Origin of the sequence: Streptomyces sp. NPDC101776, from assembly GCF_044766845.1 — a bacterium.
In the GTDB taxonomy this organism is placed as follows: domain Bacteria; phylum Actinomycetota; class Actinomycetes; order Streptomycetales; family Streptomycetaceae; genus Streptomyces.
On sequence record NZ_JBIWMV010000021.1, the window covers coordinates 1 to 112929 of the forward strand.

General features: G+C 70.6%; 105 protein-coding genes, 2 pseudogenes and 1 riboswitch (1 of these 108 only partly in view). Of the genes and pseudogenes, 60 read left to right on the forward strand and 47 right to left on the reverse strand.

Features of this window, described 5'->3' with window-relative positions; all coding sequences use genetic code 11:
* The first annotated feature begins 101 nt into the window (after positions 1-101).
* Positions 102-737, forward strand: coding sequence for a M48 family metallopeptidase (locus tag ACIRRY_RS41480; RefSeq protein ID WP_403984067.1), 636 nt, complete (start codon positions 102-104; stop codon positions 735-737).
* 37 nt (positions 738-774) lie between these two features.
* Here the strand turns inward: ACIRRY_RS41480 and ACIRRY_RS41485 are convergent, their stop codons facing one another.
* Positions 775-1854, reverse strand: a complete 1080-nt coding sequence (locus ACIRRY_RS41485; RefSeq protein WP_403983759.1) for an NlpC/P60 family protein — start codon at positions 1852-1854, stop codon at positions 775-777.
* Between the two features lie 474 nt (positions 1855-2328).
* On the opposite strand from ACIRRY_RS41485, the gene ACIRRY_RS41490 reads away from it, so the two are divergent.
* Positions 2329-2682, forward strand: coding sequence for a hypothetical protein (locus tag ACIRRY_RS41490; protein ID WP_403983761.1), 354 nt, complete (start codon positions 2329-2331; stop codon positions 2680-2682).
* Here ACIRRY_RS41490 and ACIRRY_RS41495 read toward each other — a convergent pair.
* Together ACIRRY_RS41495 and ACIRRY_RS41500 are read right to left on the reverse strand one after the other, a co-directional pair.
* Positions 2660-3649 carry a tellurite resistance/C4-dicarboxylate transporter family protein gene (locus tag ACIRRY_RS41495; RefSeq protein ID WP_403983763.1) on the reverse strand — a complete coding sequence of 330 codons (990 nt, stop codon included), beginning with the start codon at positions 3647-3649 and terminating at the stop codon, positions 2660-2662. The genes ACIRRY_RS41490 and ACIRRY_RS41495 overlap by 23 nt on opposite strands.
* A gap of 179 nt (positions 3650-3828) precedes the next feature.
* A complete protein-coding gene (locus ACIRRY_RS41500) occupies positions 3829-4656 on the reverse strand; it encodes a C40 family peptidase (RefSeq protein ID WP_403983765.1) in 828 nt (275 codons plus the stop codon).
* Positions 4657-4928: 272 nt separating this feature from the next.
* On the opposite strand from ACIRRY_RS41500, the gene pcrA reads away from it, so the two are divergent.
* Positions 4929-7463, forward strand: coding sequence for a DNA helicase PcrA (gene pcrA / locus ACIRRY_RS41505; RefSeq protein WP_403983767.1), 2535 nt, complete (start codon positions 4929-4931; stop codon positions 7461-7463).
* Positions 7464-7475: 12 nt separating this feature from the next.
* Here pcrA and ACIRRY_RS41510 read toward each other — a convergent pair whose 3' ends face one another.
* Positions 7476-9029: a M23 family metallopeptidase gene (locus ACIRRY_RS41510; protein ID WP_403984069.1), complete on the reverse strand. Its 1554-nt coding sequence runs from the start codon at positions 9027-9029 to the stop codon at positions 7476-7478.
* 343 nt (positions 9030-9372) lie between these two features.
* Here ACIRRY_RS41510 and ACIRRY_RS41515 point away from each other — a divergent pair, with 343 nt between their 5' ends.
* Positions 9373-9576 (forward strand): hypothetical protein, encoded by a 204-nt coding sequence (locus tag ACIRRY_RS41515; protein WP_403983769.1) that lies wholly within the window; start codon positions 9373-9375, stop codon positions 9574-9576.
* A 17-nt stretch (positions 9577-9593) separates the two neighbouring features.
* Here the strand turns inward: ACIRRY_RS41515 and ACIRRY_RS41520 are convergent, their stop codons facing one another.
* Both ACIRRY_RS41520 and ACIRRY_RS41525 read right to left on the reverse strand, forming a co-directional pair.
* Positions 9594-10457: a lipase family alpha/beta hydrolase gene (locus tag ACIRRY_RS41520; RefSeq protein WP_403983771.1), complete on the reverse strand. Its 864-nt coding sequence runs from the start codon at positions 10455-10457 to the stop codon at positions 9594-9596.
* 103 nt (positions 10458-10560) lie between these two features.
* On the reverse strand, positions 10561-10773 hold the full coding sequence (locus ACIRRY_RS41525) for a hypothetical protein (RefSeq protein WP_403983773.1): 213 nt from the start codon (positions 10771-10773) through the stop codon (positions 10561-10563).
* 70 nt (positions 10774-10843) lie between these two features.
* Here ACIRRY_RS41525 and ACIRRY_RS41530 point away from each other — a divergent pair, with 70 nt between their 5' ends.
* Positions 10844-11260, forward strand: a complete 417-nt coding sequence (locus ACIRRY_RS41530) for a cobalamin B12-binding domain-containing protein (protein ID WP_403983775.1) — start codon at positions 10844-10846, stop codon at positions 11258-11260.
* Between the two features lie 125 nt (positions 11261-11385).
* Here ACIRRY_RS41530 and ACIRRY_RS41535 read toward each other — a convergent pair whose 3' ends face one another.
* Both ACIRRY_RS41535 and ACIRRY_RS41540 read right to left on the reverse strand, forming a co-directional pair.
* Positions 11386-13008 (reverse strand): DUF5691 domain-containing protein, encoded by a 1623-nt coding sequence (locus tag ACIRRY_RS41535; protein ID WP_403983777.1) that lies wholly within the window; start codon positions 13006-13008, stop codon positions 11386-11388.
* A gap of 79 nt (positions 13009-13087) precedes the next feature.
* Positions 13088-14446 carry an SWIM zinc finger family protein gene (locus tag ACIRRY_RS41540; protein WP_403983779.1) on the reverse strand — a complete coding sequence of 453 codons (1359 nt, stop codon included), beginning with the start codon at positions 14444-14446 and terminating at the stop codon, positions 13088-13090.
* Positions 14447-14579: 133 nt separating this feature from the next.
* Here ACIRRY_RS41540 and ACIRRY_RS41545 point away from each other — a divergent pair, with 133 nt between their 5' ends.
* From ACIRRY_RS41545 to sucD, 6 genes are all read left to right on the forward strand, one after another.
* Positions 14580-15710 (forward strand): AAA family ATPase, encoded by a 1131-nt coding sequence (locus ACIRRY_RS41545; RefSeq protein ID WP_403983781.1) that lies wholly within the window; start codon positions 14580-14582, stop codon positions 15708-15710.
* Between the two features lie 132 nt (positions 15711-15842).
* A complete protein-coding gene (locus tag ACIRRY_RS41550) occupies positions 15843-18287 on the forward strand; it encodes a DUF5682 family protein (RefSeq protein WP_403983783.1) in 2445 nt (814 codons plus the stop codon).
* 142 nt (positions 18288-18429) lie between these two features.
* The gene (locus ACIRRY_RS41555; RefSeq protein ID WP_403983785.1) at positions 18430-19611 is read left to right on the forward strand and encodes a VWA domain-containing protein; all 1182 of its coding nucleotides are present in this window, start codon (positions 18430-18432) and stop codon (positions 19609-19611) included.
* Between the two features lie 127 nt (positions 19612-19738).
* Positions 19739-20584 (forward strand): hypothetical protein, encoded by an 846-nt coding sequence (locus ACIRRY_RS41560; protein WP_403983786.1) that lies wholly within the window; start codon positions 19739-19741, stop codon positions 20582-20584.
* Positions 20585-21245: 661 nt separating this feature from the next.
* Positions 21246-22424 carry an ADP-forming succinate--CoA ligase subunit beta gene (sucC, locus tag ACIRRY_RS41565; protein WP_280878363.1) on the forward strand — a complete coding sequence of 393 codons (1179 nt, stop codon included), beginning with the start codon at positions 21246-21248 and terminating at the stop codon, positions 22422-22424.
* A gap of 22 nt (positions 22425-22446) precedes the next feature.
* The gene (sucD, locus tag ACIRRY_RS41570) at positions 22447-23331 is read left to right on the forward strand and encodes a succinate--CoA ligase subunit alpha (RefSeq protein ID WP_019055633.1); all 885 of its coding nucleotides are present in this window, start codon (positions 22447-22449) and stop codon (positions 23329-23331) included.
* Positions 23332-23542: 211 nt separating this feature from the next.
* Here the strand turns inward: sucD and ACIRRY_RS41575 are convergent, their stop codons facing one another.
* Entirely contained in the window at positions 23543-24691 is a 1149-nt protein-coding gene (locus ACIRRY_RS41575) for a sigma factor-like helix-turn-helix DNA-binding protein (protein WP_403983788.1), read from the reverse strand.
* Positions 24692-24787: 96 nt separating this feature from the next.
* Between ACIRRY_RS41575 and ACIRRY_RS41580 the strand changes: the two genes are divergently transcribed.
* Complete coding sequence (locus tag ACIRRY_RS41580) at positions 24788-26617, forward strand: DUF6350 family protein (RefSeq protein WP_403983790.1); 1830 nt, start codon at positions 24788-24790, stop codon at positions 26615-26617.
* 13 nt (positions 26618-26630) lie between these two features.
* On the opposite strand, the gene ACIRRY_RS41585 is transcribed toward ACIRRY_RS41580, so the two are convergent.
* A complete protein-coding gene (locus ACIRRY_RS41585) occupies positions 26631-27401 on the reverse strand; it encodes a hypothetical protein (protein WP_403983792.1) in 771 nt (256 codons plus the stop codon).
* 325 nt (positions 27402-27726) lie between these two features.
* Here ACIRRY_RS41585 and purN point away from each other — a divergent pair, with 325 nt between their 5' ends.
* Both purN and purH read left to right on the forward strand, forming a co-directional pair.
* Positions 27727-28356: a phosphoribosylglycinamide formyltransferase gene (purN, locus tag ACIRRY_RS41590; RefSeq protein WP_403983794.1), complete on the forward strand. Its 630-nt coding sequence runs from the start codon at positions 27727-27729 to the stop codon at positions 28354-28356.
* Positions 28357-28361: 5 nt separating this feature from the next.
* Positions 28362-29927, forward strand: coding sequence for a bifunctional phosphoribosylaminoimidazolecarboxamide formyltransferase/IMP cyclohydrolase (gene purH / locus ACIRRY_RS41595; protein WP_403984071.1), 1566 nt, complete (start codon positions 28362-28364; stop codon positions 29925-29927).
* Here purH and ACIRRY_RS41600 read toward each other — a convergent pair.
* Positions 29899-30351: an ATP-binding protein gene (locus tag ACIRRY_RS41600; RefSeq protein ID WP_403983796.1), complete on the reverse strand. Its 453-nt coding sequence runs from the start codon at positions 30349-30351 to the stop codon at positions 29899-29901. The genes purH and ACIRRY_RS41600 overlap by 29 nt on opposite strands.
* On the reverse strand, positions 30348-30557 hold the full coding sequence (locus tag ACIRRY_RS41605) for a hypothetical protein (protein ID WP_403983798.1): 210 nt from the start codon (positions 30555-30557) through the stop codon (positions 30348-30350). The genes ACIRRY_RS41600 and ACIRRY_RS41605 overlap by 4 nt, the downstream gene beginning before the upstream one ends.
* Before the next feature lie 110 nt (positions 30558-30667).
* On the opposite strand from ACIRRY_RS41605, the gene ACIRRY_RS41610 reads away from it, so the two are divergent.
* Both ACIRRY_RS41610 and ACIRRY_RS41615 read left to right on the forward strand, forming a co-directional pair.
* The gene (locus ACIRRY_RS41610; RefSeq protein WP_403983799.1) at positions 30668-31519 is read left to right on the forward strand and encodes a Scr1 family TA system antitoxin-like transcriptional regulator; all 852 of its coding nucleotides are present in this window, start codon (positions 30668-30670) and stop codon (positions 31517-31519) included.
* Positions 31500-31688 (forward strand): DUF397 domain-containing protein, encoded by a 189-nt coding sequence (locus tag ACIRRY_RS41615; protein ID WP_403983801.1) that lies wholly within the window; start codon positions 31500-31502, stop codon positions 31686-31688. Before ACIRRY_RS41610 ends, ACIRRY_RS41615 begins: the two co-directional genes overlap by 20 nt.
* Before the next feature lie 69 nt (positions 31689-31757).
* Here ACIRRY_RS41615 and ACIRRY_RS41620 read toward each other — a convergent pair whose 3' ends face one another.
* The gene (locus ACIRRY_RS41620) at positions 31758-32366 is read right to left on the reverse strand and encodes an RDD family protein (RefSeq protein ID WP_403983803.1); all 609 of its coding nucleotides are present in this window, start codon (positions 32364-32366) and stop codon (positions 31758-31760) included.
* A gap of 229 nt (positions 32367-32595) precedes the next feature.
* Between ACIRRY_RS41620 and ACIRRY_RS41625 the strand changes: the two genes are divergently transcribed.
* From ACIRRY_RS41625 to ACIRRY_RS41650, 6 genes are all read left to right on the forward strand, one after another.
* Positions 32596-33450: a bifunctional methylenetetrahydrofolate dehydrogenase/methenyltetrahydrofolate cyclohydrolase gene (locus tag ACIRRY_RS41625; RefSeq protein ID WP_403983805.1), complete on the forward strand. Its 855-nt coding sequence runs from the start codon at positions 32596-32598 to the stop codon at positions 33448-33450.
* A 49-nt stretch (positions 33451-33499) separates the two neighbouring features.
* Positions 33500-33961 carry a DUF3017 domain-containing protein gene (locus tag ACIRRY_RS41630; protein WP_403984073.1) on the forward strand — a complete coding sequence of 154 codons (462 nt, stop codon included), beginning with the start codon at positions 33500-33502 and terminating at the stop codon, positions 33959-33961.
* A 313-nt stretch (positions 33962-34274) separates the two neighbouring features.
* A complete protein-coding gene (locus tag ACIRRY_RS41635; RefSeq protein ID WP_403983807.1) occupies positions 34275-34778 on the forward strand; it encodes a helix-turn-helix domain-containing protein in 504 nt (167 codons plus the stop codon).
* A gap of 75 nt (positions 34779-34853) precedes the next feature.
* The gene (locus tag ACIRRY_RS41640; protein WP_403983809.1) at positions 34854-35906 is read left to right on the forward strand and encodes a DUF2690 domain-containing protein; all 1053 of its coding nucleotides are present in this window, start codon (positions 34854-34856) and stop codon (positions 35904-35906) included.
* Between the two features lie 339 nt (positions 35907-36245).
* A complete protein-coding gene (locus tag ACIRRY_RS41645) occupies positions 36246-37235 on the forward strand; it encodes a malate dehydrogenase (protein ID WP_403983811.1) in 990 nt (329 codons plus the stop codon).
* Positions 37236-37388: 153 nt separating this feature from the next.
* The gene (locus tag ACIRRY_RS41650; protein ID WP_403983813.1) at positions 37389-38225 is read left to right on the forward strand and encodes a hypothetical protein; all 837 of its coding nucleotides are present in this window, start codon (positions 37389-37391) and stop codon (positions 38223-38225) included.
* A gap of 4 nt (positions 38226-38229) precedes the next feature.
* Here the strand turns inward: ACIRRY_RS41650 and ACIRRY_RS41655 are convergent, their stop codons facing one another.
* Both ACIRRY_RS41655 and ACIRRY_RS41660 read right to left on the reverse strand, forming a co-directional pair.
* The gene (locus ACIRRY_RS41655; RefSeq protein WP_403983815.1) at positions 38230-38919 is read right to left on the reverse strand and encodes a siderophore-interacting protein; all 690 of its coding nucleotides are present in this window, start codon (positions 38917-38919) and stop codon (positions 38230-38232) included.
* Positions 38920-39141: 222 nt separating this feature from the next.
* Positions 39142-40080: a GNAT family N-acetyltransferase gene (locus ACIRRY_RS41660; protein WP_403983817.1), complete on the reverse strand. Its 939-nt coding sequence runs from the start codon at positions 40078-40080 to the stop codon at positions 39142-39144.
* 217 nt (positions 40081-40297) lie between these two features.
* Between ACIRRY_RS41660 and ACIRRY_RS41665 the strand changes: the two genes are divergently transcribed.
* From ACIRRY_RS41665 to ACIRRY_RS41685, 5 genes and pseudogenes are all read left to right on the forward strand, one after another.
* Entirely contained in the window at positions 40298-41884 is a 1587-nt protein-coding gene (locus tag ACIRRY_RS41665; protein ID WP_403983818.1) for an aldehyde dehydrogenase family protein, read from the forward strand.
* A 104-nt stretch (positions 41885-41988) separates the two neighbouring features.
* Positions 41989-43518 carry a GMC family oxidoreductase gene (locus ACIRRY_RS41670; RefSeq protein ID WP_403983820.1) on the forward strand — a complete coding sequence of 510 codons (1530 nt, stop codon included), beginning with the start codon at positions 41989-41991 and terminating at the stop codon, positions 43516-43518.
* Positions 43518-44609, forward strand: a pseudogene (locus tag ACIRRY_RS41675) (glycine betaine/L-proline ABC transporter ATP-binding protein); the annotation flags it as partial. The gene ACIRRY_RS41670 and the pseudogene ACIRRY_RS41675, both read left to right, overlap by 1 nt.
* A gap of 467 nt (positions 44610-45076) precedes the next feature.
* Positions 45077-47032, forward strand: coding sequence for an ABC transporter permease (locus ACIRRY_RS41680; protein WP_403983822.1), 1956 nt, complete (start codon positions 45077-45079; stop codon positions 47030-47032).
* A gap of 1 nt (position 47033) precedes the next feature.
* Positions 47034-47990 (forward strand): ABC transporter substrate-binding protein, encoded by a 957-nt coding sequence (locus ACIRRY_RS41685; RefSeq protein WP_403983824.1) that lies wholly within the window; start codon positions 47034-47036, stop codon positions 47988-47990.
* A gap of 9 nt (positions 47991-47999) precedes the next feature.
* Here ACIRRY_RS41685 and ACIRRY_RS41690 read toward each other — a convergent pair whose 3' ends face one another.
* Genes ACIRRY_RS41690 through ACIRRY_RS41700 form a run of 3 tightly spaced genes read right to left on the reverse strand, consistent with a single transcriptional unit; the run spans position 48000 to position 49686 of the window.
* Positions 48000-48719, reverse strand: a complete 720-nt coding sequence (locus tag ACIRRY_RS41690; protein ID WP_403983826.1) for an isocitrate lyase/phosphoenolpyruvate mutase family protein — start codon at positions 48717-48719, stop codon at positions 48000-48002.
* Complete coding sequence (locus tag ACIRRY_RS41695) at positions 48716-49192, reverse strand: carboxymuconolactone decarboxylase family protein (RefSeq protein ID WP_403983828.1); 477 nt, start codon at positions 49190-49192, stop codon at positions 48716-48718. Before ACIRRY_RS41695 ends, ACIRRY_RS41690 begins: the two co-directional genes overlap by 4 nt.
* A complete protein-coding gene (locus ACIRRY_RS41700; RefSeq protein WP_403983830.1) occupies positions 49189-49686 on the reverse strand; it encodes a carboxymuconolactone decarboxylase family protein in 498 nt (165 codons plus the stop codon). Before ACIRRY_RS41700 ends, ACIRRY_RS41695 begins: the two co-directional genes overlap by 4 nt.
* Before the next feature lie 46 nt (positions 49687-49732).
* On the opposite strand from ACIRRY_RS41700, the gene ACIRRY_RS41705 reads away from it, so the two are divergent.
* On the forward strand, positions 49733-51142 hold the full coding sequence (locus ACIRRY_RS41705) for a PLP-dependent aminotransferase family protein (RefSeq protein ID WP_403983832.1): 1410 nt from the start codon (positions 49733-49735) through the stop codon (positions 51140-51142).
* Positions 51143-51149: 7 nt separating this feature from the next.
* Here ACIRRY_RS41705 and ACIRRY_RS41710 read toward each other — a convergent pair whose 3' ends face one another.
* On the reverse strand, positions 51150-51986 hold the full coding sequence (locus ACIRRY_RS41710) for a hypothetical protein (RefSeq protein ID WP_403984075.1): 837 nt from the start codon (positions 51984-51986) through the stop codon (positions 51150-51152).
* A gap of 116 nt (positions 51987-52102) precedes the next feature.
* Positions 52103-53356, reverse strand: coding sequence for an ornithine--oxo-acid transaminase (rocD, locus tag ACIRRY_RS41715; RefSeq protein WP_403984077.1), 1254 nt, complete (start codon positions 53354-53356; stop codon positions 52103-52105).
* A 44-nt stretch (positions 53357-53400) separates the two neighbouring features.
* Positions 53401-53490: riboswitch (ZMP/ZTP riboswitch) on the forward strand.
* A gap of 31 nt (positions 53491-53521) precedes the next feature.
* On the opposite strand from rocD, the gene ACIRRY_RS41720 reads away from it, so the two are divergent.
* The gene (locus ACIRRY_RS41720; RefSeq protein WP_403983834.1) at positions 53522-54976 is read left to right on the forward strand and encodes a glycine hydroxymethyltransferase; all 1455 of its coding nucleotides are present in this window, start codon (positions 53522-53524) and stop codon (positions 54974-54976) included.
* A 45-nt stretch (positions 54977-55021) separates the two neighbouring features.
* On the opposite strand, the gene ACIRRY_RS41725 is transcribed toward ACIRRY_RS41720, so the two are convergent.
* From ACIRRY_RS41725 to ACIRRY_RS41740, 4 genes are all read right to left on the reverse strand, one after another.
* A complete protein-coding gene (locus ACIRRY_RS41725) occupies positions 55022-55672 on the reverse strand; it encodes a hypothetical protein (protein ID WP_403983836.1) in 651 nt (216 codons plus the stop codon).
* Between the two features lie 68 nt (positions 55673-55740).
* Positions 55741-56634, reverse strand: a complete 894-nt coding sequence (locus ACIRRY_RS41730; protein ID WP_403983837.1) for a hypothetical protein — start codon at positions 56632-56634, stop codon at positions 55741-55743.
* A gap of 212 nt (positions 56635-56846) precedes the next feature.
* A complete protein-coding gene (locus ACIRRY_RS41735) occupies positions 56847-57803 on the reverse strand; it encodes a hypothetical protein (RefSeq protein WP_403983839.1) in 957 nt (318 codons plus the stop codon).
* The gene (locus ACIRRY_RS41740) at positions 57790-58350 is read right to left on the reverse strand and encodes an RNA polymerase sigma factor (protein WP_403983841.1); all 561 of its coding nucleotides are present in this window, start codon (positions 58348-58350) and stop codon (positions 57790-57792) included. The genes ACIRRY_RS41735 and ACIRRY_RS41740 overlap by 14 nt, the downstream gene beginning before the upstream one ends.
* A gap of 225 nt (positions 58351-58575) precedes the next feature.
* On the opposite strand from ACIRRY_RS41740, the gene trpS reads away from it, so the two are divergent.
* Together trpS and ACIRRY_RS41750 are read left to right on the forward strand one after the other, a co-directional pair.
* The gene (gene trpS / locus ACIRRY_RS41745) at positions 58576-59589 is read left to right on the forward strand and encodes a tryptophan--tRNA ligase (RefSeq protein WP_403983843.1); all 1014 of its coding nucleotides are present in this window, start codon (positions 58576-58578) and stop codon (positions 59587-59589) included.
* A gap of 207 nt (positions 59590-59796) precedes the next feature.
* Positions 59797-60375, forward strand: coding sequence for a 2'-5' RNA ligase family protein (locus ACIRRY_RS41750; protein WP_403983845.1), 579 nt, complete (start codon positions 59797-59799; stop codon positions 60373-60375).
* Positions 60376-60395: 20 nt separating this feature from the next.
* On the opposite strand, the gene ACIRRY_RS41755 is transcribed toward ACIRRY_RS41750, so the two are convergent.
* Positions 60396-61139, reverse strand: coding sequence for a decaprenylphospho-beta-D-erythro-pentofuranosid-2-ulose 2-reductase (locus ACIRRY_RS41755; RefSeq protein WP_403983847.1), 744 nt, complete (start codon positions 61137-61139; stop codon positions 60396-60398).
* Between the two features lie 160 nt (positions 61140-61299).
* Here ACIRRY_RS41755 and ACIRRY_RS41760 point away from each other — a divergent pair, with 160 nt between their 5' ends.
* On the forward strand, positions 61300-62250 hold the full coding sequence (locus tag ACIRRY_RS41760) for a YihY/virulence factor BrkB family protein (protein WP_403983849.1): 951 nt from the start codon (positions 61300-61302) through the stop codon (positions 62248-62250).
* Here ACIRRY_RS41760 and ACIRRY_RS41765 read toward each other — a convergent pair.
* On the reverse strand, positions 62198-63520 hold the full coding sequence (locus tag ACIRRY_RS41765) for a D-alanyl-D-alanine carboxypeptidase family protein (protein ID WP_403983851.1): 1323 nt from the start codon (positions 63518-63520) through the stop codon (positions 62198-62200). The two genes, ACIRRY_RS41760 and ACIRRY_RS41765, sit on opposite strands and share 53 nt — an antisense overlap.
* 91 nt (positions 63521-63611) lie before the next feature.
* Here ACIRRY_RS41765 and ACIRRY_RS41770 point away from each other — a divergent pair, with 91 nt between their 5' ends.
* The 4 genes from ACIRRY_RS41770 to ACIRRY_RS41785 all read left to right on the forward strand — a co-directional run bounded on the left by ACIRRY_RS41770 (position 63612) and on the right by ACIRRY_RS41785 (position 67376).
* Complete coding sequence (locus ACIRRY_RS41770; protein ID WP_200678791.1) at positions 63612-63851, forward strand: SCO4848 family membrane protein; 240 nt, start codon at positions 63612-63614, stop codon at positions 63849-63851.
* A 4-nt stretch (positions 63852-63855) separates the two neighbouring features.
* Entirely contained in the window at positions 63856-65091 is a 1236-nt protein-coding gene (locus ACIRRY_RS41775; RefSeq protein ID WP_403983853.1) for a metallophosphoesterase, read from the forward strand.
* Positions 65092-65286: 195 nt separating this feature from the next.
* The gene (locus tag ACIRRY_RS41780) at positions 65287-66843 is read left to right on the forward strand and encodes an ABC transporter substrate-binding protein (RefSeq protein ID WP_403983855.1); all 1557 of its coding nucleotides are present in this window, start codon (positions 65287-65289) and stop codon (positions 66841-66843) included.
* A gap of 128 nt (positions 66844-66971) precedes the next feature.
* Positions 66972-67376, forward strand: coding sequence for an ATP-binding protein (locus ACIRRY_RS41785; protein WP_403983857.1), 405 nt, complete (start codon positions 66972-66974; stop codon positions 67374-67376).
* 53 nt (positions 67377-67429) lie between these two features.
* Here the strand turns inward: ACIRRY_RS41785 and ACIRRY_RS41790 are convergent, their stop codons facing one another.
* Positions 67430-68884: an ATP-binding protein gene (locus tag ACIRRY_RS41790; protein ID WP_403983859.1), complete on the reverse strand. Its 1455-nt coding sequence runs from the start codon at positions 68882-68884 to the stop codon at positions 67430-67432.
* Complete coding sequence (locus ACIRRY_RS41795) at positions 68881-69567, reverse strand: response regulator transcription factor (protein ID WP_403983861.1); 687 nt, start codon at positions 69565-69567, stop codon at positions 68881-68883. Before ACIRRY_RS41795 ends, ACIRRY_RS41790 begins: the two co-directional genes overlap by 4 nt.
* Before the next feature lie 187 nt (positions 69568-69754).
* Here ACIRRY_RS41795 and ACIRRY_RS41800 point away from each other — a divergent pair, with 187 nt between their 5' ends.
* Positions 69755-72157, forward strand: a complete 2403-nt coding sequence (locus ACIRRY_RS41800; protein ID WP_403984080.1) for an MMPL family transporter — start codon at positions 69755-69757, stop codon at positions 72155-72157.
* 9 nt (positions 72158-72166) lie between these two features.
* Here ACIRRY_RS41800 and ACIRRY_RS41805 read toward each other — a convergent pair whose 3' ends face one another.
* From ACIRRY_RS41805 to ACIRRY_RS41830, 6 genes are all read right to left on the reverse strand, one after another.
* Positions 72167-72952, reverse strand: coding sequence for a TetR/AcrR family transcriptional regulator (locus ACIRRY_RS41805; RefSeq protein WP_403983863.1), 786 nt, complete (start codon positions 72950-72952; stop codon positions 72167-72169).
* Positions 72953-72963: 11 nt separating this feature from the next.
* Entirely contained in the window at positions 72964-73476 is a 513-nt protein-coding gene (locus ACIRRY_RS41810) for a thiol-disulfide oxidoreductase DCC family protein (RefSeq protein WP_403983865.1), read from the reverse strand.
* Positions 73473-73880: a hypothetical protein gene (locus tag ACIRRY_RS41815; protein ID WP_403983867.1), complete on the reverse strand. Its 408-nt coding sequence runs from the start codon at positions 73878-73880 to the stop codon at positions 73473-73475. Before ACIRRY_RS41815 ends, ACIRRY_RS41810 begins: the two co-directional genes overlap by 4 nt.
* 96 nt (positions 73881-73976) lie before the next feature.
* A complete protein-coding gene (locus ACIRRY_RS41820; protein ID WP_403983869.1) occupies positions 73977-74387 on the reverse strand; it encodes a VOC family protein in 411 nt (136 codons plus the stop codon).
* Positions 74388-74727: 340 nt separating this feature from the next.
* Entirely contained in the window at positions 74728-74916 is a 189-nt protein-coding gene (locus ACIRRY_RS41825) for a DUF397 domain-containing protein (protein ID WP_403983871.1), read from the reverse strand.
* A gap of 10 nt (positions 74917-74926) precedes the next feature.
* Complete coding sequence (locus ACIRRY_RS41830) at positions 74927-75778, reverse strand: helix-turn-helix domain-containing protein (RefSeq protein WP_403983873.1); 852 nt, start codon at positions 75776-75778, stop codon at positions 74927-74929.
* A 139-nt stretch (positions 75779-75917) separates the two neighbouring features.
* On the opposite strand from ACIRRY_RS41830, the gene ACIRRY_RS41835 reads away from it, so the two are divergent.
* Positions 75918-76355, forward strand: coding sequence for an ATP-binding protein (locus ACIRRY_RS41835; protein ID WP_403983875.1), 438 nt, complete (start codon positions 75918-75920; stop codon positions 76353-76355).
* A 3-nt stretch (positions 76356-76358) separates the two neighbouring features.
* On the opposite strand, the gene ACIRRY_RS41840 is transcribed toward ACIRRY_RS41835, so the two are convergent.
* From ACIRRY_RS41840 to ACIRRY_RS41865, 6 genes and pseudogenes are all read right to left on the reverse strand, one after another.
* Positions 76359-76967, reverse strand: coding sequence for a Uma2 family endonuclease (locus ACIRRY_RS41840; RefSeq protein WP_403983877.1), 609 nt, complete (start codon positions 76965-76967; stop codon positions 76359-76361).
* 159 nt (positions 76968-77126) lie between these two features.
* Positions 77127-77906, reverse strand: coding sequence for a succinate dehydrogenase iron-sulfur subunit (locus ACIRRY_RS41845; protein WP_403983879.1), 780 nt, complete (start codon positions 77904-77906; stop codon positions 77127-77129).
* On the reverse strand, positions 77906-79660 hold the full coding sequence (gene sdhA / locus ACIRRY_RS41850; protein ID WP_403983881.1) for a succinate dehydrogenase flavoprotein subunit: 1755 nt from the start codon (positions 79658-79660) through the stop codon (positions 77906-77908). Before sdhA ends, ACIRRY_RS41845 begins: the two co-directional genes overlap by 1 nt.
* Positions 79661-79690: 30 nt before the next feature.
* Positions 79691-80185 carry a succinate dehydrogenase hydrophobic membrane anchor subunit gene (locus ACIRRY_RS41855; protein ID WP_328679835.1) on the reverse strand — a complete coding sequence of 165 codons (495 nt, stop codon included), beginning with the start codon at positions 80183-80185 and terminating at the stop codon, positions 79691-79693.
* Positions 80186-80194: 9 nt separating this feature from the next.
* A pseudogene (sdhC, locus tag ACIRRY_RS41860) lies at positions 80195-80626 on the reverse strand (succinate dehydrogenase, cytochrome b556 subunit); the annotation flags it as partial.
* Positions 80627-80828: 202 nt separating this feature from the next.
* The gene (locus tag ACIRRY_RS41865) at positions 80829-81332 is read right to left on the reverse strand and encodes a 2-oxo-4-hydroxy-4-carboxy-5-ureidoimidazoline decarboxylase (protein WP_403983883.1); all 504 of its coding nucleotides are present in this window, start codon (positions 81330-81332) and stop codon (positions 80829-80831) included.
* Between the two features lie 258 nt (positions 81333-81590).
* On the opposite strand from ACIRRY_RS41865, the gene ACIRRY_RS41870 reads away from it, so the two are divergent.
* From ACIRRY_RS41870 to ACIRRY_RS41890, 5 genes are all read left to right on the forward strand, one after another.
* Positions 81591-83225 carry a glycoside hydrolase family 20 protein gene (locus ACIRRY_RS41870; protein WP_403984082.1) on the forward strand — a complete coding sequence of 545 codons (1635 nt, stop codon included), beginning with the start codon at positions 81591-81593 and terminating at the stop codon, positions 83223-83225.
* 40 nt (positions 83226-83265) lie between these two features.
* Positions 83266-83496, forward strand: coding sequence for a FitA-like ribbon-helix-helix domain-containing protein (locus tag ACIRRY_RS41875; protein WP_403983885.1), 231 nt, complete (start codon positions 83266-83268; stop codon positions 83494-83496).
* Positions 83493-83906 (forward strand): type II toxin-antitoxin system VapC family toxin, encoded by a 414-nt coding sequence (locus ACIRRY_RS41880; RefSeq protein WP_403983887.1) that lies wholly within the window; start codon positions 83493-83495, stop codon positions 83904-83906. Before ACIRRY_RS41875 ends, ACIRRY_RS41880 begins: the two co-directional genes overlap by 4 nt.
* Before the next feature lie 227 nt (positions 83907-84133).
* Positions 84134-84721, forward strand: a complete 588-nt coding sequence (locus ACIRRY_RS41885) for a hypothetical protein (protein WP_403983889.1) — start codon at positions 84134-84136, stop codon at positions 84719-84721.
* A 407-nt stretch (positions 84722-85128) separates the two neighbouring features.
* Complete coding sequence (locus ACIRRY_RS41890) at positions 85129-86604, forward strand: MFS transporter (protein WP_403983891.1); 1476 nt, start codon at positions 85129-85131, stop codon at positions 86602-86604.
* Between the two features lie 3 nt (positions 86605-86607).
* On the opposite strand, the gene ACIRRY_RS41895 is transcribed toward ACIRRY_RS41890, so the two are convergent.
* Positions 86608-87798, reverse strand: coding sequence for a Gfo/Idh/MocA family protein (locus ACIRRY_RS41895; protein WP_403983893.1), 1191 nt, complete (start codon positions 87796-87798; stop codon positions 86608-86610).
* 268 nt (positions 87799-88066) lie between these two features.
* Here ACIRRY_RS41895 and ACIRRY_RS41900 point away from each other — a divergent pair, with 268 nt between their 5' ends.
* The 4 genes from ACIRRY_RS41900 (at position 88067) to ACIRRY_RS41915 (ending at position 91188) form a co-directional block, all read left to right on the forward strand.
* Entirely contained in the window at positions 88067-88714 is a 648-nt protein-coding gene (locus ACIRRY_RS41900; RefSeq protein WP_403983895.1) for an RNA polymerase sigma factor, read from the forward strand.
* Entirely contained in the window at positions 88707-88949 is a 243-nt protein-coding gene (locus tag ACIRRY_RS41905; protein ID WP_403983897.1) for a hypothetical protein, read from the forward strand. Before ACIRRY_RS41900 ends, ACIRRY_RS41905 begins: the two co-directional genes overlap by 8 nt.
* Positions 88950-89344: 395 nt before the next feature.
* Positions 89345-90007 carry an RNA polymerase sigma factor gene (locus ACIRRY_RS41910; RefSeq protein ID WP_403983899.1) on the forward strand — a complete coding sequence of 221 codons (663 nt, stop codon included), beginning with the start codon at positions 89345-89347 and terminating at the stop codon, positions 90005-90007.
* Positions 90007-91188 (forward strand): hypothetical protein, encoded by a 1182-nt coding sequence (locus tag ACIRRY_RS41915; protein ID WP_403983901.1) that lies wholly within the window; start codon positions 90007-90009, stop codon positions 91186-91188. Before ACIRRY_RS41910 ends, ACIRRY_RS41915 begins: the two co-directional genes overlap by 1 nt.
* A gap of 225 nt (positions 91189-91413) precedes the next feature.
* Here ACIRRY_RS41915 and ACIRRY_RS41920 read toward each other — a convergent pair whose 3' ends face one another.
* Entirely contained in the window at positions 91414-92232 is an 819-nt protein-coding gene (locus ACIRRY_RS41920; RefSeq protein ID WP_403983903.1) for a L,D-transpeptidase family protein, read from the reverse strand.
* Positions 92233-92368: 136 nt separating this feature from the next.
* Here ACIRRY_RS41920 and leuE point away from each other — a divergent pair, with 136 nt between their 5' ends.
* Positions 92369-93025: a leucine efflux protein LeuE gene (gene leuE, locus ACIRRY_RS41925; RefSeq protein ID WP_403983905.1), complete on the forward strand. Its 657-nt coding sequence runs from the start codon at positions 92369-92371 to the stop codon at positions 93023-93025.
* On the opposite strand, the gene ACIRRY_RS41930 is transcribed toward leuE, so the two are convergent.
* Complete coding sequence (locus ACIRRY_RS41930; protein ID WP_403983907.1) at positions 93022-94476, reverse strand: FAD-dependent oxidoreductase; 1455 nt, start codon at positions 94474-94476, stop codon at positions 93022-93024. The genes leuE and ACIRRY_RS41930 overlap by 4 nt on opposite strands.
* Before the next feature lie 73 nt (positions 94477-94549).
* Here ACIRRY_RS41930 and ACIRRY_RS41935 point away from each other — a divergent pair, with 73 nt between their 5' ends.
* The 3 genes from ACIRRY_RS41935 to ACIRRY_RS41945 all read left to right on the forward strand — a co-directional run bounded on the left by ACIRRY_RS41935 (position 94550) and on the right by ACIRRY_RS41945 (position 97987).
* A complete protein-coding gene (locus tag ACIRRY_RS41935) occupies positions 94550-95200 on the forward strand; it encodes a TetR/AcrR family transcriptional regulator C-terminal domain-containing protein (RefSeq protein WP_403983908.1) in 651 nt (216 codons plus the stop codon).
* 442 nt (positions 95201-95642) lie between these two features.
* The gene (locus tag ACIRRY_RS41940; RefSeq protein ID WP_403983910.1) at positions 95643-96629 is read left to right on the forward strand and encodes a glycosyltransferase family 2 protein; all 987 of its coding nucleotides are present in this window, start codon (positions 95643-95645) and stop codon (positions 96627-96629) included.
* Positions 96626-97987, forward strand: a complete 1362-nt coding sequence (locus ACIRRY_RS41945) for a polysialyltransferase family glycosyltransferase (protein WP_403983912.1) — start codon at positions 96626-96628, stop codon at positions 97985-97987. Before ACIRRY_RS41940 ends, ACIRRY_RS41945 begins: the two co-directional genes overlap by 4 nt.
* 74 nt (positions 97988-98061) lie before the next feature.
* On the opposite strand, the gene ACIRRY_RS41950 is transcribed toward ACIRRY_RS41945, so the two are convergent.
* From ACIRRY_RS41950 to ACIRRY_RS41960, 3 genes are all read right to left on the reverse strand, one after another.
* On the reverse strand, positions 98062-99237 hold the full coding sequence (locus ACIRRY_RS41950; RefSeq protein ID WP_403983914.1) for an acyltransferase family protein: 1176 nt from the start codon (positions 99235-99237) through the stop codon (positions 98062-98064).
* A gap of 143 nt (positions 99238-99380) precedes the next feature.
* Positions 99381-100721, reverse strand: a complete 1341-nt coding sequence (locus ACIRRY_RS41955; protein WP_403983916.1) for a polysialyltransferase family glycosyltransferase — start codon at positions 100719-100721, stop codon at positions 99381-99383.
* A complete protein-coding gene (locus ACIRRY_RS41960; protein ID WP_403983918.1) occupies positions 100721-101701 on the reverse strand; it encodes a glycosyltransferase family 2 protein in 981 nt (326 codons plus the stop codon). The genes ACIRRY_RS41955 and ACIRRY_RS41960 overlap by 1 nt, the downstream gene beginning before the upstream one ends.
* 198 nt (positions 101702-101899) lie before the next feature.
* Here ACIRRY_RS41960 and ACIRRY_RS41965 point away from each other — a divergent pair, with 198 nt between their 5' ends.
* Genes ACIRRY_RS41965 through ACIRRY_RS41985 form a run of 5 tightly spaced genes read left to right on the forward strand, consistent with a single transcriptional unit; the run spans position 101900 to position 107551 of the window.
* On the forward strand, positions 101900-103219 hold the full coding sequence (locus ACIRRY_RS41965; RefSeq protein WP_403983920.1) for a DUF6716 putative glycosyltransferase: 1320 nt from the start codon (positions 101900-101902) through the stop codon (positions 103217-103219).
* A 32-nt stretch (positions 103220-103251) separates the two neighbouring features.
* Positions 103252-104553, forward strand: a complete 1302-nt coding sequence (locus tag ACIRRY_RS41970; protein WP_403983922.1) for a cytidylyltransferase domain-containing protein — start codon at positions 103252-103254, stop codon at positions 104551-104553.
* Positions 104554-104567: 14 nt separating this feature from the next.
* Complete coding sequence (locus ACIRRY_RS41975; RefSeq protein WP_403983924.1) at positions 104568-105506, forward strand: N-acetylneuraminate synthase family protein; 939 nt, start codon at positions 104568-104570, stop codon at positions 105504-105506.
* Between the two features lie 54 nt (positions 105507-105560).
* Positions 105561-106658, forward strand: coding sequence for a hypothetical protein (locus ACIRRY_RS41980; RefSeq protein ID WP_403983926.1), 1098 nt, complete (start codon positions 105561-105563; stop codon positions 106656-106658).
* A gap of 35 nt (positions 106659-106693) precedes the next feature.
* A complete protein-coding gene (locus tag ACIRRY_RS41985) occupies positions 106694-107551 on the forward strand; it encodes a hypothetical protein (RefSeq protein ID WP_403983928.1) in 858 nt (285 codons plus the stop codon).
* On the opposite strand, the gene ACIRRY_RS41990 is transcribed toward ACIRRY_RS41985, so the two are convergent.
* Positions 107527-108207: a class I SAM-dependent methyltransferase gene (locus ACIRRY_RS41990; RefSeq protein WP_403983930.1), complete on the reverse strand. Its 681-nt coding sequence runs from the start codon at positions 108205-108207 to the stop codon at positions 107527-107529. The genes ACIRRY_RS41985 and ACIRRY_RS41990 overlap by 25 nt on opposite strands.
* A gap of 251 nt (positions 108208-108458) precedes the next feature.
* Between ACIRRY_RS41990 and ACIRRY_RS41995 the strand changes: the two genes are divergently transcribed.
* From ACIRRY_RS41995 to ACIRRY_RS42010, 4 genes are all read left to right on the forward strand, one after another.
* Positions 108459-109688, forward strand: coding sequence for an amidohydrolase (locus ACIRRY_RS41995; RefSeq protein ID WP_403983932.1), 1230 nt, complete (start codon positions 108459-108461; stop codon positions 109686-109688).
* 288 nt (positions 109689-109976) lie between these two features.
* Positions 109977-111017, forward strand: a complete 1041-nt coding sequence (locus ACIRRY_RS42000) for a BMP family protein (protein WP_403984084.1) — start codon at positions 109977-109979, stop codon at positions 111015-111017.
* 252 nt (positions 111018-111269) lie between these two features.
* Positions 111270-112328, forward strand: a complete 1059-nt coding sequence (locus ACIRRY_RS42005) for a BMP family protein (protein ID WP_403983934.1) — start codon at positions 111270-111272, stop codon at positions 112326-112328.
* Positions 112329-112553: 225 nt separating this feature from the next.
* On the forward strand, positions 112554-112929 hold the start of the coding sequence (locus ACIRRY_RS42010) for an ABC transporter ATP-binding protein (protein WP_403984086.1). Its footprint extends 1358 nt past the window's final position; the window shows 376 of its 1734 coding nt (coding positions 1-376); the start codon lies at positions 112554-112556; the stop codon falls past the right edge of the window.

Genomic DNA, 112929 nt, shown 5'->3' on the forward strand with positions numbered 1-112929 from the left:
CTCATGTTGCTCTCGCTACTCACTACCTATGACTGCTTCCTCCGGGACCATCCGTCCCAGTATCAAGCTGTCCAGGTCAAAGGGGGAGCTTCACACTTACCCTGCGTACTCCTGTGGGCTGTGACGCTGTCAGAGCCGAGGCCTTCGTGCGGCAGAGCAGAGCCTGGATCGAGTCGAAACTCCTGCTGCGGGAACGGCACCGGCCCGCGCATCCGGTGCGTGAGTTCCGGGACGGCGAGACCTTTCGGTATCTGGGGCGTGAGTACCGGCTGCTTCTCGTGGACGAGGGCAGGAGCCCCGTGCGGTTGACGGCGGGGCGGCTGAGGCTGGACAAGGAGGTCGCCGCAGATCCCGCCCGGGCGCGCCGAGACCTGGTCGCCTGGTACCGGAAGTCCGGGCTGCGATGGTCGCGGGGACGTCTCCAGCCGTGGGCCGCCCGTATGGAGGTTCCCGAGCCCACGGTCACCGTTCGCGACGTCGGAAACCGGTGGGGGACGTATCGGCTCGGCGAAGACGGTACCGGCACTATGGCCCTGCACTGGGCTGTCTTCCAGTTGCCCGCTCACCTCGTCGACTACGTGATCGCACACGAGTTGGCACACATCAGGATCTCGGGACACGGGCCCGACTACTGGACGCTTCTGAGGCGGGCGATACCGGAGTGCGAGGTCCGCAAGGAGGAACTCGACGACCTGGGAAGACGTTTGTGGCTTGGGCAGATCGCCGAGCGGGACTGAGATCGAGGATGTCGCGGACGCGTGCGTCGCACGCTCCTCACACCACCCGTGTCGCCCCCGCGAACGGCATCTGGTCGATCGGCGCCAGCCGTACCGGAGCGGTCGGGTTCGGGGCGTGGATCATCTGGCCGTCGCCGACGTAGATGCCGACGTGACTGATGCCCGAGTAGAAGAACACCAGGTCGCCGGGGCGCAGTTCGTCCCGGGAGACCCGCTGTCCGGCGTTGATCTGGGCGTAGGTCGTGCGGGGCAGGGAGACACCGGCGGAGTTGTAGGCGGCCTGCACGAGGCCCGAGCAGTCGAAGGCGTTCGGGCCCGTCGCGCCCCAGACATACGGGCTGCCGAGCTTCTGGTAGGCGTAGGAAACGGCCGCCGCCGCACGGGAGTTGGGGGCGTCGGACGCGGCGGCCGAGGAGACGGGCGCGGCCAGCGCACCCCGTGCCGCGGTCGACGAGCGGGACGCGCGGCCGGTGCCGTCGGCCGTGCCGCCCGTGACCTGGGCCTGCTGCCGCGGAGTCAGCGTCGCCAGCAGCCGGCGCGCCTGGTCCAGCTTCCCGTTGATGGTCTTCTTCTGCCTGCCGAGCTCCGCCTGCCGCGACTTCAGCGAGGTCAGCTCGATGTGGGCGGCACCGCGCAACTGCTCGATCTCCCGGAGCTGTTGCCGTACGAGAGCGACGGCCGCCGTCTGCCGGTGGCCCACCCGGTCGGCGAACTCGGCGCCGTCCAGATACCGTTCGGGATTGTCGGAGAGCATGAGCTGCACCGCGGGGTCGATCCCGCCGCTGCGGTACTGGGCCGCGGCGACATAACCCAGCGAGTCCCGGGCCGAGTTGAGCTTCTCCGTCCTGCGTGCCGCCTCGTCCCGCAGGGTGTTCAACTGCTTCTCGGCCGCGTCCGCCTTCTCCTTCGCGCCGTCGTACTTCTCGGTCGCGACCTCCGCCTCCTGGTACAGCTTGTCCACCTTGGCCTTGACCTGGGTCGGTGTCAGCTGCGGCTCGGCGTGCGAGGTCCCGTCGAAGCCCGTCGCCGTCGCCGCGCCCGCGAGGGCGATCGTGACCGCGGTACGGGCCGTATGGCCGCTGAGCGGGCGCTGTCGGGCCTTGCGGTGCGCTGCCACGTGGACTGCACGTCCTTTCGTACGACCGCCGGGGGAGCGGGCGATTGAGCGTCCGGCGGCGGTCTGCACAGGGGGAGCGGGCCGCCGCCGGACTTCTCGGCGGTGGTGTCCGGCTGCCGCCCCTGGTCCGGGCGGCGGTGGGGAGCCGGTCACCTGGTGGAGGACGCTAAACCTGATGGTTGCGGCCCGGTAACGCATGCGCGGAACTGACGTGAGGTGACCGGGAATTGACCATGAGTGGCTGTGATCCCGGACCGGGCCCGCCGCCTTCGCGTGGCGCGCTGACCGATGCGGCGGTTCGGGCGCGGGGCGGTCCGGCGCGATGCTATGGGCCGCATATATGCACGGGCATCGGAGCGCTACGAGGGAGTTACGAGGGAGTACGGATACGAGGCACTACAGGAGTACGGATACGAGGCGCTACGGAGGGGCGGTGTCGGGCGGCCTCAGGGCCCCTGATTAGGCTCCGGCCCCATGGACGTACTCATCCATCTCTTCGTCGGCCTGCACATCATCGGCATCGCGGCGCTGCTCGGCGGTTTCCTGACCCAGATGAAGGCGATGGGTCAGGGCACGGCCCGCTTCGTCCCCGGCATGCTGCACGGCGCGCTGACCATGCTGGTCACCGGCGCGATCCTGGTCGGCCTCAACCAGGCCGACGACCAGCACGTCAACAACATCAAGATCGGCATCAAGCTCGCGCTGCTGATCGTGATCCTCGGCCTCGTCTATGTGAAGCGGGACGAGGAGAGCGTCGACAAGAGCCAGTTCGCGCTGGTGGGCGGGCTCACCATGGTGAACATCTTCATCGCGGTCCTGTGGACGTGACCCCGGACGTGGCCGCGCGATAGAACCGGACCGTCCCCGCGGCGACCACCAGCCACGCCGCCACCGCGATCCACAGCACCACCTCCCCGGGCGTCCGCAGCCACCCGACGTCCACGGCGGTCCCCACGGAGAGCATGGTCGCCGCCGTCATCCCGAGCGGGAACACCGTCGACCAGCGGCGCACGTCGTAGCGCGGCCGGGGCCAGGCGACCTCGGCGGCCAACAGGACGACGCACCAGGCCACATCGAGCACCAGCAGCGTCACGGTCACGGCCCGCAGGACGCCCCGGTCGTCGGAGTTCCACAGGTACAGGCGCGCGCTGTCGGCGGCGATCAGCTTCGACCCGGCCAGCGCCGAGACGGCCAGCGCGCCGCCGACGATCCAGTGGTCGCCGGCCCCGATGATCACCTGCCGCCATTCGAAACGGGCCAGCGCGAACCCGTAGAGCACCAGCCCGAGCCAGAACAGCACCAGCGCGGTGTGCGCGAGCCAGGCCACCGACTCGGCCGCCGCGATGGTCGCCCCCAGCACGGCCAGCGACTGCGTGGCCACACAGCCCAGGAACACCGTCCCGGGCATACGGCCCCGCCAGTTCCCCACGACCCGTACGAGCAGCCCCGGCCACAGCACGACGGCCGGCGCCAACAGCGCCTCGGCCACCGTCTGCCAACCCGCGATGGAGAACCGCGTCCCCAGGACGGCGGTCGCGGCCACGGCGGTCAGCGCACCGGGCGTCCCCGCCTCCGTGAGCCACCTCGGCCGGTCCGACAGCAGTCGTACGGCGAAGTCCACGGCCAGCCCCAGCCAGAAAGCGCAGGCCACCGCGAAGGCGATACGGGACAGCACCTCGTACCCCGTGACATGAAGGCCGACCGAGACGATCGCGGTCGCCATCACGACGGCCCCGGCCGCCGGCGGACGCTGCGCCCACCAGGCGCGGAAGCGGGAGATACCGGTATCGGGCATGGCCCGATGCTAGGGAGCGGCTCCGGTGCGGGCGGCGGGCCACGCGCGCGGGGACGTCAAAAACACCTGCACGCGTGCGTGGCGCCCCAAAACGCCCTCACGCGTGCGTGTGCGCCCCAAAACGCCCTCACGCGTGCGTGGCGCTCCAGAACGCCCTCACGCGCGCGTGGGGACCCCGCTCAGACGGGCCGCACCACGCTGTGGACGATCGCCGTGCCGTCGTAGTGGATCGACTCCTCGCGGACGTAGGTGCCGGGCTTCGGGGCGTGGATCATCATGCCGTCGCCTACGTAGACACCGACGTGGCTGACGTCGTCGTGGAAGAAGACCAGGTCGCCGGGTTGTACGTCGGCCAGGGGGACCGTCGTGCCGGCGTCGGCCTGGTCGGTGACGACGCGCGGGAGGGCGACTCCGGCGGCCTTCCAGGCGGCCTGGGCGAGGCCCGAGGAGTCGTAGGAGCCCGGTCCTGCGGCGCCCCAGACGTACGGCTTGCCGACCTGGGCACGGGCGAAGACGATGGCCTGCCCCGCGAGTGCAGCCGCCTCTTGTTGCCGCTCCCGCGTGGTCAGTTGGGACAGCAGCGCGCGTGCGGTGGAGAGCTTCTGCTGGACGGTGGCCTTGGCCGTCCCCAGGTCGCTCCGCGTCTCGTCGGTGGTCCGGAGGCCCTCGGTCGCCTCCTGGCGCTTCGGCGGCGTCGTGGACCGCTCCGTGAGGTGCGCGTCGGCCGCGTTCTTCCTGCGGGCGGTCAGGCGGCTCATCAACTGGGCCTGGTCGTAGTGGTCGTGCGGGGTGGCGGTGAACGAACTCGGCTCTTCCCGCACGGAGTTGATCTTCTGTGTGCGCTTGGCCGAGCTGCGCCTCTCGGTCGCCGAATCCGCCCGGCGGTAGAGGTCGTCGATCTTCTGCTCGACCTCTCCGAGGCTCCGGGTGCCGCCGTCGTCGGCGGAGGTCCATATGCCAGTGATGCGCGAGCCCGTGGAACGGGGCTTGCGGTGTGACGACGCCAAGGCGGCGACTCCTTCCGAGATCGGTGGGGCCTTCCGAAGTCGGTGGGGCCGTGGAGCTTGACGGCGGAGCCGCGGAGCTTGATCGAACGCTAACCAACTTGTGTGGCTTGTGTGAAGGTTGATGGCTGAAATGCCCGATGCGTTCGCGTGACCTCCGTCATGTGTCCGCCCGGCCGTCGCCGATGGTGATCGACCGGTTCTGGACCGTGAATTCTCCCGAGTTCCCGGGGTGGCAGCCGGTTGTCAGTGGGGCGCCCTAAACTCGGAGAGCGATGAGCAGCCTCTTTGACGACAGCTTCCTGGCGGATCTCCAGACCCCTCGGGGTCATGACGAAGAACCCCCGCCACCGCCCGAGGACGAGCACGGACCGGAGCAGGTTCCGGACGACCTGTTCGGCGGCAGGTTCGACGTGCCCGCGAGCAGAGACGCCTACTACCGGGACGGCGCCCCACGCCCTGCGGTCGACCCGGCCGCACTCCTGGACGGGCTGAACGAGAACCAGCGCGCGGCCGTCGTCCACTCCGACACCCCGCTGCTCATCGTGGCCGGCGCCGGCTCGGGCAAGACCCGCGTCCTCACCCACCGCATCGCCTACCTCCTCGGCGAGCGCCATGTGCACCCGGGCCAGATCCTCGCGATCACCTTCACCAACAAGGCCGCGGGCGAGATGAAGGAGCGCGTCGAGCAACTCGTCGGCCCGCGCGCCAACGCGATGTGGGTGATGACCTTCCACAGCGCGTGCGTACGCATCCTGCGCCGCGAGTCCAAGAAGCTCGGCTTCACGTCCTCGTTCTCGATCTACGACGCCGCCGACTCCAAGCGCCTGATGGCCCTGGTCTGCCGCGACCTGGACCTCGATCCCAAGAAGTTCCCGCCGAAGTCCTTCAGCGCCAAGATCTCGAACCTGAAGAACGAGCTGATCGACGAGGAGGACTTCGCCGCCCAGGCCGCTGGGGGCACCTCCCAGGCTATTGGCTCTGGGGGAAGCTTCGAGAAGACCGTCGCCCAGGCCTACGCGATGTACCAGTCGCGGCTGCGCGAGGCCAACGCCCTCGACTTCGACGACCTGATCATGACGACGGTCAACCTGCTGCGCGCCTTCCCGGACGTCGCCGAGCACTACCGCCGCCGCTTCCGGCACGTCATGGTCGACGAGTACCAGGACACCAACCACGCGCAGTACGCCCTCGTACGGGAACTCGTCGGCAGCGCCACCCCCCACGACGAGGACACCCCGCCGAGCGAACACGACCTGCCGCCCGCCGAGTTGTGCGTCGTGGGTGACGCCGACCAGTCGATCTACGCCTTCCGGGGCGCGACGATCCGCAACATCCTCCAGTTCGAGGAGGACTACCCGAACGCGACGACGATCCTCCTGGAGCAGAACTACCGCTCGACACAGACGATCCTCTCCGCCGCCAACGCGGTCATCGAGCGCAACGAGTCCCGCCGCCCCAAGAACCTGTGGACCAACGCGGGCGCGGGCGCGCAGATCACCGGCTATGTCGCCGACACCGAGCACGACGAGGCGCAGTTCGTCGCCGAGGAGATAGACCGTCTCACCGACGCGGGCGACGCGAAGGCGGGCGATGTCGCCGTCTTCTACCGGACGAACGCCCAGTCCCGTGTCTTCGAGGAGATCTTCATCCGCGTCGGCCTGCCGTACAAGGTCGTCGGCGGGGTCCGCTTCTACGAGCGCAAGGAGGTCCGGGACGTCCTGGCCTACCTGCGTGTGCTGGCCAACCCGGAGGACTCGGTCCCGCTGCGCCGCATCCTCAACGTCCCCAAGCGCGGCATCGGCGAGCGCGCCGAGGCGATGGTCGACGCCCTCTCGCAGCGCGAGAAGATCAGCTTCCCGCAGGCGTTGCGGCGCGTCGACGAGGCGTACGGCATGGCCGCGCGGTCGACGAACGCGGTCAAGAAGTTCAACACGCTGATGGAGGACCTCCGTACGATCGTCGACTCCGGCGCGGGCCCGGCGACGGTCCTGGAGGCGATCCTCGAACGCACCGGCTACCTCGCCGAGTTGCAGGCCTCCACCGACCCGCAGGACGAGACCCGGATCGAGAACCTCCAGGAACTCGCCGCCGTGGCCCTGGAGTTCGAACAGGAGAACAGCGGGGGGGAGGGCGAGAGCGAGACCCCGGTCGGGCTCGCCGCGTTCCTGGAGCGGGTGGCGCTGGTCGCCGACTCCGACCAGATCCCCGACGAGGACGAGGACGGCTCCGGGGTCATCACGCTGATGACTCTGCACACCGCCAAGGGACTTGAGTTCCCGGTCGTCTTCCTCACCGGCATGGAGGACGGCGTCTTCCCGCACATGCGCGCCCTCGGCCAGGCCAAGGAGCTGGAGGAGGAGCGGCGCCTCGCGTACGTCGGCATCACACGCGCGCGTGAACGCCTGTACCTCACCCGGTCGTCACTGCGCAGCGCCTGGGGACAGCCGTCGTACAACCCGCCCTCCCGCTTCCTGGAGGAGATCCCGGCGACGCACGTGGAGTGGAAGCGGACCGGCGCGATGGCGGCTCCGCCGTCGACGGGTCCGGCCTCGGGCATCGCGGCCTCGCTGTCCTCGACCCGCTCGCGCTCGTCGGCGTCGGGTGCGTCGGGCTTCGCCACCCGCCGGACCTCGGAGAAGCCGGTCGTGGCACTGGCCGTCGGCGACCGGGTCACGCACGACCAGTTCGGGCTCGGCACGGTGGTCGGCGTGAACGGCACGGGGGCGAACGCGGAGGCGACCGTCGACTTCGGGGAGCCGAAGCCGAAGCGTCTGCTGCTGCGGTACGCGCCGGTGGAAAAGCTCTAAGGGGAAAGGGAGTTACGTCGGGTCGAGCCCGTGGCTGCGAAGCCACGGGAGCGGGTCGATCGCCGCCCCGCCCGCCGGCCGTACCTCGAAGTGCAGGTGCGGACCGGTGGAGTTGCCCGAGTTCCCGGAGTACGCGATCGGGTCGCCGGCCTTCACCGTCGTCCCCGGGGCGACGCGGTAGCTGGAGAGGTGGCAGTACCACGTCTCCGTGCCGTCCTTCTCGGTCAGGATCAGCATGTTGCCGTAGGCGCTGTTCCACTTCGTGCTGACGACGCCGTCGGTCGCGGCCATCACCGTCGTGCCGTACGAGACGGGGAAGTCGATGCCCGTGTGCACGGACATCCAGTTGACGCCGGCCTGCCCGAAGTAGGCGCTGAGGCCCCGCTGCGTCACCGGCAGCACGTACTTGGGGCGCAGCCGCTCCTTGCGGGCCGCCTCCGCCGCCGCCTTCTTCTTCCCGGCTTCCTGCTGGGCCTTGAGGTCGATACGTTCCTGCGTACGGCTGGCCCGGTCGGCGAAGTCGTCGGCACCGGCCGACAGGCTCTTGATCTGGGCGTCCAGCTTGTTGTTCGCGACGGACGGCTGCACCGTGGTCGCGTCGGAGGCGGACGCCGTCGTGTCGCTGCCGCCGGTCAGCGTGCCGACGGACGCGGCGGCGATCCCGGCGACCCCCATCACACACGCGGACGGCACGGCGATGGTCAGCAGCGCGGAGCGCTTCGGGGGCGTACGGCGCCGGGAACGGCTCCCGCCCCGGGACGCGGCGCGCGAGGCGGTCGCCGGGGCCGGGGTGAACTCCTCCTGGTCGTCGAGGAGTTCGGGCTCCGGCGCGGGACCGTCGAGTTCCAACTCGGCCTCGTCGAGGACGGGCAGCTCGCCGGCGGCGGTCAACTCGCCGTCTTCCGGGGCGGGTTCGTCGTAGGAGCCCTCATGTGTCCCGTCGTACGCACCCTCATGCGTCCCGTCGTACGACGCCTGCTCGAAGGTGGTGGTCGCGTCGGCGGGGGTGCCGTCGGCGTTCCACTGCGTGGCGTCGTAGGCGCCGGTGTCGAAGGCCTGCGTGCCCCATTCCCAGTGCTGGGTCTGGTCGGTGGCGGGGACGGCGGAGTGGGCCGACTGGTCCGGCTGGAGCCAGGCGTTCGCGTCCCACTGGCCGCTGATGTCGGGGGCGCCGGTCTGCGGCGGGATGGCGGACAGCTGCTGGTAGTCGGCCGACCAGGCGGTGGTCTCGTAGGCGCCCGTGTCGTAGGCGGCGTGGTGCTGGGCCGCGTACGGGTCGTAGTTCAGGGTCTGTTGGGCACCCGTGGACCAGGCCGAGGAGTCGTAGGCGCCGGTGGCGTGTGACGCCACGTCATGCGCGCCGGTGCTGTGGCCGTTGCCCGGCATGTCGCCGAAGAGGGGGTCGGTGGCGAAGCTCGCGGTGGCCTGGCCGCCGCCCGCGCCGGGATGGAAATCCGTGGCGGTGTGGTCGCCGTACGTGGTGAAGTCGCCGTACTGGGCGTCCTGCCCGCCGTACGACGCGTAGTGCGCCGAGGTGGCATCGGAAGCCGGAGCCGGGGTGGTCATGATCCCCGACGGGTGACGGTCGTTCACCAACTTCTCTATTCGCCTCGACAACAGGGGCTGCCAGAGCAGTGCGGTGACTGTACCCGGCGGTATGCGGGCACGACAATCTTCGTCAGGTTTCGCGTCCGCCGGAAACGGGCATTCGGCCGTGTTTCGGGGGACGGCGGGCACGGGTTTGGCCTTGCGTTCGAATAGCGTTCGAGGTCAGAGGTCGTTCGGTTGCTGTCCGCGCCCTGTGCGGACGCTTCGAAGGGCATGGAAATGCTTCCCGCGCCGGGGGCGGGGCGCGTTGACTGACGGCGGTCGACGGGCATCCGACGGCATCCGACGTAGGGAGTGCGTGATGAGGGCGTGGAAGCGTGCGGGGATCGCGGTCGGGCTGGCCGCGGCGACCATCGGCATCGTGAGCCCGGCGGCATCGGCCGCGCCCGCGCCGTGGGACATCAGCCGCGCACACCGGCCCGCGCCGGCGCAGGGGACGCAGGCGTTCTCGGTCGGGGAGGCCGGCACCGTCAGCGTGCGGTGCGGGCCTCCCTGCTACCAGTAGGGGTCGCGCGGCGCCGGTCAGGCCACCGTCAGGCCGTTCCTGCGGGTGGCGGCCGGGGTTTCCGTCCGCGGGGTGTCGAGGGCCTGGCGGATGCCAGCCGCGATGGTGGGGTGGACCGGCAGGGCGAGGTGGCCGATGCCGCTGACCTGGACGTTCTCGGCGAGCAGGTCGGGGTGGTCGATGCAGGCCGTCTCCAGCGGTTCCATCAGATTGTCGAGGTCGCTCCAGAAGCTGACGAAGTGCGTGCGGCAGCCGGGGGCGGGGCGGGTCAGTTCCTCGATCACCGGTGAGCCCGGCCGCATCTGGCGGACGATCGGGTGGGCGCTGGCCAGCGGGACCACCGCCGTACCGGAGTGCGGGGTGCCGAGCGTCACGAGCGTGCGGACCCGCAGGTCGCCGCCGAGCCGCTGCACGTAGTACCGCGCGATCAGTCCGCCGAGACTGTGCCCGACGATGTCGACCTCGTTGCTGCCCGTGCGCTCGCAGATCTCCTCGATGTGCCGGCCCAGCAGCTCGGCCGCGGTGCGGATGTCGCAGGTCAGCGGCGAGTAGTTGAGGGACTCGACCTGCCGGTGCCCGTGCTGGGCCAGGGAACGGCGCAGCAGCACGAAGACCGAGCGGTTGTCGATGAACCCGTGCAGCAGCACCACCGGGGGTTTCGCCTCGGTCGGCAGTTGTGCCGCGTCCTCGGGCGAGGGCGGTTCGGGCAGGGGCGCCCGGCGTTCCTGGGCCATGCCGGAGGGATAGAGGAGAAGGTGGCCCGCGAGGATCACGATCTCCAGGGCGGTCGCTTTCAGGAGGGTCATCGACAGGCCCGCCAGCCTGCTGGGCAGGAGGCGCTGACAGAGGGGGATAAAGGGCAGTGCCCCGGAGACCTTCATGGCCGACCTCCTGTCGGCACACGGAACGACAGCTCCGTCCCCCGTGTGCCCTCGTGGGAGGCCACCGCGAGGACCATCGACGGTGCGCGAGTGGTGCGCGGGGTCAGCCCTGCGTGCCCTTCGTGCGTGCGCCGATGCGCCGTACCAGCGCGCCGCGCGGCCTGCGGCGCGGTGGTACGGCGACCTCGTTGCGGCTCCCGGTGCGCTTGTTCCCGCTGGAACGCTGCGCGGTGAACGTGTCCCATCGTGTGATTTCCCCCTCGGTATCCACCGCGAAACTGCCGGTTGCGGGATGCTGGAGATAACGTTCGTTCACTTCCCGCACTGAAGCGGGTGCCGCGGTACCCGTGGGTAGGGATGAACGCAGTCGCTTCATGGAGGCAGTGATGGGTGTGGCAGCCGGTCCGATCCGCGTGGTGGTGGCCAAGCCGGGGCTCGACGGCCATGATCGCGGGGCCAAGGTGATCGCGCGGGCGCTGCGCGACGCCGGTATGGAGGTCATCTACACCGGTCTCCACCAGACCCCCGAGCAGATCGTCGACACCGCGATCCAGGAGGACGCCGACGCGATCGGCCTCTCCATCCTCTCCGGCGCCCACAACACACTCTTCGCGGCCGTGATCGACCTCCTTGAGCAGCGCGAGGCGGCGGACATCCTGGTCTTCGGCGGCGGCATCATCCCCGAGGCGGACATCGCTCCCCTCAAGGAGAAGGGCGTCGCGGAGATCTTCACCCCCGGGGCGACGACACAGACGATCGTGGACTGGGTGCGGGAGAACGTGCGCCAGCCTGCGGGGGCGTAACTTCGTTTTCCGGCGAGCGTGACCTACCAGCCCGTCCGGCGTTCGAGGACGAGGCCGTCCAGGCCGAAGGGGGGTTTGGGGGCACAGCCCCCAAGCTTCTACGGCAACTCCGACTCCCGCTGCTTCTACGGCGACGGCACCCCCAACTCCGCCGCCATCGCCGCGCGCAACCGCAACGTAGTCATCAACCGCTGAAACGCCTCCGCCCAATAACCCCCCGCCCCCGGCGCCGCGTCCTCCGACTCGTCCGGCACCGCCAGCAACCCGTCGAGCCGCCCCGCCTCGGCCGGATCGAGACACCGCTCGGCCAGCCCCATCACCCCACTGAAACTCCATGGATAACTCCCCGCGTCCCGCGCGATGTTGAGCGCGTCCACCACAGCCCGCCCAAGCGGCGCGGCCCACGGCACCGCACACACCCCGAGCAGCTGAAACGCCTCGGACAACCCCTGCGCCGCGATGAACCCGGCCACCCACTCGGCCCGTTCGCCCCCACCCAGCGTGCTCAGCAGCTTGGCGCGCTCGGCCAGGGACACCGCTCCGGGGCCGCCCGCCTCGGGCGCCGACGGAGTCCCCAGCAGCGCCCGCGACCACGCGGCGTTCCGCTGCCGTACCGCCGCCCGGCACCACGCGGCGTGCAGCTCGTTCCGCCAGTCGTCCGCCACCGGAAGCGCCACGATCTCGCTGGGCGTACGTCCGCCGAGCCGCCGCTCCCAGGTCGCGAGCGGGGTCGCCTCCACCAACTGGCCTAGCCACCAAGAGCGTTCACCTCGTCCCGCCGGAGCCTTGGACACCACACCGTCTCGCTCCATGCTCGAGTCGCACTCGTGCGGCGCTTCCACGACGAGCGAGGGATCTTGACGCGTGCGGTCGACGGCCACACAGGCCGCCGCCCGCACCGCCATCCGCGCGGCGAGCGCCGACTCGGGCAGCGCCGACAGCAATTCGGCCGCCGTGGCCCGGACGTTGCGGCTCCGGTCGGCCAACGCCTGCTCCAGGAACGGCTCGTCCTCGGCCGCGAGACCCATGCGCAGCGAGTCGAGGAACATCAGCCGGTCCTCCGCCCGCTCCGTCGTCCAGGTCGTGATGAGCAACTCGCGTGCGACGGCGGGTCGTTGTGCCCGTATCGCCGCGAGCAGGGCCACCCGCTCGGCGAACAGCCCCTCCTGCCACAGCAGTTGGACCTGGTCGGGGTCGTCGAGAGCGGGCAGGGCGGTGCCGCCGCCCGGTGTCGCGCGCAGGGCGAACCGCCAGTCCGGGTTCAGCCGGGCCAGCCACAGCGCGCGCGGGCCCGCGAACTCCAGCGCCGCCGGCCGCAGATCCGTACGCCCCCGGGCCGCGTCCAGCAGCGCCGGCAGCACCGGAACGGGCGCGGCGAACCCGCGCGCGTTGGCCGCCGCGAGCCACTGGGGCAGCAACTCCATGAGATCCGGCGAGGTGCCCCGACGGCCCCCACCACCCACACCGGGGCGGTCGGCCAGCAGCATCGCCAGCCTGCGGGCCGCCGCTCCGGGCAGCGCCGGACGCGCGTCGGGTACGGCCGGCTCCGGACGCTCCGCCGCCCGCGCCGGACACAGCCCCGCCCGCCGCCGTACGGTCTCCATGGCCGCCGCGTCCAGCAGCGCCACGGGGGCGTCCTGGCCCGGCGCGCAGCCCGCAGGCGTACGGCGGTCCGTGCCGAGCAGGGCCGTGGTGACGAGCTCTTCCCAGTCGCCCGCCGGGGGCGCCGGTGCGGGGGTGGTGTTCATGCGGTGCCTTTCCGTCGGATGCCTCGGAGTGACGGGGCTCGGAGTGATAGTGCTCGGAGGGGTTGGGTTCGGAGGGGGTTCAGCACAGGGACACCGGCTCTCCCGTGCCCTCCGGCCAGGCCGTCAGCGGGGTGAAGCCCCGGTGGCCCAGTTCCCCGAAGACCTTGACCGGGGCGCCTCCGGAGAGGGCGACGAGCCGCCACAGGCCGGGGCGGGAGCGGGCGGTCGGGGTGAGGGGGAGCGCCAAGTCCGCGTCGGCGTCCGCCAGTTGCCAGGAGTCGCCGTCCGGGGTGGGGACGACCCGGTCCAGCGTCACCGGGACGGAATCCAGCCACGGGTCGAGCCGTAGCGCCTCCCCGTAGCGGACGGCGGCCTGCGTCGTCGCCACCCCGCGCGGCCGTCCCGTCATAGGTGAGGGCGCCGCGAACTGCTCGCCCAGAGCCGCCCGGAACTGCCCGGCGCCCGGGAACGCGGACACCTCCGCGTCCAGGGCGAGCCCCATGGGCAGCGCCACCTCGGGGGCGCGGCCCGCGGCGCCGTAGGAGAGGAGAAGGGACGTGCGGCCCGACTCCGTGCCGTACAGCCATATTCTTCGGGTCGTCAGTTTCGGGTCCGTCGTGTCGTACTGGGCGAGGACCAGCCAGTGGTCGCGCAGGGGTGGGCCGTCCGCCGATGCGGGCAGGCCGATGCGGGAGCGGACCGTCGCCGCCAGGTCGTCGGGCAGGCGCTCGCGGCGCAGCCAGGCCTGGTCGAGGAGGTGGAGCAGCGCGCACTCCTCCAGCAGCCGGACCGGCCAGCCCGGGCCCGAGGACGGGATCGCCCCCAACTCCCTTGCGCGCGCGGCCAGTCCGGGGGCCTGCGCGTCGACCATGCGGGCCGCCGTCTCCTCCCACAGCCCGTACCCCGCCTGCTCCGCCGAGGCCAGGCCCGTGCGCAGCAGGTCCGTCAGCCGCTGCTCCAACTCGGCCGCGCCCAGGCTGATCCGCTCGGCCCGCCGCTCCGCCCTGCGCCGCGCCGCCTCCGGGTCAGCGGCGGCCGGGGCACCGGCCGCGGCCCCCGCCCGTTTCTCCTCCGTCCGCTTGCGCCGCCCCGCCAGCCACTCCTCCGCCCAGTCCGGCGCCGGCCCCTGCACCGCCGGCACCGCGCCGTCCTCGCCCGCCCACAACAGCAGCAGCCCCAGCGCGTGCTTGCACGGGAACTTGCGGCTCGGGCAACTGCACTTGTACGCCGGCCCCGCGGTGTCCGCGATGTCGACGACCGTCTGATACGGCTTGCTGCCACTGCCCTTGCACAGCCCCCACACCGTCCCCTCGTCAGAACTGCCCGCCTCGGACCACGGCCCCGCCGCCCCGAGCTTGCTGCCCGCTTTGCGTGACGCTGCGTCAGGCGCCAGTGCCAGCACCTGGTCAGCCGTCCAGCGCACCCCCTGCTGAGTCATGACATCGAAGGTAGATCCCGGCACTGACAATCGGCCCCGCGTCAGCGTTTGCGCAGGTCAGATCGCATTGTCAGTGGTGTGGTGCACGGTGGACACCAGATCCGAACCGGCCGAGCTGGAGGGGGCCTCAGCCATGACTGTGTCCACAGAACCCACGAACGCGCAGGCGAGTGAGAAGGCGGCGGCCGAGGTACTGCGCCCGCATGCCGAGGACGCCTTCGCCGACGAACTCGCCGCGCTGGCCGCGCAGGACGACCGGCCGCGCCCGGTCCGCTGGAAGATGTCGCCGTGGGCGGTCGCCACGTATCTGCTGGGCGGCACGCTGCCGGACGGCACGGTGATCACACCGAAGTACGTCGGCCCGCGCCGCATCGTCGAGGTCGCCGTCACCACCCTCGCCACCGACCGCGCCCTGCTCCTGCTCGGCGTGCCCGGCACCGCCAAGACCTGGGTCTCCGAGCACCTCGCCGCAGCGGTCAGCGGCGACTCCACCCTGATCGTCCAGGGCACCGCGGGCACCCCCGAGGAGGCGATCCGCTACGGCTGGAACTACGCGCAACTGCTGGCCAACGGCCCGAGCCGCGACGCCCTCGTGCCCAGCCCCGTCATGCGGGCCATGGCGGAGGGGATGACCGCGCGCGTCGAGGAGCTGACCCGCATCCCGGCCGACGTACAGGACTCGCTGATCACGATCCTGTCCGAGAAGACGCTGCCGATACCGGAGTTGGGGCAGGAGGTGCAGGCGGTCCGCGGCTTCAACCTGATCGCCACGGCCAACGACCGCGACCGCGGGGTCAACGACCTCTCCAGCGCCCTGCGCCGCCGTTTCAACACGGTGGTGCTGCCGCTGCCGGAGAGCGCGGACGCCGAGGTCGACATCGTCGCCCGCCGCGTCGACCAGATCGGCCGCTCGCTCGATCTGCCGGCGGTGCCCGAGGGCGTCGACGAGATCCGCCGGGTGGTGACCGTCTTCCGCGAACTGCGCGACGGGATCACGGCGGACGGGCGCACGAAGCTCAAGTCGCCCAGCGGCACGCTGTCGACGGCCGAGGCGATCTCCGTCGTCACCAACGGGCTCGCACTGGCGGCCCACTTCGGCGACGGACTGCTGCGGCCCAGCGATGTCGCGGCCGGCATCCTCGGCGCCGTCGTCCGCGATCCGGCGGCCGACCGGGTCATCTGGCAGGAGTACCTGGAGGCGGTCGTCCGGGAGCGCGACGGCTGGAAGGACTTCTACCGGGCCTGCCGGGAGGTGAGCGCGTGAGCGAGTCCAGGGGGCTGGTCGACGACGACTCCACGTGGAACCTGAACGGGAGGCGGGACGACTCCGCGTGGAGGGTGACCTGGAGGCAGAACGACTGTGACCGGAGTACGACCCGGAGGGGAGGGGGACGAAGTGGCGGGAACTGAGGGGAGCGGGGGCGGCGGTCGGCGCGGTCCGGGCGCCGGGCCGTTGCTGCTCGGGGTGCGGCATCACGGGCCCGGTTCGGCGCGGGCCGTGCGAGCGGCGCTGGCGGCGGCCCGGCCGAAGGTCGTGCTGATCGAGGGGCCGCCGGAGGCCGACGCGCTGATCCCGCTGGCCGCCGACGAGGACATGCGGCCGCCCGTCGCACTCCTCGCCCACGCCGTGGACGAGCCGGGCCGCTCGGCCTTCTGGCCGCTGGCCGAGTTCTCCCCGGAGTGGGTCGCCATCCGCTGGGCCTTGGAACACGAGGTCCCGGCCCGCTTCATCGACCTCCCGGCGATCCACACCCTGGCCTGGGGGAGGGACGAGCCCACGGAGGACGAGCCCACGGGCGGCGAACAGCCGCCGCACCGGACTGACGCCCCCGAGCCGGCCCCCGACCTCCGAGTGGACCCCCTCGCCGTACTCGCCGAGGCCGCGGGCTACGACGATCCCGAGCGCTGGTGGGAGGACGTCGTCGAGCACCGGGGCGTGGGGGAGCGGGACGCGTTCGCGCCGTTCACCGCGCTGGAGGAGGCCATGGGGGCGCTGCGCGAGACGTACGGGGTCGGCGGCCACGACCGGGACCTCGTGCGCGAGGCGTACATGCGGCTCCAAGTACGGGCGGCGCAGCGGGAGTTCGAGGACGACGTGGCCGTGGTGTGCGGGGCCTGGCATGTGCCCGCACTGCGGCAGAAGACGTCCGTCGCCGCGGACCGCGCACTGCTCAAGGGGCTGCCCAAGGTCAAGGCCGAGCTGACCTGGGTGCCGTGGACGCACCGCCGGCTGTCGCGGGCCAGCGGGTACGGCGCGGGGATCGACTCGCCGGGCTGGTACGGCCATCTGTTCGGCGCGCCGGACCGGCCGGTCGAGCGGTGGATGACCAAGGTGGCGGGGCTGCTGCGGGAGGAGGACCGGATCGTCTCCCCGGCCCATGTCATCGAGGCCGTACGGCTGGCGGAGACGCTCGCGGTGATGCGCGGCCGTCCGTTGGCGGGGCTCGGGGAGACCACCGACGCGGTGCGCGCGGTGATGGGCGACGGCTCGGACGTCCCGCTGTCGCTGGTGCACGACCGGCTCGTGGTCGGGGATGTGCTGGGCGAGGTGCCGCCGGGCGCGCCCGCCGTGCCGTTGCAGCGCGACCTCGACCGGTCGCAGCGCAGGCTGCGGATCAAACCGGAGGCGCTGGAGCGGGAGTTGGAGCTCGACCTGCGCAAGGAGACCGACGTCGGGCGCAGCACGCTCCTGCACCGGCTGCGGCTGCTGCGGGTCGAGTGGGGCGAGCCGGTCGCGTCGCGGGGGAGCACGGGTACGTTCAGGGAGACCTGGCGGCTGCGCTGGGAGCCGGAGTTGGCGGTGCGGGTCGCCGAGGCGGGGGTGTGGGGCACGACCGTGCTCGCGGCGGCGACCGCGAAGGCGGAGGCGGACGCGGTCGGGGCGCGGCACCTCGCCGACGTCACCGCGCTCGCCGAGCACTGCCTGCTGGCCGAACTGCCGGACGCGCTCCCGGTGGTGATGAAGGTCCTCGCCGACCGCGCGGCCCTGGACACGGACGTCGGCCATCTCGCGCAGGCCCTGCCCGCCCTGGTCCGTTCGCTGCGCTACGGCGACGTACGCGGCACCGACACGGGCGCGCTGACGGAGGTCGCGGCCGGCCTCGCCGAGCGTGTCTTCGTCGGCCTGCCCCCGGCCTGCGCGGCCCTCGACGCGGACGCCGCGGAGGAGATGCGGGGGCATGTGGACGCGGTGCACGGGGCGGTGGCCCTGCTGGGGGACGCCCCCGGCCGTGACATCCCCGCGGCCGGTCACGGTGCCCTGCGCAGCCGCTGGCGTGCCGTGCTGCGGACGCTCTCCGCGCGGGACACCGTGCCGGGTGTCATTCGCGGACGGGCCGTGCGACTCCTGCTGGACGAAGGGGAGTTGGGGGCGGACGAGGCGGCCCGGCTGATGGGGCTGGTGCTGTCGCCGGGGACTCCGCCGGCGGACGCGGCAGCGTGGGTCGAGGGGTTCGTCGGGGGTGGGGGTGGGCTGCTGCTGGTGCACGACGAGCGGTTGCTCGGGCTGGTGGACGCGTGGCTGACCGGGGTGCCGGCGGAGGCGTTCACGGACGTACTGCCGTTGCTGCGGCGCACGTTCTCGTCGTACGAGCCGGGGGTGCGCCGGACGCTCGGCGAGCTGGTGCGGCGCGGGCCCGGGAAGCAGGCGGGTGCGGGGGCGACGGCGGGGGTCGGGATACCCGGGTTCGGTGCGGAGTCGGATGCCGGGCGGGCGGACGCGGTGGTGCCGGTGCTGCGGCTGTTGTTGGGGCTGGACGACATGGCGGGGAACGCGACGGGGCACGTGGTGGGGAACGCGGTGGGAAACAGCGGCAACGAGCTTGTGGGGGTGGCGGGATGACGACGAACAGCGGTGGGCAGGGCATGAGGAGGCAGGGGGAGAGGGCTCAGGCGGCGGGTGCCGGGCGGCGGGCTGGGGACCGTCCGGCGACTGCCGTGCGGGTCGTGCCGTTGTGGGAAGGGCTGCGGACGGGGGTGCGCGGATGACGGTCGAGGCGGCCGGGGCGGTCGGGGGCGTGGACGCCGGGGCGGAGCGGTTGCGGCGCTGGCGGCTGGTACTCGGGGGCGACGCGGCCGACGGCACCGGATGCGAGCTGTCCGGGCAGGACGCCGCGATGGACGGGACACTCGCCGCGCTGTACGGCAGGGGGGACAAGGGGCGGGCGGCGAAGGACCGTTCGGCGGGGCTCGGGGCGTCGGCGCCGTCCGTCGCGCGCTGGCTCGGGGACATCCGGACGTACTTCCCGTCCTCCGTCGTCCAGGTCATGCAGCGCGACGCCATCGACCGGCTCGGGCTGTCCGCGCTGCTCCTCGAACCGGAGATGCTGGAGGCGGTCGAGGCCGACGTGCACCTCGTCGGCACGCTGCTCTCCCTCAACAAGGCGATGCCGGAGACCACGAAGGAGACGGCGCGGGCGGTGGTCCGCAAGGTCGTCCAGGACCTGGAGAAGCGGCTCGCCACCCGCACCCGGGCCACCCTCACCGGCGCGCTCGACCGCAGCGCGCGTATCAACCGGCCGCGCCACCACGACATCGACTGGAACCGCACGATCGCGGCCAACCTCAAGCACTACCTGCCCGAGTACCGGACGATCGTGCCCGAGCGGTTGATCGGATACGGACGCGCTTCCCAGTCCGTGAAGAAAGAGGTCGTCCTCTGCATCGACCAGTCCGGGTCGATGGCGGCGTCCGTCGTCTACGCCTCCGTGTTCGGGGCGGTGCTGGCGTCCATGCGGTCGATCGACACCCGGCTGGTCGTCTTCGACACCGCGGTCGTCGACCTCACCGACCAGCTCGACGACCCGGTGGACGTGCTCTTCGGGACCCAGCTCGGCGGCGGTACGGACATCAACAGGGCGCTCGCGTACTGCCAGTCGCAGATCACCCGGCCCGCGGAGACGGTGGTCGTGCTGATCAGCGACCTCTACGAAGGGGGCATACGGAACGAGATGCTGAAGCGGGTCGCGGCGATGAAGGCGTCGGGGGTGCAGTTCGTGACGCTGCTCGCGCTGTCCGACGAGGGCGCGCCGGCCTACGACCGCGAACATGCCGCCGCGCTGGCCGCGTTGGGGGCGCCGGCCTTCGCCTGCACACCCGATCTCTTCCCGGAGGTGATGGCGGCGGCGATCGAAAAGCGTCCGTTGCCGATACCGGACACCGCATGACGAACCGGCACCGGTGGTGATGAACGGGCTTGGGGGACAGGGGGGTTGCGCGTCCCCGAGCCGCCCGTGCAAGGATCGTCGCCTCATGATCTGGCCCACTGCCGCGATACCCGGTGCCGCCCTGCGCGTGACGCATACGGCGGTCGGGCGGCGTGTGCTGCAACTGGTGCTGCTGGTGGGCGGGTTGTTCGTGGTCGGGTTGCTGTGCGGGGGACAGGCGCAGGCGGCCGATGGGGTTCTGGGCAAGCCGGTGAGTCTCGGCAGTCCGGGGATTCCGGTGGCGGCTCCGGTGGTGAAACCTGTCCCGCACCCGGTTTCGGTTCCGGCCCCGATCTCGGTTCCTGTCCCTGTTCTCGCTCCGGTGGTGGCTCCGGTGTCGGACATCGTGGAGCGGGTCGTGCGGCCCGTGAGTGACGTGGTGACGAAGACGGTGACCGCGGTGTTGGCCGAGGCGCCTTCGTTACCTTTGCTGCCCACCTTGCCCTCGCTGTCGACCTTGCCGTCAGTCCCCGTGGTGCCGAGTCAGGCCGTGCCTCCGGTGCAGACGCCTCCGGTGCAGGCACCTCCGACGCACACGGCGCCGGTGCCGACGCCCGTCCGGTCGACCCCGCAGTCTTCGAGCGGTGGGCATCGTACGGATGCGAGGCCTGCCGAGATGGCGGTAGGCGTAGGGGCGGCGTACGGACCGCGCTTCGTCGTCGCCGCCGATGCGCTCAACGCCGTAGGGCATGCAGTCATGCGCCATGCCCCCTCCGTCAGGCCCGCCCCCGCTCCCCAGGTACCCACCGGCGATCCGGATGGCGCCCTGCGCGATCAGCAGGCCATGGACAGTGGCAGCTCGCGGCACTGTGACGTGCAGGCCGTGACCTTGGGCAACAGGGTGGCCGTGCGGTTCGTGCCCGGTGTTGCCGCGCGTGCGGGTGTGCCGGAGACCCGGGACAGGTACCGGGACGTTCCCGTCTTCCCGGGCTAGGCACGGTCTTCCGGCAGTTGACCTGACCGGAATGTCGCCATGTCTCCCTTTCCGGAACGCCTGAGGAACCGACGTACCCATGAGCAACAACCTGAGCACGCACACCGCTGTCGCCCCGGCCGAATTCCGACGACGTCTCGTCGATGCGGTGGTCTCCGTCCCGCGAGGGTCCCGGGTCAGGGCCGCCGCGGCCATCCAAGGCGCACGGGCCGCACGCGCCGCACACAATGTCTGCGCTCTGACCGTCCGGCACTGAGAGCGACCGACTCCGTGAGGCAGTGACCCCGGACGGCCGAATGCCGTCGGTCCGTCCGGGGCGCGTCTCGCGGTAGGGGGTCCCGCCGGGCCAACCCCAACCCGGCGGGACCCCGCCCGAAGGATCCGCCCGAGGGATCCGCCCGAAACGACCCACCTGGGCGACCGCCCGTAAGCCCCGCGCACGGCACTCCGTGTCACGAATTCCGGCATCATGTGACAGGTATCACCGCTCAGGTGTGACCCTCGATTTAGGGGCCCTCTGCAAGCAGCGATAACCTGCGAGACGGACATGCCGCGCGCTCGGTCACCGTGTGCGCCTCCCTTGTGACAGCGGACGTCACGTTGCCCTTCGCGGCACGCCCACGCATCCAACGAACCGCGATATCACTGAGGACGGAAGCGCGTGGACCTGTTCGAGTATCAGGCGAGGGACCTCTTCGCCAAGCACGATGTACCGGTGCTGGCCGGTGAAGTCATCGACACGCCTGAGGCGGCCCGCGCAGCCACCGAGAGGCTCGGTGGCAAGTCCGTCGTCAAGGCCCAGGTGAAGGTCGGCGGCCGTGGCAAGGCCGGTGGCGTGAAGCTCGCCGCCACCCCGGACGAGGCCGTCGCGCGTGCGACGGACATCCTCGGCATGGACATCAAGGGCCACACGGTCCACAAGGTGATGATCGCCGAGACCGCGCCCGAGATCGTCGAGGAGTACTACGTCTCGTACCTCCTCGACCGCACCAACCGCACCTTCCTCGCCATGGCGTCCGTCCAGGGCGGCGTGGAGATCGAGGTCGTCGCGGAGGAGAACCCCGAGGCCCTCGCGAAGGTCCCGGTCGACGCCAACGAGGGCGTCTCGATCGAGAAGGCCCGCGAGATCGTCGCCCAGGCGAAGTTCCCGGCCGACGTCGCCGAGCAGGTCGCCGAGATCCTGGTGACACTGTGGGACACCTTCATCAAGGAGGACGCCCTCCTCGTCGAGGTCAACCCCCTCGCGAAGGTCGCCTCCGGCAAGGTCATCGCCCTCGACGGCAAGGTCTCGCTGGACGAGAACGCGGAGTTCCGCCAGCCGGACCACGCGGCCCTTGAGGACAAGGACTCCGCCAACCCGCTCGAGGCGGCGGCCAAGGCCAAGAACCTCAACTACGTCAAGCTCGACGGCGAGGTCGGCATCATCGGCAACGGCGCGGGTCTCGTCATGAGCACCCTGGACGTCGTCGCGTACGCCGGTGAGAACCACGGTGGCGTGAAGCCGGCCAACTTCCTCGACATCGGCGGCGGCGCGTCCGCGGCCGTGATGGCGAACGGCCTGGAGATCATCCTGGGCGACCCCGACGTCAAGTCGGTCTTCGTCAACGTCTTCGGCGGCATCACCGCCTGCGACGAGGTCGCCAACGGCATCGTGCAGGCGCTGCAGCTGCTCGCGGACAAGGGCGAGGAAGTCACCAAGCCCCTCGTCGTCCGCCTCGACGGCAACAACGCCGAGCTGGGTCGCAAGATCCTCTCCGACGCCAACCACCCGCTGGTCCAGCGCGTGGACACCATGGACGGCGCGGCCGACAAGGCCGCCGAGCTCGCGGCTGCGAAGTAAGGGAAGAGGGACAGACACAGCCATGGCTATCTTCCTCACCAAGGACAGCAAGGTCATCGTCCAGGGCATGACCGGCTCCACGGGCATGAAGCACACCAAGCTCATGCTGGCCGACGGCACCAACATCGTCGGTGGCGTCAACCCCCGTAAGGCCGGCACGTCCGTCGACGTCGACGGCACCGAGATCCCGGTCTTCGGCACGGTCGCCGAGGCGATCGAGAAGACGGGCGCGAACGTGTCCGTCCTCTTCGTACCGCCGGCCTTCTCCAAGGCCGCCGTCGTCGAGGCCATCGACGCCGAGATCCCGCTCGCGGTCGTCATCACCGAGGGCATCGCCGTCCACGACTCGGCCGCGTTCTACGCGTACGCGGTCGCGAAGGGCAACAAGACCCGGATCATCGGCCCGAACTGCCCCGGTCTCATCACCCCGGGTCAGTCGAACGCCGGCATCATCCCGGGCGACATCACGAAGCCGGGCCGTATCGGCCTGGTCTCGAAGTCCGGCACGCTGACGTACCAGATGATGTACGAGCTGCGTGACCTCGGCTTCTCGTCGGCCGTCGGCATCGGTGGCGACCCCGTCATCGGCACCACGCACATCGACGCGCTCGCCGCGTTCGAGGCCGACCCCGACACCGACCTGATCGTGATGATCGGTGAGATCGGTGGCGACGCGGAGGAGCGCGCGGCGGACTTCATCGCGAAGAACGTCACGAAGCCGGTCGTCGGTTACGTCGCCGGCTTCACCGCGCCCGAGGGCAAGACGATGGGCCACGCCGGCGCCATCGTCTCCGGCTCCTCCGGCACGGCTGCCGCCAAGAAGGAGGCCCTTGAGGCCGCCGGCGTCAAGGTCGGCAAGACGCCGACCGAGACGGCGAAGCTGGCCCGCGAGATCCTGGCCGGCTGAGTTTCTCAGCTGAACGTCGATGGGCCTGTTCCCTGTGTGGGGGCGGGCCCATCGCGCGTTCTGGGGTGCCGGGTCGGGTTGTTCGGCGGCCGCGGGCGCGTCGTGGCTGGTCGCGCAGTTCCCCGCGCCCCTAGAAGACACCGGTCGCCCTGCGTTTTTAAGGGGCGCGGGGAACTGCGCGACCAGCCCCCACCGGGCTGCGGCCGACGATCTACCGACTCAACGGTGCCAGCCTCTCCGGACCGCTCGTCATCCCGGTCCGCAGACGGTCCCGTAGCTGCACCTCCGCCTCCGACAACGCGCCCTGGGCCAGCCGAGGCGGCACCCCCTCCACCCGTTCCCCCAACGGCACGGGCGGCTCGTAATGCGTGGGCGCAACCCGCACGGTGAACGTCGTCGCCCCGATGATCGCGACCGTGAACGCGATCGCCGCCCGCGTCCAGAACACCGTCCGGCGTTCACCCACGAAACGAACCACAGGCGGCTTGGCCGCGTGCAGCCGCCCCGTGGAGGCGACTTCGGTCATCCGCCGCCGCAACTCCGTGGGGTCGGACAACTCGGGAAGCTGCGCGGCAAGCGCCTCGCGCGCGTGCAGCAGCCGGTTCGCCGCCGCAGGCGTACTCGCCTCCGTCTCCGCCGCGGTCTCCGCCAGGCCGAGCCCCACACCGTCGTAGAGGAGGAGGGTGCGGCGGTACGACGGGGGGAGTTTCAGGAGGGCGGTCAGCAGGGCGCGGTCGGCGGGGGCCGGGGGCGGGGGTTCCGGATGGCGGTATCTGGGGCGGAACCGGTGCCAGGGGGAGAGGGCGTACTCGTACGCCACCGAGCGCACCCAGCCGGCCGGGTCGCGGTCGACCGCCACCTCGGGCCAGCGCTGCCAGGCGATCTGGAAGGCCCGCTCGACGGACTCCCGCGCCAGTTCACGCCGTCCGGACAGCAGATAGGTCTGCCGTACGAGGGCGGGTGCGCAGAACGCGTAGAGCGCGTCGAAGGCCTGAGCGGGCGTCAGGGGAGCGGGCGGTGGCTGTACCGGCGGGGGCTCCGGCAGTGGCACCGCCAACTTCGCGATCTCCGCCGTCTCTTCCACGGTTTGCTCCACGGTTTGCTCCACGGCTTCCTCCACGGTTTGCTCCGTGGGGGTGTCTTCTTCCGGCTGAACGTTTTCACTCAGGCTGGTGAGCAATTTCGCGTACGCCTCCCGTTTCCGGCCGCGTGGTGTGGTGCGGCCGGTCTCCCACGAGCGCACCGTCTCGCGGCTGACGCCCACCTCTGTCGCGACCTGAGCCTGTGTCAGCGAGCCTGCCTCGCGCAGGCGTCGGCGTTCCTTGGGCGGAGGGAGCGGGGTTGCAGGGGTCTGCGTCACCGGACGCCCTTTCGTACGAAAAAGTACATAAATGTATATTGAGCGACACTTCGGAGGTTCGCCTGTTACGACGAGAAAGCGCGTGTCGTTGGGAGCATGGCGGGCGTGATGCCGATGACCCACCGCCGACCGTCGTTGTCGCCCCTCCTCACCCGGATGCGCGACCGATCCCCCGGACTGGCCGCCAGCCTCTTGGGTGGCGCGGTCGCGGCGGGGCTCGGGCTCGGCTCGTTCGCGGTGCTCGTGATGATGCTGTGGATCAGCTCGCCCTACCCGGACAGCGGACCCGGCGGCGCCCTGCACATCGCCGCCGCCCTGTGGCTCCTCGCGCACGGCGTCGAACTGGTCCGCGCCGACACCCTCTCCGGAGTCCCGGCCCCCGTGGGCGTCACCCCGCTTCTCCTCCTCGCCGTGCCGCTGTGGCTGCTGCACCGGGCGGCACGGCACGCGGTGCTGGGCGGTGCGGCCGACGACGCCGACATCCCGCCCGTCCCGGGCCGTACGGCCTGGACCGGCGTCGCCCTCGGCTACCTCGCCGTGGGCACGGCCGCCGCCCTCTACGCGTCCGGCGGCGAACTCTCCCCCTCCTGGAGCTGGACCGCGGTCTGCCTCCCGCTGCTCGCCGCGGGCGCGGCCGGGTCGGGCGTGTGGACGGCGTACGGCCGCCCGCGCGAACCCGTGCTGAGCGTGCTGGTCCTGTTGCCGGCCGGGCTGCGACGGCTCGTCCTGGGTCCGGAGGCGCGCGAGTCCCGGGCCCGCATCGGCACCGCCGTACGCGCCGCGGGTCTCGCCGCGGCGGTGCTCGTCGGGGGCGGTGCGCTGCTGCTCGGGGCGTCCCTGGTCTGGCACGGCGGAGCGGCCCGGATGTCCTTCCTCCAGCTGACGGAGGGTCTGTCGGGCCGGTTCGCCGTCCTGTTGCTCTGCCTCGCGCTGATCCCGAACGCGGCGGTGTGGTCGGCGGCGTACGGCCTCGGCCCCGGCTTCGCCCTCGGAGCGCACCACACGGTCGCCCCGCTCTCCTCGGCCCCGGCCCCGCTCCTCCCGCCCTTCCCGCTCCTCGCGGCGGTCCCGGACGCGGGTACCGGGACCCCGCTGAACTGGCTCGCCGTGCTGGTGCCGGTGACGGCCGGGGTGACGGCGGGGTGGTTCGTGGCACGGGTCGCGGTGGGTCAACAGGGCGACGGTGGGGGCGAGTTGACGGAGGAACGGAAGCGGAAGGCGGTCGGCGCCGGGCTCCGTCAACAGTCGACGTCGGCGCCCTGGGCGCAAGGTCGTACCGCCGCCACCGCGTTGCTCGCCGCCGCCCTGTGCGCCGTAGCGCTGGCTCTGTTCGCCGAGTTGTCCGGCGGGCCGCTCGGGGGTGCCGCGCTGGCGCGGTTCGGGCCGGTGTGGTGGCAGACCGGGGCAGCGGCGCTCGGGTGGATCGCGGCGGTCGCGGTACCCACGGCGGTGGGACTGCGGGCGTGGCGGCTGCGGGAACGGCGGGTGCCGACGACGACGATCGGGACTACGACGATCGGGACTACGGCGATCGGGAAGCAGCGGCCGGCCGAGGCGGAGACGCCTGCCGCCGCTGAGGGGCCTTGGTTCCGGAGGCCGTTCACGGTCGGCCGGGGTTGGTTCACCCGCAAGCCGAAGGCGGAGCAGCCGGTATTTGCGCCTGCACCTCTACCGGGACCTCTACCGGGACTTGGACTTGGACCTGCACCTGTTCCCGTACCGGTCCAGGCCCCCGTCGACCAGCCGTACACCGCCTACGACCACGACCCGACGTTCGACCCGCCCTCACTCACCCCCTGGTACGACGACGCCTCCCGCGAGGCCCGCTGGGCGGCCTTGAGGGAGGCGTCCACTCCGCCGGAACAACCGGAACAACCAGAACAGCCGGAGCATCTTGAACAATCGGGCGAGCCCGAGTCGAACTGACCGACGGCGTGCGTCAGTTGGCGGTGCCGAGAATGCCCCGCAGATCCTTCGGCAGCAGCTGGTTGCAGGACTGCTTGGCCTCGTTGGTGAGGGCGTCGTTCGTGCAGGTGTAGAAGTCGCTGTAGGCGAGCTGCGCGACGAACATCGCGGCGACCAGGGCGATGGCCAGGGACGCGGTGACCAGGCCGCTCACCGCTGCCGTCGTCTGGGGGCGGGCCTGGGTCTCGGGCACGGCCGGGGTGTCCGGGTCGCCGGGGCGGGGCTTGGCGCGCAGGGCGCTGCCGCCCCAGTAGAGGGCCAGCGCACCCAGCAGCAGGGCCACGTACGGCCAGCTGAAGAGGGCGAAGAAGAAGGCCCACATGCCGCTCAGCAGGGCGTAACGGGCGCGGCGCTGGGCCGGGTCCGTCGGGTCCCAGCGCACGCCGCCCTGGCCGGGGCCGCCGTTCGGACCCTCGGGCCCGCCCTGTCCACCAGGACCGCCCGTTCCACTGGGCCGGTCACCGAAGCCGCCCTGTGAACGCCCGGGCTGCTGATCGCTCCACTGGCTGCCCCACGGCGAACTACCGTCACCGTCCTGCGGGGCGTCGCCGCCCTCGCGACCCTCGGGGCGCCGCGGCTGCCAAGGCCGGTCCGGGGTGCCCTCGGGCGGCGGCGCGAACGGGTTGTCGTCCTGCCCCGAGCCGCTCTTCCCGTCCGAGGGTGCGTCGGGCGCCGACGAGGGCCGCTCCCGGAGCAGCACCGACTGCGGCGGGAACGTGAGAAGTCGCAGACTGCGGTCCGGCATCAAATGAGCGTCTTCCCCTTGGTGGATGTTCTTGGCGGATGTGCTGGGTGGATACGTCTCTCCGAACATGAGCTGTACTTCGTGAACGCCTCGCACGACAACGGCGTTCCCGAACCCGCTCTCCCCAGACGCTACCTTCCGGCCACGCCCCCGTCCCGTGGGGGCTGTCCGGTGTGCCGGTATCGTTGCTGACGGTCGGCCGCTTCGTAGACTTCCCCGTATCCCGGGGCGCGAAGCATTCGTATGAACGCACGAGCGGGCGTACGAGTGGACGCACGAGTCGGCCGTAGAACGAGAAGTCGCTCCCCCGAGAAAGGGCCCCGCCGTGGCCGCCAAACCCGTGGCCAAGCGCCTCGTCGTGCTGGTCTCCGGATCCGGTACGAATCTGCAGGCGCTCCTCGACGCCGTCGAGAGTGCCGGTACCGAGGCGTACGGAGCCCAGATCGTGGCCGTGGGCGCGGACCGGGCGGGCATCGAGGGGCTCGCCCGTGCCGAGCGCGCGGGACTGCCCACCTTCGTGTGCAGGGTGAAGGACTTCGGGACCCGCGAGGAGTGGGACACGGCCCTCACCGAGGCGACCGCCGCGTACGAGCCCGACCTGATCGTGTCCGCCGGGTTCATGAAGATCGTGGGCAAGGAGTTCCTGGCCCGCTTCGGCGGCCGGGTCGTGAACACGCATCCCGCCCTGCTGCCCAGTTTTCCGGGAGCCCACGGCGTACGCGACGCGCTCGCGTACGGCGCCCGGGTCACCGGCTGCACCGTCCACTTCGTCGACGACGGCGTCGACACCGGGCCGATCATCGCCCAGGGCGTGGTCGAGATCCGGGACGAGGACGACGAGAGCGCTCTGCACGAGCGCATCAAGGAAGTCGAGCGCACGCTGCTCGTCGATGTCGTGGGGCGGCTCGCCCGCAACGGCTATTGCATTGAGGGACGAAAGGTAGTTATCCAGTGACTCCAGTGACCGCCGAGAGCAACAAGCGAGTCATCCGTCGCGCGCTGGTCAGTGTCTACGACAAGACCGGTCTGGAGGAGCTGGCGCGCGGCCTGCACGAGGCGGGCGTGGAGCTCGTCTCCACGGGTTCCACCGCCGCCCGTATCGCCGCGGCCGGTGTCCCCGTCACCAAGGTCGAGGAGCTGACCGGCTTCCCCGAGTGCCTGGACGGCCGGGTCAAGACCCTGCACCCCAAGGTGCACGCCGGCATCCTCGCCGACCTGCGCCTGGAGAGCCACCGTCAGCAGCTCGACGAGCTGGGCGTGGCCCCCTTCGACCTCGTGGTCGTCAACCTCTACCCGTTCCGGGAGACCGTCGCCTCGGGCGCGTCCCCGGACGAGTGCGTCGAGCAGATCGACATCGGCGGCCCGTCGATGGTCCGTGCCGCCGCCAAGAACCACCCCTCGGTCGCGGTCGTCACCAGCCCGGCCCGCTACGCCGACGTCCTGAACGCCGTACAGACCGGCGGTTTCGACCTCAGCACCCGTAAGCGGCTGGCCGCGGAGGCCTTCCAGCACACGGCGTCGTACGACGTGGCGGTGGCGAGCTGGTTCGCGTCGTCCTACGCGCCCGTGGACGAGTCGCAGTTCCCGGACTTCCTGGGCGCGACCTGGGAGCGCGAGAACACCCTGCGCTACGGCGAGAACCCGCACCAACCGGCCGCGCTCTACGTCGACGGCACGGGCGGCGGCCTGGCGCAGGCCGAGCAGTTGCACGGCAAGGAGATGTCGTACAACAACTACACGGACACGGACGCCGCGCGCCGGGCCGCGTACGACTACGACGAGCCCTGTGTCGCGATCATCAAGCACGCCAACCCGTGCGGTATCGCGATCGGTTCGGATGTCGCCGAGGCGCACCGCAAGGCGCACGCGTGCGACCCGCTGTCGGCGTTCGGCGGGGTGATCGCGGTCAACCGGCCGGTGTCGAAGGAGCTGGCCGAGCAGGTCGCGGAGATCTTCACCGAGGTCATCGTCGCGCCCGGCTACGAGGACGGCGCGCTGGAGATCCTCGCCAAGAAGAAGAACATCCGGGTGCTGAAGGCTTCGGGCGGTCCGTCGAACGCGGTCGAGGTCAAGCCGATCGACGGGGGCGTGCTGCTCCAGGTCACCGACCGGCTCCAGGCCGACGGCGACAACCCCGACAACTGGACGCTGGCGACGGGCGAGGCGCTCTCCGAGTCCGACCTGGCCGAGCTCGCCTTCGCGTGGAAGGCCTGCCGCGCGGTGAAGTCCAACGCGATCCTGCTGGCCAAGGACGGTGCCTCGGTCGGCGTCGGTATGGGCCAGGTCAACCGGGTCGACTCCGCGAAACTGGCCGTGGAGCGGGCGGGGGAGGAGCGGGCGCGGGGTTCGTTCGCGGCCTCGGACGCGTTCTTCCCGTTCCCGGACGGGCTGGAGGTGCTGACCGACGCGGGCGTCAAGGCCGTGGTCCAGCCCGGGGGTTCGCTCCGCGACGAGCTGAGCATCGAGGCGGCGAAGAAGGCGGGCGTCACGATGTACTTCACGGGGACGCGGCACTTCTTCCACTGAGATCAGCCTGATCTTCCGTAATCGCGGCGGGAGTTGAAACAGGGGCCGGGGCAGGCTCGGGCGGTGGTGGCAGTTCGCACCACACCGTCTTGCCCTCCGGCCCCTGTTCCACGCCCCAGCGCGTCGCGACCGCGTCGAGCAGCAGCAGGCCGCGGCCGTTCTCGTCCTCCGGCCCGGCCGCGCGCACGACGAGCCAGGCGTACGGTTCCGGGTCCGTGACGGCGATTCGGGTACGGCCGCCTTCGCAGCTCACCCTCAGGGTCACCGGGGTGCCCTCGCCGAGGTGCCGGATCACGTTGGTCAGCAACTCGCTGACACAGAGCTGGACTTCGGGACACGGGACGCCGAGGTGTTCCCGTACGGCACGGCGGGCCTCCGGCACGGTCTTGGGGACGGCGAGGAGTTCCAGGGCGAGCGCAGTCACCGGCCGGCCGCCTTGCGGAGGGCGGCGGTGAGGGCGCGGGCGGTGTCGAGGTTGCAGTTCCCGAGTTCGACGAGCGGGGGGCCGTAACTCTGGACGACCGAGGGGAGGTCGAGCCCGAGGGAGGGAAGGGTGATGCCGTTCGCTTTCAACGCGGCCTGGAGTTCGGTGACTTCGCTGTTGGCCTCGTGGGTGTAGGGGCTGATCATGTGCAGTACGCCTCTCTCTGTGACGAATTGCTCACAGAGTGGCGTGGAATCTCGTACCGTGACAGAGGTTTGGGTTGCACCCGGGAACTGGCAAAAGGCGGTGGTGAGTTGTGCCCCCACGCAAGGACACCGACGCGTCGGCGAATGTGCCTTCCTTCTACGGAGCGGAGTTGCGCTTCAAGAGGGAGGCGGCGGGCCTCACGCTCGAACAGCTGGCGGAGGGAAGCTTTCGTGGCGTCCCGTTTCTGAGCCTGATCGAGCGGGGTGAGCGGAGAATGCCGTTGGATCTCGCCCAGCACGTCGACAAGCGGCTCGGCACGGACGGCTTTTTCGAGCGGCGTTGTGAAGACGCGCGGAAGGCGAAGCAGTCGGGGCACGCGGAGTATTTCGCGGATGTCGCCGAGATGGAGAAGTTCGCGGAGTCGATCGAGGAGTGGGCGCCGTCGCTCATTCCCGGACTGCTGCAAACAGAGAGCTACGCCAAGGCAGTTGTCCACACCTCGCTGCCTTGGCTGCCGCCGGAAACCGTTGAGAAGCAGGTCGCGGCTTGCTTGGACCGCGCGAAGCTCTGGGAGCAGGACGAGCGTCCGTCGTTCTGGGTGGTGCTGCACGAGTCGCTGATCCGCAAACCGCTGCTGCCGCCTGAGGAGATGGCGGTCCAGCTGGAGCACATCGGGCAGGTGATCAGCCGTAATCAGGGCGTTTTGCAGATTCTGCCGGAAACGGCTGTGGCCCACCCGCTCATGATGGGCATGATCAAGGTGATGACGTTCCCGGACGCACCGCCCGTGATCTACACGGAAGGTCTGCACAGCGGTCAACTGATCGACTATCCAGCCCTCGTGAAGGACTACCGCAGGTCGTACGATCTGCTCAGGGCCGCAGCGCTACCACCAGACGCGTCCCTGACCATGATCGAGCAAGCGGCAGAGGACTACCGAAATGGCAAGCACCGAGCATGACTTGAGCTGGCGTAAGAGCACCTACAGCAATGGTTCTGGCGGTGATTGCGTCGAGGTCCGCGACGATCTCCCCGGCATCGTCCCCGTCCGGGACTCCAAGGCCCCGCAGGGACCCGCTCTCCTCATTCCCGCCCCCGCCTGGACCTCCTTCATCGACGCGCTCAAGTAGGGGAACGACCCGGGGCCGTGTCACCACGAAGTGGGTGACACGGCCCCGGTGCCGAAGTCCGGCGGTGACTTACTGCGTGCGGATCACGATCGAACCGCAGATCTTGTCCGCGAACGTCTGACGCTTCGCGTCCCATGCCGGCCACAGCCAGCCCAGGTAGCACGCGATGGAGTCGACGAAGTGGGCGAGGCGGCGGAGGAACGCCATGCCTATGCCGAGCGGCTGGCCGGTGTTCTCGCGCACCAGACGGATGCCGAGGGCCTTCTTGCCGACGGTCTGACCGGTCTTGCCCTCCTGGATCAGCTGCCAGATGGCGAGGCCAAGGATGAGGACGAAGCCGACGGCCGTCAGCGCTCCGTTGCCACGACCCACGATGATCAGGATGTACGGCACCAGGAAGACGAGCCCGTCGACCAGCGTGCCGAGGAAGCGCTGACCCCAGTTCGCGTACGGCGGGGTCGCGCCGTAACCCTGCTGCGGGTAGCCGGGGTACCCCGGCTGCTGCGGATAGCCGTAGCCCTGCTGCGGCGGCACACCCTGGGGGGCGCCCTGCGGGTAGCCGTATCCCGGCTGACCCTGCGGCTGACCGTAGCCCGGCTGGCCCTGCGGCTGGCCATAACCCGGCTGGGGGTTCTGCGGCGGCTGTTGCCCGTAGGGGTTGTTCGGGTCGTAACTCATGACGGGATTTCCTCCGTTGGCACTGCGGGGACGACGCGGGTTGCGCGGAGGTACATCACGAGATGAGCGGTTTGCCCCCCAACACCTACCGCGGTGGTGCGCCGTTCATCGTTCTCTTCGGGGCGACTTTTTGTCCAGTTGCATTCCGTAGGCGTTGTGTAAGTGCAACATCCTGATCATTCGGTACCCGGATTGGAACCATGACAGCGTCATCCGCGAGGATGGGCCCATGACAGCCCAGATTCTCGATGGCAAGGCCACCGCAGCCGCGATCAAGTCCGATCTGACCGCCCGCGTGGCGGCGCTGAAGGAGAAGGGCGTCACGCCCGGCCTCGGCACGGTCCTGGTCGGGGACGACCCCGGCAGCCAGAAGTACGTCGCCGGCAAGCACCGGGACTGCGCCCAGGTGGGCATCGCGTCCATCCAGCGCGAACTGCCCGCCACCGCGACCCAGGAGGAGATCGAGGCCGTCGTCCGCGAGCTGAACGACGACCCCGCCTGCACCGGTTACATCGTCCAACTCCCGCTCCCCAAGGGCATCGACGAGAACCGCATCCTGGAACTGATGGACCCGGACAAGGACGCCGACGGCCTCCACCCGATGAACCTCGGCCGCCTCGTCCTCAACGAACCCGCCCCCCTGCCCTGCACCCCGAACGGCGTCCTGACCCTGCTCCGCCGCCACGGCGTGGAGATCAAGGGTGCCGAGGTCGTGGTCGTCGGACGCGGCATCACCATCGGCCGCCCGATGCCCCTCCTCCTCACCCGGCGCAGCGAGAACGCGACGGTGACCCAGTGCCACACCGGCACCCGCGACCTCTCCTCGCACCTCAAGCGCGCCGACATCATCGTCGCCGCCGCCGGTTCCGCCCACCTGATCCGCCCCGAGGACGTGAAGCCCGGCGCCGCCGTCCTCGATGTCGGTGTCTCGCGCAACGCCGACGGCAAGATCGTCGGAGACGTCCACCCGGGCGTCGCCGAGGTCGCCGGCTGGATCTCCCCGAACCCCGGCGGGGTCGGCCCGATGACCCGCGCCCAGCTCCTCGTCAACGTGGTCGAGGCGGCGGAGCGCAGTGTCGCCTGAAGACCCGGAGAGCGCGAAGAGCGCTGAGAACAAGGACCCCGGTGAGGGTGTGCACGCCGTGGACGACATCGAGGTCACGGACCCCGTCAGCGCGCCCGACGCCGACGGCAGGCCGCGCCGCGTCACCCGCCGCTTCCCCCTCTTCACCCGCGACACCGCCCGCCCCGAGGGCGGCGGCCGGGCCGCACCGGGCGACGCCCCGGCCCCGGCCCGCCAGTGGCCGATCCTCGCCGTCCTCGGCACGGTCGGCCTCGGCCTGCTCCTGACCGCCTTCGACGTCTTCCGCTACGGCACCCTCCTGATCGGCGCCGCCCTGCTGGCCGGCGCCGTCCTGCGCTGGGTCATGCCCGGCGTCGGCATGCTCGCCGTCCGCTCCCGCTTCACCGACATCGTCACCTACGGCGTGCTCGGCCTCGCGATCGTCCTGCTCGCCTTGATGGCGCAGCCGAAGCCGTGGCTGACGATCCCGTTCCTGAAGGACACGCTGCACTACACGGTCAACAGCAACTAGCGCCCCGCGCCCGGCAGTTCGCGACACACGACGGCGGCCCGTCCCCTCCCCCGAGCAAGGACGCGCCGCCGTCTGCGTTCACCATGCCGAGTTGTGAGCGCGCTGTTCAACGGCTGTCGGCCCGCTGTGGCAGGGAGGTGACCGTTTCGCTACGCGGTCCGCACTGCGTGGCGACGAGGGAACCGTTCCCCTACCGATGTCGTCATTCCGCTCGGAGCGGGCATATGGGTACGCCGGGGATGCCCGGAGGGATGTCGGGATGCCGAGGTCGGGATACCGAGGTCGGGATGCCGAGGGGTGTCGGGGAGGTGTGATGGGCGGCTGGCAGCCGCTGCCGGACGAACTTCCGGCGGAGGTACGGCACTTCGTGGAGCAGTTGCGCCTCATCAAGGACCGCACCGGCCTGAGCCTGGTGGCGCTCGGCGCGCGCACCGCGTACAGCAAGTCGTCCTGGCACCGCTATCTCAACGCCGGCCAGCCCCCGCCCCGGCAGGCCGTCGTCGCCCTGTGCCGGGTGGCCGGCGTCGACCCCGAACGCATCGGTGTGCGCTGGGAGTTGGCGGTCCAGGCCTGGCCCCGCCCGGAGACGGTCCCGGCGTCGGCCCCGGCCCCGGCGCGGGCGGAGAGCGGGGACGAGCACCGGGACGAGCACCGGGACGAGTACCGGGACGATCCGACCCTGCCCTGGTGGGACACGCCACCCGGGGAGCCGGAGCAAGGGCCCGGCGGACTGCTGCTCCGGTATGCGTTGTTGCTGCTGCTTTTCCTGCTTCTCGCGGCTGTTGTGGGAGTAGTGACCCTTGTGTTGATGTATTGACAAGTTTGCGTATATGCAACGAACTCGACCAACAACCGCGTTAGCGTGGGCAATTCAGGGCAGAGGGGGGAAGCAATGCCTCGTTGGAGGGCCTTGCCGGATGAACTCGATCCGCAGGTCAGAGAGTTCGCGAGCCAGTTGCGTAGGCTGGTGGACCGTAGCGGCCTGAGCATCGCGGCGGTGGCCGACCGCACGGGCTACAGCAAGACGTCCTGGGACCGCTATCTCAATGGCCGGCTCCTCGCGCCGAAGGGTGCGATCGTCGCCCTCGCCGAGGTCACCGGGACCAGTCCGATCCATCTGACCACGATGTGGGAACTCGCCGAACGCGCCTGGAGCCGCTCGGAGTTGCGGCACGACATGACCATGCAGGCGCTCCGGATCTCCGAGGCCCGTGACGCGCTGGGGGAGGGGCAGAGCACCTCCACGGCGCAGAGCGGCGGCAAGACGGCCCGCAAGGGGGGCGGGAGTCTCGTCGCGGCCCCGGGGATCGCGGGCCCGGCGGGAGTGTCCCCGACGGTGCCGCCCCAGCCGGCGGCGCCCGACAGTGACGTACGGGAAAGCCGGGAAGGTGCGGCTCGGCCCGCCCGGCCCGAGCCTCCCGCGCCACCCGCCGGTGCGGGCGGTGCCTGGCGGCGGGTGCTGATGTTCGGGGCCGGGGTCGTCGGGGCGCTGGTGGTGATCGGGGCGGTGTTCCTGTTCACCAACCACGGCGGCGGGGGCAAGAAGGCGAGCGCGACGCACACTTCTGCCTCGCCGTCCGTCAGTACGAACCCGGACCTGCCGGCCGGGGTGAAGTGCGTGGGAGCGGGCTGCACCGGCAAGGACGCCGAGGCGATGGGGTGCACGACGGAGGCGGGCGCGGTGACCACCGCCAGGACCGCGACCATCGGTACGACCGTCGTCGAGGTCCGCTACAGCAAGACCTGCGGCGCCGCCTGGGGCCGTATCACCGCCGGTGTCCCGGGAGACTCGGTCCAGGTGAGCGCGGGGACCGCCAAGGAGAGCGACAGCGTCACGGCGACCGGTGACGCCATCGCCTACACCCCGATGGTGGCGGTGAAGGACGCCGGCGAGGCGAAAGCCTGCGTGACGCTGGCGTCGGGACAGCGGGGGTGCACGACCTAGGGCATGCGGGGCGCGTATGTGGGGATTCGGTGAACGTGGGGAATGGCCGCCCGGGATCGGGGCAGGCGTTCCGTACCCCCACGGGAGTCCGGACCCCCGGTACCCCCACGGCGGTCGTCCGGTGTTCCTCTCCCGAGCCGGACGGCCGCCTTTTCCGTGTCTCGATCCGGGCGTTGTTGCCGCCTCTGTGGGGTGGGCCACACGGACCCGGGAGTCCGGGATCCCGGATGCGCGATAGCCTGACCGGTGGATCTCTTGACGCCAAGAGATCGATCATCTGTACGTCCCGCACCCCGGGGCAGTGTCGCCCCACCGCCAGCTGTCATAACGGAGAACGCCATGACCCGCACTCCCGTGAACGTCACCGTCACCGGCGCGGCCGGCCAGATCGGTTACGCCCTGCTCTTCCGCATCGCCTCCGGCCAGTTGCTCGGCGCGGACGTGCCGGTCAAGCTGCGTCTCCTGGAGATCACCCCGGCGCTCAAGGCCGCCGAGGGCACGGCGATGGAACTCGACGACTCCGCCTTCCCGCTGCTTCAGGGCATCGACATCACGGACGACCCGAACGTCGCCTTCGCCGGCACCAACGTCGCCCTCCTCGTCGGCGCCCGCCCCCGCACCAAGGGCATGGAGCGCGGCGACCTGCTCTCCGCCAACGGCGGCATCTTCAAGCCGCAGGGCAAGGCCATCAACGACAACGCCGCGGACGACATCAAGGTCCTCGTCGTCGGCAACCCGGCCAACACCAACGCGCTCATCGCGCAGGCCGCCGCCCCGGACGTACCGGCCGAGCGCTTCACCGCGATGACCCGCCTGGACCACAACCGCGCGCTGACCCAGCTCGCGAAGAAGACCGGCACCACGGTCGCCGACATCAAGCGCCTGACCATCTGGGGCAACCACTCCGCCACCCAGTACCCCGACATCTTCCACGCCACGGTCGCCGGCAAGAACGCCGCCGAGACCGTGAACGACGAGAAGTGGCTGGCCGAGGAGTTCATCCCGACCGTCGCCAAGCGCGGCGCCGCGATCATCGAGGCCCGCGGCGCGTCCTCCGCGGCCTCTGCCGCGAACGCCGCGATCGACCACGTCCACACCTGGGTCACCGGCACGGCGGACGGCGACTGGACCTCCATGGGCATCCCCTCGGACGGTTCCTACGGCGTCCCCGAGGGCCTCATCTCCTCCTTCCCGGTCACCACGAAGGACGGCGTCTACGAGATCGTCCAGGGCCTGGACATCAACGAGTTCTCCCGCGCGCGCATCGACGCGTCGGTGAAGGAGCTCGAGGAGGAGCGCGACGCGGTCCGCGCCCTCGGCCTCATCTGAGTCACCCCGCCGGGCCGTTCGCCACGGCTCTGTCACGGACCTGCACGGGCCCTGTTCCGGTTACGACCGGAGCGGGGCCCGTTCCCTGTTTCCGCCGCTAACTTCGGAAGACGTACGAAGGGGTACGTGGTGCGCCGATTCGGGGGTTTCGTGATGAGTGACTGGGACGGCTTCGGAGTGCGGCGCGGGCCGAGTGAGGAGCAGGGGCAGGCGGCCTGGTCGGCGTGGTCGACGGCGGAGACACAGACCTCGCTGACCCCGCCGCCGTGGCTGTCGCCGCCGACTCCCGTCCCGGCTCCGCCTTCTGCCCCGGCCCTGGCCCTGGCCCCGGCTCCGGTTCCCGTGCCCGCTCCCGACCGTCGGGCCTGGCGGGTGGTCCTCGGGGTCGTCGTCGCGGTCGTGCTGGGCGCGGGTGCCGGTGGTGGCCTCTGGTACGTCACGCACGAGCGCGCCGCCCACGACCATGTGGACGCGAGCGCCGGCGCGAGTGCCGGTGCCGGTGCGAGCGCGGGTGCCGGCGCTGGTGCGAGCGGGCCCGGGTCGTCGTACCGCACCGCCCAGGACCCCACCGGCTACACCCTCGACATCCCCCGTGGCTGGATCCGCGCCCAACGGCAGGGCGCGAAGGCCCCGGTGGTCTCCTACGACTCCCCGGACGGCACTCGGCGTCTGCAGATCTTCCGCGTCTCCGAGAGCTCCCCGGCCGAGTCCCTCGACCTGGCCGAGAACGACCCCGGCTACGGCTTCGCCCGGCAGCCCGGATACCGGGTCCTCGGCCGTGCCTCCGGTCCCACCTGGGCCGAACTCACCTACCGTTACGACGACTTGGGCAACGGTGGCCGCCGGGTGATCGACCGCCGCTTCGAGGCGGCGGACGGCTCGCTCTACGCCATCCACGTGAGCGGCCCCGAGTCCCTGCCGCCCGCCCAGGTCAGGGACCCGCTCACCCAGGCGGTGACCTCCTTCTGCCCGGCGGGAGCGAACTGCTGACCGGCTACTCCAGCCCCCGCTTCCCCGGCGCCCAGAACGGCTTCGTGAGGACGGAGCGCCGGTCCCAGCCCAACTCCCGTACGAGCACCTGCCGGACGGCCTGTACGGTGCGGGCCTCCCCGGCGACGTAGGCGACACCGTCCGGCTCGGGGGCGAGGTCCTGTACCGCGTCCGGGAGTGAAGTCCCGCCCCTGGTCAGCCAGTTGAGGCGGTCGGAGTGGGCCAGCGGCAGCCGGTCCGCGTCCGACTCCGTCTCCACGGCGCCGGAGACCCGCGCCCCCTCGGGCAGCGCGGCCAGCATCGCGCCGAAGGCGACGGAGGCCGTCTCCTCGCCGACGAAGACGTGGTGGGCGGCGTCGGGGCGGAGGGTGAAGGTGCCCTCGGGCTTGCGCAGCCGCACCTGGTCGCCGACGCCGACGCTCTTCCCCCAGCGGGCCCCGGGTCCCCCCTCGGAGTGGTCCAGCACGCACAACTCGACGGCGCCGGACGGGTCGTAGCGCCACACGGAGTACGTCCGCAGGGTCAGGCCGCCGACCAGGACGCGGACCTGCTGGCCGGGGCGGACGTCGAGGCCGGCGAGGGCGTCGCCCTCGACGCGCAGCCGACGCATGCGGGCGGTGACGGGTTCGGCCGCGGTGACGCTGGCGCGGAGGGTCACCAGGTCGAGGACGGGGTTCAGGAGGGCGGTGGGCACGGGGGCTCCTCAACTGAGTTGTGCGTGAGGGGAGTTGATATGCGGACGCGACGCGATATTACGCGTTTCCCGCCGGACGCGATAGTGCGTGTGATGGTGGGGCGAGCCCGGGTCGCCGATCCGGAGGGGGAGTTGACGTCCGAGCGGTTCGCGGGCGAGGCCGGTCACCTGGTCGGCCACTGGACCGTGCCGCCGGGTGCGGGAGTTGCTGAGGGGGGAGGGTCAGCGGGCGTCGGCCAGCCGCTTCTCGAACCAGTGGGACGCGTAGACGTGGTCGACATAGGACGGGATCTCCGCGTACCCGCACGCCCGGTACATCGCCTGCGCCTCGGTGAGCGTCGCGTGCGTGTCCAGTCGTAGGACGGTGAAGTGGTGTGCCACGGCCGCCTGTTCCAGCTCCGCGAGGATGCGGCGGGCCAGGCCCAGACGGCGGGCGTCCGGGTGGACCCAGACGTGCCGGATCTCGCCCACGCCGGGCTCCAGGGTCCGTAGCGCTCCGCACGCCACCGGCCGCCCCTCCTCGTACGCGACGAAGAACGCACCCGCGTCCCCGGTGACCTCCTGGGGCCGTACGAGATCGGTCTTGTCGAAGCCCTCCGGGAAGCGGGCGTCGATGTCCGCGGCGTAGGCGTCGAGGCAGGCGCGGGCGTCCTCGGTGGCGCCGTCGACCAGGGCGACCGTGATGCCGGCCAGCCGCAGGAGGCGTCGGGTGGTCGTCAACGCGTCGGTGAGTTCGGCGCGTTGGGGCGCGGTGAGGGTGGCGAGGAGGCCGGCGGCGAGCGCGTCGGCGCGGCGGTGCTGCTCCTCGACCTCGACGTGGCCGGCCCGGGTCAGTTCGATCAGGCGCAGACGGGTGTCGTGCGGGGGTACGGTCAGCCGGATCAGGCCCTGCGTCTCCAGGGACTTCGCCATCCGGCTCAGATAGCCCGCGTCCAGGGCGAGCCGGCCGCGCAGTTCGCGCAGCGAGACCCCGTCGCCGATCTCGAAGAGCAGCCGGGCCTCGCCGAGCGGGCGGTCCTGGCCGAGGTAGTGGTCGTCGAGGGCGCCGATGCGGCGGGTGAAATAGCGGTTGAAGCGGCGGAAGGCGGCGATGTCCTCCGACGACACCGGTCTCGGTACCGGTAGCGGTTCAGTCGTCGGTGTCGGTGCTGCTTCAGTCATCGGGTCTGTGACTGGCTCCATATTTCCTTGACCCTAGTCAAAGAAGTTGGGGGAGTCCATGGTGGTGCCGCTTTTGTGCCCCCGTTGAGTGACTCGGCCCACTTTCGGCCATGGATTGCGCATGCGTACGGACGTCCCGGGCAGGCGCACGCAGTCCCCGAGAGTGACAGTTGGGTGACGCTCGGGCGCTGAACAGGAACGGAAGGCAGTACCGATCATGGCGGACACAGCGGAACAGCAGGCGGGGAAGACCATCCACGCGGGCGGGGAATGGCTGGAAGCGGTCTCCGGCGCCACGCGCGAGATCATCGACCCCGCGGACGCGCTGCCGTTCGCCGTGGTCGCGGAGGGCGACGAGAAGGACACGGACATAGCCGTCGCCGCCGCCCGTGCCGCTTTCGACGGCGGTGTGGGCGTCGGCGGTGAGGGGGCAGGTGGTGTGGGGACTGGTGGTGTGGGGGTCCGCGGTGAGGGGGTCTGGCCGCGCACGCCCGTCACCGAGCGCGCCGCCCTCCTCCGCCGCGTCGCCGACCTCCTCGTACGCGACCGCGAGCGGCTCGGCCTGCTGGAGAGCCGGGACGCGGGCAAGACCGTCGAGGAGGGCCGCGTCGACATCGACTGTGTCGCCGACGCCTTCCGCTACTTCGCCGACCTCGTCGCCGCCGAGGCCCCCGGCCGGGTCGTCGACGCGGGCACACCCGACGTCCACAGCGTCGTCGTGCACGAGCCCGTCGGCGTCTGCGCTTTGATCACCCCCTGGAACTACCCTCTCCTCCAGGCGAGTTGGAAGATCGCGCCCGCCCTCGCGGCCGGCAACACCTTCGTGATCAAGCCCAGCGAGATCACCCCGCTGACGACGATCGCCCTCATCGACCTGCTCGTCGAGGCGGGACTGCCGAGTGGTGTGGCCAACATCGTCACGGGCCCCGGCCACACGGTCGGCGCCCGGCTCGCCGAGCACCCCGACGTCGACCTCGTCTCCTTCACCGGCGGCCTCATCAGCGGCACGAAGGTCGCCCGGGCCGCCGCCGTGACCGTGAAGAAGGTCGCCCTCGAACTCGGCGGCAAGAACCCCAACGTCGTCTTCGCCGACGCCTGCGCCACCGAGGAGGGCTTCGACACCGCCGTCGACCAGGCCCTCAACGCCGCCTTCATCCACAGCGGCCAGGTCTGCTCCGCGGGTGCCCGGCTCATCGTCGAGGAGACCGTCCGGGAACGCTTCGTCGCCGAACTCGCCCGCCGCGCCGAGCGGATCCGTCTCGGCCGCGGCACCGAGGACGGCGTCGAGTGCGGCCCGCTCGTCTCCGAACAGCAGCGCGCGAAGACCGAGTCGTACGTCGCCGGTGCCCTCGCCGAGGGCGCGGTGCTGCGCTCCGGCGGCAAGCGCCCCGAGCCCTCCGCGACCCGCCCCGGCACCGGCTACTTCTACGAGCCGACCGTCCTCGACCAGTGCCACCGCGAGATGACCGTCGTACGCGAAGAGGTCTTCGGGCCGGTCCTCACCGTCGAGACCTTCCGCACCGAGGACGAGGCGGTCGCGCTCGCCAACGACACCGAGTACGGCCTCGCGGGCGCCGTCTGGACCGCCGACGCGGGCCGCGCGCGACGCGTCGCCGGACGGCTGCGGCACGGCACCGTCTGGATCAACGACTTCCACCCCTACCTCCCGCAGGCGGAGTGGGGCGGCTTCGGAAAGAGCGGTGTGGGCCGGGAGTTGGGCCCCGCCGGACTCGCCGAGTACCGCGAGGCCAAGCACGTCTACCAGAACCTGGCGCCGAGGCCGGTGCGCTGGTTCGCGGGCTGAGCCCGGCTCCCGACTTCCGGTTCCTGGCTTCCGGCTCCCGATTTCCGGCGGCCTCGCGGGCCGAGCCCCCGCCTCGATCTTTTCCGACTGGAGTGAGTACCCCCATGCCCGAGAACGAGTACATGTACGACTATGTCGTCATCGGCGGCGGCACCGCAGGCTCCGTCATCGCCTCCCGCCTCACCGAGAACCCCGACGTCACCGTCGCCGTCGTCGAGGGCGGCCCCAGTGACGTCGGCCGCGACGACGTACTGACCCTGCGCCGCTGGACGGGCCTCCGCGGCGGCGACCTGGACTACGACTACCCGACCACCGAGCAGCCACGCGGCAACTCCCACATCAGACACAGCCGCGCCCGCGTGCTCGGCGGCTGCTCCTCGCACAACACCCTCATCGCCTTCAAGCCGCTGCCGTCCGACTGGGACGAATGGGAGGCGGCCGGCGCGAAGGGCTGGGGCGCGATCTCGATGGAGGCGTACTACGCCCGCCTCCTCAACAACATCGTCCCCGTCGACGAGAAGGACCGGAACGCCATCGCCCGCGACTTCGTCGACGCGGCCCAGGAGGCCCTCGGCGTCCCGCGCGTCGAGGGCTTCAACAAGGCCCCCTTCACGGACGGCGTCGGCTTCTTCGACCTCGCCTACCACCCCGAGAACAACAAGCGGTCGAGCGCGTCCGTCGCGTATCTCCACCCGGTGATGGACGAACGCCCCAACCTCCGCATCCTCCTGGAGACTTGGGCCCACCGCCTGGAGCTGGCCGGCACCCGCGCCGAGGGCGTGCACGTCCGCACCAAGGACGGCGAGGAACTCCTGATCCGTGCCCGCCGCGAGGTCGTCCTCTGCGCCGGCGCCGTCGACTCCCCGCGCCTGCTCCTGCACTCGGGCATCGGCCCCCGCGCGGACCTCGAAGCACTCGGCATTCCCGTCGCGGTCGACCTGCCGGGCGTCGGCGAGAACCTCCTCGACCACCCCGAGTCGGTCATCGTCTGGGAGACCGACGGACCGATCCCGGAGAACTCCGCGATGGACTCCGACGCGGGCCTGTTCGTCCGCCGCGACCCCCAACACCCCGGCCCCGACCTGATGTTCCACTTCTACCAGGTCCCCTTCACCGACAACCCCGAGCGCCTCGGCTACGAACGCCCCGAGTTCGGCGTCTCCATGACCCCGAACATCCCCAAGCCGAAGAGCCGCGGCCGCCTGTACCTGGAGAGCGCCGACCCGTCGGTCAAACCCGCCCTGGACTTCCGCTACTTCACCGACGAGGACGACTACGACGGCCGCACCCTCGTCGACGGCATCCGCATCGCCCGCGAGATCGCGAAGACCGAGCCGTTGGCCGGCTGGCTGAAGCGGGAGGTGTGCCCCGGCCCGGAGATCCTCGGCGACGCGGAACTGAGCGAGTACGCCCGCAAGGTCGCCCACACCGTCTACCACCCGGCGGGCACCTGCCGCATGGGCGCGGCCTCCGACGAACTGGCCGTGGTGGACCCGGAGTTGCGTATCCGCGGCCTGGACGGCATCCGCATCGCCGACGCCTCCGTCTTCCCGACCATGCCCGCCGTGAACCCGATGATCGGGGTGCTCATGGTCGGCGAGAGGGCCGTCGACCTGATCGGGGGCGGTGCGTGATGAGTACCCTCAACACCCCGAACACGTACGGGAGTTCCGCGAGTGTGAGCGCGGCCGGTGAGCCCGTCTTCTCCGTGGACGGCCTCTGGAAGGTCTTCGGGCCGAAGGCCGAGCACGTCCCGGCCGACCCCGAACTCGCCGCCCTCGACGCCGCAGGCCTCCGCACCCGCACCGGCTGCACGGCCGCCGTCCGCGACGTCTCCTTCGACGTCCGCAAGGGCGAGGTCTTCGTGGTGATGGGCCTCTCCGGCTCCGGCAAGTCCACCCTGGTCCGCTGCCTCACCCGCCTCATCGAACCCACCGCCGGCACCATCGCCATCGACGGCGAGGACGTCCGCGCCATGGACAAGTCCCGGCTGCGCGAACTGCGCCGCCACCGCGCCGCAATGGTCTTCCAGCACTTCGGCCTCCTCCCGCACCGCACGGTCCTCGACAACGTCGCCTACGGCCTGGAGATCCAGGGCATCGGCAAGACCGAGCGCCGCCGCCGCGCCGCCGAGGTCGTCACCAAGGTCGGCCTGGAGGGCCTGGAACAGCGCCGCCCCGGCCAGCTCTCCGGCGGCCAGCGTCAACGCGTGGGCCTCGCCCGGGCGTTGGCGGTAGACCCTCAAGTCCTCCTCTTCGACGAGCCGTTCAGCGCGCTCGACCCGCTGATCCGGCGCGACATGCAGGAGGAGGTCGTCCGGCTGCACCGCGAGGAGGGCCGCACGATGGTCTTCATCACCCACGACCTCAACGAGGCGCTGAAACTCGGCGACCGCATCGCCCTGATGCGCGACGGCCGCATCGTCCAACTCGGCACCCCCGAGGAGATCGTCGGCTCACCCGCCGACGACTACGTCCGCGAGTTCGTACGGGACGTACCGCGCGCCGAGGTCATGACGGTCCGTACGGCGATGCGGGCCGCGTCCGCGGAGGAGGCCGGCGGGGTCGGCGGCGCGGGCAGCGGCCCCGCCGTCGCGCCCGACGCCACCGTCTCCGAAGCCATCGAGGCGGTCGCGCGCGCCGGGGTCCCGGCGCGGGTCGTCGACCAGGGACGCTGCGTCGGGATGGTGGACTCGGACGCGCTGCTCGGCGTGGTCGCGGGGACCGGAGCCGGGGGCCTCGCCGGTATGGGAGCCGAGGTCGTCGCCGGTACGGAAGCTGGGCGCGCCGCCGGTACGGAAGCCGAGGGCCTCGCCGGTATGGGAGCCGGGCGCGTCGCCGGTACGGAAGCTGGGCGCGCCGCCGGTACCGAAGCTGGGCGCGTTGCCGGTACGGAAGCCGAGGGCCTCGCCGGTATGGGAGCCGGGCGCGTCGCCGGTACGGAAGCTGGGCGCGCCGCCGGTACGGAAGCCGAGGGCCTCGCCGGTATGGGAGCCGGGCGCGTCGCCGGTACGGAAGCTGGGCGCGCCGCCGGTACCGAAGCTGGGCGCGTTGCCGGTACGGAAGCCGAGGGCCTCGCCGGTATGGGAGCCGAGGTCGTCGCCGGTACCGAAGCAGGGCACGCCGCCGGTATCGGAGCCGAGGGCGTCGCCGGCACCGCAGCCGAGAGCAGTACCGGCAAGGAGGCGGTCTGATGGCCACGGTCACCGCACCCGCCCCGCGCCCCGCCCTCCCCGGCGTCCTCCGGCACCGGGCCGCGCACAAACTCCTCCTGCTCGCGCTCGCCGCGGCGGTCCTCGTGCCGCTCGCCGACGCGCACTGGTCCAGCGGGAGTTGGCCGCACGCGCTCACCGTCGACCTGTCCGGTCCGCTGGGCCGGGCCAACGACTGGATCATCGACAACCGGGACAGCCACCCGCTGTTCCTCTACTTCTTCGGCTACATCAGCAACGCCGTCGTCCTCTCCGTACGCGCCGTCTACCTGGTCCTGCTCGCCGCGGGCTGGGCGGGCGTCACCGCGTTCGGCGCCCTCGTCGCCTGGCGGGTGGCGGGCGTCCGGCTCGCGATCGGGACCGGCGTCGCCTTCCTCGTCTGCGGGCTGCTCGGCATGTGGGTACCAACCATGCAGACGCTCGCCCTCATGGTGGTCGCGGTCCTCACCTCGGTCGTCGTGGGCGCCCTGCTCGGTCTGGCCGGCGGCCTCTCCGAGCGGACCGACCGCGCCCTGCGCCCGGTCCTGGACACCATGCAGGTGCTCCCCGCCTTCGCCTACCTCCTCCCCGTCGTCCTGGTCTTCGGCATCGGCGTCCCCGCCGCCGTCCTCGCCACCGTCGTCTACGCCGCCCCGCCCATGGCCCGCCTCACCGCGCTCGGCCTGCGCGACGCCGACCCGGAGGTGCTGGAGGCCGTCGAGTCCCTCGGCGCCACCGGACGCCAACGCCTGTTGACCGCGCGGCTCCCGCTGGCCCGCAAGCAGCTCCTCCTCGGCCTCAACCAGACGATCATGATGGCCCTGTCCATGGCGGTCATCGCCTCCGTCATCGGCGCCGGAGGCCTCGGCGACCGCGTCTACCAGGCCCTCGCCTCCGTGGACGTGGGCGCGGCCCTGGCCGCCGGCATCCCGATCGTGCTCCTGGCCGTCGTATTGGACCGGGTCACCGCGGCGGCCGGTGAGCAGACCGACGCGTCCGCCGGCGAACCGGGCTCGGGCCTCCGCCCCTGGCTGTACGCGCTGGGCGCCACCGTGGCCGTAGCGGTCGTCGCCCGGCTCGCCGGCGCCCTCGACTGGCCCTCCGGCTGGACCCTGGGCATCGCCGAACCGGTGAACCGCGTCGTCGACTGGATGACCGCCCACCTCTACTCCGGCGTCCCCTACCTCGGCGGCACCGCCGACTGGGCCGGCCACTTCACCACCTGGGTCCTGGACCCCGTACGCGACGGCTTGCAGTGGCTGCCGTGGTGGTCGGTGCTGCTGATCGTCGCCGCCCTCGCCTGGGTGATCGGCACCTGGCGCACCGCGCTGACCGCCGTCCTCGCCATGGCCGCGATCGGTGTCCTCGGCGTGTGGGAACCGTCCCTCGACACACTGTCGCAGGTACTCGCCGCCGTGGCCGTCACCCTCGTCCTCGGCTTCGCGACCGGCATCGCCGCCGCCCGCAGCGACCGCTTCGAACGCGCCCTGCGCCCCGTCCTCGACGTCTGCCAGACCATGCCGCAGTTCGTGTACCTGATCCCGGTCGTCGCCCTGTTCGGCGTCGGCCGCGCCCCCGCCGTCGCGGCCGCGGTCGTCTACGCCCTCCCCGCCGTCGTCCGCATCACTACGCAGGGCCTGCGCCAGGTCGACCCGGCCGCCCTGGAGTCGGCCCGCTCGCTCGGCGCGACCAGCGCCCAGCAGTTGCGGCAGATCCAACTCCCGCTCGCCCGCCCGGCGTTGCTCCTCGCCGTCAACCAGGGCGTGGTGCTCGTCCTCGCCGTCGTCATCATCGGCGGCCTGGTCGGCGGTGGCGCGCTCGGCTACGACGCCGTGTTCGGCCTGGCCCAGGGCGACTTGGCGACCGGCCTCGTCGCCGGCGCCGCGATCGTCTGCCTCGGCCTGATGCTCGACCGGGTGACCCAGCCGACGGAACGCCGCACCAAGAAGGGAGCGTGACATGCGAGTTCGTACGGCTTATTCGGTGGCCGCGGTGACGTCCCTGGCCCTGCTCTCGGGCTGTGGCGCCGCCGACATGACCAAGCAGGCCTCGCCCTTCGCCAACGCGCAGGGCGCCAGGACGGTGACTCTCTCCGTCCAGTCCTGGGTGGGCGCGCAGGCCAACGTGGCTGTCGCGCAGTACCTGTTGGAGCACAAGCTCGGCTACCGCGTCGACACCGTCCAGGTCGACGAGGTCCCCGCGTGGGACGCGCTCAGCCAGGGCCGGGTCGACGCGATCCTGGAGGACTGGGGCCACCCCGACCAGGAGAAGCGCTACGTCGACGACAAGAAGACGATCACGCGCGCGGGCGGCCTCGGGGTGACCGGGCACATCGGCTGGTACGTCCCGACCTACCTGGTCAAGCAGCACCCCGACATCACCAATTGGAAGAACCTCGACAAGTACTCCGCGCTGTTCCGCACCGCCGAGAGCGGCGACAAGGGCCAGCTGATGGACGGTTCGCCCTCCTACGTCACCAACGACAAGGCGCTGGTGACCAACCTGAAGCTCAACTACCAGGTGGTGTTCGCCGGTTCGGAGGCCGCGCAGATCACCCAGATGAAGCAGTTCGCCAAGGAGAAGAAGCCCTTCCTCACCTACTGGTACGCACCCCAGTGGCTCTTCAAGAAGGTGCCGATGACCGAGGTGAAACTCCCTGCCTACAAGGAGGGTTGCGACGCCGACGCGGCCAAGGTCGCCTGTGCCTACCCCCACACCCCGCTCCAGAAGTACCTCAACACGGACTTCGCGCGGCGCGGCGGCAAGGCGGCGGCCTTCCTGAAGAAGTTCAGGTGGACGACCGAGGACCAGAACGAGGTCTCCCTGATGATCGCCGACCAGAAACTGTCCCCGGCCGACGCCGCGAAGAAGTGGGTGGACAACCATCCCGCCACCTGGAAGGCATGGCTGTCCTGACCCCCCTCGTCACTTCAGCTCGGTCGCCCTCCCCTGGAGCGCGCGTGCCGCCCAGCGCTGGAGCCCCGGCCCGAACGTGATGCGCGTGGCCCCGAGTTCACCGAGTTCGGTGGGCGAGGGGCCCTCGCCGTCCAGCCGGGCGAGCGCGTTCACCGGTCCCTGGATACCGGACCGCAGCAGCGGCAGCACATCGGCCGGAGCCGCGATCGGATACACACAGTCGGCACCCGCGGCGACGTACAACGCGGCCCGCTCGATGGCCCGTTCGGGACTCCCGTCACCGTGCAGGAAGGTGTCGACCCGCGCGTTGACGAACAACCGGTCCGCCGCCACCGCCCGCACCTCGGCCAGCCAGTCCGCGTGGCGCCGCGGGTCCTTGAGCACACCCCCGTCGGAGTCCTCGAGGTTGCACCCCACCGCCCCCGCCTCCAGCAGCCGCTCCACCAACTCCTCGGGCGCGAGCCCGTACCCGCCCTCGACGTCCGCCGACACCGGCACATCCACGGCCCGCGTGATCCGCGCGACCGCCGCGAACATCTCGTCCGCCGGCGTCGCCCCGTCCTCGTACCCCAGTGAGGCGGCGACCCCGGCACTGGGTGTGGCGAGCGCCGTGAACCCGGCCTCCACGAACCCCCGCGCACTGGCCGCGTCCCAGGGCCCGGGCAGCACCAGCGGATCATCGGGAAGCCGCCGCTGATGCAGCCTCCGGAACAGCTCGACTCCACTCAAGACGGATACCCCCCGGGCTCGATACGACGGCTGACCATCACCCGGTTCCAGTTGTTGATGGCGGTGATCAGCCCGATCAGATGGGCGAGTTGACGTTCGTCGAAGTGCGCGTCGGCTCGCGCGTACACCTCGTCCGGCACGAACCCTCCCCCAGAGCCAAAAGCCTGGGAGGTGCCCCCAGTCATCACGGTCACCGCCTCGGTCAGCGCGAGCGCGGCCCGCTCCCGCTCGTCGAAGACGCCCTCGGCCTCCTCCCAGGCGGCCAGCAGGTCCAACTGCCGCTCACCCACCCCGAGTTCACGGGCGGCGGTCAGATGCATGTCCAGGCAGAACGCGCAGTGGTTGAGCTGCGAGGCACGGATCACGACCAGCTCGGCGAGGGCGGGATCGCCCAGTCCCCTCTTCGCGGCGGCACTGACCGAGGCCAGCGCCCGCCCGACCTCGCGGTCCAACAACCGTGTCCGCACGGTCACTTGTACTGGCCCGCCTTGTAGTGCCCGGGCACCATCCGCGTGCTCACCCCGAACCGGTTCCACGCGTTGATCACCGTGATCGCGGCGATCAGCTGCGCCAGCTCGGCCTCCTCGAACTGCTCGGCCGCCCGCTCGTACACCTCGTCCGGCACGAAACCGTCCGTGATGACGGTGACCGCCTCGGTCAGCTCGATCGCCGCCAGTTCCTTCTCGGTGTAGAAGTGCCGCGACTCCTCCCACGCCCCGAGCTGGATGATCCGCTCCACGCTCTCGCCCGCGGCGAGTGCGTCCTTGGTGTGCATGTCGAGGCAGAACGCGCAGTGGTTGAGCTGCGAGGCGCGGATCTTCACCAGTTCGAGCAGCGTCGGGTCGAGGCCCTGCCGGGCGGCCGCGTCGAGGCGGACCATCGCCTTGTAGACCTCGGGGGCGTGTCGGGCCCAGTCCAGGCGGGGGCTGTGTTCGGGGGCGTAAGGAGTTTCCTGTGCTGTGGTCATGTCTCGACTCTAGAAGCCAGGCAGCCCAGGAGTAAGGTCCATTTCCATGGCAAAACATTGGGCCACTTTCGGGGTCGACCTGCATCTCGACCCGACCGGCACGGGCACAGCACCGGGGACCGGCACCGGGGTCCGCCGAGGCCTCACGGACGCACTCCGCGACGCCGTCCGCACCGGCCGCCTCGCCCCCGGCACCCGGCTGCCCTCCTCCCGCTCCCTCGCCGCCGACCTGGGCATCGCCCGCAACACCGTCGCCGATGCCTACGCCGACCTGGTCGCCGAGGGCTGGCTCACCGCCCGCCAGGGGTCCGGCACCCGCGTCGCCGAGCGCGCCGTCGTCCCGCCCACGGACACGACCCCACCCCGCCGCCTCCGCAACCGCCCCGCCTACGACCTCGTCCCCGGCACCCCCGACCTCGCCGCCTTCCCCCGCACCGAGTGGCTCAAGGCCGCCCGCCGCGCCCTCACGTCCGCCCCGTACCAGGCCCTCGGCTACGGCGACCCACGCGGTCGCGTCGAACTCCGCACCGCCCTCGCCGCCTACCTCTCCCGCGCCCGAGGCGTCCGCGCCGACCCCGAGCACATCCTGATCAGCGCGGGCATCTCGAGCGGCCTGAGGCTGATCGGCGCGGCACTCCGGGCCCGCGGCGCCCACACGGTCGCGGTGGAGTCCTACGGCCTCGCCGTGCACTGGCAGATCCTGGCCGAGGCCGGCCTGCGCACCCTCCCGCTACCCCTCGACGAACTGGGCACGAACCTCGGCCGGTTGACGGACGAGTCGGCGGTCCTGCTCACCCCCGCCCACCAGTTCCCCATGGGCGTCCCCCTGCACCACGACCGCCGTTCCGCCGTGGTCGACTGGGCCCGGCGCACCGGAGGCCTGGTCCTCGAGGACGACTACGACGGCGAGTTCCGCTACGACCGCCAGCCGATCGGCGCCCTCCAGGGCCTCGACCCCAACCACGTCGTCTACCTCGGCACCGCCAGCAAATCCCTCGCCCCCGGCCTCCGCCTGGCCTGGATGGTCCTGCCCCCCTCACTGATGGACGAGGTCACGAAGGCGAAGGGCGGCATCGACACCTGCGGCGTCCTGGACCAGTTGACCCTCGCCGAGTTCATCACCTCCGGCGCCTACGACCGCCACGTCCGCGCCGCCCGCCTGCGCTACCGCCGCCGCCGGGACACCCTGATCGACGCCCTCGCCCAGCACGCCCCCGACGTCCACGCCACCGGCATCGCGGCCGGCTTCCACGCCGTCCTCAGCCTCCCACCCGGCACCGAACAGTCCGTGGTCCAGGCCGCCGCCTGGCAGGGCCTCGCCCTCCACTCCCTGTCCTTCTACCGCCACGAACACGCCCAGGCCGACCCGTTGGACGCCCTGGTGGTGGGTTACGGCACACCGCCGGACCACGCGTGGGCGGGGGCGGTGGAGGCGCTGTGCCGGGTGCTGCCGTGAGGGACGCTCACCCAGACTCACCCGCACGATCCACTGCGGGCGCTTCTCCGAACCTGGCCAACGCCAACGCCCCCGCCACCGCCACCAGAAACCCCAGCACCGCCAGCCACTCCAGCCCGTCCCGCGTACGGTCCCCGAGCCACACCACCCCCACGATCGCCGGCCCGATCGTCTCCCCGATCACCAACCCCGCCGTGGCCGTCGTCACCGACCCCCGCTGCAGAGCCGTCGTCAGCAACAGGAACGCCGCACCCCCACCGACGAGCAGCGCGTACGTCGCCGGATTGCCGACCAGCGTCGACGGGGAGAGCGAGTCGATCAACCGGACCGCGACCTCGACCACTCCGAACCCGAACCCCGCCCCCAGCCCCAGCGTCAACGCCCGCCCCCGCTCCGGCAGTCGCCCACCGACCAGCCCGAGCAACAGCACCGCACCGGCCGTCCCCAACATCGCCCACTTCAACGCCGTGGACCCGGCCCGGTCTCCCTCCGCCCCGGACGCCAGCCCCAGCATCGCCAGCCCCGCGCACACCACGCCGACGGCCGCCCACTCCGTCCCGCTGAGCCGAACTCCCAGCAGCCGCGCGGCCACCACGGCCGTCACCGCGAGGCTCGACGCCAGTGCCGCCCCGACCGCGTAGATCGGCAGCGACCGCAGCGCCGCGATCTGGAACACGAAGCCCAGACCGTCCAGGCCCAGCCCCGCCAGATACCGCCACTGCCGCAGCGCCCGCAGCAACAGCGCCGCGTCCCCGCCTCCACCGGCCGTGGCCGCCCGCGCGGCGACCGCCTGCAACACCGTCGCCGTACCGAAGCAGACCGCCGCGCCGAGCGCGCACACCATTCCAAAGAGCACAAAGGGACTCTAGGGGAGGGGAGATCGCAACGGCCTCCCCAGTGGGCCCTCTCACCCAACTCCAGCAACTCCGGCGCCGCTTGGAGGAACCCCAGGGGCGGTGTCTAGACCCCCAACACCGCGCGCAGCCGGTCCAGCCCCCAGTCCAGGTCCTCCCGGCTGATCATCAGCGGCGGCGCGATCCGGATCGTCGACCCGTGGGTGTCCTTCACCAGGACACCCCGGTCCATCAACCGCTCCGAGATCTCCCGGCCCGTCCCGACCGCCGGAGCGATGTCGACCCCCGCCCACAGTCCGCGCCCACGCACCGCCGTCACCCGGCCGGTGTCCGTCAACTGCCGCAATTCCCGCAGCAGATGCTCCCCGAGCTCCGCGGCCCGCGCCTGGTACTCGCCCGTCCGCAGCATCGAGATCACCTCCAGCGCCACCGCACACGCCAGCGGATTCCCGCCGAACGTCGAACCGTGCTCCCCGGGCCGGAACACGCCCAGCACCTCCGCACTCGACACCACCGCCGACACCGGCACCACCCCGCCGCCCAGCGCCTTCCCGAGCACATACATGTCGGGCACCACGCCCTCGTGCTCGCACGCGAACGTCCGCCCGGTCCGTCCGAGCCCCGACTGGATCTCATCGGCGACGAAGAGCACGTTCCGCTCCCGCGTCAACTCCCGCACCCCCGCCAGATATCCGGCCGGCGGCACCAGCACCCCCGCCTCCCCCTGGATCGGTTCCAACAGCACGGCCACCGTGTTCTCACTGACCGCCGACCGCATCGCGGTGAGATCCCCGTACGGCACGATCTCGAAGCCCGGCGTGTACGGCCCGAAGTCCGCGCGCGCCTCCGGGTCGGTCGAGAAGCCGACGATCGTCGTCGTGCGGCCGTGGAAGTTGTTGCCGGCCACGACGATCTTCGCCCTCCCCGCAGGCACGCCCTTGACCCGGTACCCCCACTTCCGGGCCGTCTTCAGCGCGGTCTCCACCGCCTCCGCGCCCGTGTTCATCGGCAGCACCAGTTCCATGCCGCACAGCTCGGCCAACTGCTCGCAGAACGCGGCGAACCGGTCGTGGTGGAACGCCCGCGAGGTCAGCGTCACCCGCTCCAACTGAGCCTTCGCCGCCGCGATCAGCCGTGGGTTGCCGTGCCCGAAGTTCAGCGCCGAGTACCCGGCGAGCAGATCCAGATAGCGCCGCCCCTCCACATCGGTCATCCACGCGCCGTCGGCGGTCGCGACGACCACCGGCAGCGGGTGATAGGTGTGCGCGCTGTGGGCGTCGGCGGCGGCGATGAGTGCTTCCGTACTGGTCACGGCGTCTCCCGGGGGTGAGGGTGCCCCCCTTCCTATCCTCGCCCGCATGGTGGACGCAGGAGCCGCACCGTCCGGCACGCCCGGTAGGCTGACCGGCGGGCCGTGACTGGCGCGCTGGGATGGGACCGACCATCGGGGAGCGGCCCGAGCAGGAATATGTGCCGTGCGCCTGGGCCGTACCGAGAACGCCGAACGCCACGTCCGGAGGTCCCCATGCCCGACAATCCCGCGCCCCTCTCCAACGAGTCCACCGCCTTCCGCGCCGCCCTCGATGTGATCCGTGCCGTCGAGCCGCGCGTCGCCGACGCCATCGGCCAGGAAGTCGCCGACCAGCGCGAGATGCTCAAGCTGATCGCCTCCGAGAACTACGCCTCCCCGGCCACCCTCCTGGCCATGGGCAACTGGTTCAGCGACAAGTACGCCGAGGGCACCATCGGCCGCCGCTTCTACGCCGGCTGCCGCAACGTCGACACCGTCGAGTCCCTCGCCGCCGAGCACGCGCGCGAACTCTTCGGCGCCCGCCACGCCTATGTCCAGCCGCACTCCGGCATCGACGCCAACCTCGTCGCCTTCTGGTCGATCCTCGCCGACCGCGTCGAGGTCCCGGCCCTCGCGAAGGCGGGCGTCCGCCAGGTCAACGACCTCTCCGACGCCGACTGGGCCGAACTCCGCCAGGCCTTCGGCAACCAGCGCATGCTCGGCATGTCCCTGGACGCCGGCGGTCACCTCACCCACGGCTTCCGCCCCAACATCTCCGGCAAGATGTTCGACCAGCGCTCCTACGGCACCGACTCCGCGACGGGCCTGATCGACTACGAGGCGCTGCGGGTCTCCGCCCGTGAGTTCAAGCCGCTGATCATCGTCGCCGGCTACTCCGCCTACCCCCGCCTGGTGAACTTCCGCATCATGCGCGAGATCGCCGACGAGGTGGGCGCGACCCTCATGGTCGACATGGCGCACTTCGCCGGCCTGGTCGCGGGCAAGGTACTGACCGGCGACTTCGACCCGGTCCCGCACGCCCAGATCGTCACCACCACCACCCACAAGTCGCTGCGCGGCCCGCGCGGCGGCATGGTCCTGTGCGACGACTCCCTCAAGGACCAGGTCGACCGCGGCTGCCCGATGGTCCTCGGCGGCCCGCTCCCGCACGTCATGGCCGCCAAGGCCGTCGCCCTCGCCGAGGCCAGGCAGCCCTCCTTCCAGGACTACGCCCAGCGCATCGTCGACAACTCCCGCGCGCTGGCGGACGGCCTGATGCGCCGGGGCGCCACCCTCGTCACCGGCGGCACCGACAACCACCTCAATCTGATCGACGTCGCCTCCTCCTATGGCCTCACCGGCCGCCAGGCCGAGGCCGCCCTTCTCGACTCGGGCATCGTCACCAACCGCAACGCCATCCCCGCCGACCCCAACGGCGCCTGGTACACCTCCGGCATCCGCATCGGCACCCCCGCCCTGACCACGCGCGGTCTCGGCACGGCGGAGATGGACGAGGTGGCATCCCTGATCGACCGCGTCCTCACCACCACCGAGCCGGGCACGACGAAGTCGGGCGCTCCGAGCAAGGCCGCACACATCCTCGACCCGAAGATCGCGGACGAGATCTCCCACCGCGCCACCGACCTCGTCGCCGGCTTCCCGCTGTACCCGGAGATCGACCTCGGCTGACAACTGGCCTACGTCCTCTGTTGAGTTGTCAAAGATCGGCGATTCTCACAGATCGATGAGTTCCTGTCGTGGTTCCTCGCGCGGCGGTCCGGCCTCACGCCGGGCCGCCGCGCGGCGTATCAGCAGCGTGCCGCCGACCCCGACGGCCACCCCCGCCACCGCCCACCAGGCAGGCCCGGCCGGCCCCACGGATCCATGCCTGCCCCCGACCACCCTGCCACCGGCACCGGTCTCGCCGAGCAACCCCGCCCGCTCCCACTGGGAGAAGACCTCGCGCGGCGCCCGATGCCAGCGGATGTCGTCGTCCGCCACCTCCGGAGCCGGATCCGTCCGCACCCACGGTGTGCCGTCCCCGGCCACGAACAACTGGTCCTCCCGCTCCACCGCCACATCACCACCCGGGGCCCGACTCGTCCGGGGCCAGCCCCCGACGCCGGTCAGCCCCCACACCACGGTGATCCGCACCGCCGGATACCGGCCCGCCTCCCACTCCTGCGACACCCGCTCCGTCCCCGCGTACGTCGGCTGCAACAACGTCCACAGGCGGGCGAACGACGACTCCCCGGAGCGCCACGCCTCCGTCCGGCCCGTGCCACCCGCCACGACCAGTGCCAGATCCGGGATGTCCCGGCGCGGGTCCAGGCCCTGCGCCCGGGTCCGCGTCGGATCCGCAGCCCGGGTCCAACCCTGATCCATAGCTCGGAGCCACACCTGATCCATCCCGACAGCCTGGGCCTGGGCCTGAGCCGCCCCGGTCAGGGCCATCAACATCGGCCCCGCCACGAGACACAGGCCTCGCAACCCCGCCTGCCCCCTCCTGAGTTCCATCCGTCCCCTCGCCATCTCTCCTCGTCTCCTCCGCCCCTCACATGTCCCGCAACTCCCGCCTGGGGCCTGGCTCCCGCCCTTTCCGCCACCGGTCCAGCGGCAGCCGCGGGGCGAAGTGCCGTAGAACCAGAGCCAGTACCGCTCCGGCCGCCCCCCCCCGCTATCGCCCACCGCCAGTCGGTGTCACGGTCCTTGTCCGGCAGGGAGACTCGCACCGTGGTGGTCCCCGTGCCGGCGTCAGGTGCGACGGTGCTGGGAGCGGACCCGGCCGACTGCCACGGTGCCGGGAAGATGCCGGAGTAGCCGTCGCCGCCGTCCTTGCCCGTCACGCCCAACTGCTTGAAGAGGGCGCGCAGTCGGGCGGGTTGACCGGCTCGGTGCCAATAGCCGTTCAGACTCGTGTTCTCCGACACGTCGGCCGCCGTGTGGATCCAGACCGCCTGCGTCCGGGACTCGACCGGAAAGACCCGGTCGATCCGCCACGGCGATATGTCGTGCGCCAGCCAGGTGACGTTGATCTGGTGGGCGTGGGCCGGATCGGCCTCGGGCGGCTTGTCGCGGACGCCCTTGCCCGCCGGACCGAGCAACTGCTGGAGCTTTCCGTACTGTTCGTCCGAGTAGTACAGCGCTTTGGCCTGCCCGCTCTCCGGTGAGGTCACCAGCACGCTGGTCGGCCCTCCCGCTGCCGCGCCCGACGCACCCCACACCATCAGGGCCAGGGTCATCGTCAACGCCCCGCTCAGATCCGCCAGTTCACGAATGCGGCCCGCGCTCCTCCCCGCCTTGCCCGCACTCCCGCCCACCTCGCCCGCACTTCCGCCTCCGGACACCCGAACCCCCAACCAGCCGCTCCCCATACGGCCCGCCCGCGAGCCGCCTGTCACTTCTGGTACACCGCTCGACCCGCCGAGGTTCCCAACCCACCCGCACTACCTGAACTACTCGCGCCACTCGCAGACTTGCGCCACTTGCACACCCGCACCGCCCGTGCTGCATGCACACCTGCGCACCCACACCACTCGTGCCGCACGCACCACTTGCCCTACTCACCCCGGTCGACCGACCTCGCGATCTCCACAGCCCGCCGCTCCGACGCCACACCCTCCAGACGGAACGTCAGATCACCGCCCGGAGCGCCGCCGACCGCATGGGTCCACAGCAGCGTCGGACCGGCCGTCCGCTCCTCCCGCGTATAGCGGTCCCCGTCCGCGTCCACCAGCCAGAAGCTCAGCAGATGCGGTCGCGCGAACCACAGCGCCGGGTCCTGTATGCCGTCGGGCGAGGCGGTCCCGCCCAGCGACAGCCACTCCGGCGGCTCGCGCACGGTCTTGGCGAAACCGACGTCCAGCCGCGCCGGATACTCGTCGACCCGGATCGTGTGACCGCCCTCCCGCCAGCACAGGCTCACCAGAAAGCGCCCCTGCGGCTCGCCGGTCACCGTCACCGCGTCCGGAACGCCCAACGCGTCCGGCACCAAGGGCTCGAAGCCCGCCCGATGACGGGCCTGCGCCAGCGTCACCGACCGCCCGCACCCGGGCACCTGCGCACCGGCCGAGGGCACCGCCGACGGGTCGTACCGCACATCGACCCCGCCGAAGCCGAACCAGTCGAAGACCGCCGCCCGCACCGGAGGCGTGAGCACGAGCACCGTCAGCAGTCCGCACAGGGCCGCCGCCAGCGCCCGCCGGCGCATCCGCGTCCACTGCCGCACACCGCGAAGCCGTGCCCGGACCCCGCTCGGCCCGGTCTCCTGGACGGGGACCGGGATCTGCTCGGCCAGTATCTGCGCCAGCACCCGCTCGACCATCGACTCGGACCCGGCGGCCGCGCCCTCATCACCGCCCCGCGTGTCCAGCGAACGCCCCAGCGCCCGCAACTCCTCGGGCAACCGAGAGGCACCCGCGTGCCCTTCGCGGCCCGCCCGCCGATGCCCGGGGCCCTCACCCGCCGCACCGGCGCGCTCCCCGCCGTACGACTCCCGTCCGTCACTCACACTCATCACCTCCTTCCTGAGGTCGGAAATCCGGCAGCAGCCGCCCGAGTTTCCTCAGCGCGCGGTTCAGCCGGGACTTCACCGTGCCGCGTGGCCAGCCCAGGGCCTGGGCCGTGTCCGGTTCGTCCATGTCGAGGAGATAGCGGTAGGTCACGACCAGGCGGTGCTCCTCGCTGAGCCGCTCCAGGGCGGACAGCAGGGCCGCGCGGCGCTCCGTCTCCAGCGTGGCGACCGCCGGGTCCGCCGATTCCGGTATCAGTGGCTCGGCCTCCGCGAACGCCGCCTCCCGGCCGGCGAGCGTGCGCTGACGAGCCGCCGCACGCACTGTGTTCCTCGTCTCATTGGCGACGATCGACAGCAGCCACGGCTTGAACGCCGCACCGTCCCGGAACCCGCCCAGCGCGCAGTACGCCTTGACGAAGGCCTGCTGCACCACGTCCTCCGTGTCCGCTCCCGCCCCGAGTGCCGCGGCCGCCCTGAGTGCGATGCCCGTGTGGGCCCGCACCAGCTCCGCGTACGCCTCCGGCTCTCCGGCGCGTACACGTGCGATCACCGCTGCCTCATCGACGATGCGGCCCCCCTCCCGCGTCTTCACACATCTGGTACACCGCTCGACGCGGATCGGTTCCCACCCGCGTCGCATCTCCTCCGAACCGGACCTGAACCGGACCCGAACCAGTTCCGGACCCGAACCAGTCCCGAACCAGTCCCGAATCCGTCCCCGACCCGTTTCGGACCCGTTTCGGACCGGTCCCCAAGACCTGAGAGAATGGTGAACATGGCCTCTGACCGACCCCGCGTGCTCTCCGGAATCCAGCCCACCGCAGGCTCGTTCCACCTCGGCAACTACCTCGGCGCCGTCCGCCAGTGGGTGGCCCTGCAGGAGTCCCACGACGCGTTCTACATGGTCGTCGACCTGCACGCGATCACGGTCCCGCAGGACCCGGCGGACCTGCGCGCCAACACCCGGCTCGCCGCCGCACAGCTGCTGGCCGCCGGGCTGGAGCCGGAGCGCTGCACGCTCTTCGTCCAGAGCCATGTCCCCGAGCACGCCCAGCTCGCCTGGGTCATGAACTGCCTGACCGGGTTCGGCGAGGCCGCCCGTATGACCCAGTTCAAGGACAAGTCCGCCAAGCAGGGCTCGGACCGCGCGTCCGTCGGCCTGTTCACGTACCCGATCCTCCAGGTCGCCGACATCCTGCTCTACCAGGCGAACGAGGTCCCGGTCGGCGAGGACCAGCGCCAGCACGTCGAGCTGACCCGCGACCTCGCCGAGCGCTTCAACGGCCGCTTCGGCGAGACCTTCACGATCCCGAAGCCGTACATCCTCAAGGAGACGGCGAAGATCTACGACCTTCAGGACCCGTCGATCAAGATGAGCAAGTCGGCGTCCACCCCGAAGGGCCTCATCAACCTCCTCGACGACCCGAAGGCGACCGCCAAGAAGGTCAAGAGCGCGGTCACCGACACCGAGACCGTGATCCGCTACGACGCCGAGCACAAGCCGGGTGTCAGCAACCTGCTCACCATCCAGTCCACCCTCACCGGCAAGTCGGTCGCCGAGCTGGAGCAGGGCTACGAGGGCAAGATGTACGGCGCGCTCAAGACGGACCTCGCCGAGATCATGGTCGAGTTCGTGACGCCGTTCCGGGAGCGCACCCAGCAGTATCTGGACGACCCGGAGACGCTCGACTCGATCCTGGCCAAGGGCGCGGAGAAGGCGCGAGCCGTAGCCGCCGAGACCCTCGCCCAGGCGTACGACCGGGTCGGCTTCCTGCCCGCGAAGCACTGAGGCGTACGACCGCGTCCGAGTACCGACCGCGTACCACTGGACAGAGCGCTGCACATCACTACGGTTGCGCCTGCCCACAACTCGGCCGTGGCCGTACAGTCGATAGCCGGATGGCCGCGCGCGTGGCCGCCCCGCGCACCATCAGGACCACTGACAGCACCACCCAGGACCACTGACAGCACCACCGACAGGACGACAGGAGACGACGTGGGGACCGTAACGATCGGTGTGTCGATCGCGGTCCCGGAGCCTCACGGCAGCCTGCTCCAGGAGCGGCGTGCGGGCTTCGGCGACGCTGCGGCCCACGGCATCCCCACGCACGTCACGCTGTTGCCGCCGACCGAGGTGGACGCCGCCCAACTGTCGGCGATCGATGACTACTTGGTCGACGTCGCCGCCTCCGGGCGCCCCTTCCCGATGCGGCTGTCCGGCACCGGGACCTTCCGGCCGCTGTCCCCGGTCGTCTACGTCCAGGTGGTCGAGGGCGGCGCCGCCTGCACATGGCTGCAGAAGCAGATCCGGGCCGCCTCCGGGCCGATGGCGCGCGACCTGCACTTCCCGTACCACCCGCACGTCACCGTGGCGCACGGCATCGACGACGCGTTGATGGACCGCGCCTTCGAAGCGCTCGCCGACTACTGCGCCCAGTGGTCGTGCACCGGCTTCGCGCTCTACGAACAGGGTCCCGACGGCGTCTGGCGCAAGCTGCGCGAGTTCGCCTTCGGAGGGGCCGTCGTACCGCCCCAGGCGGCCCACACCGAGCGCGGCACGATCCCCAGCCACTAGTAGTCGGCCATCGGCCTCGGTCAGCCCGTCAGTCGCCGGAACAGCTCCCGTGGCAGGTGCCGCAGCGCCGCCGTCAGCACGCGCAGCGCTCCCGGTACCCACACCGTCTCCGAGCCCCGGCGCAGGCCCAGTTCGATGGCCGCGGCGACGGCTTCGGGGGTGGTCGTGAGCGAGGCCGCCCTCGGGTCGGACATGGTCCTCGACCGTACGAGTCCCGGGCGTACGACCATGACGTGCACGCCCGTGCCGTACAGCGCGTCGCCCAGCCCCTGCGCGAAGGTGTCGAGGCCCGCCTTGCTGGAGCCGTAGATGAAGTTCGAGCGGCGGGCCCGTTCGCCGGCGACCGAGGAGAGCACCACCAGGGAGCCGTGGCCCTGGCTCTGCAGGGCGCGGGCGCTGATCAGGCCGGACGAGACGGCACCGATGTAGTTGGTCCGCGCGACGCGCACCGCGGCGGCCGGGTCGCGTTCGTCCCGGGCCTGGTCGCCGAGGACGCCGAAGGCGAGCAGCACCAAGTCGATGTCCCCCTCGGCGAAGACCTTGCCGAGCACGGTCTCGTGGGAGTCGGGGTCGAGCGCGTCGAAGGCGACGGTGTGGACCTCGGCCCCCAGGGCACGCAGTTGGGAAGCGGCACTCTCCAGGGCGGGCGACGGGCGGCCCGCCAGCCATACCGTGCGGGTGCGGCGGGCGATCAGCCGGCGGGCGGTGGCCAGCGCGATCCGGGACGTACCGCCGAGGACGAGCAGGGACTGTGGAGGACGCATGCCCGTGACCGTATCGCCCGCTTATGGGCGGTTGGTCGTACGGCGTCGGCGCCCTCCCTGAAATGGGCGATTAATCGGATGCCGCGTAATCTGCCGCCACGCGTGCGTGTTCGTGGGGCACCCGCACATCGGTGTCAGTGGACGAGGGCAGAATCGGATCATGGACTGGCTGAAGAAGCTCCCCTTCATCGGGCCGCTGGTGGCGCGCCTGATGCGCACGCACGCGTGGCGGTCGTACGAGCGGCTGGACCGCGTGAAGTGGTCGCAGCTCGCCGCAGCCATGACGTTCATCAGCTTCATCGCGCTGTTCCCGCTGCTGACGGTGGCCGCCGCGATCGCCGCCGCCACCCTGAGCACCGATCAGCAGCACGAACTCCAGGACAAGATCGCCGAGCAGGTGCCGGGCATCTCCGACCAGCTCAACATCGGTTCCCTGGTCGACAACGCGGGCACCATCGGCCTCATCGCCGGTGCCGTCCTGCTGTTCACCGGTATCGGCTGGGTCGGCTCGATGCGGGAGTGCCTGCGCGCGGTGTGGGAACTGCCCGACCGCGACGAGAACCCCCTCCTGCGCAAACTCATCGACACCGGAGTGCTGATCGGCCTGGGCGGCGCCGTCCTCGCGACGATCGCCGTCTCCACCGTCGCCTCCGCACTGGTCGACTGGATCAACGGCGAACTCGGCATCGCCCAGGGCGGCTGGGGCGGCATCCTGCTGCGCATCGCGGCGTTCGCCGTCGCCGTACTCGCCGACTTCCTGCTCCTGCTGTACGTCCTGACCCTGCTGCCCGGCGTCGAACCCCCGCGCCGCCGGCTGTCCGTGGCCGCGCTGATCGGCGCGATCGGCTTCGAACTGCTGAAGCTGCTCCTCAGCGGCTACATCCAGGGCGTGGCCGCGAAGAGCATGTACGGCGCGTTCGGCGTCCCCGTGGCGCTGCTGCTGTGGATGAACTTCACCTCGAAGCTGGTCCTGTTCTGCGCCGCCTGGACGGCGACGCCGAGCAAGGACGACCCCGAGGACGTGTACGACCCGGCCGACGAGACCGAGAACCCCAAGGTCAGGGACGAGGGCGACGACGGACCAGATCCGGCAGCGGCCAGCGCCGGTTGACCAGGAAGACACCGCCGGCCAGCAGCACCAGCAGCCCGCCGACGACCGCGAGCGCGATCCCGACCCCGCTCGAACCGTCCTCCTCGGCGGCCGAAGCGGAGGAGGACGCGACCGGCTTCGTGGACGACGTGTCGCCGCCCGCCTCCCCGGTGGCCGTCGCACCCGGCTGTGCGCTCGCCTGAGCCGCGTTCTTCGGCGCGACCAGCTCACCCACCGGCTGCACCTTCCCGTCCGCCTGGAAGCCCCAGTCGAGGATCTTCGCGGCCTCCTTGTAGACCTCGTTGTGCTCGTCCTTCTCCGGGTTCATGACGGTGACCAGGAGCACCTTGCCGCCCCGCTCGGCCACTCCGGTGAAGGTGGCGCCCGCGTTGGTGGTGTTGCCGTTCTTGACGCCCGCGATGCCCGGGTACACCGACACGTCCGAGTCACCGCTCAGCAGCCGGTTGGTGTTGCGGATGTCGAAGGTCCCGCGGACCGACTTGCCCTTCACCTTCGTGGTCTCGCCCGGGAACTTCACGCTCACCGTCGAGCAGTACTCCCGGAAGTCCTTCTTCTGCAGTCCGGAACGCGCGAACAGCGTCAGGTCGTACGCCGACGAGACCTGCCCCGGCTCGTCGTAGCCGTCCGGTGTCACCACGCGCGTGTCCAGCGCCTGGAGGTCCTGGGCGTGCGTGTTCATGTCGGCGACGGTCTTGGCGACGCCGCCGTTCATGTGCGACAGGACGTGCACCGCGTCGTTGCCGGAGCGCAGGAAGACACCGAGCCACAGATCGCGGACCGTGTAGCTCTCGCCCTCCTTTATCCCGACCAGGCTGGACCCCTCACCCATGCCGGCCAGGTCGGACGCGACGACCTTGTGCTCGGTCGTCCTCGGGAACTTCGGCAGCACGGTGTCCGCGAACAGCATCTTCAGGGTGCTCGCCGGAGGCAGCCGCCAGTGCGCGTTGTGCGCGGCGAGCACCGCGCCCGACTCGGCGTCGCTCACGATCCACGACCGCGCGGTCACGTCCTTCGGCAGCACCGGGACGCCCGACGTCAGATTGACCTGCGTCCCCGCCATGCCGAGACGGGTGCCGCCCACCGACGACATGTTCGCCGGGGGAGTGGCCGTAGGGCTGGCCGAGGCACTTGTGGTGGCGCTCGGGGTGGCACTGGGCGTGGGAGTCGGACTCGGAGCCGCGAGGGCGACGGGCGCGGTGAGCGCGAGGGACGACAGGACGGCGGAAAGCACCAGCAGGGGTCGCCTGATGGTCTGCAGTGGAGCGGGCACGCACGTGAACGTACATGCCCGGGGACCCGAAGTCCCGTCAGCGGCCCCACCCCGGACACGGGCCCCCGGGGACGACGGCGATACTGGACTCATGAAGCTCAGCCGCCCCGTCTCCTGGTTCCTGCTCGCCTTCGGGGTGTGGAGCTGGATCATCTGGGTCACTTTCGTCAAGAATCTCGTCGCGGACGGCAGCGGCCTGGCCTTCGACGACGGCCGCCCGACGGCGTACTTCTGGGTCCATCTGACCCTGGCCGTCGTGTCCTTCGTATTGGGGACGGTCATCGGGGGCCTCGGGTTGCGTGGACTGCGCGCACTGCGCGAGACGTCATAAAGAAGTGGCCGTTCTCGTCATCGCCCTCGTCGTCCTGGTCGCGGTCGCCGTCCTCGGCGGGGCGCACTGGTACGTCTGGCGCCGCCTCGTCCGCGACACCACGCGCGCGTGGGGCCCCGCCCGCGTCACCGGCACGGCCGTGTTCGTGGCCGGCCCGGTCCTGATGATCGCGGCCCTGGCCGCCGAACGCGGCGGCGCCCCCTTCTGGCTCCAACGCGCCCTGGGCTGGCCCGGCTTCCTGTGGATGGCCCTGGCGATCTACCTGCTGCTGGCCGTCCTCGCGGGTGAGGTCCTACGGCCGCTGCTGCGTCGGCTCCTCGAACGGCGCGGGCGGGCCGGGGCGGCCGTAGACGAGGCCGGGACGGCAGTAGAACAGACCGGGCTCCCGGCCTCGGAAGAACCGCGGCCCGCCGCCCCATCCCGCCGTCTCTTCGTCTCCCGGGCCGTCGGGGGCGCGGCTGCCGCTGCCGCCGTCGGGACCGTCGGATACGGCACCTACGGCGTGCTGCGCGGGCCGGGTGTCAAGCGGGTCACCGTGCCGTTGGCGAAGCTGCCGCGGTCCGCGCACGGGTTCAGGATCGCGGTCGTCAGTGACATCCACCTGGGGCCGGTCCTGGGGCGGGGGTTCGCGCAGCGGGTCGTCGACACGATCAACTCGACGCAGCCCGATCTCATCGCGGTCGTCGGTGACCTGGTCGACGGCAGCGTCAAGAACCTGGGGCCCGCCGCGGCACCCCTGGCCGGGCTGAGGGCCCGTCACGGGAGCTACTTCGTCACCGGGAACCACGAGTACTTCTCCGGCGCCGAACAGTGGCTGGAAGAGGTCCGCAGGCTCGGAATCCACCCCCTGGAGAACGCCCGTGCCGAACTCCCCGGGTTCGACCTCGCCGGGGTCAACGACCTCCAGGGCGAGAGCGAGGGGCAGGGGCCCGACTTCGGGAAGGCGCTCGGCGATCGTGACACCACGCGCGCGTGCGTGCTTCTCGCGCATCAGCCCGTGCAGATCCACGACGCCGTGAAGCACGGCGTCGACCTCCAGCTCTCCGGCCACACCCACGGCGGCCAGTTGTGGCCCGGCAACTTCATCGCGGCGGCGGCCAATCCGACGGTCGCGGGCCTGGAGCGCTACGGCGACACCGAGCTGTACGTCAGCAGGGGCGCGGGCGCGTGGGGACCGCCCACGCGGGTGGGGGCGCCGTCGGACATCACGATCGTCGAACTGGCCTCGGAGCAGGCCTAGTTGCCGGTGAAGGCCCCCTTCGGTGCCTGGCTGAGAGTTGCCTGTGAAACGGGCAATTAACACCGGTCGGTAAGTTCTTTCTCATCTCGGCAGAACCCTCTTCCCCCACATGAAACTCCTGTGGTTAGGTGATCCGCGCCACTAGGGGAGTGGCACAGGTGAGGGACCCGGGAGGGTCCTTGGGAGGGCACACCGATGCGGTCGGTTCGCATACGGATTCTCGCGACGCTGCTGGTTCTGGCGGTTGTGGGAGTCGGGGGCTGGCAGTTGCTGCCCTCGGACGGGAGCAAGAACAAGACGATCACGGTCGGTACGACGGACGCTGTCACGTCCCTCGACCCGGCCGCCGCCTACGACGCCGGTTCCTGGGCGTTGTACAGCAACGTCTTCCAGTCGCTGATGACCTTCGACGCGGGCGGTACGGCACCCGTGCCGGACGCGGCCAAGAGCTGCGCGTTCGTGGGCGGTGGGCTGCGGACGTACCGCTGTGTGGTGCGCGAGGGGCTCACCTTCCCGAGCGGGCGCTCGATGACCGCCGAGGACGTCAAGTACTCCTTCGACCGGGTGAAGAAGATCAACTCCGATGTGGGTCCGTCGTCGCTGCTCTCCACGCTCGGCTCGGTCGACGCCTCCGGGATGACCGTCACCTTCCATCTGTCGTCGCCGGACGCCACGTTCCCGTTCAAGGTGGCCACCGGCGCCGGCTCGATCGTCGACAGCACCAAGTACCCGAAGGACGCCCCGCGCAACGGCTTCCAGGCCGACGGCACCGGGCCGTACACCCTGACGACGTATACGAAGGACAAGAAGGCGGTCCTTTCGCCGAACGGCCACTACAAGGGTGCCGTCAAGAACACCGGGAGCCCGATCGAGCTGCGGTACTACGCCGACTCGGACGCGCTCCAGAAGGCGTACCAGGCGAAGCAGGTCCAGGTCGCCACCCGCCAGTTGCCGCCGAAGATGCTCTCCGGGCTCTCGGCCAGCGACCCGAACCAGCGGGTGTCGGAGGCGGACAGCTCCGAGACCCGCAACCTGTACCTCAACACCCGTAAGGGCACGCCCCTGCACGACGTCCTGGTGCGGCGGGCCATGGCCTGGCTGATCAACCGCGAACAACTGGCCGCCACGGTGTACGACGACACGGTCGACCCGCTGTACTCGCTGATCCCCGCCGGCATCGTCGGCCACACGACGTCCTTCTTCGACGACTACCCCTCCCAGAGCACCAAGAAGGCGAAGGCCCTCCTCGTGGACGCCGGTGTCTCCCTCCCGGTCACCTTCACCTACGGGTACGGCATCGGGCACGGTGCCGGCGCCGAGGAGGCCGCCGAGCTGAAGAAGCAGCTGGAGGCGAGCGGGCTCTTCAAGGTGAACGTCAAGGGCTACGAGTGGACCGACTTCCAGAAGCGCTGGGCGACCGGCAAGCTGGACGCGTACGCCGTCGGCTGGGTCGCCGACTACCCCGACCCGGACACCTTCGGCTCCCCGCTCGTCGGCAGCGGCTCCACCATGAACACCGGCTACAGCAACAAGCTCGTCGACCAGCTGATCCTCAGCAGCCAGCAGTACGCCGACCGCAGCCGTGTCGACGACGACTTCCGCGACCTCCAGTCGGACGTGGCCGAGGACGTGCCGCTGATCCCGCTGTGGCAGCGCAAGGAGTACGTCGTGAGCAGCGAGGACGTCGGCGGCATCTCCTACCTCACGGACGGCACCGGCGTGTTCCGGCTGTGGGCGCTGGACTGGATCTGAGGCGGCTCCGCGGCAGCGGACGCGCTGCCGTGGTGTTGACCTTTGTTCGATCTTTTGTCCGAGTGACGCCGGGCGGCCACCACACGCAGCACCATGTGACGGAGGCGTGTGTGGGATGAGGAGCCGACGTGGTCAGACGCAACTCCTTCCGGCTGCCCCGGCACCCGGCTTCGGTGGGTCTCGCCCGGCGCCGGGTCCGGGACCATCTGGCCGACTGGGGGCACCGCAGTGACGACCCGGCGCTCCAGGACGCGGTGCTGCTCGTGTCCGAGCTGGCGACCAACGTCGTACGCCACGGGCCGCTCCTGGAGCGGGAGTTCGAGGTGGCGGTGACCGCCCTCGCGGACGGCTCCTGCCTCATCGAGGTGTCGGACGAGGGCCGGGTCGAACCCCGGCTGCGGGTCGTGCGGGACGTGGAGGAGGCCGGCCGCGGACTCCACCTCGTGGAGGGCGTCGCGGCCGCCTGGGGCGTCTGGAGCCGGGGGCCGCACGGCAAGACGGTGTGGGCCCTCGTCCAGGCCGACCCCGACTGACCCCGACTGCCCCCGTCCGACACCGTCCGACACTGACCGGCAACCCCGGTGTCCTACGACGGCACGGGCGTCCGCGTCGGCAGGGTCACCGTCACCGCGAGTCCCTCGCCCGGCGCCGTCCGCACCGCCACCTCGCCGCCGTGCGCCTGTACGACGCCCTGCACGATCGCCAGCCCCAGACCGCTGCCCGCGCCGCCGCCCGCCCGGAAGAAGCGGTCGAAGATGCGCGCCGCGTCGTCCTCGCAGAGCCCCGGACCCTGATCCGCGACACACAGCCGCACGACCCCGTCCTCGCGCTCCACACCGAGCCGTACGGGCACGTCGGCGGGGGTGTGCGTGCGGACGTTGGTCACCAGGTTGCCGACCAGTTGGCGCAGCCCCGACTCGTCGGCCCGCACCAGGAGGGAGCCGTCGGCGCCGACCGTGACGGGCCGCTCCGGCTGTTGCACCCGCAGGTCCTCGGCCGCGTCCCGCACCAGGCGGCTCAGATCGACGTTGCGGAAGCGCAGCTCGGGCTGTTGGTCCAGGCGGGCCAGCATGAGGAGTTCGTCGACGAGGTGGCCCATACGGTCCGCCTCCGCGTTCATCCGGTCCCAGGCGCGCTTGCGCTCGTCGGGCTCGGTCAGCATGCCCTTGTCGTACAGCTGGAGGTAGCCGCGTATCGCCGACAGCGGGGTGCGCAGCTCGTGCGAGGCGTCGGCCACGAAGCGGCGCAGTTGGGCCGCCGAACGCTCGCGCGTGCGGTACGCCGACTCCACCTGGTGGAGCATGGAGTTGAGGGCGACCCGCAGTTGCTCGACCTCCTGCGTCGGGTGGTGGCTGGAGGGCACGCGCCGGGTCAGATCGCCCTCGGCGATCGCCGTCGAGGTCTCGACCATGTCCTCCAGGGGCCGCAGTCGCCGCCGCACGCTGATCATGGTCAGCGTGGCGAGCAGCACCAGCAGCAGGCTGCCGAAGGTGAGGTCCAGCTTGAGGGCCTTGGCCATGCCGTGGTGGAGGTTGCCGGTGGAGGCGGCGATCAGGATGTACGTGCCGTCGGTGAGCCGGGTCCCGGTCGCCCGGTAGGAGTCGCCGCGCAGCGAGACGTCGCGCGGTGTGCGGTCCTTGGTGAGCCCGGTCGGGTCCTGGAAGGCGTCGGCGAGCGCCCGCTGTGCGACGGTCGGGGCGTACCCGGCGATCGTGAGCACCCTCCCCTGGCGGTCGACCGCCGCGAACACCGTGTCCGGCTTCGGGGAGCCGGGCTGCTGCTGCGGCACCAGCCGGTCGCCGATGCCGGCCAGCGAGCTCAGTACGTTGATCTGCCGCATGGTGAGCTGCGAACTGCTCAGCGAGTCACGGGACTTGGTCAGCTCCGCGTCCACCTGGGCGAGCAGATAGTGCCGCATGCCCATCAGGCTGACGGCGGTGGCCATGACGATGCCGAGGGAGAGCAGCGCGAGGTTCGCCAGGGTCAGCTTGGCGCGCAGGGAGTGGGCGCCGCGCTCGCAGTTCGGCAGGCGGATGTTCATGCGAGCCCGTATCCGACACCCCGGCGCGTGGTGATCACGGGCGGTCCCAGGGTCTCCAGCTTGCGCCGCAGATAGCTGATGTAGGTCTCGACGACGGTCGACTCCGGCGGGGTGTGCTCGTACTGCCAGACGTGGCGCAGGAGTTGCTCCTTGGGCACGACCCGGCCGCCGTTGCGCACCAGGAAGCGCAGCAGGGCGTACTCGGTGGGAGTCAGCTCGACCGAGCGGCCCGCGCGGTGCACCGAGTACGTCGTCTCGTCCAGCTCCAGGTCGCCGTAGCGCAGGGGCGGGCGCTGCGGGAGGACGTCGGCGGGGCGGGTGCGGCGCAGGACGGCGGTGATGCGGGCGACGACCACGTCGATGTCGAAGGGCTTGGTGATGTAGTCGTCGCCGAAGCCGAGGGCGCCGACGATCTCGGCCGGCGCGTCCCGCGCGGTGAGGAAGACGATCGCCAGCTCGGGCCTGCGGGCGCGCAGTTCGTGCCCCAGGGCGCGGCCGTCGCCGTCCGGGAGCATCACGTCGAGCAGCGCGCAGTCGGGGCGGGTGCGCTCGGCCAGCGCGAGCGCCTCGCGCACGGTGCCCGCGGTCATCACCTCGAAGCGGTGGTAGCGCAGCGCGATGGCGAGGACGTCGGCGATGCTCGGTTCGTCCTCGACCACCAGCACGGTTCCTGGAGCCGTCATGCCCCCAGTATCGGCGGCGGCACCGACATCGGGGCCGTCCGGTCTTTGGAGTTCCTTGAGAGTCATGGCCAGGACGTGTCCACGCGTGCGTGCCGCCGCCAATTCTGTAGCCCAGGACCTGGGGGACCAATCGACCGACCGACCGAGTCAACTCGGTTTCGATGAAGGAGCGTTGAGCGTGGCGGCATTGGCACGGTGGTGCTATCGGCACCGGTTGGTGGTCCTGTTGGTGTGGGTGGGGGCGTTGTTCGGCCTGGGCTTCTCGGCCACGGCGGCGGGTACGGACTACGCGAACGTCTTCTCCCTCCCGGACACGGACTCCAAGAGCGCGTACGACCTGATGGAGAAGGCCTTCCCGAACAGCTCGGGCGACACCGACACGGTGGTGTGGAAGGTCGACTCGGGCTCGGTGAAGGACCGGTCCGTACAGTCCCGGATCCAGCCCGCGCTGGACAGGATCGCGGACATGAAGGGCGTCGGCGGGGTCACCGGCCCCTACTCGGGCGCCCGGGGCGCGACGCAGATCAGTTCCGACGGGACGATCGCGTACGCGCAGATCACCTTCGCCGAGCAGGCGAACGCCGTCCCCAAGGAGCTCGTCCAGAAGGTCGTCGACACCGCGCAGGACGCCCAGCGTGACGGCCTCCACGTCGAACTGGGCGGCCAGGCCGTCCAGCGGGTCGAGGAACCGCCGGGCGGCATAGCCGAGGGCGTCGGCATCCTCGCGGCGGCCGTCGTCCTGTTCCTGGCCTTCGGCTCGTTCTACGCCGCCCTGCTCCCGATCGGCATCGCGATCTTCGGCGTCGGCACGGGCCTGTTCTCCACCCAGCTCCTCAGCCACACCACCGACATCCCCGACCTGGCGCCCCTGCTGGCCACCCTGATCGGCCTCGGCGTCGGCATCGACTACGCCCTGTTCATCGTCACCCGGCACCGCCGCGGCCTCCAACGCGGCCTCGATCCCGAGGAGTCGGCGGTCATCGCCCTCAACACCTCGGGCCGGGCCGTGCTGTTCGCGGGCGGCACGGTGTGCATCGCGCTCGCCGGCATGCTGGTGACGAACCTGCGCTTCCTGGACGGCGTGGTCGTCGGCACCTCGCTCACGGTCGTCCTGAGCGTCCTGGCGGCCACGACGCTGCTGCCCGCCCTGCTCGGCTTCCTGGGCCCGCGCGTGCTCAGCCGCAAGCAGCGCCGCAAGCTCGCCGCGGCCGGGCCCGAGCCGGAGCGCACCGACAACCTCGCGGTCCGCTGGTCGGCCGCCGTGCAGAAGCGGCCGCGCCGGATCGCCGCCCTCGCCCTCGTCGTCATGGCCGTCCTCGCCCTCCCCGTGCTGTCGTTGCGCCTCGGCGCCACCGACCAGGGCAACGACAACACCTCGACGACCACCAGGAAGGCGTACGACCTCCTTGCCGACGGTTTCGGCCCCGGCTTCAACGGCCCTCTCCAGGTGGTCACTTCGAGCGGTGACACGGCCACCCTGGTCGCGGACATCCGGGCGACCAAGGACGTCGCCCAGGTCGCCGCGCTGCCGCCCGTGAACGGGGTGACGGTGATCCAGGTCGTCCCGAAGACCTCACCGCAGTCCGTGGAGACGGACGACCTGATCGACACCCTCCGGGACAAGGTGATCCCCGGGGCCGGCGCGACCGGTCACGTCGGCGGTGTGACGGCGATCTCGAAGGACTTCGCGTCGGTGACGGGCGATCGCCTGCCGCTCTTCGTCGCGACGATCATCGGCCTGAGCTTCCTGCTGCTCCTGCTCGCGTTCCGTTCCCTGGTGGTGCCGTTGACGGCCGCCCTGATGAACCTCATCGCGGCGGCGGCCTCCTTCGGTGTCCTGGTGGCGATCTTCCAGTGGGGCTGGGGCCTGGACATGCTCGGCCTCGGCAAGGAGGGCCCGATCAACGCCTTCCTGCCGGTCATCATGCTGTCCCTGCTGTTCGGCCTCTCCATGGACTACCAGGTGTTCCTGGTGAGCCGTATGCACGAGGAATGGGTGCACACCAAGGACAACGCCCGCGCGGTCCGCGTCGGCCTCGCGGAGACCAGCCGTGTCATCAACTCCGCCGCCCTGATCATGGTCTGCGTCTTCCTGGCCTTCGTCCTGAGCGGCAACACGGGCGCGGCGACGGCGGGCGTCGGCCTGGCCGCCGCGGTCGCCCTGGACGCCTTCATCCTGCGTACGGCCCTGGTGCCCGCCGCGATGCACCTCCTGGGCAACTCCAACTGGTGGCTCCCGGCCTGGCTCGACAAGAGCCTGCCGCACCTCGCCGTGGAACCCGCCGAGGAGCCCGTACAGGCCGTCGTGGAGGGCCCGGCGTCGGCCGTCCACGGTTTCGTCCGCACGGCCGAGGGCGGGCCCGTGGAGGGCGCGTCCGTCACGCTGCGGACGACCGGCGGACGCGAACTGGACCGCGTCGAGTCCCTGGCGGACGGCTCGTACATCGTCTCGGTGCCGGCACCGGGCACCTACCTCCTGGCGACGACGGCACCGTCGTACGGCCCGATCGCCCGGCAGGTCACCGTGGCGGACGGTCCGCTGGTCTACGACGTCGAGCTCGCCGAGGGCGAGGTGGACGCGGTCAACTGACCTGACCGCTCAGGGGCGTTCGTCGTCGGCGGGTCCGGCGGCGGGCGCCCCGCGCTTCTTCTTCGCCGGGTCGGGCAGCGCGTGGGTCATGCCCGGCAGGAAGTCCGTGAACAGCTCGTGCACCTCCAGGACGAGCGGCCGCAGCACCCGGAAGCGCGCGAGGGACACCCCGCGCGCGGTGAGGCGGGCGCCGCGCTCCGCGAGCCGATAACTCCGCTCGCGCCCCTCGGTCCGGTCGAACACCCAATAGAGCACGAGCCCCATCTGGGAGAGCCACAACAACTCGGGCAGCACGTCCCGCAGTTCGGGCGCCACCTTGGTCTTCGCCCCGGAAAGCACCTCCCTGTGGACACTGATGGCCTGCACGCGTGCGTGCTCGCTCTCCGCGGAGAACGGACTGAGCGGGCTGTCCGGGTCGGCGGCGTTCTTGAAGAACTGCACCGCGAACTCGTGGTACGGCTTCGCGATGTCCAGCCACACCCGCAGCACGCCCGCGAGCCGCGCCTCCAGGTCGGTCTCCTTGTCCAGCACCTCGCGGACCGCGAGCCGGTGCTCCTCGGCGAGCCGGTCGTAGAAGCCCTGGACCAAGTGCTCCTTGCCGGCGAAGTAGTAGTAGGCGTTGCCGACCGAGACGCCCGCCTCCTTGGCGATCGCCCGCATCGTCGTCTTGTCGTAGCCGTGCTCCTGGAACAGCCGCATGGCCGTCTCCAGGATCAGCGCACGGGTCTGCTCGGACTTCGCGGACCTGGCGGGCGTACCGCCGTCCTCTTCAGGGCTGTCGTTCTTCGCGGGCACGGGGACAGAGCCTATCCAGTGGTGCACGAGCCGCCTGCGCAGCCCGGCCCGGTGTACGACCAGCCGCTGTTCGGGTCGTACGTCCACCCGTCCTGCTGCCGGTACACGCCACCGCCCCATCCGCCGGGGCCCCATTGCGCCCCGCGCCACTTCGCGGCGGCGAGCACGGCGCCCTTGGCGATCCTGGCCCCGGCCGGTGTGCTCAACCGGTGTGCCAGCGGCCGGTGTTCGCGCAGGGCCCACAGGGCGACGATCCAGGCGGCGGCGCCCCGGTAGATCTGCCCGGAGTCGCCGACGACGGTGATCTCGTCGAGGGTGGCGCGGTGGTCGAGCCCGGGGAAGCGCCGCCGTGCCTCTTCGGAGGAGGCCGGTACCAGCTCCAGGGGCACCAACTGGGACTGCCGTACGAGCCAGTCGCGCACGAAGGCGCACAGGGCGCAGTCGGCGTCGTAGAGGACGGTGAGCCCGTGGACCGGGACGCGCGGGGCGTCCCGGTCCTGGGTGGCCGGGGCCACCCCCGTCACGCCCCGGCCGTCGGAGGGACCCAGCCCTGCGGTCCGATCGGTGGCACCTGCTCGTGCTCCAGCACCCCGCGCCGCCGGATCTTGTTGAGCACGAACACGTTGCCCAGGTGCATCATCCCGAGGACCAGCAGAACCACGCCCAGCTTCTTCGAGAGGGCCTCGAAGATGCCCCGGGTGTCGTCGATGGTGCCGTCACCGCTGAGGTACAGGGCGACGAACCCGAGGTTGACGAGATAGAAACCGACCACCAGGAGGTGGTTCACGGCCTCCGCGAGTTTTTCGTTCCCCCGTAGGACGTCGGCGAGGAAGATCCGCCCGTTGCGGCTGAGCGTGCGGGCCACCCAGATGGTGAGTCCGATGCTGACGATCAGATAGATGACGTAGGCGACGACCGTGCGGTCCATGCGCCTCCCCCTTCTTGAACACGTTCAAAAATGCTGACAGGGGAAACTGTAGGAGCATTTTTGAACGTGTTCAACTCGCTTGCGCTGGGACCTGCGTCACACCCGCCGCGCCAACTCCGGCCGCTTCGAGTAGTCCGTGAACCCGATGACGTTGCCCCAGGGATCGGCGATCTCGACGGTCCACCCGGTGGCCACGGACGCGGGCGCGTCGAGCAGTGCGATGCCGGCCGCCCCGAGGCGCTGCGCGGCCATCCGCGCGTCCGGCACCTCCAGCCACACCCGGGCCGAGGGCCAGGCCGGCGGCCGGTGCCCGAGCCCCTCCTCCTGCCGCAGCAGCACCCCGGGCGTCTCGCCGCCGACCTTCAGGATCGCGATCCCGGCCTCGTCGAGCCGGAACCCGACGGTGAACCCGGCACGTTCGTAGAAGGGGACGGCCTCGGCGAGGTCCCCGACGGGGAGGAGGACGTTGTCGAAGCCGAGCAGTTCGTACGACTCTTCATCTGACATGTCGTCAGGTTAGGGCGATGATCGGCGCGGGCCGGGGATTGGCGGCGCCTTCAGAGGTCCTTCGTCGCCGACGGCGGCGCGCGGGTGCGTTCGCGGTCGTCGGGGTGGACTCGCTGCCGGCGGCACGCGCGGCGAGTCTGCGCGACCGCTCGGGCGCCTGTGCCGACTTCGTGATCGGTGACCTCGTGCGCGACGACGCACGCGCGCTTCGGCCGGCCGCCGAGCCGATCTCTGTGAGTTGGTACTGGGCGAGGCCGGGTGAGCTGAACATCCTCACCGGGCCGGACCGGCCGGAGCCGCCTGGTTCTCGCGGGTTCCGGGGGCGTGGGAATGTGACACTTCAGCGCGGAGTGTCACGTCTGAGGGTGGATATCAGTGCGCCGAGTTGGTGGGTGCCGGTGGTGAGGATGGTCTCTGTCGGGTCGTCGCTCTCGCGGAGGAGGATCGTTCCGGTGGGGGCGGTGGCGACGTGGACGCAGGAGGAGGCTTCCTCGCTGTAGGTGGACTTCTGCCAGTTGAGTGGGATCACAGCTCGGCTTTCAGGTGTCTTGGGCGATGCGGTGGATGAGGTCACGGGATGCGGCGGGTTCCAGGGTGGCCTCCTCCATGCGGTCCAGGATCAGTCGGTACTTCGTCAACTGTGCTGATGCGTCGATGAGTTCGCTGCCGTGCGCGGCGTCGAGCTGTGCCGTGTCGAGAGCGGGCACCGGCCCGTGGGCGTAGTCCAGGCCGTGGCCGACGGTGGGGAACGCGGTGCCGTCGAAGGGAATCACCCGGAGCGTGATGTGCGGCTGTTCGCTCGTCTTGGCGAGGTGGTCCAACTGGGCGCGAGCTACCTCGCCGCCGCCGAACCGCATGCGTAGCGCGGCCTCATGGATGATCGCCGTGTACTGCGGCGGCTGCGCCCGGTGCAGAATGGCCTGGCGCTTGATGCGGTGGGAGATGCGGTACTCGATCTCGTGCGGGCGGAGCGTCGGGACCGCTTGACGGAAAAGGGTCCGGGCGTGCTCCGGGGTCTGGAGCAGGCCGGGGATGTTGATGACCTGGGCCACGCGTAGCGCGAGGGCGTGGTGCTCCATTTCCGCGACGTCCAGGAAGCGGGGCGGGAGCGTGTCCCGGTACTCCTCCCACCAGCCGCGCTCGCGGTGTGCCGTCATGTCCACCAGTGCGTCGATCAGGGCTTCGTCGGTGCAGTCGTAGTTCTGGGCGAGGGTACGGACCCGTTGTTCGCTGAGGCCGAAGCGGCCCGTCTCGATGTTGCTGATCCGCGCCTGGTTGGCGCCGAGCATCTCGCCCGCCACGCGAGCGGTGAGGCCCGCGTGCTCACGCATTTTCCGCAGCTCGGCGCCCAGGCGGATCTGGCGTGCCGTGGGTGTCTGCCGTGGTGGCATGCTGCTTCGCTCCCTCGTCCTGTGGTCACCCACACGAGTGGACCGTCGGATGTATTCGCAGTTTTCGTAGAAACCATTCTACGTGCGCCACTACGGTGAGTTCCGAACCGCTCAACTCTCCCCTCCGCAGGAGGCGTTCATGGTCACCGTATCCCCGCCAACGTGGGCGTACGCCCTCCAACTGCCCCACGATCCCCGCGCCGCACGCATCGCCCGCGCCACCGTCCGTGCCGTACTCGCCGGGCACGGCATGGATCAACTGACCGACCCCGCCGAACTGTTGGTCTCCGAACTCGTCACCAACGCCTATCGCCACGCGGGCGGCACCGCCACCCTCCGTCTGCGGTGTCTCGACTCCCGTCGCCTCCGGGTGAGCGTCTGGGACGCCAACCCGGACATTCCGCCGCCGTTCGACAAACGGTCCGGTCCCCTTCGTTCGGTTCCGGCCGACGCCGATGGCGGGCGGGGGCTGTTCCTCGTCAGTCACTACGCCGTGGCGTGGGGCGGGTATCCGCTCGGGGACGATCTCTTCGGGATGGGCGGGAAGTTGCTCTGGTGCGAGTTGGCGGCGGCCTGAGCCTCAATCGCCCTTCGGCTGGCCCGCGTTGAGGATCGCCGCCACGTCGAGGGTGACCTTCGCGCCGAGGGTGTCGGGGAGGGTGACGAGTTCGCCGGGGGCGTGGATGCGGTGGCTCGCGTACTCGTCCTTCGCCGGTTCGGTGAGGACGTGGAGGCGCTGGTGTTTGCGGTCGACAACGACGTAGATCGGTACCTTGGCGTTGGCGTACGCGGTGACCTTGGTTTGCAGGTCGGCTTTCCAGTTACTGGAGGTGACCTCAAGAACGAGGCGGAAGGGCGCCGGGTCGTAGCAGTTGTTCTCGACGTAGTGCTCTTCGATGTCGGCGTCGACGATGGCGAGGTCGGGGATCGTGTAATCCTCGGTGCCAGTGGGCAGCCACAGGCCGATGCCCTGAAGCACTTCCGCCTCGTCTCCATCGATGCCAGATGCGATGAAGGGGCGCATCAACCTGGTCAGTGCGCGGGCGTGAGGTGCGTCCGGGGGCGGGGACACGACGATCAGGCCTCCGATGATCTCGACTCGGTAGCCCGGGTTGCGGTCCACGAGCCGGTTCGCCTCCGCGATCAGCGGACGGTCGTCGTGGGGCCGCTCGACGGATGCTGCGGACATCAGGTGCCTCCTGCTGGGCTGGTGTCGAGAGCATCATCGTAGGCCGGACAGCGCCGGTATGTCCTTGACGATCACGTTCACCCAAACGGGTTGCCGCACGACAGAAGGCCCCGCTTCCAACCCGGAAACGGGGCCCTCGTGCACGTACGGAGAACAACCTCAGAAGCGCCGCGTGATCAGCGCCCGCTTCACTTCCTGGATCGCCTTCGTGACCTCGATGCCTCGCGGGCACGCGTCCGTGCAGTTGAAGGTCGTGCGGCAACGCCACACGCCGTCACGGTCGTTGAGGATCTCCAGGCGCTGCTCGCCCGCCTCGTCACGCGAGTCGAAGATGAAGCGGTGGGCGTTGACGATGGCGGCCGGGCCGAAGTACTGGCCGTCGTTCCAGAAGACCGGGCACGAGGACGTGCACGCCGCGCAGAGGATGCACTTCGTGGTGTCGTCGAAGCGCTCGCGGTCCTCGGCCGTCTGGAGACGCTCGCGGGTCGGCTCGTTCGTGTCCTTCGTGATCAGGAACGGCATCACGTCCCGGTACGCCTGGAAGAACGGGTCCATGTCGACGACCAGGTCCTTCAGGACCGTCAGACCCTTGATCGGCTCGACCGTGATCGGCTTCTCGGGGTTGAGGTCCTTGATCAGGGTCTTGCAGGCGAGACGGTTCTTGCCGTTGATCCGCATCGCGTCCGAACCGCAGATGCCGTGCGCGCACGAGCGGCGGAAGGTCAGCGTGCCGTCGATCTCCCACTTGATCTTGTGGAGACCGTCGAGGACGCGCTCCTTGGGATCGATCTCCAGCTGGAAGTCCTCCCAGACCGCTTCCGCCGAGACCTCGGAGTTGAAGCGGCGGACCCGGAAGGTGACCGTGATGTACGGGGAGTCGGCGAAGCCGGGCTCGGGCTGGCCGGCCGCTTCCGCCTTGTCCAGAACAGGGGTAGCCATCAGTACTTACGCTCCATCGGCTGGTAGCGGGTCTGGACGACCGGCTTGTAGTCGAGACGGATGGACTCGGTGCCGTCGTCGCCGACCTCGCGGTACGCCATGGTGTGGCGCATGAAGTTGACGTCGTCGCGGTTGGGGTAGTCCTCGCGGTAGTGACCGCCGCGGGACTCCTTGCGGGCGAGCGCCGAGACCGCCATGACCTCGGCGAGGTCGAGCAGGTTGCCCAGCTCGATGGCCTCAAGGAGGTCCGTGTTGAAGCGGCGGCCCTTGTCCTGGATCGAGACGTTCCGGTAGCGCTCGCGCAGCTCCGCGATCTTCTCGACCGCCGTCTTGATCGTCTGCTCGGTGCGGAACACCATGACGTTCGCGTCCATGGTCTCCTGCAGCTCACGCCGCAGGACCGCCACGCGCTCGGTGCCGGTGGAGGCACGAAGGTGCTCGACCTGGTCGATCACCTGCTGCGCCGGGTCCTCCGGCAGCTCGACGTACGACGCCTTCTGGCTGTACTCCGCCGCCGCGATGCCCGCCCGGCGCCCGAACACGTTGATGTCCAGGAGGGAGTTGGTGCCCAGGCGGTTGGCGCCGTGCACCGACACGCAGGCGACCTCGCCGGCCGCGTACAGGCCCGGGACGACCGTGGTGTTGTCGGTGAGGACCTCACCCTGGACGTTCGTCGGGATGCCGCCCATCGCGTAGTGCGCGGTGGGCTGGATCGGGATCGGGTCCGTGTACGGCTCGATACCGAGGTAGGTGCGCGCGAACTCCGTGATGTCCGGGAGCTTGGCGTCCAGCTGCTCCGGCGGGAGGTGCGTGAGGTCGAGGTAGACGTGGTCGCCCTCGGGACCGCAGCCGCGCCCTTCACGGATCTCGGTGTAGATCGACCGCGACACGACGTCACGGGACGCGAGGTCCTTCATGACCGGCGCGTACTTCTCCATGAAGCGCTCGCCGTCCTTGTTGCGGAGGATGCCGCCCTCACCGCGGGCGCCCTCCGTCAGCAGGATGCCCATGCGCCAGATGCCGGTCGGGTGGAACTGGAAGAACTCCATGTCCTCCAGCGGCAGCCCGCGCCGGTACACGGCGGCCTGGCCGTCGCCGGTCAGGGTGTGCGCGTTCGACGTCACCTTGAAGAACTTGCCGCAGCCGCCGGACGCGTAGATCACGGCCTTCGCCTGGAAGACGTGGATCTCGCCGGTCGCCAGTTCGTACGCGACCACGCCCACCGACGTCTTGACGCCGTCGACATCGGCGATCAGCTGGTCGAGGACGTAGAACTCGTTGAAGAACTCCACGCCCTCCTTCACGCAGTTCTGGTACAGCGTCTGCAGGATCATGTGGCCGGTGCGGTCCGCCGCGTAGCAGGACCGGCGGACCGGGGCCTCGCCGTGGTTGCGGCTGTGACCGCCGAAGCGGCGCTGGTCGATGGTGCCGTTCGGGGTGCGGTTGAACGGCAGGCCCATCTTCTCCAGGTCGAGGACCGAGTCGATGGCCTCCTTCGCCAGGATCTCGGCGGCGTCCTGGTCGACCAGGTAGTCACCGCCCTTGATCGTGTCGAAGGTGTGCCACTCCCAGTTGTCCTCCTCCACGTTGGCGAGCGCGGCGGCCATACCGCCCTGCGCGGCGCCCGTGTGGGAGCGGGTGGGGTAGAGCTTCGTCAGGACCGCGGTGCGGCTGCGCTTCGTCGACTCGATCGCGGCGCGCATACCGGCGCCGCCGGCGCCGACGATGACGGTGTCGTATTTGTGGATCTTCATCAGAATTCCTCAGTCCCTCAGCCCGATGGCCTAGCGGATGTTCGGGTCGAAGGTGAAGATCACCAGCGTGCCCAGCAGGATGGTGAACACCGTGGCGGTGTAGAGCAGGCCCTTGAGCCACAGCCGGGTGTTCGCGCGCTCCGCGTAGTCGTTGATGATCGTGCGCAGGCCGTTGGCGCCGTGCAGCATCGCGAGCCACAGCATCAGCAGGTCCCAGACCTGCCAGAACGGCGAGGCCCAGCGGCCGGCCACGAAGGCGAAGCCGATCTTGGAGACGCCGCCGTCGAGCACGAGCTGGATCAGCAGGTGGCCGAGGACCAGGACGACCAGCACGACGCCGGACAGGCGCATGAAGAGCCAGCCGTACATCTCGAAGTTGCCCCGGGTCGACTTCGGGGTCTTCTTGGTGCGCTTGCGGGGGGCCTCGATGAGGGGCGCGGGGTTGTCCACGGTGTAGACGGCCGCGCTCTCTACGGGGCCGATGCCCGACGCCGCGGTTTCAGTCGTGACTGTGTTGTTTGACATGCGTTTGCGTCAGCTCCCGAAGACAACACGAGCGGCGTGGCCGAGCACGGGGTAGATCGCCCCGAGCATGAGCACGAGCCACAGGCCTACGACGGACCAGAGCATCTGCTTCTGGTAGCGGGGGCCCTTCGACCAGAAGTCGACGGCGATGACGCGCAGGCCGTTGAGGGCGTGGAAGAGGATCGCGGCGACGAGGCCGTACTCCAGCAGTGCGACGATCGGCGTCTTGTAGGTGGCTACGACCTTGTCGTAGTCCTCGGGGGAGACACGCACAAGAGCGGTGTCCAGCACGTGTACGAACAGGAAGAAGAAGATGAGGACGCCGGTGACTCGATGAGCCACCCAGGACCACATTCCTTCCCGGCCGCGGTACAGCGTTCCAGCCGGCACGGAAGCCCTCCGGGAGCGGGGATGTAGGGCCGCGCCGGCTTCTCTGTCGGTCGGGCCCGGCCGGGTACGGTCCTCCGGCCCTCAGCATCGTAACCAGGTGCTGACGCGGGTCTTACGGCGGGCCTGCCTGTGTGATCGAACTGGCACGCAAAGGTGCGCTTATGGGCTAGTTTCGGGCGGCTGATGGGTGGGGGGCTCTTCTTGTTCGCCGGGTGCGGGTCGTTTGTGGCCGGTCGCGCGGTTCCCCGCGCCCCTAGAAGCCAGAGACCTCGGCGAGCCGTCCCCTTGCGAGGCGCCGGAGTTCCTCTGCCACCACTACCCGCTCCTCCTCGGGATCGTTTGTCAGCCGTGCCCGGATTTCCGCCAGTACGTGGTCCAGGACCTCGTCCGGGGCAATCCCGTCCGCGCAGATGACGAACACGTGGCCGAACCTCGCCTCGTACGCCGCGTGGGCCGCGTCGAGGGCCATGTGGGCGGCCTCGTAGGTGTCCTCCGGGAGGACGGGGAGGGACTCGCCCGCCAGTGCCTCCGCCAGGTCGCCGGGTGTGAGGTCGTACGCCGCCTCGTCGGACGCCGCGAGTAGGGCGTCCAGGTCGGGGTAGGGGCGGTGGTCGGTGAGCCGGCGGGACCAACGGTGGCTGTGGAGGCAGGTGAGGAGGGTGCGGCGGGCGTCCTCGGGAGTCGCTGTGTTGAACGTCTCCAGCGAATTCGGGGACGGCGAGGTGCGGGACTGCTCGGGCAGCGCCGGTATGGCCACTCGGCCGGGGAGGTGGGGGAGGCGGTGCGCAGGCAGTGTGGATCCTCGCGTCACGAACGGTGCGGCAGGGGATGGGGTGAGAGATGTGGTGAGAAGTGCGTCACCAACGTTATCCGGAGTGGTCATGACGTGTTCGACAGATGCCCGAATTTCACCCGGACGGGAGAGTTTCGGAACGTGTGGTGGACGTCCGCGATCCACCGGGGGCCGTAGGTTGGCGCCGTGAGCCAGCACAGGCGCCGCTCGTCGGCGAAGCAGGTGAAGCGGAAGCAGAAGCGGGGGCTGATCGCGGTCGCCGCGGCCACCGCCGTGGTCGCGGGCGGGGTCGGCCTCGGGCTGTGGGCGTCGTCCGGGGACGACGGGAGCCCGGTCGGCGCCGCGCTGAGTCCCGCCGACGGCACCTCCTCGTCCTCGCGGGCCGCGGGCTCGCGCACCCCCACGCCCACCCCGAGCCCGACCCGCGTCTATCCGCTGTCGCGGACACCCCGCACCATTCCCGCCGTGCGCTCGCACACCCCCGCGCGCGGTCCCGGCTGGCGCCCCGCCAAGGGGAACCGGGTCGTCGTCGACGACGCGGACCTCGTCGACGAGGGGCGGCTGATCGCCGGTGAACTGGGACTCACGTACGGCGGCGAGGCGGGCGACGTGCGCGCCGGGGACGTACGGCTGGCGCTGAACGACGACGAGGGCGCGAACCCGGAGTCGTACGCGATGACCGTGCGCGGCGGGCGGGTCACCATCAGCGGGCCCTCGGACGCGGGGGTGTTCTACGGCACCCGCACGCTCAAGCAGGAGGTGCACGGCGGCGGTACGGCGCCGGAGGGCGTCGTGCACGACCAACCGGCCAAGCCGCGGCGCGGGTTCATGCTGGACATCGCGCGCAAGCCGTTCACCGCGTCCTGGATCGAGGACCGGGTACGGGAGTTGGGCGACCTGAAGTTCAACGAACTGGGGCTGCACTTCTCCGACGACCAGGGGTTCAGGATCGCCTCCACGACGCACCCCGAGGTCGTGTCGAAGAATCACCTGACCAAGGCCCAGGTGAAGGCGATCGTCGATCTCGCCGCCGGCCGCCACATCACCGTCGTGCCCGAGATCGACTCGCCGGGGCACCTGGGCGCGGTGCTCGCCGCCCACCCGGAGCTCCAACTGCGCAACGCGTCCGGTGTCGCCACCCGCGGTGCCATCGACATCTCCAAGGACGCGTCCGCCGCGATCGTCGACGAACTCCTCGACGAGTACGCCGGGTTGTTCCCCGGCGACCAGTGGCACCTCGGCGGCGACGAGTACCAGGCGCTGACCGTCGCCAACCCCCAGGCGTCCTTCCCGCAGTTGGCCGCCGCCGCGACGAAGGCCTACGGGTCCGGCGGCACCGTCGCCGACCTCACCACCGGCTGGCTCAACGACCGCGCCGACACGGTCCGCGACCACGACCGGACGATGCGGGTGTGGAACGACGGCTTCTTCAAGGGGACTTCGGTGGCGGCGGCCAAGGATCTCCAAGTGGCGTACTGGACGGGCAAGGAGATCGGCGCCCGGCAGCCGGTCGCGTATCTGAGCGCGGGCCGCAAGGTCCTCAACTACAACGACGAGTACCTCTACTACGTCCTCGGTGAGCCGCAGACCTTCGTCTATCCGACCGGGCGGCGGATCTACGAGCAGTGGAACCCGCGTGTGCTGCGCGGCACGCAGGCGGTCCCGGCGAAGTACGACGGCCAGATCCTCGGCGGTTCCTTCGCGGTCTGGTGCGACCTCGCCAACTCGCAGACGCAGGCCCAGGTCGCGGCCGGCATCCGGATGCCGCTGCGGGCGACCGTGCAGAAGCTGTGGGATCCGGGGACGCCGGCGTTGACGTGGGCGCAGTTCAAGGTGCTCGCAGGCCGGCTTGGTTGATCTGCCAGCAAAATGCTAGCGTTGCGACTATATTGGCTGCATGGCGACTCTGTATGTGCGGGACCTGTCCGAGGAAGCGCTCACCGAGCTGAAGATAAGGGCGGCAAGGAACAGGCAGTCCTTGCAGGCCTACGCGCGGACTCTGCTTGAGGAGGAAGCGGCCACGCCGTCGCTGGAGGACGTGCTGGAGCGCATCCGTGAGCGTGCCACGGCCCGCCTCTCCACCAGCGAGGTACTCGGGGACATCGACCAGGGTCGGCGTTACGAGTGATCGTCATCGACGCCGGGGCTCTGGTCATGCTCGTGGCCGACGCGGGACCGGTGGGTGAAAGGGTTCGTGAGCGTGTCAGGGGCGAGCGGCTCCTGGCTCCGCACCTGGCCGATGTGGAGGTTGCCTCGGCGTTGCTCGGCAGGCACCGTGGGGGCAAGCTGAGCGACCCCCAACTGGACGACGCTTTGGCCGAGTTCGCGGCACTGCCGATCCGGCGGTCGGAGCACCTGCCGTTCCTGGCGCGGGTCCGCGAACTGAGATCCAACCTGACGGCCTACGATGCGACGTACGTGGCCATCGCGGAGGGGTTCGCGGTGCCGTTGGTGACCAGTGACGGCCGTGTCAAGGACGGGGCCAGGGCTGCCCGGGCCAAGTGCGAGGTCGAGGTCATCAACGAGAACACCCTGTAGGAGCCGGTTCCCGCCGCGGTCCGAGCGGGCTGGCCGCTTCTCGGCCTACTCACCGCGGATCTCACCGGCAATTCCGATACCGAAGATCACGATCCGTTGGCCGAAAATCTCTTCTTCCGTTTTCTCGACCTGCGCGAGGCCCTCCCATGTGACACTCCCGGGGTGGAGCACGCAGTTTGGGGAAACGCGGGCGCCATAGGGGAGGGGCCCCGAAGAGGGAGGTCTGGATGAGTCTGGTGGAACTGATCGCACAGGCCGACGAACGCGCGCTGGCCGTCGGCGGACTGGCTTGTTTGGATCGGTGCGTGCCGCTGCTGGGCGGTGACGACGAGGTGCTGCGGCCCCTGTGGTCCAGCCTCGCGGACGGCGCCGAGGGAGAGACGTGGGGGGAGTGCCTGGAGCAGGCGCGCGCCAAGCTGCCCGCCCTCTTCGAGGAACCCGGTGAGGACCGTGCCGTGGCGCTCGCCCGCACGATGCTCGCGACCGCGCCGCCGATTCCGGCCGGTCCCGCGGTACGGGAGTGGGCCGACGCCTGCTCGCTCACCTCGCTGCGGATCCACCGGCTCCTTGAGGTCATGGCTCCCGCCGACGACGCGGACGCGATCGACGCGCGCCGCGCGGGTCGTACGGACGGCATGTCGCCCCTCGTCGCCGCCGAGTTGCGGCGCCAGATCAGCATCCTCGAACTCCTCGCCGGCACCGGCGCTGGAACCGGAGCCGCTCCCGCCGGACTGCGTCAGGTGCTCGCGGTGTCGACCGAGGGCCGCCGGGTGCTGCGCGCGGTGGTCTCGCGGCGGGCACGCGGGCGGAGTTGAGAACGGGGTCGGGGTCGGGGCCCGTGAACGGCGGGCGTTGGTAAGGGAGTTCGGTGGCGGCGGGCGGTACGGGTTCGCGCGGCCCGGACGGAATGTCGGAACAACGGCCCGCCGCCGGGCCCTTGGCGCATCGGCGCATCCACGCATCGGCGTATCCGCGCATCGGCGGTGAGTGTCGGCCGCGTACTCCGGAGGGGCTGGTGGGGGACCCCGTCGACGAGGCGCGGCGGTGTTCCTGCGGGCGCGGGTCTGCCGGCATGCGATGAACAGCTCGCGGCCGTAAGGGAGTTCGGCGTGAGGACGGCCGTGCGGGGCTCGGCAAAATCGGGGTAATAAGAGACGCTGGCGTTCCCCAACGGTGGGGTGCGGGAGGACGATGAAGGCGGCCGTCGGACCGGGGAGGGCATATGGCCGAGAACCGTCGTTGGTGGGCGCTGGTCGTCATCGCGCTCGCGCAGTTGATGGTCGTCCTCGACATGACCATCGTGAACATCGCGCTGCCGTCCGCGCAGATCGACCTCAACATGTCGGACGGGAACCGGCAGTGGGTCATCACCGCCTACACGCTCGCCTTCGGCGGACTGCTGCTGCTCGGTGGCCGCGTCGCCGACCTCGCCGGGCGCAAGAACACCTTCATGATCGGGCTGATCGGCTTCGCCGCCGCGTCCGCGCTCGGCGGTGCCGCCGCCAACCAGGGCATGCTGTTCGGCGCCCGGGCGCTGCAAGGAGTCTTCGCCGCCCTGCTGGCACCCTCCGCGCTGTCGCTGCTGACGACGACGTTCACCGACCCGAAGGACCGCGGCAAGGCCTTCGGTGTGTTCGGCGCGATTGTCGGCGCGGGCGCGGCAGTCGGCCTCCTCGCGGGCGGCTTCCTCACCCAGTACCTGGACTGGCGCTGGTGCCTCTACGTCAACGTGCCCATCGCGCTGATCGCGTTCGCCGGCGCCTGGGTCCTGCTCAGCGACAGCTCCCGGCACCCGGAGGCCCACCTCGACATCCCCGGCGCGCTCCTCGGCTCGGGCGGCATGCTCACCCTCGTCTACGGCTTCTCCGAGGCGGAGTCGCGGAGTTGGGGCGACGGGCTGGTGCTGACGCTGCTCGCCGCCGGGGTCGTCCTGCTCGGCGCCTTCGGGTTCTGGCAGACGAAGGCGCGCGTTCCGCTGCTGCCGATGACGGTGGTGAAGGACCGGCAGCGGGTCGGCGCGTTCCTGACCATCCTGTTCGTCACCATCGGCATGTTCGGTGTGTTCCTCTTCCTCACCTACTACATGCAGCGCGTCCTGGGCTATTCGCCGGTCAAGACGGGCGTCGCCTACCTCCCCATCACCGTCGGCATGATCACCGGCTCCACACAGGTCGCGGCCCGGCTGCTGTACAAGGTTCCGCCGCGCACCCTGATGGTCCCGGGCCTGCTGGTCGCGGCGGGTGGGCTCGCACTTATCGGTCAGGTCGGGGTGGAGCCCGCGTACGCCACGTACATCCTGCCCGGCATGCTGATGCTGGGTCTCGGCATGGGTACGGCGATGATGACCTCGGTGTCCCTGGCCACCGGAGGCGTCGCCCCGCGCGACTCCGGCGCGGCCTCCGCCACCTTCAACACGGCCCAGCAGGTGGGCGGTTCGATCGGTACGGCCCTCCTCAACACGATCGCCGCCACGGTCACCACGCGCTACGCCACCGCCCACGCGGGCTCCGGCGTGAACAAGCGGCTGCTGGAGGCGAAGGCCGCGGTGCACGGCTTCAACGTCGCCACCTGGTGGGCGATGGCCTCGATCCTGCTGGCCGCGCTCATCGCCGGCGTCCTGGTCGACGCGGACCGCGTGCCGACCCCGGGCGCCGTCCCCACGGAGACGCCCCAACAGCCGGTGGACACCACGATCTAGGGTCTACGGCATCTGGCCCCGCTCGAAGTAGGCGACCAACTCCGTTTCCAGGGGCGGTACTTCACGCGGAGTGCCGCCGTCCCGGAGTGACTCGGTGGCGCCCGACCCGGCGGCCACCGCCATCCGGGCGGCCACCGGCGAGGTGTCGGTGCGCCCGCCGTGCCGTACGAACCGCAGGAACTCGTCGATCAACAGCGGGTCGGCGCCGCCGTGTTCGCCGTTCCGGTCGACGGCCGTGTCCGCCACCGGGTACTCGGCGTCGGGCCGCTCCCGGTATCCCGAACGCCGGCTGTTCCAGACCTTCACCACCGCGTCCGGTCCGTCGCCGAAGTTCTCCAGCCGGCCCGCGTCGCCGATGACGGTGTAGTTGCGCCAGTAGTCGGGGGTGAAGTGGCACTGCTGGTAGGCGGCCAACACCCCGTTGTCCAGGCGCATGTTGACCAACGACACGTCCTCGACGTCGATGTCCGGGTTGAGCGCCCGCTGGGTGTGCGGCGGCCAGTGTCCGTCCTGCGTGTACCAGTCGGGGGTCTTCGGTTCGCCGGGTGCGCGCCGGTGCGGATTGTCGCCGTAGACCAAGAGGTCGCCGAACGCCTGGACCTGGCGTGTGTAACCCCCGGCCAGCCAGTGCACCACGTCGAGGTCGTGCGCGGCCTTCTGTAGCAACAGGCTTGTGCTGTACCGGCGTTCGGCGTGCCAGTCCTTGAAGTACCAGTCGCCGCCATAGCCGACGAAGTGCCGTACCCACACCGTCCTCACGGTGCCGATCGCGCCGCCCGCGACCAGGTCCCGCATCAGGCGGATCACCGGCATGTGGCGCATGTTGTGGCCGACGTAGAGGCGGGTGCCGGTCTCGCGGGCGGTGCGCAGGACGCGGTCGCAGCGCTCGACGGTGATGTCGAGCGGCTTCTCGACGAGGACCGGTCTGCCCGCGCGCAGTGCCGCGCAGGCGAGGTCGGCGTGGGTGTGGTCGGGGGTGAGGACGAGGACCGCGTCGAGGTCCGGGGCGTCAATGACCGTACGGGGAGCCGCAGTTGTCGTCACCCCCGGGAAGTCCTCGGCCGCCGCCGCGCGGGCCGCCGGGTCGGGGTCCGCGAGGGCGGCGATACGGGAGCCCGCGCCGGGGCGGTGGGCGACGCGGGCGAGACTGCCGCGCAGGCCGTAGCCGAGGACACCGATACGGAGGTCGGACATGGGTCTCCTTCGTTCGCGGGACGCCACGGGCGGGGGTTCACCGGGGCCAGAGGGACCGTGCCCCGCCGACGGGCCGGAGATGTGTCGGACATCCGACGGGCTGTGACGTTTCTGTGAGTCCCGGCGCTGATGGCCATGGGGGGTGCGGGGACCGTCGCGGGGGTGCGGGGGCCGCCGTGCTCGGTACGGATTCCTCACGCGCGCGCCACGGCTTCCCGGCGTACGCGCCGCGGATCCTTCGCGCACTCGGTACGGACGAGGACAGTCCTTGGGTCAGACAGGCGAGCCCCGGCGCGGGCACGCGTACGACGGGGAACTGGGCGCGGCCGTCGCTCGCGCCCAGCAGGGCGACGACGGCGCTTTCGCGGTCGCGTACCGGATCGTGCAGCCCGGGCTGCTCGGCTATCTGCGCGGGCTCGTCGGCGACGAGGCCGAGGACGTGGCGTCCGACGCCTGGCTGGAGATCGCCCGGGATCTGGGCCGGTTCCGCGGCGACGGGGCGGGATTTCGGGGCTGGACGGCGACCATCGCCCGGCACCGGGCGCTGGACCATCTGCGCCGACAGCGGGTGCGTCCGAGACCGGCGGCGCTGGAACGGGACGTACTCGAACTGCCGGGCCCGCACAGCACCCACGATCAGGCGCTGGAGTCCCTCTCCACCGAGTACGCGCTCGGTCTGGTCCGGGGTCTGCCGCGGGACCAGGCCGAGGCCGTCCTGCTTCGTGTGGTCGTGGGTCTCGACGGCCCCGCCGCCGCACGGGTGTTGGGCAAGCGCCCCGGCGCGGTGCGTACGGCGGCCTACCGGGGGCTGAAGCGGCTGGCCCGCGAACTGGGCGTGACGGGACGTGAAGTGGACGGGACGGAACGTGAATCGGGCGGGACGGAAAGGGATGGAGACGGAGACGGACATGGCTGACCAGGACACGGGCCTCCCGGGCTCCCCGGGCACAGGCCTCCCGGGCACCCCTGACCTGGGCCTCCCGGCCCTGCTGGGCGCGGCTCTGCGCGAGGGTGAGGTGGACGGCGAGGCCGAACGGCGGGCGGTGGCGGCGTTCGTGGCCGCGTTTACGGCGGCGCGGGACGCCGGGGTTCAGCCGGAGCGGACCCGCAGCCGGGACGACTGGCGGCCGGGGGCAGTGCCCCGCAAGTGACGGCGGCAGGCTCAACGGCGGTGCGGGTGCCCCTACTTGTACGTGAACGCCCTGACGGCGAGACCGGTGGTCCGGGTGGAGGAGTTCATGGCGCAGACGTGCCGCGTGTCTGTGAAATACCTGTCAATGACCGGTCGACGTCAGGTCAGTTCGTGAGAGACACCGCGGAGACGGCCGGGGCCGCCACCCCCCACAGGAGAGGCCCCGGCCGTCGCGCTGTACGGGCCGCGCGGCGGCCCGTACTTTTTACAGCGCCATGAGTGCGTTTTCTGTCACACCGCACCGCCGAACCAAGTAGTTGCACCTTGTACGGACATGGACGAGGAACAGTTTCAGGTCGTAACGTGCCTTTCGCGCCGGAGTGCGGACGCGACCAACACAATTCGAGGGACCACGTGCTGGGGGACGACGCGGAGCTGACCGCCGCGGTGCTTGCGGCACAGGACGGGGACGAGACCGCGTTCCGGACTGTGTACCGCACGGTGCACCCACGGTTGCTCGGATACGTACGGACGCTGGTCGGCGATCCGGACGCCGAGGACGTCGCGTCCGAGGCCTGGCTGCAGATCGCCAGGGACCTGGACCGGTTCAGCGGGGACGCGGACCGGTTCCGCGGGTGGGCGGCCCGGATCGCCCGCAACCGCGCCCTGGATCACATACGGATGCGCGGCCGGCGCCCCGCGATAGGCGGCGACGAGAGCGAACTCACCGGTCGCGCCGCCGATTCCGACACCGCGGGAGAGGCCATCGAGGCCCTGGCCACCGACAGCACCCTCTCCCTCATCGCCCAGCTGCCGCAGGACCAGGCCGAGGCCGTCGTCCTGCGGGTGGTCATGGGCCTCGACGCCAAGACCGCCGCGGAGACCCTCGGCAAGCGGCCCGGCGCCGTCCGTACGGCCGCGCACCGCGGTCTGAAACGGCTGGCGGAGCTGCTCGGCGGCGACCCCGAATCGGCCGCGGCCCTGGATGCCCTGCCGCCCCAGCGAGACCCGCACGACCGCGCGGTGAGGTCCGCCACTGTGACGCATACGCGCACGCGGACGCAGAAGGACATGTGATGGCCGACGAGCGCTCTGCTTTTCCGGAGGACACCGAATCCGCCGGCGGCTCCGCCGCGGGCCGGACCCCCGGCCGATGGCTGGACCGTGCGACCGCCGAGCTGTTGCTGCGCGGCGAGTCCCTCGAGGCCGTCGATCCGGCCGCCCGCGAACAGGCCGAGCGGCTCGCCAGGACCCTCGGCGCGCTGTCCGTGGAACCCTCGCCGGCCAAGGTCGAACTCCCGGGCGAGGAAGCCGCGTTGGCCGCCTTCAGGGCAGCCCGCACCGGCAACGATGTCGAACGGGCGGCCGTCGGCCGGCGCGGTCGCGCACCGTCCTCCGACGCCGGGCTCGTCCGGCTCGGGCGGCCCGCCACGGCCGTCCCCGGCCCCCGCTGGGGCAGATCCGTGCGGTTCGGACTGACCGCCGCGGTCGCCGTCGGCATGTTCGGCGGGGTCGCGGTCGCCGTCGGCACGGGGGCCCTGCCCACGCCGTTCCACGACGACCCGACGCCCGCCGCCTCGATCTCCGCCGCCGTGACGCCGCCCGACCGCACCCTCGTCTCGCCCGCGCCGGGCGGCACCGGCGACTCGGGTACGCCGACGACGGGCAGCGGCTCCGACGGCTCCTCGGGCGAGGCCGCGGGCAGCGGCGCGAACCCCACGCCGAGCGCGGGCGCCGACGACGACAAGTCCGTCGGTTCGGGCGGCTGGTGGCGCGCTGTCGCCTCGTCCTGTCGCGCGGTGCGCGAGGGCAAGCCCCTGGCCCCCGGCCGCAAGCGCGCCCTGGCGGGTGCGGCGGGCGGTACGTCCCAGGTGTGGACGTACTGCGACAAGCTCCTGAAGCGCACCGGCACCGGCATGGACGACTCGGACGACAAGAACGACCAGGGCAACGGCGGCAAGGACAGCGGCACCGGCAACGGCAACGGCAAGAACGGCGGCGGGCAGAGCGGCTCCGGCGGCCAGGGCGGCGAGTCCGAGGGGCAGGGACACATATCCCCGCTCGCACCGGGCGGCGGCGGTAACAGCGGTGGCGGCAGCGGTGGCAGTGGCTCGGGCGGCGGGTTCGACGACAGCAGCGCCGCCAGTCCCCTCCCCTCGGCCTTCACCCCGCTGGCCCGGCACCAGTCGCCGGCCCCGTCGCACACCACCGCCACCGGGCAGACCCCGGCCCCGAGCCCGACGTACAGCGCGCTCTGAGCTCAACTCGCGCCGCTGACCTGCACTTTCGTGAAATGCGGGAAATTCTTCGCGGCAGGTGTGACATTTCCGGCCGGTGCGGCGCAGTACTGAGTGAGCCGACTGGTCATCGGCCATCGCACTGAGCCGGGGTTCCCCCCGTACCTGGGCTCGTGCACCCGGCGCGGGTGGGACACGTTCCCCCGGTCCCGCCCGCGCCTCATACCTCTCACCGCCCCGTCTCCCTCACTGATGGACGACGACCTTGTCGCCGGTCCGCACCTGCGCGAAGAGACTCGCGATCGCCGCCTCGTCCCGTACGTTGACGCAGCCGTGCGAGCCGCCCGCGTAGCCCCGGGCCGAGAAGTCGTAGGAGAAGTGCACCGCCTGGCCGCCGCTGAAGAACATCGCGTACGGCATGGGGGAGTGGTAGAGCGTGGACACCCAGTCCCGGGCCTTCCAGTAGACCTGGAACACACCGTCGCGGGTCGGGGTGTACTGCGCGCCGAACCGTACCGACATCGTCGACACCGTCCGGCCGTCGATCATCCAGCGCAGGGTGCGGCTCGTCTTGTCGATGCACAACACCCGGCCGGTCAGACAGCGCGGGTCGGGGGCGCCGGCCGGCTGGCCGCCCATCAGATACAGGTCCCACTTGCCCGGCTCGTGCGTCATCTTCAGCAGCCGCTGCCAGGTGACGGCGTCGGTCTGGCCCGTCTTCGGCAGCCCGCGCTTGCCCTGGAAGCCCGCGACGGCCTGCTCGGTGAGATCGTCGTACGTCCCCGTCGGCCCGTCGAAGAGCCAGTCGACCTGGCGCAGCCGCGCCTGCAACTCACGCACGTCCGTGCCGCTGTCGCCGCGCGCCCACAGGACGTTCGCGGCGCGGACGGCGCTCGGGGCGCTCGCGGTGGTGTCGGCGCCGGCCGAGGGCTTGGCATCCGCTCCCGGCAGCTTGATGTGCACGGGCAGATGGTGCTTGCCGTCCGCGTCCGTGCCCTGCGCGGTGCAGCCGCACACCACCACCAGGGCGGACAGGGCCGCCGCGGCGACGATCGCTCTCCCCATGCCCGTAGTACGCATCGCGGACCCCTGTCGTCTCACCGGTGTCGTACGCCGGAGACGTACCCCTGAGGTCTTCCCCGGATGCCGGGTCGTGAACGACACCTTCTGGGCCGTCGGGCCCCGTGCGACACTCGTCCTCATGTTCGGTGTCATAGACCTCCCCACCTACCTGGCCGGCCTGGTCCTGATCGTGTTGTTGCCCGGGCCCAACTCGCTGTACGTCCTCTCGGTCGCCGCCCGGCGCGGGACCCGGGCCGGGTACACGGCCGCCGCCGGTGTCTGGTGCGGGGACACCGTGCTGATGACGCTCTCCGCGGCCGGGGTCGCCTCGCTGTTGCAGGCCAACGCCGTGCTGTTCGGGATCGTGAAGTACGCGGGGGCCGGGTATCTGACCTGGCTGGCGTTCGGGATGCTGCGGGCCGCGTGGACGATGTGGCGGACCCGCAAGGAGCGGGCGGCCGCCGAGACGGTGCCGGACACCACGGCCGCCGACGAGCGGCCGTACCGCCGCGCCTTCGTCGTGAGCCTCTTCAACCCGAAGGCGATCCTGTTCTTCGTCGCCTTCTTCGTGCAGTTCGTCGACCCGGGGTACGCCTACCCCGCGCTGTCCTTCGTCGTGCTCGGCGCCTTCGCGCAGCTCGCGAGCTTCCTCTACCTCAGTGCGCTGATCTTCAGCGGCACCCGGCTGGCGAGCGCCTTCCGCCGGCGCAGGCGGCTCGCGGCCGGTGCCACCTCGGCGGCGGGGGCGCTGTTCCTGGGCTTCGCGGTGAAGCTGTCACTGGCGAGTTCCGTCTAGCGGATAGAGCGGATAGAGCGGATGCCTTGGCGTTCCGTGTACTCCGCGAGGCCGTCCTCCGTGGTGCCCGCCCAGCCGACGTAACCGTCCGGGCGGACCAGGAAGAGACCCGTGCCGTACGGCTCGACGGCGGGACCTTCCACGACGTGCACCGCCTCGCCGACGCCCGCCGGTGCCTTCGTGTCCAGGGCCAGCAGGGTCCAGTGCGGGCCGCGGAAGGCGTCGAGGAGGCGGACGCCGGCGATCGTGCGGTCGGGTGCGCGGTCGCCCGCCCGTAGCGCGTCCTCGGACAGGTCCGTGCGGGTCTCCACCGAGAGGGAGCGGTCGCGGTAGCCGAGGCCGAGCTGCTGGGTGGCCTTGCCGCGCTGCACCTCGCCGCGGTGGACGCGGGTGGACAGGCCGAGCATGTCGGCCGCGTTGGGCAGCCGTTCCTCCTCGTAGGTGTCGAGCAGGGACTCTCGGGCGCCCTCGCGCAGCACCGCGCCCAGCTTCCAGCCGAGGTTGTAGGCGTCCTGGACGCTGGTGTTGAGGCCCTGTCCGCCGGCCGGCGAGTGGACGTGCGCCGCGTCCCCGGCGAGGAAGACCCGCCCGGCGCGGAAGCGGTCGGCGAGGGCGGCCCGGGGGCGGAAGTCGGAGGCCCAGCGCAGTTCGGTCACGTCCTCGGGGGCGAGGTGGGTGCGGCCGGCGACGGTCTTGCGGACACCGTCGAGGGAGAGGTCGACGTCGGTGCCGTCCGGGTACTGGGCGATGACCTGGAAGTCCTCGGTGCCGGCCAGCGGGAAGACCGCGAGAAAGCCGTCGCTGTCGGGGCGCGGCGGGAAGACGTGCACGCTGTCGCGGTCCAGGCCGGTGATCCGGACGTCCGCCACCAGCATCGGGTTCGGGTCGACCGTCTCGCCCGTCATGCCGATGCCCAGCGTCCGGCGGACGACCGAGCGACCGCCGTCGCCCGCGACGACGTACCGCGCGCGGACGGCGGCACCGGAGGCGAACTCCACCGTCACACCGTCCTCGTCCTGCGTGAAGCCGGTCACCTCACGTCCGAAGGCGACCTTCCCGCCCAGCTCAGTCAGCCGTGCGAAGAGGATCTCCTGGGTGCGCCACTGCGGCACCATCCACGGCGTGTGGTACGGGCTGTCGGGGTCCGACTCGGACGGCTCGAACATCTGGTGTTCGGCGACCTTCCGTCCGTCCTGCCAGATCGCCCCGGTCGGGTAGGTGCCGCCCTGCGCGAGGATCTCGCCGATCACACCGAGGTCGTCGAAGACCTCCATCGTGCGCGGCTGGAGTCCCTTGCCGCGCGAGCCGGGGAACAGTGCGTCCGCCTTCTCCACGACCAGCGCGTCCACCCCGCGCCGGGCCAGGTCGATGCCGAGGGCGAGGCCGGTCGGGCCCGCGCCGACGATCAGCACATCCACGTGTTCCGCGTGATCCGCCATGAGCTCACTCATGATCACACTCTCCTTAACGGTGTTAAGTTCCGGTGCCCATCAGGGTTCCCTTAACGCTGTTAAGCTGTCAAGCGTGAGTACGGAACGACGCACGCCCCTGGACCGCAAGCGCGTGGCGGACACGGCCCTGAAGCTGCTCAACGAGGTCGGTCTCGACGGGCTGTCCCTGCGCGCCATCGCCAAGGAGCTGGACGTCAAGGCGCCCGCGCTCTACTGGCACTTCAAGGACAAGCAGGCGCTGCTGGACGAGATGGCGACGGAGATGTACCGGCGGATGGTCTCCGACGTCCCGTTCACCGCCGAGGAGACCTGGCAGGAGCGGCTGCTGAAGTCCAACCGCGGCCTGCGCACCGCCCTGCTCGGCTACCGCGACGGCGCCAAGGTCTTCAGCGGCTCCCGCTTCACCGGCACCCTGCACGCGGTGGAGATGGAACGCACCCTGCGCCTGTTCACCGAGGCGGGCTTCACCCTCGCCCAGGCGGTCCGCGCGACCTCGACGTCGTACCTCTACACGATCGGGTTCGTCAGCGAGGAGCAGGGCGTCCAACTGCTCCCGGACGAACGGCGGGAGGGTTACGACATGGACGAACGCGCCCGCCTGCTGGCCGACTTCCCTCTGTCGGCAGCGGCGGGCGCGGAGATCTTCGAGGACTACGGCAAGCACTTCGAGGAGGGGCTGGCCGTGGTCGTGGCGGGGGTGGAGGTGTGGTCGGGGGTCAGGTGAGGGTGGGTCGGTCGTGGGTGCCGGCCCACGTGTAGGAGGAGTCGACCTCCTGGACGGTGTCGGTGGAGTGGACAGGCCAGGGCCCGGAAGTCCGTGCCGGCCCCGCTCGTCACCCGCATCGGGGGTTCGCCGTCGCGCAGGTAGTCGTCGAAGGCGGTTAGTCGGTTGGCCGGTGGGAGGTCGTCGCTGCGGAATGCCGTTCTGAACGCCGGCCCGGTCACGGACGCCGGCCCGATCACGCGATCCCCCCGATCGGTCGTCCATCCATTCGATTGTCGGATCGTCGAGCGGGGGTTCGGGATGTGTGCTGGAGTGGCTATTCGTAAATGGAGGGCGGCCCGTAACTTCGAGTTCACCTGTTGGCCCCGGCAGGGTTGATATCCGGCGTCGAACATCTCCTACGGTCACAAGAATCCGCCCCGGAGAGAGCCCAGGTGTACGCGTGACCAACCGCCCCCCAACACTGTCCGTGATCGTCCCTTGCTACAACATCGAGGCCTATGTCCCGGAAACGGTGACAAGTCTCGTCAACAACGCGAGTGACGAGTTCGAGTTCCTGTTCGTCGAGGACCGCTCGACCAAGGACAAGACCTATGAGGCTCTCCTGGAGCTGACGAAGCGGCTCCCGAACAGCAGGGTGATCCGGCACGAGAAGAACGGCGGTCTGGCCACCGCCCGCAACACCGGGATCGATGAGGCGGAAGGCCGCTACCTCACGTTCCTCGACGGCGACGACTGGCTCGCGCCGGGCTATCTCGCCGACCTCGTGGACGTCATCGAGCGCTTCGACGTCGACTTCGTGCGCACCGACCACGTCACCGTCATGGGCGTCGAGCGGGCCATCCAGCGCTCCCCGGAGGGCCGCCGGCACACCCCCCTCGACCCGCGCAGCTCGATCCTGCCCGTCGACGACACGACCATGGTCGACTACCCGTACGCCTGGGCCGGCATCTACCACCGCCGCCTCCTGGACCGCGGCCTGCTGCGCTTCCACGACGGTCTGCGCACCGCCGAGGACCGCCCCTGGATCTGGGAGCTGCACCGCAAGGCGGAGACGTACGTCGCCGCCAGCCTGCGCGGGGTCTTCTACCGCCGGGGCCTGGCCGGTTCGCTGACCCAGATCGGCGATGTCCGCCAGCTCGACTTCTTCCGCTCCTTCGACCTGGTCCTCGCCGAACTCGCCGACGACCCCGAGGCCGCGAAGCTGCGCAAGAAGGCGCTGCGCAACTACTGCGTCGTCATCGCCCACCAGCTCCTGGACCGGGGCCGCTTCGAGCGCAGCGTGCACGCCAAGCTGCGCCAGATGGCCGCCGAGGCGCTCGGCCGGATGACGGAGACCGAACTCAACGACGCGCTCGTCGGCATGGGCGAGGAACGCGTCCACACGCTGCGGCGCATCCGCGGTGGCATGAAGGGAGTCGCGGCATGAGCGGCACGAAGAGTGGCACGACACAGATCTTCTTCTCGGCCACGCAGTACGCCGCCGCGACCGTCACCGCCGCGATCCGCGCCGGTTTCTTCGGCCCGCGTACGGCCCACCGCCGCATCCTGGTGGTCAGCAACACGGCCGCCGTGCCCGAGGTCGGCACCCCGCTGGACCGGATGCCCGGCTTCGAGAAGCTGCGCCCCGAGTTCGACGAGGTCCGCTCGTGGAACGAGTTCATCTCCCCGTTCCACCCGGCCGGTTGGTCCCCGCGCGCCCAGGACACCGCCCTGTGGGAGAAGGCCGTACGGCTCGCCTGGAACCTGGGTGACGAGGACGTGGAGATCGCCTGCGAGTCCATCCAGGCCAACCCCTCCCGCGGGGTCGCCGACATCTTCGCCGACAGCAAGGTGCATGTGTACGCGGACGGCCTGATGAGCTACGGCCCCACCCGCAACCGCATCCCGCACAACCTCAACAGCCGGATAGCCCGGGTGCTGCACCTCGACCTGATACCCGGCCTGCGCCCGATGCTGCTGTCCGAGTACGGGGTCGAGCCGCAGCCCATCCCGAACGAGGCGATCGTCGAGGTGCTCGCCCAGATCGGTGAGGACGGCGCCTCGATCCTCGCCGACCTGCTGCCGAGCGAGGACCGGCCGACGGCCGTGATGCTCGGCCAGTACCTCTCCGCGATCGACCTGATCACCCAGGACGAGGAGGAGCAGCTGCACGTCCGGATGCTCCGCGCGGCGGCCAAGGCGGGCCACCAGGACATCCTCTTCAAGCCCCACCCCAGCGCACCGGCCGTCTACAGCACGTCACTTGAGCAGGCGGCAGACCAACTCGGCGTCCGCCTCACGGTGTTGCGCGAGCCGGTCCTCGCCGAGACGGTCTTCGCCCATCTCCGCCCGCAGTTGGTCATCGGCTGCTTCTCCACCGCGCTGATGACGGCCGCCGCGTTCTACGACATCCCCGTCGCCCGCGTCGGCACCGGACTGCTCCTCCAACGCATCACGCCGTACGAGAACAGCAACCGCATCCCGCTCACCGTCATCGACGCGATCCTGCCGGACGCGGAGCGGGACAAGGTCGGGCAGCCGCTCGAACTGGGGCGTCTGGCAGAGGAGTTGGCGCCGCTGGTGCGGGCCGTCGGCTACTGCATGCAGGCCCTCAAGTACCACGGGATGCGCGACGAGGTCACCGCCTGGCTGACCGTCCATCTCGACGAGTACCCGCAGTACTTCAAGAAGCGCCGCCTGACCAGCCTCCGCCTGCCCGGCGGCAGCCCGGTCCGCGCGGAGTCCCTGCGCCGGAACCCGACCGTACGGCGCGTGGTGCGCCGTATCCGGGCCGCGCAGGCCTGACACGGCGGGCGAGCGGAAGGGCCCCTCGACCGACAGCGGTCGAGGGGCCCTTTCCAACTGGTCTGCCGGTGCGGCTACTTGCCGAGCTTCGCCGCCAACTGCTTCGACTGGAGCGTCATCGTCCGCTTCAGCTTGGGCCCGAACGGTTTCTCGACGAAGCGGTGCATCAGATACGCCAGGCACAACAGCCCCGGCACGGTCAGCGCGAGCGTCTCGTACGGGCCGAGTCCGAAGCCCCGGTGCAGCACGCGGATCGCGAACCAGCCCAGGTGCTCGTGGATCAGGTAGAACGGGTACGTCAGCGCGCCCGCCAGCGTCAGCCAGCTCCAGTTCGCCCAGCTCGTCCAGCCCAGGGCCACCGCCGCGACGGCCGCGAAGGCGACGAGGACGATCGCCTGGATCACATGCGGGTTGCGGTGGAAGTCGCCGGTCATGCCCGGGTGCCACAGCGCCGTCACCGAGTAGCGCTGACCCAGCAGGAAGGACATCCCCACGATGCCCCACAGCAACAGGTCACTGCCGTACCGGTAGATCAGGTAGAAGGCGAGGCCGCCGATGAAGTACGGCGCGTGGTCGCGCATCACCAGCTCGGTCGTCAGCGGGTTGTCGGCGACCCGTGCGAAGCAGCCGGCCATCGTCCACAGGATGCAGAAGGTCACCACGCGGCGGTAGGTGACGCCCTTCCAGATCACGAACAGCGCGAAGAAGAGGTAGAACCGCATCTCCACCCAGAGCGTCCAGTCGACGCCGATGACGCGGGGCACACCCATCGGCTGCTGGAGCATCGTGAAGTTGACCAGGAACTCGTCCGAGCGCAGCGGCTTGACGACCACCGGCATCAGGACCGACGCGGTGCCCACCAGGATCAGGGCCACCCAGTACGCCGGGTAGAGGCGGGCGATACGGGAGCGGAAGAACTCGCCCATCGACTTGCCCCAGCTGCTCATGCAGATCACGAAGCCGCTGATGAGGAAGAAGAACTGCACCCCGAGCGAGCCGTAGGTCCCCGCCTCGGACAGGGTCGGGAACATCTTCCCGGGGGACTGGTGCCAGGAGGACGCGACCTCACCGTTCTTTCCGGTGAAGTGGTACAGGCACACCATCAGGGCGGCCAGCAGCCGCAGTCCGTCCAGGGCGCGCAGCCGGTTCTCCCGGGGCGGGCGGGGCGGGGCGACGGGTGGCTGCTCCGGGTCCTGCCCAGGGTCCTGGCCCCGCAGGGTGGGTGCCAGGGCCTGGTCAACCGCGTTCATCCTGGGCCTTTCTCGCCGACGTCGAATGGCTGTTCCGTGGCGGAACGATGTGACGCTACGAACGTTCGACAGATGAAAGGCAATTCAGCGGCGACACACAGGGGTCTCCTACATGTCGCCCGGATGAACAAATTGAATGAAGGCTAACGGCCGGACAACGCCCGGGCGCGGCGGGCGATGCGTCGTACCGTCTGATTGCGTGGAATGAAGGAGAGTTGTGCAGGTACGGCGCCGGGCAGCGCCAGCGCGGTCAGCCGCCGGCGTTTGAAGTAGCGCCAGGTGTGCGGATTGAGGTGGGTGGAGAGATAGCGCTCGGCGTCCTCGCGCAGCCGCGGATAGATCTTGGGCTGCATCGCGAAGCCGACCGCCCTGAGGAGCCCGGACAGTTCCTCCACCCGCTCCGGCGACGGCATCCGCCAGGCCGTCACCGCCTTCTTGTCGCCGAGGTCGGGCAGCACGGCGTCCACGATGGTCAGCGGCACCCGGTTGCTGTTCTGGTACGGCGTGAGCCGGGCCAGCACGGTGTCCGTGCCGACGCGGGCGACCGGGAGGTCGTACAGGCCGGCGGCGGTGAACAGCGCGGTGGAGAAGCAGCCGACGACCAGGGCGGGGCGCAGTTGCTGGAAGGCGACCTCGGCGAGCACCGGGCGGTCCAGGAGGGTGAGTTGAGCTCCCAGCTTCCTCGCCTCGTCCTCCAGGAGCCGCGACCAGCGGGAGGGCGCCACCGGGTGCGGCTTGAAGACCAGTGTGCGGTGGCCGAGGGCCACGGCGCCGCGCACCATGCGCAGATGCAGCTCCTCCTCCTGCTGGTCGGTGAGGATGCCCAGCGCGGCGAGGTACTGGCCGAGCAGCAGGGCCGGTTGACCCGCCACGGCCGGCAACTGCTCCTCGGAGGCGGAGAGTTCGCCAAGTACCTTGAGGAAGGCCTCCGTCGGCACCAGCTCCGGCGGGACGCCGAACTCGGTGAGCAGCAGCGGGGTGAGGCCCGGGACGAGATCGAGGTGCAGCAGCCGCTCGATGCGGGTGCCGACCAGCGGGTCGATCTTGTCGCGCGTGGGGCCATAACTTATGAGGCCGTCCGCGTAGACGTCGACCGGGGCGCCGGTGAAGAGCTGGCACAGCGCGAGCGACGGATTGACCTGCACGGACTCCACGGCGAGCCGGATCTCGTCGTCGCCCAGCCGCCACAGCAGCCGGACGTACCGCTCCCACATCGGGACGTCGTCGCCCCGCGGGCTCCAACCGCTCGGGTGGAAGGGGGAGATGGTCTCGTTCCACGACAGCACGTCGTCGAAGCGCCCGCGCAGCCGGTCGAAGCCCGGCATCGAGTCCACCGACGGGGTGGTCTCCGGGTTCGCCGCGTTGTTGGTGATCAGCAGCAGTCTGCGGTCGGCCTCGCCGAGGAGCCCGGCGTCCAGCGCGGCGGCCAGTGTCGCGGCGCCGTACAGCGTCGACGCGCACAGGATCTGGGTGGTGCGGGGCATCAGGCGGCCACCGTCCGGGCCGAGGTGGGACGGCGGCGCAGGCGGCGCAGCCGGCTGGCCCGCTGGGGGTCCATCGAGTCCATCACGTCCGCGAGTACGTCCTGCGGCATGCGCTTGAGCGCGGCGGAACTCAGTGAACGCAGTTTTCGAGCCACGGCGGGTTCGAACCTCTCGATCGATCCGAGATGATGAGCCATGATCGCGCAGTAGGTGCGCACCGCTTTGGGGAGCAGTTGGTCGGCGTCGCGGTCAGCCGCCGTTTCCTCGATTACCTGGTCGAACGCACGAATGAAATCGAGTTGCCGGACATCCCCGATCTGGGTGAGCGAGGAGGCGACCCCGCGCCGGTAGAACACCCCGAGCAGCCCCACCGTGGCGAAGGACTCCGCCTCCCGGTGCAGCTTCCAGATCCACGGCCGGTCCTCGGCCGTGCGCAGCCCGTCGGTGAAGTGCAGCAGGCCCCGGTCGACGAGTCTGCGGTGGTAGATGCCCGCCCAGGCGTACGCGTAGTCGACGGAGGTCGAGCGGTCGGCGGGCAGGATCGCGTCCCGCGGGTTCATCACCACACCCCGCCGGCCCTGCGGCACCCGGGCGATCGAGCGGGCCTTCGCCGTGCACACCACATGGTCGGTGCGCACGAAGTCGCAGCCGAGTTCCTCGATGGCGGCGAGCAGTCGCGGGAAGTAGTCCGGGGCGAGCCAGTCGTCGCCGTCCAGGAACGTCAGATACTCGCCACGTGCCTTGTCGATGCCGGTGTTGCGGGCGGTCGCCAGCCCTCCGTTCTTCTGATGTCTGACATGTACGACGCCTGGCAACTCCCGCTCCGCGCGCGCGAGAATGTCAGGGGTCTCGTCGGTCGAACAGTCGTCGACGAAGATGAATTCGAAGTCCTCCCGTGTGTTCGCACGCAGGCTCTTCAGGGTGTCGGGCGCGTATTGCTGCACGTTGTAGAACGGCACGATGACGGAGAGCTTGACCACCCGTATGACGGTAGAGGGCGCTCCGGCATCGGTCTTTACCATTGGTTTGATGTCGGGTGAACGCCACGTGGCGAACCTGTGAACCAGGAATTCTTACGGGCCTACCACGCCCTGATTCGCCATTCGGCGGTGTGCTGTTAACCCTTTGTTGCCTTCGGGTTGGGCCGAACAACGGAATGGCTTCCTAGCGTCTTCGGTGTGCCAGCAAGTGCAACGCAGACCCTGCGAGTAGCCGTCCTCGCGGATTCCGACACTCGGTGGAAATGGGGTTCGCTCACCGCGAACCGTATTGCTCCGGCGAATTCGGACATCTCTTTGGACGGGTACCTCCTGCGAGGTCGTGCCACCCCAACAGCCCGCCAGCTGAAGGAAGTCGGCGTCACCGCCGACTCCCTCCGCGAGGTGACCGCCGTCGAGTTCCTGCGCGCCATGGAGAGGGGCCCCGAAGACCAGTACGACCTGCTCGTCCTCTCCCTCGTCGGCGGCGGGGTCCAGGCGATGCTGCACGGCCTGGCCCGCGCCTGGGACGGGCGCACCGAGCGGCCCGTCGTCGTCACCGGCTATGTCGGCGTCGTCTACGAGAAGCTCACCGACGGTCTGCTGCTGCGGCACGGCGCGGACCTCGTGCTCGCCAACTCCCGCCAGGACGCGGACCGTTTCCGCGCGGTATACGACGGGGTCGGCGCCGACTCCTCGGCGGTGACCGAGGTCGCCCTGCCGTTCCTCGGCGGGGACGCCTACACCGGTGAGAACGACCCCTACACGGTGGTTTTCGCGGTGCAGCCCTCGGTGCCGGACAACCGCAAGGACCGCGACTACCTGCTCAACAGGGCGATCCAGCACGCCCGTTTCCACCCGAACCGCGAGGTGCTGCTCAAGCTGCGCTCCAAGCCCGGCGAACACACCACGCACATCGAGGAGTTGCCCTACCAGAAGCTGGTCCAGGGCAAGGACCTGCCCGCCAACTTCCGCCTGGTGTACGGGCACATGGGCGAAGTCCTCGACCGCACCGACCTCCTGGTGACCATCAGCTCGACGGCCGCCCTGGAGTCCCTGCACCGCCGTATCCCCACCGTCGTGCTGACCGACCTCGGCATCCGCGAGGGCCTCGGCAACCACCACTTCGTGGGCTCCGGGTGCCTCGCCTCCTGGGACCAGCTCGACGCCGGGTACAAGCCGACGCCGGACGCGGAGTGGGTGGCCCGGCAGGGAGTCCTCGCCGACGGATCGTACGACACGGCCTTCGACCCGGCCCGCGAGCGCATCACCAAGCTGCTGGCCGGCGGCGACATGCCCGCCCTGAAGCCGTACTACACGCCCGAGACCGCCCCCGGCTATCTGCCCGGCATCCTCGCCCGCCACCACCTCGGCCCCGACGGCACCCCGCTGCCCGGCGCCCCGGCCGCGGACAAGGCGCCCGGACCCGTCCGGCAGATCGTGCGCCGAGCCGCGCGCGGCGCCTACCGCCACGGAGTGCAGCGCGTGGCGCCCGTCATCCGCCGGATGGGGGAGCTGTGAACGTCAGGATTCCCGCTCAAGGAGTAGAGCCCATGTCCAACCCGCAAGCGGGCCAAGGCGCTTCGGTGCGCCGGGTGCTCGCGGTGATCCCCGCACGCGGCGGCTCCAAGGGCGTCCCCGCCAAGAACCTCGCCCCCGTCGGCGGCGTCCCGCTGGTGGCCCGCGCCGTCCGCGAGTGCCGCGCCTCCCGCCTGGTGACGGACGTGGTCGTCTCCACCGACGACCAGGCCATCGCCGCCGCCGCCCGCCAGGCCGGCGCCGAGGTCGTGCTGCGCCCCGCCGCCATCGCCGGCGACACGGCGACCTCCGAGGCCGCCGTCCTGCACGCCATGGACGCCCACGAGGCCCTGCACGGCGCGTCCGTCGACGTGGTCCTGCTCGTACAGTGCACCAGCCCCTTCATCGTCCGCGAGGACGTCGACGGCATCGTCGACGCGATCGTCGCGAACGGCGCCGACACCGCGCACACCGTCGCCCCCTTCCACGGCTTCGTGTGGCGCGACGCGGACGACGAGGCGACGACGGTCGTCGAGCCGACCGCCACCAATCAGGTCGGGGGCGCCACGAAGGTCGCCAACCCCCCTGTCACCAGCGGCGGTTACGGTGTCAACCACGACAAGTCCTTCCGCCCGCGCCGCCAGGACCGCCCCCAGGACTTCCTGGAGACCGGCGCCGTCTACGGCATGGACGCGGCCGGCTTCCGCAAGGTCGGCCACCGCTTCTTCGGCCGCACGGAACTCGTACGGACCGACCCCGCCCGGGTGTTGGAGATCGACGATCCCCACGAGCTGGCCAGGGCACGGGCGTTGGCCCCCCTCTTCGACGCGGACCGCCCCGGTTCGCTCCCGACCGCCGACGACATCGACGCGGTCGTACTCGACTTCGACGGCACCCAGACCGACGACAGGGTGCTGATCGATTCCGACGGACGGGAGTTCGTCTCCGTGCACCGCGGAGACGGGCTCGGCATCGCGGCGCTGCGCAAGAGCGGCCTGAAGATGCTCATCCTGTCCTCGGAGCAGAACCCGGTCGTCGCCGCCCGGGCCCGGAAGCTCCAGCTCCCGGTCCTGCACGGCATCGACCGGAAGGACCTCGCACTCAAGCAGTGGTGCGAGGAGCAGGGCATCGCGCCGGAGCGCGTGCTCTACGTCGGCAACGACGTCAACGACCTCCCGTGCTTCGCCCTCGTGGGCTGGCCCGTGGCGGTCGCGAGCGCCCACGACGTCGTACGCGGCGCCGCACGCGCGGTCACCACCGTGCCCGGTGGCGACGGCGCTGTCCGAGAGATCGCCAGCTGGATCCTCGGCCCCTCTCTCGACTCCCTCACCAAGTAAGGAAACCCGCTGTCATGAGCATCAACTCCCGTCTGCGCCAGTTCGGTTCGAAGACCGCAGGACCCGGCCACCCCGTCTACGTCGTCGGCGAGATCGGCATCAACCACAACGGTGAGCTGGAGAACGCGTTCAAGCTGATCGACGCCGCCGCCGAGGCCGGCTGCGACGCCGTCAAGTTCCAGAAGCGCACCCCGGAGATCTGCACCCCGCGCGACCAGTGGGACATCGAGCGCGACACCCCCTGGGGCCGCATGACCTACATCGACTACCGCCACCGCGTGGAGTTCGGTGAGGACGAGTACCGCCAGATCGACGAGTACGCCAAGAGCAAGAACATCGACTGGTTCGCCTCCCCGTGGGACACCGAGGCCGTCGCCTTCCTGGAGAAGTTCGACGTCCCCGCCCACAAGGTCGCTTCCGCCTCCCTCACGGACGACGAGCTGCTGCGCTCGCTGCGCGCCACCGGCCGTACGGTCATCCTCTCCACCGGCATGTCGACGCCGAAGCAGATCCGCCACGCGGTCGAGGTCCTCGGCAGCGACAACATCCTGATGTGCCACGCCACTTCGACCTACCCGGCGGTGGCCGACGAGCTCAACCTCCGCGTCATCAACACCCTCCAGGCCGAGTACCCGAACGTGCCGATCGGCTACTCCGGTCACGAGACGGGCCTCCAGACCACCCTCGCCGCGGTCGCCCTGGGCGCCACCTTCGTCGAGCGTCACATCACCCTCGACCGCGCCATGTGGGGCTCGGACCAGGCCGCCTCCGTCGAGCCGCAGGGCCTGACCCGCCTCGTCCGCGACATCCGCACCATCGAGGCCTCCCTCGGCGACGGCGTCAAGAAGGTCTACGAGTCGGAGCTCGGCCCGATGAAGAAGCTGCGCCGCGTCAACGGCGTCGTCGCCGAGGCCGAGATCGCCGCGGCCGCGGGCGAGCCGGTCTCGGTCTGAGTCTGAACCATTAAGCGGCAGAGTCACTTACGGTCACGGGACGGTCGTACGACAATGAGCCCCCACGCCGGCGAAGCCGGTCTCACCCCCCACACTCTCGCGTTCGTGGAGAGTCCGGTACAGCTTCTGAACGTGCTGGAGTGGGCGTACCTGCGTGCGCCCCGAGCCGAGGAGGCGTCCGGCGTGCCCGGCGGGGGGCTCACCCTCGTGGTCCTGTCCCCGACCGACCCGATGACCCGCGGCCAGTTGCGCCGCATGGCCGACCTCGCCCGCGACGAGGGCCACACCGTGCGCTGGGAGGAGGCACGGGGCGGACCCATGGCCCCCTTCCAGACCATCGGCGGCCTCACCAGGCTGCTGCGCAAGGCGGACCGGATCGTCATGGGCGACCCCTTCTCCCGCTACGTACAACTGCTGCTGACGATCACCAAGGCACGCGACCTGGTAGTGGTGGACGACGGAACGGCCACGATGGAGTTCGTCGCCCAACTCGCCAGCGGCGAACGCCTGGTGCGCTGGCACCGCAAGGGCGGCCGCCCCGGCCCGCGCGACCTGATCTTCGCCCCGGTCTCCTCGGCGGCCCGCCGCCGGCTGACCCCGAGCGGCCGCCGCCAGGTGGAGATCTTCTCCTCGATGCCGATCGAGACGACCCCGGAGGGCGTCACGATCACGGCCAACGCCTTCGCCTGGACCCGCGCCACCTTCGGCCCGCCCCGCATCACCAAGGGCGCCGACATGGTCGGCACGTCCCTGGTGGAGACGGGAGTGGTCGACAACGACCGCTACCTGGAGGCGGTCGCCACCCTCGCCAAGACCCATGGCGCGACCCGCTACTTCGCCCACCGCCGCGAATCCACGGAGAAACTCCACCGGCTGGCGGTCGAGACGGGCCTGGAGATCGTCCGCCCGGACCTTCCCCTGGAGCTGATCGCCCGCCGCGGCCCCATCGGCCGTACGATCCTCAGCTTCCCCTCGACCGTCGTGCACACCCTGCCGCTGGCCCTGGTCGGCACGGAGGTCCGGGTCGCGGTGTGCGACATCGACCCCGCCTGGCTCACGGAGAACGCCTCGCCCCGGGCGCAGGGGTTCCTGTCGGGGGTCACGGGGACGGCGCGGGACGTACACCGGTTGTCGGCGGTGACGGTGGCGTAGCCCGGCCGGAGGGGGCGGCCTGGCACGCTGAAGGCGTGCAACCGCAACCAGGAATCGCGCCTACGGCCACTCCCACCGCCGGCACCCTGTTCGCCGCCCTGTACGGCGAACTCGCCCCGCACGCCTGGCACGACCCCGACTCCGAGCACGACGCGTATCAACTGTTCCACCGGCACTCGCTCGCCATGGGCTGGCTGGACGACCGGGGGATCCGGATCTCGGGGCGCACCGGCGAGGAGAGCCCGGTCGGCGGCCCGGGGCTCTGGGCCATGAACGACGCAGGCTGGACCCACCCCGGGGCCGCGTCCGACGCGGGACTCGTCTCCTGGTTCCAGGCAGAGACCAGTGCGGTGACGGCCGAACGGCCGCTCCCCGTCCAGCCGTTCCTCCGCTGCGCCCAGGACGTGACCGCACGGATCGGCACCGTCCGGCTCTCCGCCGTGCAGGTGCTGCTGCCGGTGCAGGGGATCGATCCCGGCACCCGGCCGGCCTACGCCCTCGTACCGTCCCTGCTCACCACCGAGTGGTTCGGCGAGCGCGACCCGGCGGCCAGGACCCCAGTGGAGGTCCGCGTCAACAGCGGACGCGATCCGGTGATCCCGGCCGTCGCGCGTCAACTCGCCGACCACATCGCGGAGTTGGACCAGGACATCTTCACCTGTGGGGACCACGACGTCACCGAGCGGGGCGCTGCCCTCCCGCCGCTCTTCCACGACCGCTTCTGGAACGGACCGCCCCTGCACGGCATGACCCTGCGCGGTGAACTCGCCGAGTGGTCCTGCGACGCGATCGGCTGGCTGGCCGCGACCGTCGCCGACTGCGCCGCCCGGCTCGGGGTGCGCTCACCCCTGCTCCTCACCGCCACCGCTCATTCGGAAGCGAAAGGCTTGTGAGCCAGGGTGAAGGCGCGGCCCCATCTCTGCTGGCCCGTGGGTTCCACGCGGGCCTGCGCGGCGAGGGTCAGGCCCGCCGCCATGAGGTGCGCGGCGATCTGGGCCGGGGTGCGGAAGTAGTAGTCGAGCGCGATGTCCAGGCCGTAGCGCTCGGTCATGTGGATGTGTTCGCCCTCCGAGGCCTGGAACGCGAGCAGGACCTGGCCGCCCGGCCGCAGGGCCCGGTGGAACTCGGTGAGGACGCCGGGCAGGTCGGCGTCCGGGATGTGGATCGTCGAGTAGAGGGCGAGGATGCCGCCGAGGGTCTCGTCCGGTACGTCCAGGGACGTCATCGAGCCGACCTGGAACCGGAGTCGGGGGTGCGCCTCGCGGGCCAGGGCCACCATGTGCGGGGAGAGGTCGATGCCGAAGGCCTGGACCCCGAGGGCGTTCAGGCGGGCGGTCACATAGCCGGGGCCGCTGCCGACGTCGGCCACCGGGGCCTTGGCCCCCGCCGTACGGACGAGTTCGGCGAAGGCGGTCAGCAGGGCGGTTTCGAGGGGCCCCTCGCCCAGTCCGTCGGGGTGCTCGGCGCTGTACGCGGGGGCGATCGCGTCGTAGGAGGAGCGGGTGGCCTCTATGAAGTCCGCGGTCACAGCCGCGTTCGGGTCGGTCACGTCGGCGGACCTTACCAAGGACACGCTGCGTAGCCGTGACCTCGCGTGACGGTGAGGATTCCGCGATACGGACGGTTCGAGCTGTGCTGTGGTGAGGCGTGGTATCCCAGAAGAAGCGGAAAGCGTACCCATCCCAGCAGGCAGCTATGCGGCCGGCGGTCAGATTTTCTTCGACTAACGGGTTGAACTTTTGTTGATCGAGGGTCAGTTGACCACCCGGGCGCCCTACCCTTCAGAGGGTGAAGCAATTGATGTCAGCAGAGTCCGAGGCAGAGTCCGAGGTCGAGTCCGTCGGGAATGTGCTTCCGGGCACCCTGCCGGAGGACCTGCGTGCCGAACTCGTCGCGTTCCGGCGCGACTTGCACATGCACCCCGAGCTGGGCAACCAGGAGTTCCGGACCACCGCCGCGCTCAGGGCCCGGCTGGAGCAGGCCGGTCTCCAGCCGCGCGTCCTCGCCATGGGGACCGGGCTCGTCTGTGACATCGGCCCGCGTGACGCGGCCGTACCCATGCTCGCGCTGCGCGCCGACATCGACGCCCTGCCCATCCCGGACACGAAGAGTGACTGCGCGTACCGCTCCACCGTGCCCGACCGCGCCCACGCCTGCGGCCACGACGTGCACACCACCGCGGTGCTCGGCGCCGGCCTCGTGCTCGCCCGGCTGCACGAGCAGGGACTGCTGCCGCGGGCGGTACGGCTGCTCTTCCAGCCCGCCGAGGAGATCCTGCCCGGCGGCGCCGCCGACGCCATCGAGTGCGGGGTGCTGGACGGGGTGGGGCGGATCATCGCCGTGCACTGCGACCCCAAGGTCGACAGCGGGCGGATCGGGCTGCGGGTCGGCCCCATCACCTCCGCCTGCGACCGGCTGGAGGTCTCCCTCGACGGCCCCGGCGGGCACACCGCCCGCCCGCACCTCACCACCGACCTGGTGACCGCCGCCGCCCGGGTCGCCACCGACGTGCCCGCGCTCGTCTCCCGCCGGATGGACGCGCGCAGCGGGGTCTCCGTGACCTGGGGGCGGATCGAGTCCGGCCACGCGCCGAACGTCATCCCGCAGCACGCCGAACTCTCGGGCACCGTACGGTGTCTCGATCTCGACGCCTGGCGGCAGGCGCCCGACATCGTGCATGCGGCGATCGACGAGGTCGCCGGGCTGTACCGGGCCAAGTCCGCGATCGAGTACGTGCGCGGGGTGCCGCCCGTCGTCAACGACGCGCTCGTCACCGAGCTGCTGCGGGACGCCATGGTCGCGCGCCGGGGCCCGCTCTCCGTCGAGGACACCGAGCAGAGCCTCGGCGGCGAGGACTTCTCCTGGTATCTGGAGCACGTGCCCGGCGCCATGGCCCGGCTCGGCGTGCGGACCCCCGGGGAGCGGACCGTGCGCGACCTCCACCAGGGCGACTTCGACGCCGACGAGTCCGCGATCACGGTCGGCGTGGAGCTGTTCACCGCCGCCGCGCTGATCGACGCCGCGCTCTGAGCCGGCCTTCTTGGAACAGGCGGCCGTGGGGGTGCCCGTTCGGTACCCCTACGTCCCCTTGTGTCACCCGGGTGTAACCACCGGCGCGCGAACGTAACGCGGTGGCGGCACGATCCGGTAACGGCACGGAGAAACCCCGTTCCCCTCCTCGTCTACGCGCGTTACTGTGCGCGGAAATCGCCACAGTGGCGGCGGCTTGGGGAAGCGGTCCGGTTACGGTGCCGTGGGGACGAAGGAGTGCTTGCTGTGCGTCAGACAACTCGGAGGACGAAGTTCTCCCAAGCTGCGGTGGCCGTCACGGTCATCGCCCTCGCGGCCACCGCCTGCGGTAGCTCCAGCAAGGATGCCGACAAGGCCACCGACACCGCGTCGTCCTCGTCCGGCAAGTACACCGGCAAGGGCATCGGCCTCGCCTACGACGTCGGCGGCAAGGGCGACCAGTCCTTCAACGACGCGGCCTACGCCGGTTTCCAGAAGGCCGAGAAGGAGTTCAACCTCACCGGCCGCGACATCGAGCCGCAGGACAACGAGTCCGACGCGGACAAGGTGCAGCGCCTGGAGAGCCTCGCCACGGCCGGCTACAACCCGGTGATCGGTGTCGGCTTCGCCTACGCGCCGGCCGTCAAGGAGGCCGCCGCGAAGTTCCCGAACATCACGTTCGGCATCATCGACGACGAGCAGGACAAGGCCGCCAACGTGGCCGACCTCGTCTTCCACGAGGAGCAGTCCTCCTACCTCGCGGGCGTCGCCGCGGCCAAGGCGACCAAGAAGAACCACATCGGCTTCATCGGCGGCGTGGACGTCCCCCTCATCCACAAGTTTGAGGCCGGTTTCGACCAGGGCGCCAAGTCCGTCAACCCGAGCATCAAGATCGAGTCGCAGTACCTGACGCAGACCGCGGCCCAGGGCGGCTTCTCCAGCCCCGACAAGGGCAAGGACGCGGCGAGCGGCCAGATCGACGCGGGCGCGGACGTCATCTACGCCGCCGCCGGTCTCTCCGGCCAGGGCGTCATCTCCGAGGCCTCCGCCAAGGGCATCTGGGCCATCGGCGTGGACTCCGACCAGTACGAGCAGGCGGCGCTCGCCAAGTACAAGGACGCCATCCTCGGCTCGGCGCTGAAGAACGTCGGCGGCGCGGTCTACGACCTCGTGAAGTCGGTCTACGAGGGCAAGCCCAAGACCGGCGTGGTCCGCTACGGCCTCGACAACGACGGTGTCGGCTTCTCCGACACCAACCCGAAGTACAAGGCCATGACGGCCGCCGTCGCCGCGGTGGACAAGGCGAAGGCGGACATCATCTCCGGCAAGATCACGGTCAACACGAAGTAGTACGACCCGTCACGACGAGGATCACCCGTAGGCCTGCAACCAGGCCCTATGACTAGGCCCTCCGTGCATCGTTGCAGCCTGGCGCCCCTTGCCTCCCGCAAGGGGCGCCAGGCTGTCCGTACGCTGGCCACCATCTGTGGCCACAGCTCTATAACGGACCGGACAGATGGGGTTTTCCGTCTGGTCTACGCGCGTTACGCTGCGGCGGAACCAGCGCCTGGTTTGGGCGCTTGCACGAAGGAGTCTCGTTCCATGCGCCGGGTGTCCCGAATCGCGGTTGCAGGCGTTGCAACCGCAGCTCTTGCAGTAACCGTCTCCGCCTGCGGCAGCTCGTCCAGCGAGTCCAGCTCCAGCAGCTCCAGCTCCGGCACGTCCAAGGGAATTGGCCTTGCCTACGACGTCGGCGGCAAGGGCGACCAGTCCTTCAACGACGCGGCCTACGCGGGTCTGGTGAAGGCCGAGAAGGACTTCGGTGTCAGCGGCCGTGACGTCGAGCCGCAGGACAACGAGTCCGACGCCGACAAGGTGCAGCGCCTGGAGACCCTCGCCAGGTCCGGCTACAACCCGGTGATCGGTGTCGGCTTCGCCTACGCCCCCGCCGTCAAGGAAGCCGCCGCGAAGTTCCCGAAGATCACCTTCGGCATCATCGACGACAACACCATCACGGCCGCCAACGTCGCCGACATGGTCTTCCACGAGGAGCAGTCCTCCTACCTGGCCGGCGTCACCGCCGCGCTGACCACGAAGTCGAACACCGTCGGCTTCATCGGCGGCGTGGACGTGCCCCTGATCCACAAGTTCGAGGCGGGCTTCGAGCAGGGCGTCAAGGACACCAAGAAGGGCGTCACGGTCAAGGCGCAGTACCTGACCCAGACCGCCGCCCAGGGTGGCTTCTCCAGCCCCGACAAGGGCGAGGCCGCGGCCGACGGCCAGATCGAGGCCGGCGCCGACGTGGTCTACGCGGCCGCGGGTCTCTCCGGCCAGGGCGTCATCAAGTCGGCCGCCGCGCACAAGGTGTGGGCGATCGGCGTCGACTCCGACCAGTACAACCAGGCCGCGCTGGCCAAGTACAAGCCGTACATCCTCACCTCGGCCCTGAAGAACGTCGCGGGCGCGGTCTACGACCTCTCCAAGTCCGTCATCAAGGACAAGAAGCCGCTCAGCGGCGAGATCCGCGGCTCGCTGAGCAACGGCGGTGTCGGCCTGGCCGACTCCAACCCGACCTTCAAGGACAACGCCACCCTCCAGGCCGCCCTCACGAAGGCCGAGGCGGGCATCAAGGACGGCTCGATCAAGGTCAAGACCTCCTGAACCAACGCTTCTAGGCCAGTCACGACCATGGCCAAAAGAGCGCTGTAATGGCAGCGTTACGGCCACGGAACGGGGTGTGGGGAGGATGTCTGCCCACGCCCCGTTCGCGCGGCAGAATGCTCGGAACGGATCGGATGCCAGTCGAGAACCGATCAGGTCCGGGCACTATTTAAAGCAGGGGCGCTACGCGCGTAGAGAGGCCCCTTTCCACAAGGAGAGTTCGCCATCGACGCGTCCAGCAACCCTCCACTCGGCGATCGGTCGACGATCGCGGTCGAACTGGTGGGGATCACCAAGCGCTTCCCGGGTGTCGTCGCCAACAGCGACATCCACCTCAGTGTCCGCAAAGGCACCGTGCACGCCCTCGTCGGCGAGAACGGCGCCGGCAAGTCGACCCTGATGAAGATCCTCTACGGCATGCAGAAACCGGACGAGGGCACCATCGCCGTCGACGGCGAGCAGGTCACCTTCTCCTCCCCGGCCGACGCCATCGCCCGCGGCATCGGCATGGTCCACCAGCACTTCATGCTCGCCGACAACCTCACCGTCCTGGAGAACGTCGTCCTGGGCAGCGAGAAGCTGCACGGCATCGGCGGCGGCG

Bases quoted from the DNA above. Each gene is read 5' to 3' on its own strand.
- ACIRRY_RS41490 (WP_403983761.1), top strand. From the start codon at position 2,329: ATGGACGTACTCATCCATCTCTTCGTCGGCCTGCACATCATCGGCATC.
- ACIRRY_RS41495 (WP_403983763.1), bottom strand. From the start codon at position 3,649: ATGCCCGATACCGGTATCTCCCGCTTCCGCGCCTGGTGGGCGCAGCGT.
- pcrA (WP_403983767.1), top strand. From the start codon at position 4,929: ATGAGCAGCCTCTTTGACGACAGCTTCCTGGCGGATCTCCAGACCCCT.
- ACIRRY_RS41510 (WP_403984069.1), bottom strand. From the start codon at position 9,029: ATGACCACCCCGGCTCCGGCTTCCGATGCCACCTCGGCGCACTACGCG.
- ACIRRY_RS41515 (WP_403983769.1), top strand. From the start codon at position 9,373: ATGAGGGCGTGGAAGCGTGCGGGGATCGCGGTCGGGCTGGCCGCGGCG.
- ACIRRY_RS41520 (WP_403983771.1), bottom strand. From the start codon at position 10,457: ATGAAGGTCTCCGGGGCACTGCCCTTTATCCCCCTCTGTCAGCGCCTC.
- ACIRRY_RS41530 (WP_403983775.1), top strand. From the start codon at position 10,844: ATGGGTGTGGCAGCCGGTCCGATCCGCGTGGTGGTGGCCAAGCCGGGG.
- ACIRRY_RS41535 (WP_403983777.1), bottom strand. From the start codon at position 13,008: ATGAACACCACCCCCGCACCGGCGCCCCCGGCGGGCGACTGGGAAGAG.
- ACIRRY_RS41540 (WP_403983779.1), bottom strand. From the start codon at position 14,446: ATGACTCAGCAGGGGGTGCGCTGGACGGCTGACCAGGTGCTGGCACTG.
- ACIRRY_RS41545 (WP_403983781.1), top strand. From the start codon at position 14,580: ATGACTGTGTCCACAGAACCCACGAACGCGCAGGCGAGTGAGAAGGCG.
- ACIRRY_RS41555 (WP_403983785.1), top strand. From the start codon at position 18,430: ATGACGGTCGAGGCGGCCGGGGCGGTCGGGGGCGTGGACGCCGGGGCG.
- sucD (WP_019055633.1), top strand. From the start codon at position 22,447: ATGGCTATCTTCCTCACCAAGGACAGCAAGGTCATCGTCCAGGGCATG.
- ACIRRY_RS41580 (WP_403983790.1), top strand. From the start codon at position 24,788: ATGGCGGGCGTGATGCCGATGACCCACCGCCGACCGTCGTTGTCGCCC.
- ACIRRY_RS41585 (WP_403983792.1), bottom strand. From the start codon at position 27,401: ATGCCGGACCGCAGTCTGCGACTTCTCACGTTCCCGCCGCAGTCGGTG.
- ACIRRY_RS41605 (WP_403983798.1), bottom strand. From the start codon at position 30,557: ATGATCAGCCCCTACACCCACGAGGCCAACAGCGAAGTCACCGAACTC.
- ACIRRY_RS41615 (WP_403983801.1), top strand. From the start codon at position 31,500: ATGGCAAGCACCGAGCATGACTTGAGCTGGCGTAAGAGCACCTACAGC.
- ACIRRY_RS41620 (WP_403983803.1), bottom strand. From the start codon at position 32,366: ATGAGTTACGACCCGAACAACCCCTACGGGCAACAGCCGCCGCAGAAC.
- ACIRRY_RS41625 (WP_403983805.1), top strand. From the start codon at position 32,596: ATGACAGCCCAGATTCTCGATGGCAAGGCCACCGCAGCCGCGATCAAG.
- ACIRRY_RS41635 (WP_403983807.1), top strand. From the start codon at position 34,275: ATGGGCGGCTGGCAGCCGCTGCCGGACGAACTTCCGGCGGAGGTACGG.
- ACIRRY_RS41640 (WP_403983809.1), top strand. From the start codon at position 34,854: ATGCCTCGTTGGAGGGCCTTGCCGGATGAACTCGATCCGCAGGTCAGA.
- ACIRRY_RS41645 (WP_403983811.1), top strand. From the start codon at position 36,246: ATGACCCGCACTCCCGTGAACGTCACCGTCACCGGCGCGGCCGGCCAG.
- ACIRRY_RS41650 (WP_403983813.1), top strand. From the start codon at position 37,389: ATGAGTGACTGGGACGGCTTCGGAGTGCGGCGCGGGCCGAGTGAGGAG.
- ACIRRY_RS41660 (WP_403983817.1), bottom strand. From the start codon at position 40,080: ATGACTGAAGCAGCACCGACACCGACGACTGAACCGCTACCGGTACCG.
- ACIRRY_RS41665 (WP_403983818.1), top strand. From the start codon at position 40,298: ATGGCGGACACAGCGGAACAGCAGGCGGGGAAGACCATCCACGCGGGC.
- ACIRRY_RS41670 (WP_403983820.1), top strand. From the start codon at position 41,989: ATGCCCGAGAACGAGTACATGTACGACTATGTCGTCATCGGCGGCGGC.
- ACIRRY_RS41680 (WP_403983822.1), top strand. From the start codon at position 45,077: ATGGCCACGGTCACCGCACCCGCCCCGCGCCCCGCCCTCCCCGGCGTC.
- ACIRRY_RS41685 (WP_403983824.1), top strand. From the start codon at position 47,034: ATGCGAGTTCGTACGGCTTATTCGGTGGCCGCGGTGACGTCCCTGGCC.
- ACIRRY_RS41700 (WP_403983830.1), bottom strand. From the start codon at position 49,686: ATGACCACAGCACAGGAAACTCCTTACGCCCCCGAACACAGCCCCCGC.
- ACIRRY_RS41705 (WP_403983832.1), top strand. From the start codon at position 49,733: ATGGCAAAACATTGGGCCACTTTCGGGGTCGACCTGCATCTCGACCCG.
- ACIRRY_RS41710 (WP_403984075.1), bottom strand. From the start codon at position 51,986: ATGGTGTGCGCGCTCGGCGCGGCGGTCTGCTTCGGTACGGCGACGGTG.
- rocD (WP_403984077.1), bottom strand. From the start codon at position 53,356: ATGCGGGCGAGGATAGGAAGGGGGGCACCCTCACCCCCGGGAGACGCC.
- ACIRRY_RS41720 (WP_403983834.1), top strand. From the start codon at position 53,522: ATGCCCGACAATCCCGCGCCCCTCTCCAACGAGTCCACCGCCTTCCGC.
- ACIRRY_RS41725 (WP_403983836.1), bottom strand. From the start codon at position 55,672: ATGGATCAGGGTTGGACCCGGGCTGCGGATCCGACGCGGACCCGGGCG.
- ACIRRY_RS41735 (WP_403983839.1), bottom strand. From the start codon at position 57,803: ATGAGTGTGAGTGACGGACGGGAGTCGTACGGCGGGGAGCGCGCCGGT.
- trpS (WP_403983843.1), top strand. From the start codon at position 58,576: ATGGCCTCTGACCGACCCCGCGTGCTCTCCGGAATCCAGCCCACCGCA.
- ACIRRY_RS41755 (WP_403983847.1), bottom strand. From the start codon at position 61,139: ATGCGTCCTCCACAGTCCCTGCTCGTCCTCGGCGGTACGTCCCGGATC.
- ACIRRY_RS41760 (WP_403983849.1), top strand. From the start codon at position 61,300: ATGGACTGGCTGAAGAAGCTCCCCTTCATCGGGCCGCTGGTGGCGCGC.
- ACIRRY_RS41770 (WP_200678791.1), top strand. From the start codon at position 63,612: ATGAAGCTCAGCCGCCCCGTCTCCTGGTTCCTGCTCGCCTTCGGGGTG.
- ACIRRY_RS41780 (WP_403983855.1), top strand. From the start codon at position 65,287: ATGCGGTCGGTTCGCATACGGATTCTCGCGACGCTGCTGGTTCTGGCG.
- ACIRRY_RS41790 (WP_403983859.1), bottom strand. From the start codon at position 68,884: ATGAACATCCGCCTGCCGAACTGCGAGCGCGGCGCCCACTCCCTGCGC.
- ACIRRY_RS41795 (WP_403983861.1), bottom strand. From the start codon at position 69,567: ATGACGGCTCCAGGAACCGTGCTGGTGGTCGAGGACGAACCGAGCATC.
- ACIRRY_RS41815 (WP_403983867.1), bottom strand. From the start codon at position 73,880: ATGGACCGCACGGTCGTCGCCTACGTCATCTATCTGATCGTCAGCATC.
- ACIRRY_RS41820 (WP_403983869.1), bottom strand. From the start codon at position 74,387: ATGTCAGATGAAGAGTCGTACGAACTGCTCGGCTTCGACAACGTCCTC.
- ACIRRY_RS41830 (WP_403983873.1), bottom strand. From the start codon at position 75,778: ATGCCACCACGGCAGACACCCACGGCACGCCAGATCCGCCTGGGCGCC.
- ACIRRY_RS41835 (WP_403983875.1), top strand. From the start codon at position 75,918: ATGGTCACCGTATCCCCGCCAACGTGGGCGTACGCCCTCCAACTGCCC.
- ACIRRY_RS41840 (WP_403983877.1), bottom strand. From the start codon at position 76,967: ATGTCCGCAGCATCCGTCGAGCGGCCCCACGACGACCGTCCGCTGATC.
- ACIRRY_RS41845 (WP_403983879.1), bottom strand. From the start codon at position 77,906: ATGGCTACCCCTGTTCTGGACAAGGCGGAAGCGGCCGGCCAGCCCGAG.
- sdhA (WP_403983881.1), bottom strand. From the start codon at position 79,660: ATGAAGATCCACAAATACGACACCGTCATCGTCGGCGCCGGCGGCGCC.
- ACIRRY_RS41855 (WP_328679835.1), bottom strand. From the start codon at position 80,185: ATGTCAAACAACACAGTCACGACTGAAACCGCGGCGTCGGGCATCGGC.
- ACIRRY_RS41875 (WP_403983885.1), top strand. From the start codon at position 83,266: ATGGCGACTCTGTATGTGCGGGACCTGTCCGAGGAAGCGCTCACCGAG.
- ACIRRY_RS41885 (WP_403983889.1), top strand. From the start codon at position 84,134: ATGAGTCTGGTGGAACTGATCGCACAGGCCGACGAACGCGCGCTGGCC.
- ACIRRY_RS41890 (WP_403983891.1), top strand. From the start codon at position 85,129: ATGGCCGAGAACCGTCGTTGGTGGGCGCTGGTCGTCATCGCGCTCGCG.
- ACIRRY_RS41895 (WP_403983893.1), bottom strand. From the start codon at position 87,798: ATGTCCGACCTCCGTATCGGTGTCCTCGGCTACGGCCTGCGCGGCAGT.
- ACIRRY_RS41905 (WP_403983897.1), top strand. From the start codon at position 88,707: ATGGCTGACCAGGACACGGGCCTCCCGGGCTCCCCGGGCACAGGCCTC.
- ACIRRY_RS41915 (WP_403983901.1), top strand. From the start codon at position 90,007: ATGGCCGACGAGCGCTCTGCTTTTCCGGAGGACACCGAATCCGCCGGC.
- ACIRRY_RS41920 (WP_403983903.1), bottom strand. From the start codon at position 92,232: ATGGGGAGAGCGATCGTCGCCGCGGCGGCCCTGTCCGCCCTGGTGGTG.
- leuE (WP_403983905.1), top strand. From the start codon at position 92,369: ATGTTCGGTGTCATAGACCTCCCCACCTACCTGGCCGGCCTGGTCCTG.
- ACIRRY_RS41930 (WP_403983907.1), bottom strand. From the start codon at position 94,476: ATGAGTGAGCTCATGGCGGATCACGCGGAACACGTGGATGTGCTGATC.
- ACIRRY_RS41945 (WP_403983912.1), top strand. From the start codon at position 96,626: ATGAGCGGCACGAAGAGTGGCACGACACAGATCTTCTTCTCGGCCACG.
- ACIRRY_RS41950 (WP_403983914.1), bottom strand. From the start codon at position 99,237: ATGAACGCGGTTGACCAGGCCCTGGCACCCACCCTGCGGGGCCAGGAC.
- ACIRRY_RS41955 (WP_403983916.1), bottom strand. From the start codon at position 100,721: ATGCCCCGCACCACCCAGATCCTGTGCGCGTCGACGCTGTACGGCGCC.
- ACIRRY_RS41970 (WP_403983922.1), top strand. From the start codon at position 103,252: ATGTCCAACCCGCAAGCGGGCCAAGGCGCTTCGGTGCGCCGGGTGCTC.
- ACIRRY_RS41975 (WP_403983924.1), top strand. From the start codon at position 104,568: ATGAGCATCAACTCCCGTCTGCGCCAGTTCGGTTCGAAGACCGCAGGA.
- ACIRRY_RS41980 (WP_403983926.1), top strand. From the start codon at position 105,561: ATGAGCCCCCACGCCGGCGAAGCCGGTCTCACCCCCCACACTCTCGCG.
- ACIRRY_RS41995 (WP_403983932.1), top strand. From the start codon at position 108,459: ATGTCAGCAGAGTCCGAGGCAGAGTCCGAGGTCGAGTCCGTCGGGAAT.
- ACIRRY_RS42005 (WP_403983934.1), top strand. From the start codon at position 111,270: ATGCGCCGGGTGTCCCGAATCGCGGTTGCAGGCGTTGCAACCGCAGCT.